The organism is Streptosporangium sp. NPDC049376, assembly GCF_044466505.1.
GTDB lineage: Bacteria > Actinomycetota > Actinomycetes > Streptosporangiales > Streptosporangiaceae > Streptosporangium.
Genome location: NZ_JBITMT010000005.1, coordinates 396,190 through 509,222 on the forward strand (window position 1 = coordinate 396,190; position 113,033 = coordinate 509,222).

Genomic DNA, 113,033 nt, shown 5'->3' on the forward strand with positions numbered 1-113,033 from the left:
CTTTTCCCGAGGGCGCTGTCAGCCTCCCTGGGCCAAGCGGTGATGCCGCCCGCCATACCGGCTACCAGCAGTACCTGACTTCCGATGACGACCAGCTTTTTCACAGGCGGCCTCCCGTGGCTAAAAGCCGCTGTTACGGCTTTTCGAGAAAATGGCGATCAGCTTGTCATCCCAGGTTATTAATGACGTTGGCTAAATTTCCTGGTGTGCCCGCCTGAACATTATTGATCCAACGTCGTGATGTCTCGGAAAACTCAAAGAAGTCGACGGCTGCAGGAACTCCAGTGGGGTTCCTGTGCATTCGCTGGTGGCATACAGCTCGGCAATATACTCTCTGGAATTATTCCTTGCCGATCGAGTATAGAAGAGCGTCTCCAGCTGTACACATTGCTCTTCTTCGTCGTACGGTATTTCTGGGACCGGCACAGGCTCTCGGTCGCCGACCAGGTTCGGCTGACTCCACAGTTCCACGGTTGTCTCTATGCGCGCTTCGGATGCCTCGGCTGCGTTGGGGAACAGAACAGCTGCCAGCAGCACTGAGGCGGTTACCCCGATCGCTCTTCTCACGAAGATTTCTCCTCTTTGACGTCTGGATTGGTTCCCCGCCGACTTCTTGGAGACGCCGGCGGGGACAGAGAGACTAGGGCTCTACGAACTTGACCGATCCCACCTGGTGAACGTGCCTGAAGTTCGCCTTGCTGTTGGTCGCCACAGTCTCGACAGGATTACCGGCGCAGCCCTCGCCGAGGTAAAGCTCCGCGATGAAAGTGCCGGAATGGTTCCGAGCGGACTGCGTTGGCCAAGGGCCGTCGTCAACATCCACGCAGCTCTCCTCGCCGGGAACCTCCACGTGGGTGCTGTCGCCTGTCTGGTTGTGGCCGGTCCATAGGTCCAGCTTGACCGCGGCGCTTGCCTCGCCAGGGCTGGCGAGCACGGCGGCCGCCAGCAGCGCTGAAGCGAATAGCCCGGTGATCTTTATCACAAAGTCTCCTTCCGGTGAGGAGCTGCTCATGCAGCTATCACTACTAAAAGTAGCAATGAAATTACCCTCAGCAAGAGCATGGTGATATAACCCACCAGGCCGCCGGCATGGCCTGCGAGTAACGAACCGGGAGTCCTGGAATTTCGGCTAATCGTTGCCATTTGAGACGATTCTCTCGCTCAAAGTTTATTCGGGGTGCATCTCTTTTTGGCGCATCGGATCCCCAGGCGAGAGATGGCAGTATTTATTGGCATGTGGCAAGGGGTTCGTGGCGGATGGTGAAAATTCCATAAATGATCGTAAAATCTCCTGCCATCCTGTACAAATCAGGGAAAGCCTCACAATTTCCAGATTTGCCAATTCTCCAGTCTGTGAGCGACGGCATTGTCTACGGCGTTGGGAGACTGCGGCTGGGCTCCTCGGTGGGCTCAGCGCCGTTCCGGCCTTGGGATCAATCAGGCCGTGGTTAGCGGTAAGGAACGATCTTGCTCGCTAGCGGTGATCGCCCGGTCTGCTCGACTTCGGTCGAAGCTCGCCTCGGGAATAGCCGCCCTGGCCGATCGAAAGGCCACTGGGTCTACGCCACCCGCATCACGGCTCGGCGCTCGGGTCGGTGTCACGAGGGCAAAGCAGCTCCGCGTGAGGTCTGACCAGACAGAACGTTAGTTCTGTCCGGTTCTTGGGACGCCGTCTGACCAGGTCAGCGCAGTGGAAGCACTGCGGGAGCCAATCCGGCCCCACGCCGGGCACGACTATCCACGGCCGAAACCCGGCTTCTGCGGCGCCTTCGTTAGCGCAGGTCAGACGGTACTTCGTTGGAAATTTCTTCATTGCTACCGGGACCCCTTCTGGACAGGGGCGAGCCCCTGAGCGGGCACGGCCCCCTGAGCGGGTACGGCGACGCCCGGCCTCGGATGTCCGGCGTGACGCCGTACCGCCCTTGGCCGAACGCGGCGGAACCCGACTCCCGGCCGTTCGGCGCGGAGCCGTATCGCCCCTGGGCGAGCGCGACGATCCTCGGTCCCGAGCGCCGGACCGTCCCCGACCGCTTTCCGAGGCGTGATCTTCCGAGCCGGTACGGCGGGCGGGGAACTCATCCCACCCCCTGCCCGCCGTACCCCGTGAACGTGCGGTCCAGGAGGAGGGGCCTGGGCCGCACACCCAACGGCGGCTCCCGAGCGCATCGGGGAAGGGGAGCCCGTCGGCGCCGGTCACCACGGAGTGACCGGCCTCCTCAGGCGCCCGGCCAGGCATCCCCGCCGGCCGGGCGCCCTCCCTGCTATCCGTCGCGGACAGGAGTCCCGTGAAGAACCCGCTGAGCGCTCTGCTCGACCTGCTCTCCATAGCCCTCCCCGGGCTCCCGGGCACCGAGACCAAGCCTCAACCCCCCGGAGCGCCTCTGAAACCGCCCACGTCCACGGCGCCTCCGGAGAACCGGGAGAACCTCTGACATGGCGCCGGGGTCGAGCCGGCTCTGTGGATCACGGCGCGGGACTCTCTCGCATGGCCGGTGATCGCTGTCCGGCTACGAAGGGACCGTCCATGACCGACCATGATCCCGAGCGTGAGCAGCGGCTCATCGAACTGCTCGGCACCATCCATCGCGGCTGGAGATACCAGGCCCGGAACGTGCCCGGTCTGCCCCGGTGGTGGGCCTGTCGCTACCAGCCGGTCACCCCGGCCCAGCACGCCGCCGGGGCACGTGACGTCCTCGCCCGCACCACCGTCCGCCGCCTGGCCCAAGCCCTCGGCCGCCAGGACGAGATCACCCACATCATCCGCGCCTGAACCCGCCCCATACGGGACCCAAGGAGAACCACATGTCCCCCCTCAAGGTCGTCACGCCCGACGGCACCTTCACCACCGGACCGGACACCACCGAACGCCTCCTCACCCCCGGCGAGGTGGCCAGGATCTTCGGTGTGGACCCCAAAACCGTCAACCGCTGGGCCCTGACCGGTCGTATCCCCTCGGTGAGAACCCCCAGTCGCCAACGCCGCTACCGAGAAAGCGACATCAGAACCCTCCTCAACGGCGGATAGTCCCTACGGCGCCGTGAGGTCGCGCACCCGGTACTTGACCTAGATCTCCTGCGCCACATGGGCCTCCCGGCTCCCGTCCCCGACGCGGGGAACCCACCGAGAGTGTGCGCGACCTGGCAGGAAACCTGCGCGGCCCACCCTGGAGAGGCAGACGCCAAGCTCACGCTCCAGAGCAACCGCCCGAACGCATCAACCCCAAGGGGGAAGGCTTTGGATACCGGCCCCGAACGTGAGGGTTTTGATCGTGTGCTTTACCGGTGCCGTGCGTGAGGAGTGTCGGCTTGGGCGCGTCGGTGTCTGGACTGAGGAGCGAAGGAGCGCAGCGGATGAGCGACGAGGGAAGACACCGACTCGAAAGCGCCCAAGCCCGCGCCGCCGCCAGGCGGAGCAAGGAGACACAACCTGCGACGCCGAAGGCGGAGCAAAGAGGCAGGACTACGCCGTTTCCCAAGCAGAAACCGCCATCCCGCCCTGGGCGTCCCTGGTGAGGCGGTATTCGCGGGGGGAGACGCCGTAGGTCGCCTTGAAGAGGCGGCTGAAGTGGGCGGCGTCGACGAAGCCCCAGTGGGCGGCGACGGTGCTGACCGAGAGCGTCCACTGGTCCGGGTCGACGAGGTCGCGGCGGCAGTGCTCCAGCCTGCGTTCCCTGATGAACCGGGAGACCGTGGTCCCCTCCATCCTGAAGAGCTTGTGCAGGTAGCCGGTCGAGATGTGCACCGCGGCGGCGACCGTGTCCGGGGTGAGGTTGCCGTCGTCGAGGTGGGCCTCGATGAAGGCCCTGATGCGCAGCAGGAGCGACTGGGGGGAGCTGGGCGGCGGGGTGCCCTGTTTGCCGAGCCGTTCGGAGAACAGGGTGGCGAGCAGGTCGAGGATGTTGTCGGCCAGCTGGAGCGACTGGTTCTCCCCGATCTCGTCCATCTTGGTGACGAGGTTCATCAGCAGCGGGGAGACCAGCGCCCCGACTCCCTGGCGTCCGGAGACGCGGTTGGCCGTCACCTGGTGCATCTCGTGCGGCCGCAGCCTCAGGAAGCGCTGGGGGAACATCAGCACCAGCATCCGGCAGGTGTTGTCGAAGGCCACGGTGTACGGCCTGCTGGTGTCGTAGACGGCCAGGTCACCGGGGGTGAGGGGGGCCTCACGGCCGTCCTGCATGACCAGGCAGTAGCCCTGCAGCGGCATGCTCAGCTTGTAGTAGTCGGTCTCCGACCTGGCGATCAGACGGCGGGTCCGTTCGGCCTTGTGGGCGTCGGCCGCGACGTCGCTGACCAGCATCACGCCGAGGCTTCTGCTGCGCATCTGGCCCCGGAACGTCTCGCCGTTGGCGAGGGTCATGTCGAGGGGCACGAACGCCTCGGAGATCGCCGAGCACCAGAAGTCGGCGCGTTCGCGGGCCGGCAGGTCGGCTGTGCGCAGTAGAGACGACATGCTTCCTCCTGCATGGGGCGGTGCGTCCAACTGCAGGAATGGTGCATCGCGTGCCGTTATTTGGCAATGGTCCCGCAGTGTCCCTGTCACATGACAGTAACCGGAAACCGCTGGAGCGTGACAGGCAAGTGCTGTGCCGTCACAGACAAGGCCGCTCGGTGCGCGACGCCGTACAACTGATCCTGACCGTCCCTACAGGCGGTCGAAGGGCGACAGCGAGCACGGGGAGGCCGTGGAGAACATGGCAGTGTCGACGTTTCTGCGACCGCAGGAGAGCGGTCCCGACTCTCCCGTCCTGGAGAAGCCCGGCAGGCTGCTCATCGGTGGTGAGTGGGGCTCCGGCAACTCAGGGCGGACCTTCACGACCTACGACCCGGCGACGGCCGCCCCGCTGGGTGAACTGGCCGAGGCCGACGCCTCCGATGTGGACGCCGCCGTCGACGCGGCCAGGAAGGCGCTGCGCAACCCCGACTGGGCGCAGATGTCGCCCGCGGCACGGGCGCGGGTGCTCTGGCGGATCGCGGACCTGATCGAGGCCAACGGCGAGGAACTGGCGTACCTGGAGACGAGGGACCAGGGACAGCCGCTCGGGGTCGCCAGGGGCGTCTCGGTCACGGGCGCGGCCGAGCACTTCCGCTACTACGCGGGCTGGACCACCAAGATCGAGGGCGCGACCTCTCCGATCTCCCTGCCGAACACCCTGCACTACACCCGCAGGGAGCCGGTCGGGGTCTGCGCGCTGATCACGCCGTGGAACTTCCCGCTGATGATCCTCACCTGGAAGCTCGCCCCCGCGCTGGCCTGCGCCAACACGGTGATCATCAAGCCGGCCGAGCAGACCTCGCTGACCGCCCTGCGCCTGGCCGAGCTGTGCGTCGAGGCCGGGGTGCCCGAGGGCGTCGTCAACCTCCTCACCGGCGGCCCCGACGTCGGCCGCGCCCTGGTGGCGCACTCCGGGGTGGACAAGGTGTCCTTCACCGGCTCGACCGAGGTCGGCCGGGAGATCATGCGTTCCTCGGCGGGCAACCTCAAGCGGGTCACCCTGGAGCTCGGCGGCAAGACCCCCACGATCGTGGCGCACGACGCCGACCTCGACAGGGCCGTCGCCGGTTGCGTCCAGGGCGCCCTGTTCAACAGCGGCCAGGTGTGCGCCGCCTACTCCAGGTTCTACGTGGACCGCAGCCGGGTCGACGAGTTCACCGAGAAGGCCGCCGCCGCTGCCGCCGCGCTGCGGCTGGGCCCCGGCCTGTCCGACACGACCGACCTGGGCCCGCTCGTCACCGAGGAACACCTGCGCAACGTGGACGGCTTCGTGCGTTCCGGTGTCGAGCAGGGCGCCCAGCTGGTGACCGGTGGGCAGCGTGCCGACGGGGACCTGGAGAAGGGCTTCTTCTACCGGCCGACCGTCTTCGCCGGGGTGACCGACGACATGAGGATCGCCAGGGAGGAGATCTTCGGTCCGGTCATCCCCGTCATGGCCTACGACGACCTGGACGAGATCGCGGAGCGGGCCAACGACAGCGAGTTCGGCCTGGCCGCCTCGGTGTGGACCAAGGACCTGTCGACCGCGCACACCCTGGCCGCCGCCGTACGGGCGGGCACGGTGTTCGTCAACATGCTGCACGTCCCCGACCCCGCCGCGCCCTGGGGCGGCTTCAAGGCCAGCGGGACCGGCCGGGAGATGGGGCCGTACGCGCTGGAGGCCTACACCGAGGTCAAGGGAGTCTTCGTCAACCTGGACCGGTGAGGAACCCCGGGGGTTCCCGGCCGGTGACAGGCCCGGTGACCGAGGGGTAGGGGGCCGGGTACGCCGGTGTGTCCGCGCGGTGGGCTCCGCGTGGACACACCGGCTCTCCTTTTTCCGACGCCCGACGCCCGACGCCCGGACGGGGCGCGTAGGGGAGGGGCCGCGTTCGGATGGGCGCCCTGCCCTGCGAGGAGGTCCCTGCCCCGCGAGGGGCCATCCGGGAGGCCGTGGCCGTACGGAAATCCCGCCCGTGGAGGAGCAAGATCGCAGGTGGGAGGCGGCTCGGTGTGTCCGGTGTCACCGTACGCCTTCTCTTCGTGTTCACCCGGGCTTAGGGTTCAGGTCGCTCGGCGTCGATAGCTTCCGGATCTCGTCACAGACCAGGTCGTAAAGGAAAGCTCCATGTCACGTCCCCTCCTCGCCGCCCTCGCCACCGCGGCGGCGTTCACCGTCGCCCTCACCGGCGCGGCCGTGGCTCCCGCCGCCGCCGCTCCCAAGGAGAAGGCTCCGCGGGTCACCTCCGACGTGACGCTGCCCGCCCCCGCCCTGGCGGAGTTCGAGAGCGGTCTCGTCAAGGACGACCGCGGTGTGAAGCTGGGCGGTGTCGGCAGCGGCCTCTACCCGGCGGGCCGTCCCGGCGAGTACTGGATGGTCACCGACCGGGGCCCGAACGGCGAGCCGAAGATCAACGGTGAGAAGCGGCGCACCTTCCCGGTGCCGGAGTTCGCGCCCGCCATCGTGCGCGTCGCCGTACGGAACGGCAAGGCGAAGATCGCCGAGACGATCACGCTGAAGACGTCCGACGGCACGCCCATCACCGGTGTGTCGAACCAGGAGGGCCACGACGAGGTTCCCTACACCTGGGACGGCACGGCCGAGCTGCCCTACGACCCGAACGGCCTGGACACCGAGGACATCGTCGCCGACGGGCGCGGCGGCTTCTGGCTGGTCGAGGAGTACTCGCCCTCCCTGGTGCACGTGGCGGCCGACGGGCGGATCCTGGCCAGGTACGTGCCCAAGGGCCTCAACCTGACCGGGACGGGTTATCCGGTCCGCGAGACGCTGCCCGCGATCTTCGCCAACCGCCAGCAGAACCGCGGCTTCGAGGCGCTGGGCATCTCGCCCTCCGAGCGCGCCCTCTACGTCGCCGTGCAGAGCCCGCTGGGCAACCCCGACAAGAAGACGGGCAAGGCGTCGAGCGTCACCCGCATCCTGCGCGTCGACCTGCGCACCGGGCGGCCGACCGCCGAGTGGGCCTACAGCATGGAGAACGTCGCGACCTTCGACCCCAAGGCCGAGCAGGGCGACATGAAGATCTCCGCCCTCAACGTGCTGAGCCCCGGCCGTCTGCTGCTCCAGGAGCGCACCGACGCGGTCGCCCGCCTGTACACCGTCGACGTGCGCCGGGCGACGAACCTCCTCGGCGGCGCGCAGGACGACCCGGCGACCAAGCCCTCCCTTGAGGCCTCGCTGCCCAAGAACGTCACCGTCGCCACCAAGTCCCTGGCCGTCGACCTGGCCGCGATCCCCGGCCTGCCCGGCAAGATCGAGGGCGTCACCGTCCTCGGCCCCAAGACCATCGCGATCGCCAACGACAACGACTTCGGCCTCGGCTCCTTCGGTTCGGACGGCCGTCTGGTCGACTCCGGCGTCACCAGCCGCATCCTGACCATCAGCCTGCCCCGCCCGCTGAGGTAACCCCGCAATCCCCTCTCCCGACGACCCCCGTGGGCCGCAGCCTCCTCGGCGCCCACGGGGGTCGTTCTTTCTCCCCGGAAAACCCGGCCGTCGGCTGGAGTAATATTCGCGCGAGAACCTCAATATTTATTGATGCCTGGGAGGGGGGAGGATGGGTGACCTTCCGGCTGAACTCAGTGTCGGGGAACTCTCCACGCGCAGCGGTGTCGCGATATCCGCTCTGCATTTCTACGAACGGCAGGGGCTCATAACGAGCCGCCGCACGGAGGGCAACCAGCGGCGCTACCGGCGTGACACGCTGCGGCGGGTGGCGTTGATCCGCGTCGCGCAGCGGGTGGGGATACCGCTGGCCGAGATCGGCACCGCCCTGGAGGACCTGCCGAGCGCGCGTCCTCCCACACGGCAGGACTGGGAGCGCATGTCCACGCGGTGGCGTGACCAGCTCGACGCCCGGATCCGCGAGCTCCAGAAGCTGCGTGACGACTTCACCGACTGCGTCGGCTGTGGATGCCTGTCGATCGACCGCTGCCCGATGGCCAACCCGGACGACACGCTCGGCAGGCTGGGCTCCGGCCCGCGGCGCCTGCTGGAAGGGGTGGGAGAGGCCAAACGGGCGGAGGCGAATACGGCGTGCTGCCGGTGAACGGCCGCCCTTTCCCGGCCATAATTTCATGGAGGTTTTGGGGGTAATTCGCGGCCTTCCGGAAATCACACGGAGACGCCTTTCTCCGCCGCCTGCCGTACGGCGGAGCCACCGCGCAGCAGGAACGCGCACAGCAGCACGGAAAGCAGCGTGAGGCCCGCCATCGCCCAGAGCGTCAGCCGCAGCCCCTCGGTGAAGCCGGGCCCGGCCAGCCGTCCTCCGGTGGTCGCGGCCAGTACGGCACCGCACACCGCGATGGCGATGGTCTCGCTGCCCAGCCGCGCGGTGTTGAGCATGCCCGCGGCGGTGCCCGCCCGGTCGGCGGGGGCGCTGCCGATCGCCACCCCGTCGATCAGCCCGATCGAGGCGCCGACGCCGAGCCCGATCGTCAGCAGCGGTCCCGCGAGACCGGGTGTCCCGGCCTCCGGCCCGGCCAGGGCCAGCCAGGCGGCCCCGGCGCCGACCAGGACCAGCGACAGCACGACGACGGCCGCCGGTGACACCCATCTGGTGACCGGCCCGATCAGCGAGGGCAGGACGAGCGTCGGGGCGGTGAGCATGATCAACGTGGCGCCCGCCCGCTGCGGGCTCATCTCCAGCACCTCGGTGAAGTAGGCCGGCAGGTAGACCAGCAGCGGCACGAGCACGCAGACGATCGTCGCCGCCGCCGTGGAGAAGGCCAGGAAACGCGGGCCGGTGAACAGCCCGAAGTCGAACATCGGGTCCGGCCTGCGCCGTTCGATCCCGGCGAACACCGCGAGGCACACCAGGGAGGCGGCGAAGGCCGCCAGCGGCAGCGGCGAGGTCCACCCGAGGTCGGGCCCCTCGACGAAGCCGGTGATCAGCAGGAGCAGGAACAGGGTGAACGTGACGGCCCCGCCGGTGTCGACGCGGCGGGGCGCCGGGTCCCGGGACTCGGGCAGCAGGGGCACCACGCAGAGTACGGCGAGCGCCACCGCGGCGGGCAGGCCGAACACCATGCGCCAGCCGAACGCGCCGATCAGGGCTCCGGCGACGGTGGGACCGAAGGCGAGGCCGACCCCGAGCGCGGTGCCGAACAGGCCGAAGACACGGGTCCTGGCCCGCCCCTCGAAGGAGGTGGCGAGCAGCGCGCCCCCGCTCGCCCCCGCGGCGGCCGCGCCCGCTCCCGCGACGGCGCGGACCACGTCGAGCAGCACGATGTCGGTGGCGAGGGTGCTCAGCAGGCCGGTGACGGCGAAAACCGCGACCCCGGCCGCGTAGACACGGCGTCTGCCGACCAGGTCGGCCAGCGAACCGGAGACCAGCATGAAACTGGCGAAGGTGGCGTTGTAGCCGTTCACCACCCACTGGACGGGGGCGAGCCGCGCGCCCAGGTCCGCGGCGATGTCCGGCAGGGCGACGGAGGCGCCGGTCAGGGTGATCGGCAGGGAGACGGTGGACAGCAGGACGGCCACAAGGACGAGGATTTGTTTTTTTCGCATATCTCTCCTGTTCAACGGGAAATTTCGGGATTTCTTAAGCGTGGGACGTCAACAAACGTTGAGGTCAAGGGGGTTTTCCGAGGTCCGCGCTCAGGCCGCCCTCACGACGGGCCCTTCCCTGACGGCCACCGGCCGCTGGACCCTGACACCGTGTCAGGCCGTACAAGGGGAGGCATGCCGATGGACATGGAAGCCGCGCTGGCCGAGATCGTGCGTGAGGGCAGGGCGCCGGATCTGCACGGCGTCGTCGTGACACGCGGGCGGGACCTGATCTTCGAATACTACGGGGAGGGGCCGGACGTCGCCTGGAACGCCCCCCTCGGCACCGTCACGTTCGGGCCGGACACGCTCCACGACCTCAGGTCGGTCACCAAGAGCGTCGTCGGCCTGCTGTACGGCATGGCCCTGGAGGGAGGCCATGTCCCCGACCCCGCCGAACCGCTGTACGCGTGTTTCCCAGAATATCCTGATCTAGCGGGCCGTACCGGACTGACGGTGGGACACGCGCTGACGATGACGCTGGGCCTGGAGTGGGACGAGAGCGTCCCCTACACCAGCCCGGCCAACAGCGAGATCGCGATGGAGACGGCGCCCGACCGTTACCGGTACGTCCTGGAACGGCCGTCCGTCGAGGAGCCGGGCACGACCTGGCGGTACTGCGGCGGCGCCTCCACCCTCCTCGGCGGCCTCATCGCCAGGGGAACCGGCGTGCCGCTTGAGGAGTTCGCGCGTACGGCGCTGTTCGAACCGCTCGGCATCACGGCCTTCGAGTGGGCCAGGGGCGGCGACGGCGTCGCGGCGGCGGCCTCCGGGCTCAGGCTGACCCCCAGGGACCTGGCCGGGATCGGCCGGCACGTCCTGGAGTCGGACTCCCCGTGGATCTCCCGCATGCTCACGCCGTACGTGGCGATCGGGGAGGGGCTCGACTACGGCTACCAGTGGTTTCTCGGGCCCGGCTGGGTCGCGGGGGTCGGCAACGGGGGGCAGCGGCTGTACGTACGGCCCGACCTCGGGCTCGTCGTCGTGGTGACCTCGGGCCGGTACAACCTGCCCGACGCCCAGGAGACCCCGGTCTTCGTCATCGAGGAGGTGGTGCTGCCCGCCCTGCTTCCCGGCGGATGAACCGTGCTCAGGCCACACCTTCGCACGGCCGGCGGGAACGGCTCTGGGCCGGGCCCGCGCCCGCCGGTCCCGTACGGTGAACGGCACCGGGTCTCCTGGGGGTCAGCGGTAGATGGCGACGGCGGCATCGCGGATGAGGGTCTCGACGATGCCGATGACCTCCCTGATCATGGGGGAGTGCTCGGCGGCGATGGCGCGCAGGCGGACGACGAGCTGGTTCGACGGCTGGCCGAGATAGAGCGCCGCGTCCACCTCCAGCACGCCGACCAGGCCGCACAGCGCGGCGCAACGCGCGTCGGGCGGCTCCCTGCCCTCCGCCGCGGCGCGCACCCCGGAGCAGGCCCGCACCACCCACGCCATGTCGGTGATCTCGTGGCGGGTCTGCGAGAGCAGGCCCATGCGGCGCCTGGTCACCTGGGCGAGGGCGCCCGCGGTGACCAGGCTCGCCTGGGTGTGCCGGCAGACCTCCCCGGCGGCCTGCCTGATCCAGGACCTGACGTCCCCGCCCGAGCGGTCCCGCCGTACCAGGGACAGCAGGCCGTCCACGACCGCGTCACCGAGAGGGGTGTCGTCGGCCAGGGCGCCCCTGCCGCCGGAGACGGTGACACGTTCGCCGACGACCAGTTCGAGCAGCGCGGCCCCGGCCAGCCCGATGGCCATCGACGAGGGATGGACCAGGGGTCTGCCCGACTGGTCGTGGGCGATGAGGTACAGCTCCTGGGGGAGCGGCAGCCCGTTCATGCGTGGTCGTCCTTCGCTACGGTCGTCTTTCGCCTTCGCCGAGGTCGTCCTTAGCAGCGGCCGGTCCGGGACAGGGCGGGGCCCCTACCGGCCGTGTACGGCCTTGCTCTCCCCTGCCTCGTGGGAACCCGGCAGGTCGGGCAGGGACGGCCTGCGGCCCATGGCGTACAGGGCGGCCAGGACCAGGGCGCCCAGGGCGAGCCAGAGCAGGCCGACCGTCTGGGCCATGACGTTGGCGTTGATCACGACGAAGATCAGGATCGCCATCCCGACCAACGGCACGACGAGATGCGACCAGAAGGCGGCCGAGCGCATGCGGACCACGTAGTGCACGATGACCGAGACGTGCAGCACGACGAAGGCGACCAGCGCGCCCATGTTGATCAGGCTGCCGAGCAGGCTGACGCCGTCCTCCCTGGCGGACATGAACAGCCCGAGCGCGACGGAGAGCCCGGCGACGAGCAGGATGGCGTTGGTCGGCACCGAGTGCCGCACTGAGACCTTGGCCAGGAAGGACGGCAGCTGCCTGTCCCGCGCCATCGCGTAGAGCAGGCGGGAGACGGCGACCTGGGCGACCAGGGTGTTGGCCAGCCCCCAGGAGATCGCGGTCGCGGTCGCGGCGATGTGGGAGAGCGTCTCGCCGCCCGCGACGGCCGCGGCGTCGTAGAAGGCGGTGTCCGAGGCCTGCTTCAGCAGCCCCTCGGGGTCGGGCACCAGCAGGGCGGCGACCCAGACCTGGGCGACGAACAGCACGCCCGCCAGGATCAGGGCCAGCCGCATGGCCCTGCCGACCTGGGCGGATCCGCCGGTCGACTCCTCGACCAGCATGCTGATCCCGTCGAAGCCGAGGAAGGACAGGACGGCGATGGACACCGCGCCGAACACGACCGGCCAGGAGAAGGTCTCCGGGTTGAACAGCGGGGAGAGGCTGAAGTCCCTGCCCCTGCCCTCAAGCAGGGCCCAGAAGCCGATCACCAGGAACAGCGCCAGTACGGCCAGCTCGGCGATGATCATCACCTTGGTGAGGTTCATCGTCATCCGGATGCCCCGCAGGTTGATCACGGTGTTGACGGCCACGAAGAAGAGCAGCCACAGCCACACCGGGATCTGCGGCACGGTCGAGTGCATCGCGATCGAGGCGACGAGGTACAGCAGGCACGGGGCGAGCACGTAGTCGAGCAGGATCGCCCATCCGGTCATGAAGCCGACCGGCGCGGAGATGCCACGGCCCGCGTAGTTGTAGACCGAACCGGACAGCGGGAACGCCTTGACCATCTGCGCGTAGGAGGCCGCGGTGAACAGCAGCGCGATCATTCCCACCAGGTAGGTCAGGACCGGCATGCCGCCCGAGGTGAAGTAGACCGAACCGAAGATCGCGAACGGGGCTATGGGAACCATGAAGATCAGGCCGTAGAACACCAGGTCGACCAGGCCGATCCCACGGCGCAGCTCCTGCCGGTATCCGAACCGCTCGATGCTCTCCTGCGGCTGCACGACAGCCTCCTGTGGCGTCATCTGTCAATGTGCGGGCGCGTCCGCCCGCCCGGGGGGTGATGACGGACGGTGGCGGAGCGTGTCCGGTGATCCTTCCGCAGTGCACGGAATGCCGCAAGCGCGTACCATATATCGTCATATTTTCCCCAAAAACAGGGGTTATCTGGCGGCCTGGGAAGTCTGATGGCACGCCGGGTCAAGCACCCCGCAGGAGAGGCGGCTCACGGGGTGAGGAGCCGGACGGGCGCGGTGTGAGGCGCCCCGTGAGAGGTTCGGGGCGAGCGGGCGGGGTGTCAAGAGCCCTGTGAGGGGCGGGATCCGTCAGGCGTCCCGCGAAGGGACGTCCGGCGCGAGAACCAGGTCGAACCAGACGCCGACCTCGTCGCTCAGGCGCAGCGCGCCGAACAGGGCGGAGTAGGGCTTGATGCCCCACCGGCTCTGTGTGAGCGTGACGGAGCCGCGCACGCGCCCGTCCGCCAGCAGGGCGTCGATCGTGACGGGCCGGGTGACTCCGGCGAGGGTGAGGTCGCCCTCGACGCGGAACGCCTCCGGGGCGCCCGCGACCAGGGAGGACCGGAACGCGATCACCGGATGCCGGGCCGTGCCCAGGACCTTCTCCCCGATGTTGCGCAGGATGTCCCGCCGGTCGGCGTCGCTCAGGGGCCTGACCCCGCCGACCCCCTCGCGCACCTGGAACGAGGTCGCGTCCACCTCGACGGACACCGAGGAACGGGCCGGGTCCTCGGCGTCCACGACCGCCTCGCCGTGCCAGCGGGCCGCCTCAAGCGTCAGGTCGTGCCCGGCCTTGGCGCCCAGCCCGGTGCGGGTCGTGCGCACCAGCAGCGGACCGTTGCCCGGGCCCAGCGGGTAGGTGCCGGTGACGATGTCCACCCCCTCAGGCTAACTCCGGTCGCGGTCTCCGCCGTCCGGGGGAGCCTCCGGGGTGACCGTAGACTTGGCGGCGCCGTGCGGGGACGAAAGGGACAAACGGCCGCGCCGAATCGTCTCACGGGCCGACGAGCTCCAGGCGGCGTTCCGTTCCCGGCGGCAGGCCGTTGACCCTGGAGGCGTCGTGCGGGTGCTGCTCATCGACAACTACGACTCGTACACCTTCAATCTGGCGCAGCTCATGGCCCAGGTCTACGGGCGGATGCCGGTCGTGGTCCGCAACGACTCGGCCGCGCTGCGGGAGGCCGGCCAGGCGGGCTACGACGCGATCGTGGTCTCACCCGGCCCGGGAAGACCGCAGGAGCCACGCGATCTCGGACTGGCCGCCGACCTGCTGCGCACGACCCGGCTGCCCGTGCTCGGCGTCTGCCTCGGCCACCAGGCCCTCGGCTGGCTGGCCGGTGGCGAGGTCGTGCCCGCCCCGGAGCCGCGTCACGGCTACGTCGACCGGGTCAGGCACCTGGGGACGGACCTGTTCACCGGGATCCCGCAGGACTTCGCCGCGGTGCGCTACCACTCGCTGTGCGTCGAACCCGGCGGGGTGCCCGACCTCGTCACGACCGCCTGGACCGGGGACGGGGTGACGATGGCGCTGCGGCACCGTACACGCCCCTGGTGGGGGGTGCAGTTCCACCCCGAGTCCGTCGGCACCCGGTACGGCGCCCGCCTGGTGGAGAACTTCGCCATCCTCGCCCGCGAGCGGATCACCCTCACCCGGGGCGGCGCCGTACCCTCACGGGAGCACGAACCTGAGGCCGTGCCCTCACGGGACCGCGATCCCCTGGTGGAGCACGGCCCGGTGGCACCGGGGGAGCGCGGGCCGGGCGGTGGATGGCGGCTCAGGGTGCGCACCGCCGCCTTCGAGGCCGACGCCGAGCGGACCTTCCGCCGCTGGTTCGCCGAGAGCCCCTCGGCCTTCTGGCTCGACAGCAGCCGGGTCGAACCCGGTCTGTCCAGGTTCTCCTTCGTCGGCGACGGAGGCGGCCGCCACGGCGAGACGCTGCGCTACCGGGTCGGCGACGGGAAGGTCACCTCGACGGCCGCCGACGGCACGACGTCCTCCCTGCCCGGCTCCGTCTACGACGTCCTCGCCAGGCGGCTGGCCGAACGCGCGCTCGGCGACGACCCCGGCCTGCCCTTCGACCTCGACGGCGGATACGTCGGCTACCTGGGCTACGAGATGAAGGCCGAGTCGTTCGGGTCGTCCGGAGCCGCCGCCCACCGCTCCGGCCTGCCGGACGCCGTGTGGATCTCGGCCACCCGTTTCGTCGCGATCGACCACCTGGCGGGCCGCACCTACGTGGTCGCCCTGGCCGGGCCCGGCCCCGAGGACGCGCGGGAGGCCGACCGCTGGGCCGACCTGGTCGCCGCGGACCTGCCCGCCGGGGGAGCCCCCGGGGAACCCGCCGCCCGACCCGCCGCCCAGGAGGAGTTCGACGTCGAACCATGGCTGGCCCGCTCCCGCGACGGCTACCTGGCCGACATCGCCGAATGCCACCGCCTGCTGCGGGCGGGGGAGAGCTACGAGATCTGCCTGACCACCACGGCGCGGCTGCCGTACACCGGGGACCCGCTGGACTTCTACACGCGCCAGCGCCTGCTCAACGCCGCGCCGTACGCGGCCTTCCTGCGGTGGGACCGGCACCGGGTCGCGTGCTCCTCACCGGAACGCTTCCTGCGGGTCACCCGTGACCGCACCGTGGAGTCGAAACCGATCAAGGGTACGGCCCCGCGCAACCCCGACCCCGTCCTCGACCGTCTCGTCCGCGACGGCCTGGCGGGGGACCCCAAGACCCGCGCGGAGAACCTGATGATCGTGGACCTGCTCCGCAACGACCTGGGGCGGATCTGCGAGGTCGGTACGGTCGAGGTGCCGAACTTCATGGCGGTCGAGTCGTACACGACTGTGCACCAGCTGGTCTCCACCGTACGGGGCAGGCTGCGCGCGGACGTGGACGCGCTGACCGCCACCCGGCACTGCTTCCCCGGCGGCTCGATGACGGGCGCGCCGAAGATCAGGACCATGGAGATCATCGACAGGCTCGAAGGCGCCCCGAGGGGGATCTACTCCGGGACGCTCGGCTACTTCGCGCTCAGCGGCGCGAGCGACCTCAACATCGTGATCCGCACCGCGGTGATCGGCGACGGCCACCTCACCGTGGGCGCGGGAGGGGCCGTCGTGCTGGACTCGGACCCGGCCGCCGAGTACGAGGAGATGCTGCTGAAGGCCCGTGCCCCCCTGCGCCCGCTCCAGGCCGTACGACCACACTGACGACCGGGCCTCCCGGAGAACGGGGAGGGCGGATCAGGGCACGGTCCGGCCGGAGGTATAGCGGCGGGGCATGGAAAAACGTTGGCTATCGGTTCCCGCCGAGTACGGACATTGTGGGAGGAACCCCCTGAAGGAGGCACCATGAAGCGCAGTGTCATCGCCGCCCTTCTCACCGCCGCCGCGCTGGGCGCCATCCCGTACGGCGCGCAGCCCGCGACGGCCGAGGTCGCCCACCACGCGGTGGGGATCCAGGCCTGGCAGGTCGGACGTTCCTGCAACGTGGGCGACCTGTACTACTACGAAGGCCACATCTACCGCTGCCTGGCGAGCCACACGTGCAACCTGAGCTGGGCGCCGCCCAACACCCCGGGCCTGTGGCAGCTCGTGCAGTAACGGCCCGCGTCCGGCCGCCCCCGGTTCCCCCGCCGGCCGGACGCGGTTCGGTGGTCTTCTCGTCCCGAGGCATGGAGTTCGTGCCGGTCGTGCGCGGTGGCATGCTGGAGGGCCGGCGACCGCGAGGAGCACAGCGATGACCCTTTCCCCCAGCACACGGCGCACCCCTCTCGACCAGGAGGAGAGAGTCCGGGCGGAGGCGGGCTTCGTCCCCCTCGTCGTCCACCACCTCACCACCGACGGGAGCTTCCGGGTGTCCGCCGACACCCCGGAGATGGTCGAACTGTTCCAGTCGGTGGCCCGCAGGGCGGGAGAGCTGCTCCAGCGCCCCGTGACCAGCTACGCCAACGGCAGATACATCGTCATCGCCTTCGCCCAGGAATCCCTCCCACGGGCCTGACCGTCGGCACGGAGTTTCAGACGCCTTTCCCCTGAACGGGGACGGCTTCCTTTCCCGCGCCCGTGAACCCAACCGGTCGGCGCCCCGCACGCGGCCCTGCGCGCCGCCTCCCCGTGGGGGCGGAACGAGCGGGCACGCCGGTGGTGGTCCCGGTCCGGAGAGGGTCAAATGGACCTCTCCGGACCGGAAGCGAGGAAACAGCAGTGACCACTCTGCGGATCACGGTCACCGACGTGACCGATGACCAGTACGGCGCCGTCGTCCAGGCGCTTCGCGACGCCGGTCTGCCACCGAGCCAGTGGAGTGTCAGGACCCAGGCCGAGGTGACGCCTTCCGGCCCCGCCATGTGGCTGGCGCTCGCCCTGTTCGCCATGGCGGTGGCGATGCTGCTCGCCTGGATCTGGGCGGGGGAGTGGCGCTGGGGCGCCACGGCCGTCTTCCCCCTCCTGGCCGGAGTCGTCAGCCTCGGGGTGTCGCTCTCAAGGGGAAATCCGAAGAGGAAATAGCGATCTCACTGTTAGCCTCTTTCCTCCGTTCCCTCCACAGAGGAAGAAGAGTGAGCGAAATGCCGGTCTTCGGGGTTGAAAGGTGCGATGTCCGGTGAGTCCCGTGTGGATCGTGGACATCGACGGCACTCTCGCTCTGCGCGGAGACCGGCGCCCGTACGACTGGCACCGGGTGGGGGAGGACACTCCCAACCCTCCCGTCGTCGCCGTCGTCCAGGCCCTTCTCCTCGCCGGACACCCCGTCGCGTTCGTCTCGGGACGCAAGGAGCAGTGCCGCCGCCAGACCGAGATGTGGCTCGCCACCCACGTCACCAGCCTCGGCGACACCGAGGTGTGGATGCGTGGTGACCACGACGACCGGCCCGACACGGTCGTGAAGCGCGAGATCTACACCAGGCGCTTCGCCCACCGTCCCGTCGCCGGGGTCATCGACGACCGGGCCTCCGTCACCGCCATGTGGCGCTCGCTGGGCCTGACCGTGCTCCAGGTCGCCGAGGGGAACTACTGATGGCCGGGTGGATGAAGCACGGCGGCCCCGAGTTTCAGGAGATCGCCGACAGGCACACGATCTTCCGCTTCCAGGTCGGGTCCGGGCTGCACGGCACGGCCATCGCGGGCACCGACGACCGCGACGAGATGGGCATCTGCGTCGAGCCCGCCGCCTACGTCGTGGGGCTGCGCAGGTTCGACCAGTACGTCTATCGCACCCAGCCCGAAGGCGTCCGCTCCGGCCACGGTGATCTCGATCTGACCGTCTACAGTCTCCGCAAGTGGATGCGGCTGGCCCTGGACGGCAACCCCACGGTCCTGCTGGGGCTCTTCGTGCCCGAGTCCGAGATCGTCTCCATCACCGACCTCGGCCGTGACCTTCTCGCGGAGGGGCCCGGTTTCATCCTGTCCCGCCAGGCGGGCCACCGCTTCCTCGGCTATCTCCGGTCCCAGCGGGACCGCATGGTGGGGCACCCCAACGGGAAACGCACCAACCGGCCCGAGCTGATCGCCCTGCACGGATATGACACGAAGTTCGCGGGGCACATGGTCCGCCTCGGCGCGCAGGGGGTCGAGCTCATGGAAAACGGCACGATCACCCTCCCCATGCCCGAACCGTGGCGGTCCCTGATCATCGGCATCAGGAAAGGCGAGTACACCAGGGAGGAGACCCTCGCCGTCGCCGCCGACCTCGAAGCGCGCCTCGAAAAGCTGCTGTCCACCTCGCCGCTGCCCGAGACCCCCGACGGGGACCACGCCGACCGATGGCTGATCGACGCCTACACCCGCACCTGGTCCGCGGAAGGAGACCAGCGGCCCTGAGAGCCTGATCCTTTCTTTGGGGGCTGGGGTCACGGTCGTCCTCAGATGACGGTCAGGAGCGCAGGGACTCCAGCATGCGGGTGAGGGCGGCTCCGGTCTCGGCGAGGTCGCCGGGGCCGGCCGAGTCGGCGAGCCACAGGGCGGCCTCGTTCATGGCGCCGGAGAGCAGGTGGGTCAGGGGGGCGACCGGTCGCTCGGGGATGACACCGGTCTCCATCAGCAGGGTCAGCGCGTCGGCGAGATGACGCGCCGAGGCGGCCTCGTCGAGGGCGCGCCACTCCCTCCAGCCGAGTACGGCGGGGCCGTCGATCAGCATGATCCGCCGGACGTCCGGGCCGGTGCTCGCGGTGAGGAAGGCGTGGCATCCGGCGACGAGCCGGTCCCAGGGGTCCGGCTCGGCGTCGGCGGTCGCGGCCACGTGCCGGCCGACCTCCTCCTGCACCTGGGCGAGGACGGCGCGAAACAGCGCCGCCTTGCCGTCGAAGTGGTGATAGAGGGCACCCTTGGTGACGCCGGCGGCGTCGACGATCTGGGTCAGGCCCACGGCTCCGTACCCCTCGGCCGCGAACAGCCGCCTGCTCTCCCGCAGCAGTGCGCGCCTGGTCTGCTCGCGTTGCTCTGCTCTGCCCATGTCCCTCCTCGCGCTTTTGACATACCGATGGTACGCCAACTAGCTTTCGCATACCAACGGTATGTGAAAGGGGTTCGCCATGATCCTGACCAGCTTCTATCCGGTCGTCTGCACCGAGCGCCTGGCCGAGAGCCGGGACTTCTACGTCGAGTTGTTCGGTTTCGAACCGACCTTCGAGGCGGACTGGTACGTGAGCCTGCGGCGTCCCGGCGCGCAGCCGTACGAGCTGGCTCTGCTCGACCACCGGCACCCGTCGCTGCCCGAGGCCTACCGGGCGCCGGTGCGGGGACTGCTGCTCAACTTCGAGGTGGAGGACGTCGACGCGGAGTGGGAGCGGCTGGTCGTACGGCACGGCCTGCGGCCCGAACTGGAGCTGCGCAGCGAGGACTTCGGGCAGCGGCACTTCATCGTCGCCGACCCCAACGGGGTGCTGATCGACGTGATCACACCGATCGAGCCCTCCGCCGAGTACGCCGAGCAGTTCAGGGAGTGATCTGTGTCCGCGGCCGGCGCCACGGCCCGGCTTGAGAGGTCTGCCCGGCCCGGTCGAAGCCCGGCCTGCGCGTCTCCCTGAGACCCCTCAGGAGATGGACCGGAGACGGCCGTGGGAGCGGCGCCGGAGATGGTCGACGGCCTCGGCCGTCCGGTCGTCGGCGGGGAGGAAGACGACGAGCTGCTGCGCCTCGGCGGGCAGTTCGAACGTCTCGCGAAGCAGGCGAAGCCGGTGTCCTTCCGGGTGGTCGAGCCGGAGAACACCACGTCGCGGCACCGCGTGACGCCTCAGGCGGCGGGTGAGGTCAGGCCCGGCGACGGGGGTGAGTTCGGCGGTGAGCCACTCCAGGTTCTCAAGGGACGGCGCCTGCCACAGGTCGAAGGCCTGCTCGTCCGCGACGTCGTCCCAGTCGACGAAGAACGTCCGGGCGCGGGGGTCGGTGAACAGGTAGCGGTTGAGGTTCGGACGGGCGGCGTCGAGCAGGCCGGTTCCCTCGGTGATCGACCGGTAGCCGCTGGTGTGGGCGAGGACGTCACCCAGCCGGTTGGTCACGATGGCGACACCGGGTTCGAGGAGACTCAGCGTCCGCAGGACGGACGGCCGCACGTGCCGGGACGGCGGCACGGGCCGGATGTGGACCGAGCACCCCTCGCCGGTGATCTTCGCGAGGTAGCGCAGGTGGTTGCGTTCGGAGGGGCTGAGACGGAGCGCGTCGGCGAGGGCGTTGACGACCGCCGGAGACGGGTTGCGGTCGCGGCCCTGCTCGATACGGGTCAGATACTCGACGCTGACGCCGGCCCGCGCGGCGAGGTCCTGCCGCCGCAGACCGGGTGACCGGCGGCGGTCACGGTCCGGCAGCCCGCAGGACTCCGGCTGAATGCTGTCGCGTCTGGCCCGGATGAAATCCCCCAGTGGCGTTCCCACTCCGAAAAGGTATCCGGTCGTGCGCCCAGGAGGGTGGCCCTCCTGGGGCCAGCCTGGGTTCGGTCTGGCCGCCGGACACCGTGTGGCGTGATCGTGGTGCGCATGGAGAATGTGTCGACACGACGTTCCGGTCAGGCGTTGCTGGTGTGGGGGCTGCTCGTGGTGGCGGCGAACCTGCGGGCGAGTCTGACCGGTGTCGGGCCGTTGCTGGATCAGGTGCAGGCCGATCTGGGGTTGGTCCCGGCCGTGGCGGGCCTGCTGAACACGCTGCCGCTGCTGACGTTCGCGGCGCTGTCCCCGCTGGTGCCCTGGCTGGCCGCGCGGTGGGGGGCCGAGCGGCTCCTCGGGGGCGCGCTCATGGTGCTGACGCTGGGGATCGCACTGCGGTGGGTGCCGGTGGCGGCCGGCCTGTTCACGGGAACCGTACTGATCGGGGCGGGCATCGCCGTGGGCAACGTGCTGCTGCCGAGTCTCATAAAGCGCGACTTCCCGACCAGGGTGGGGATGCTGACCAGCGCCTACGCCACGGTGATGGGCGGCGTCGCCGCGGTCGCGTCCGGGGTGGCGGTGCCGATCAGCGAGGTCGCTCCCGGCGGCTGGTACACCGCGCTGGGCTGCTGGGTCCTGTTCGCGCTGGTGGCCGTCCTGCTGTGGCTTCCGCAGATGCGGGCTCCACGGCGTGCCGTACAGGCCGTTCGAGGGCACCGGTTGCCGTGGGGCTCCGGGCTGGCGTGGGCGGTCACGGCGTTCATGGGGCTGCAGTCGCTGGGTTTCTACGTCGTCGTGACGTGGCTGCCCCGGTTCCTTCAGGACAACGGCACGAGCGCGGCCACCGCGGGATGGCTGCTGTTCCTGTTCCAGGCGGTCGCGGTGCTGACCAGCCTGGCGGTACCCGGTGTGATGCGCCGGGCGGGTGACCAACGCGTGCTGGCGGCGATCTGCTCGGCGGTCATGTTCCTCGGCTACCTCGGGCTTCTCGTGGCGCCGGGGGCGGCGCCGCTGTGGAGCGTCGTCCTGGGGCTGGGCGGCGGAGCCTGCCTCGTGCTCGCGCTGGCCTTCATCGGCCTGCGCGCCCAGGACGCGAACGTGGCGGGGGCGTTGTCGGCGATGGCGCAGTCGATCGGTTACCTGCTGGCCGCGGCGGGGCCGGTGGTCTTCGGGCTGCTGCACACGGTGAGCGCCGGGTGGCGGGTGCCGATCGTGGTGATGTGCGCCGCCGCGGCGGGCCAGACGATCGTCGCGCTGGCGGCGGGCGGGGGTACGGTGCGCCCGGCCACGGGCGAGGTTCCCGACCGCGTTCCGGCGCCCCGGTAGCGCCGGAACCGTACCGCCGAAGGACGTCCCTCCAGCCGGTGAACCGGAGAGACGTCCGCGCGGAGGTTCACCGGGCCAGGTCGTCCCACTCCTGGAGGAGGTGGGCCGTGGCCGCGGCGGGAGCCGTGAACGACCAGCGGCCCGGCGGCAGGTTCAGGGCGCAGCCCCCGTCGGCCAGCCTGGTGGTCGGCAGCTGTTCGTTGAGGCCCATGAGGAAGGTGCCGTTGACGGTCATCCCGTCCCACGCGCCCCGCACGGGCAGCACCGCGCGGGCGGTCACGCCCTCCGGGACGGAGAAGGTGAACTGGACCCCGTCGGGCCCGGCCCGCCAGCCCGACTCGACGGTCCCCGACGCGCTCTCGTAGCGGGCGTGCGCCTGGCGCAGCAGCGGGACGGGGCCGGGGCGCAGCAGCAGCTCGCCGAAGCCGCCACCTGTCCCGCGCGGGTCGTCGCCCAGACCCGCCACGTGCCGGAACAACCAGTCGCCCACGCAGCCGTAGGCGTAGTGGTTGAAGGAGTTCATGGCCGGGGTCTGCAGGCCGTGCCGGTGGTGCCAGGCGTCCCAGCGCTCCCACATGGTCGTCGCCCCGGCGCGGAGCTGGTAGCGCCAGGACGGGTAGCCCTCCTGGTTGAAGATCCGGCCCGCCAGGTCGTGGTGGCCGGTCTCCGACAGCACGGGCAGCAGCAGGGCGGTGCCGACGAAGCCCGTCATGAGCCGGTGCCCGTCGGCGCGGACCAGGTCGGCCAGCGCCTGCGCCGCCGCGGTCCTGTCCTCGGGCGGGACCAGGTCCCAGGCGAGGGCGACGGCGTAGCCGGTCTGCGTCTCGGTGTGCAGCCTCGGCCCGCTGAGGAAGGCCCGCTGGAAGGCACCTGACACGCGGGTGAACGCCTCGCCGTACTCCGGTGCGTGCGGCTCGCCGAGCACGTCGGCCACGTTCGCGACCAGGCGGAGGCTGCGGGCGAGGGCGGCGGTGGAGATGAGGCTCTTGGGCGTCTCGACCGTGCCGGGGGCCAGCCAGTCGCCCAGGGCCCTGCCCGGCCTGATGCCGTCCTCGGCCTGGGCCAGGCAGTAGTCGGCCCACCGCCGCATCGGGTCGTACGCGCGGCGCAGCGTGCGGTCGTCGCCGTAGCGCCGCCACAGCAGCCACGGCACCTCGACCAGCGCGTCGGACCACACGGGGGAGTCGTATCCGTACTCGGGCAGGACCGGCGCGACGTGCGGGATCGCGCCGTCGGCCCGCTGCCCGTCGATCAGCGTCGTCACCCAGCCGGACAGGAACGCCTGCGTGTGCCGCAGGAAGCTGAGCGTCGAGCCGAACACCGAGATGTCGGCCGTCCAGCCGGTCCGCTCGTCACGCTGCGGGCAGTCGGTCGGCACGCTCACCAGGTTGCCGTCCGCCGACGCGCCGATGTTGGCGACGAGCTGCCGTACGGCGGGGTCGCTCACGGTCAGCGAGCCGGTGACGGCGAGCGCGGAGGACAGCAGCACCGCCTCCAGGTCGTCCGGCGTCAGCGCGCCCGGCCAGCCGGTGACCTCCGCGTAGCGGAACCCGTGCAGGGTGAACGCGGGCTCAACGACGTGCGAGCCGGGGCCGAGGACGAACTCGTCACGCTGGTCCGCGGTGCGCAGGTTGTCGGTGTAGAGCCGCCCGGTCGCGGTCAGCTCCTCCCCGTGCCGCACCACGATCCGTACCGGGCCCGGCGCGTCGACGCGCAGCCGTACCCGTCCGACGACGTTGCGCCCGAAGTCGGCCACCTGGACGCCCGGCGCGGGCTCGGTCACGGAGACGGCCGGCACCGTGCCGATCACCCGCACCGGGGGAGCGGGGTCGGCCTCGACCAGGATCTCCGGGACGGCCGTCGTCTCGGCGGGTTCGGCGGTCCGCTGGGAGGGGGCCTGGACGGTCTCGCCCATCACCAGGTCGGCGCGCGGGCGGCCGAGATCCCGCCGGGTCCAGGCCACGTCGGTGGCGAGCACGCGGCGGACCCCGTCGTCGTCGCGCACGAGCACCTGGGCGCTGGCGGCGGGCCGGTCGCCGTAGCGGCGCGGGCCTCCGCCGGCGACGTGGCCCGCGTACCAGCCGGGGGCGAGCCACAGCTCCAGCTCGTTCTCCCCGGGCACGAGCAGCTCAGTGAGCTCCAGCAGCCGGTAACGCGTCCGGTGGGCGTAGTCGGTCCAGCCGGGGGCCAGTTCCTCCTCGCTCAGCCGTACCCCGTTGAGCAGCGCCCGGTAGACGCCCAGCGCGGTGACGGCCAGCCAGGCGCGCCCGGGAGCGGGACGCCAGGTGAACGACCCGCGCAGGCTCACCGCCGCCTGGGGGTCACCCGCCAGCCAGGGGGCGTCCCACGCGCCGCGCGCCCGCAGGCCCGTGGTGAACGCGCCGGCCGCGTGCCCCTCCACACTCCACGTGTACGGCGTCAGCGGCTCCAGCCGCCCATCCGGCACGTCCACGTCGTGCGACCCGGCGGGTACGGACGACCGCCACACTTCGCGCCCGTCCGAGGACACCACCACGGTGGCCTCCCCGGACAGCCGGGCGTTCCACGACAGCCGGGGCGACGGCTCGTCCACGCCGACCGGATCCGCCAGGCCGCACGTCAGGCCCGCCGGTGACCGGGGTGGGGCCGAACGGATGAACGGCGTCTGCGCGCCTGAGACCTGCACCTCCAGCACCCCCGAATCCCGGTTCACGCATCTAGCCCGGTGGTGAAGGCGTTGTGCAGGCCGTCGATGTCGACACCGGACAGGTGCGGCGCCAGCACGTTGATCAGCAGCACGAAACACGCGTCCTGCTCCGGGTACATCCACCACTGGCACCCCGAGGCGCCACCGTGCCCGTACAGTCGCCGTTCGAGCAGCCCGGGAGCCGAGTGGCGCAGGTTCCAGGTGAGGCCCCAGTCCTGCCCGGCGTTGACCGGGTCGGGCTGCAGCTTGACCAGGCCCGTCGTCTGCGGGGTCGTCATGGCGGCCAGGGTGGTCGGGTGGATCAGCCCGCGGTCGCCGCGCAGCAGCGCCCCGCCCAGCGCCAGGAGGTCCTCGGCGCGGGAGAACAGCGCCCCCGCCGGATGGCGGAGCCGTACGAACTTGTCGAAGTCGAAGCCGGGCCCGAGCAGTTCGACACCGTGGACCTCGGCCGCGTCGCACGCCGGGTCGAACGTGATGCGCCCGCCGCCCGGCACCAGCGTGTTCAGATCGGAGTCGATCAGGTCGGCCAGGTCGCGCCCGGTGACGTCGCGGACCATCTCCGCGATGCCGGCGAAGGCCAGGTTGGAGTAGTGGCTGAGCGTGCCCGCCTCGAACATCGACGGCGCGGTGGCGAGGTGTTCCAGCAGGTCGTCGGGCGTGAGCGTCTGCTCGGCGATGCCGCCGGTGTGGGTGAGCAGGTGCCAGAGCGTCACGTCGGGCCGCGCGAAGTTCGGCAGCGCGTCCCGCAGCGGGCGGCGCAGTGACAGCAGCCCGCGTTCGACCTGACGCATGGCGACCAGCCCCGTCAGCGGCTTGGTCACCGAGAACAGCGCGAAGTGGTCCTCGATCCGGGTCGCCCGGCCGTCGTGCTCGCCGAAGGCCTCCAGCACCTGGATCCCGTCGGAGGTGGCGGCGCCGAACACCGCACAGGGCAGCCGCCCCTCCTTGATCTCGCGCCTGACCCAGTCGAGCGCGATGTCGTGAGTGGTCATCCTTTCAGGGAACCTTCCGTGAGGCCGGCCAGGACGCGCTTCTGCGCGGCGACGTACACCGCCACGAGGGGCAGCGTGGTGAGCAGGACGTGGGCGAAGACGAGGTTCCAGTTCAGGCTCTGCAGGGTGCCCGAGGCGAACTGGAACAGGCTCAGCGGCAGCGTGGCGTTCGCGCTGCCCTGGAGCAGGAAGAGGGCGAAGAAGAAGTCGTTCCAGACGTTGATGATCAGGATCACGCCGCCGACGAACAGCACCGGCCGCAGCAGGGGCAGCAGGATGCGGAAGAAGACCTGCGGGCGGGAGGCGCCGTCGATGGAGGCGGCGTGCTCCAGGTCGGGGGGGAACGCGCGGACGAACCCGGTCGCCAGGAAGATCACGACGCCCAGGCGGCAGCCGGTCATGGTCAGCACGTAGCCGAGCGTGCCGCCGTCCAGCGACAGGGCGCGCAGCAGGTAGACGGTCGGGATGATCGACGGCGGCAGCAGGATGGACAGCCCCATCACGAAGTAGGCCGCCTGCAGCCACCGCGACCGGCTGCGTCCGAACGCCCACGCCGCCGCCGCGCCGAGGAGCACCACGGCCACCACGATCGGCACGGTCACCTTGAGGCTGTTGAACAACCCCGTCAGGTAGCCGCCCCGGTCGAGCACGATGCCGTAGTTCTCGGCGACCGCCCACGTCCTGGGCAGTCCGAGGCCCAGCTCCGCAGCCTCACCCGCGGGTTTGAACGAGTTGACGACCACGAGCCAGACGGGTACGAGCACCCACGGGATCGCGAAGAGCGTCAGCGCCGTGTACTTGAGGACCGCCCTCATCCCGTCACCTCCCTACGCCGCAGCCACCACACAAGAGGCACGGCGGTGGCGATCACCAGCAGTGTCACGGTGAAGCCCAGCGCGCTGGCGGAGCCGAAGAAGCCCTGCCCCCACTGCTGGCGCATCACCACGTTCAGGGCCCGGGTGTGGTCGCCGGGCCCGCCACCGGTGGTGGCGGCGATCACGTCGTAGGCGCTGAGCGCGCCCACCAGCGTGACCGCCACGTTGAAGGTCAGCGCCGGGGCGAGCATCGGGAACACCACCCGCCGGAACCGGGTCCACGGCCCGGCCCCGTCGACGGTCGCCGACTCCAGCAGCGACTTCGGGATGGAGTTGAGGCCCGCGATGTAGACGAGGGTGATCAGCCCGCTCCACTTCCACGCGTCGATGAACGCGACCGTCACCAGCGCGGTCGACGGTTCGCCAAGCCACGCCCACTCGATGCCGAGGAAGGAGTTGATCGCCCCGTCGGGGGCCAGCAGCCCGCGCCAGATGTATCCGGCGGCCAGCGGCGAGATGAGCGTCGGCAGGAAGAAGGCCGAACGGAAGACGGTGTTGACCCCGCTGGTCCGCTGGAGGGCCATGGCCAGCGAGAGGCTGACCGTGTTCTGGATCGCCATGCACATGATCGCGTACAGCACGGTCACGGTGACCGCGTTGGCCAGCAGGTCCTGCTCGATCAGGGTGCGGACGTTCTCCAGCCCGTTCCAGGTGATCTCGGCTCGGAAACTCGTCCAGGAGGAGAACGCGAACCGGACGTTGAGCAGGAACGGGGCGACGAAGAAGACCGTGACCAGCACGATCGCGGGCAGTGCCCACGGCAGCCAGGCCGCCCTGTTCCGCATCACCATCCGGGCAGCCCTGCCGCCTTGGCCGCCTGCTCGACCTGGCCCTGCAGCTGGGTCGCCGCCTTCTGCGGGTCCTTCTGCCCGGCGATCAGCTCGGACATGAGCTGCGCCAGGCCGCCCATGCCGGGGATGTCGGAGTTGAAGGCGATGACCGCGCCGGTGTCGTAGGCCTTCTTGACGTCCTGCAGCACCGACGAGACGCCCTGCGGGTTGGGCACGTCCTTGAAGACGGGGAAGGTCTTGGACGCGGTGATGTACTCGTTGTAGGCCGGGCCGGTCATGAAGCGCACGAAGTCGAGCGAGGCCTTCTCCCGCGCCGCGTCACCGGTCTTGGGCAGATAGAACGTGCCAATCGGGCCGGGCGCGTAGGTCGCGAGCGGCTTCTCGCTCGACAGGCCGACGAAGCCGACGGACTCGTCGACGGTCTTCTGGTCGCCGCCCGCGGCCGCGAGGAGGGCCGGGAGCATGTCGGAGTGCTGGGCGACCATGGCGGCCTTGCCGGTCACGAGGGCCTTCATGGAGTCCTCGAACTTGGCGGTGACGATGTCCTTGTTGAAGCAGCCGTCGGCCTGCAGCTTGGCGTAGGCGGTCAGGCCGGCGACGAAGGGCGAGCCCGGGTCGGCCAGGGTGCTGGTGTGGCCGGAGATGGCCTTGCCGTACGCGTTGGACTGGTTGGCGCTGGCCAGGTAGAGGATGGGCAGGATCTGCACCGGCCAGATGGACCCGCCCGACTCGAAGACCGGGGTGACCCCGGCGGCCTTGAGCTTGGGGCAGGCGGCGGAGAGCTCGGTGAAGTTCGTGGGCGGGGTCAGCCCGGCCGAGGTGAAGACCTTCTTGTTGTAGTAGAGGCCGAAGACCTGGGGGAAGCCGGTGATGGCGGCGTAGACCTTGCCGTTGACGGCTCCGGCGCTCTGGTAGAGGTCACCGGACCTGGCGATGTACGCCTCGCCTGTCAGGTCGCGCAGGTTCTCGGCCGGGTTGAGGGCGAGCAGGCCGCTCGCCGTCGCGTGGTACTCCAGGATGTCCGGGCGCTCGCCGGTGGCCCACTTGGTCTGGGTGGTGTCCTCGAAGCCGTCGGACGGGATCGACACGAGCTCGATCTTGTGGCCGGACTGCTTCTCGAACTTCTTGTACATCTCCAGCAGGGGCGCCGGGTCCGCGCTGTTGTGCCAGAGGGTCAGCTTCACCTGACCGGTCCCCTCCGGGGCGGAGGATCCGCAGCCGGAGAGGGACAGGGCGAGGACGGCGCCGATCGCCGCGCTGAGCATACGGGATGGTGCGTTCACGCCCGTGCTCCTGTTCGTTTGGGAGGTATCGTGTAGAACGTTCTCCATTGGTAGGGCACGAGAGAATCGTCCGTCAAGAGGTAGACCTGAGGATCAATGACGGGCTAGCCTCCCTCCACAAGAAAAGTGTGTAGTTCGTTCTACGAAAACTCTGCGAAGGATGACGCGTGACGAGCCGACGGGTGACGATCGCCGACGTGGCCAGGCGGGCCGGGGTTTCCACGGCCGCCGTGTCCAAGGTGGTACGCGGGGCCTACGGCGTGAGCGCGGAGATGCAGGCCAAGGTGACACAGGCCATCGACGAGCTGGGTTACCGCCCGCACGCCGCGGCCCGTGCCCTGCGTGGGCGCACCTACACCCTCGGTGTCATGCTCTCGGACACCCGTAACCCGTTCTTCCCCGACATCATCGAGGGCGTCACCGGCCGGCTGGGCGACACCGAGTACCAGGTGCTGCTCGGGCCCGGCGGGATCGAGCCCAAGACGCAGGCCAGGATGACCGACGCCATGATCGACCGGAGCATGGGCGGGCTCATCCTGATCTCACCGGTCATGACGGACGCGGAACTCGCCGCCATCGCGACGGCCATCCCGGTCGTCGTGGTCGGCAGGCACGGCGGGGCCACGACCTACGACGCGGTCGTCAACGACGACGTGATGGGGGCGGGGCTCGTGGTCGACCACCTGGTCGGGCTCGGGCACACCCGGATCGCGCACATCACCCACCTGGAGCGGGCCCACGCCCAGGGACTGCCGCACACGGTGCGCGCCGAAGGCTACCGCCAGGCGATGCGCGCCCACGGACTCGCCGACGACGTGCTGGCCACCTCCTTCACCGAGGAGGGCGGCTTCGAGGGCGCGCGGGAGTTACTCGCGCGCGACGACCGGCCCACCGCGATCTTCGCCGGGGCCGACATCGCGGCGCTCGGCGTGTTACGCGCCGCCGACGAGGCGGGCCTGTCGGTGCCGGAGGACCTCTCCGTCGCCGGATACGACAACATCGGCATCGCCTCTCTCAAGCGCATCTCACTCACCAGTGTCGACCAGGACGGGCACGTGATCGGGGCCACCGCCGCGCAACTGCTCGTCGAACGCATCGAGGGACGCTCACGATCGGTGACGTCGTCGGTGTCACCCACGCTGATCGTCCGCGGAACCACAGGACCGCCTCGCCCCTGAGAACCGACCGCACGTCGGGGGACTGTCGCGGATCAAGTGTTGAAACGATTCAATGGAAGGACCCCCCCACGTGAGACGACTCTCCCTCCTCGCCCTTCTCCTCCCACTGGTGGCCGTGCCCGCGCAACCGGCCATCGCCCAGACGTCCGCCGTGACCTGCCCGGTCAGGGTCGACCCCGCGGCGTTCGCCTCAGAGGCCCGCCTGAGCGCCCTGGCCGACAAGCAGGCGACGTTCGGCGCCAGGCCGACCGGATCGCCCGCGCACGCCGACTACGTCGACTGGCTGGAGGAGGAGATGTCGGCCATCCCCGGCATCCAGCTCTCCGCCCTGCCCTACACCATCGACCGCTGGGACAACCTCGGCACCGGCCTGACCGTCGGCGGTACGGCCGTGCAGGTCGCGGCCCCCGTGCCGTTCTCCTCCTCGACCGGATCGGGCGGCGTCTCGGCCCCGCTCGTCCACCTGGCGGCGGGGACGAACATCACCGCGGCCAACGCCGCCGGGAAGATCGTGGTCCGGGACCTGCCGTGGACCAACGTGCCCAACCTGCTGTTCTATCCGCCCACCCTCGGCTACTCCATGTACGACCCGGGCCTCACGATCAACCTGCTCGGCTCGGAGTCGATGGAGGCCCCGGCCGCGGCCGACGCCGACCTCAAGGCCGCCGCGGCGGCGGGCGCGCTGGGCGTGATCGAGATCAGCCAGCTCCCGCACGCGCAGATCAAGGACATGTACGCCCCCTACGAGGGCCTGCCGTACGGCGTGCCGGGCGCGTACGTCGGCGCCGACCAGGGCAAGCAGATCAAGGACGCGCTGGCCGCCGGGCAGCCGGTCCAGGCCGCGCTGACCGTGAACGCCGCCTGGACGCCGACGCCGACCCGCACCCTGCTCGCGACGCTTCCCGGCGGGAACGCCCAGAAGATCGTCGTGGAGAGCCACACCGACGGCATGAGCCCGGTGTGGGACAACGGCCCGCTCACCATGATCGAGATGGCCCGCTACCTGTCGTCGCTGCCGGTGGAGTGCCGCCCGCGCACCGTGCAGTTCGCGTTCGTGACCGGCCACCTCTACCAGCACCTGACCGGCCCCAACGTCCGTGAGGGCGGCGCGGGCCAGCTCGCCGCCCAGCTCGACGCCGAGTACGACCAGGGCAAGGTCTCCTCCGTCGTCGTGCTCGAACACCTCGGCGCCAAGCGCTACGACGCGGTCGCCAGGCCGAACGGCCTGCCGGGCAAGCAGCTCGTCGCCAGCCCCAACCTCACCGAACTGCTGCTGGTCCCCGTCAGCGAGAGCACGCCGCTGCGCGAGCTGGTCAAGGGCCACATCGAGTACTGGGACGTCAGGCGCACCGCGATCCTCAAGGGCCTGTCGGCGGCAGACCTCGGCACGGTGCCGCGCCACTGCAGCTTCGGTGGCGAGGGCACGCCGTACAACCAGCACCTGCTGCCCGTCATCTCGCCCATCGCCGCGCCCAAGACGCTGTTCTCGCCGCAGTTCGGTCCCGAGGCGATCGACCTGCAGGTGATGCGCAAGGCGTCGCTCGCCTTCACCGACGTCGTGCTCGACCTCGGCCCGATGGCCCAGACGGCCGTCGCGGGCGACGTGACCGCCATGCGCCAGCAGCGCGCCTCCGGCACGCCGGGATGCGCGTGAGCGTGGACGACAGGACGCCCGTGCGTCGGCGCACCGCCGCCGGCGCCGGGTGTCCGCCCACCGCCGGTGACGGCGGTACCCGAACAGATCCGACAGACACCACGCACGCGCACGCCGTACGGCTCACGCCGCGACCCCACCTGAGTCCGCGCACATGTCCTCGCCCGTGTCCTGGACGTGACCGGCACCGGGCGTGTTCGTTCCTTGACACCACTCACCGATCGCATTTCCCTCTCCTTGGAGGCGTTCGCGTCTCCGGACAATCCACGAGGTGACCATGGAGAACTTCACCCGTCGGCAGGCCCTGCGGGCAGGGGCGCTCGGCCTCATGTCGGCCGGATTCCTGTCGTGGACCGCCGAGGCCAACGCCGCCTCGACCATCGAGACGATCTACAAGGCGGCGGGTCCGTGGCCGGTCGCCACCGGCACCTCGGGCGGCCACCGGCTCTACTACCCCTCGACCCTGGGCGCGGGCGGCGTCGTCCATCCGATCGTCACCTGGGGCAACGGCTCGTGGGCCACCCCCGACAACTATCCGGGACTGCTCAACCACCTCGCCTCGTGGGGCTTCGCCGTGGTCGCCTCGACCGACACGACCACGGGCACCGGCGCCGAGATCATCGACGCCGCCCAGCACCTCGTCGGCCTCAACACCGACCCCGCCAGCGTCTTCCACGGCAAGCTGGACACCGCCCAGGTCGCCGCCGTCGGCCACTCCCAGGGCGCGGGCGGGTCCATCAACGCGGCCAACAAGTCGGCCGGGCTGATCAAGACCGTCGTGCCGATCGCCGTGCCCGCGCAGTGGATGGCCGGCCCCGGAGACGAGTTCTCCGTCGCCGCCCTGACCTGCCCGGTGCTCTTCCTCAGCGGCGCGGACGACTGGCTGATCTCCTCGGCCGGGACCCTGCAGGGCTACTACGACCAGGCGGGCGCCGGAGCGGGTAAGGCACTGCTCAAGGGCGCGGGACACAACGACATCCAGAACACCGGCGGGGCCTTCCTCGGCTACGTGACCGCCTGGCTGCGCTACCGCCTCCAGGCCGACACCCAGGCCCGCGGGGCGTTCGTCGGCGCCACCGCCGAACTCCCCACCAACACCGCCTGGCAGAACCAGGCCCTCAAGAACCTCACCTAGGAGAACCACCGTGGCGGATCACGCGCGGCGCGGACCCGCTCGCCGGGGCGGCGGCCGGACGGCGCCGCGCGTGATCACGCGGACCACCGCCGGGCCGGTCCTCCCCGGTACGCCGCCCTTCGTCTCCGAGGCGCCGGGCGCCGGACACGCCGCGGGCCGTGGCCCACGCGACGCGCACCGGCGCCCCCGGCCGTCCGGGCACACCATGATCTTCAACGCACCCACCGACGACCGGAGGTTGTGACATGCAGTCCTACTCGAACGCGGCGGCGCCGACCCCGCTGCTGGGCGAGACCATCGGCGACAACTTCGAGCGGACCGTACGGCGCTTCGGCGACCGCGAGGCGCTCGTCGATGTGCCCTCCGGTCGCCGCTGGACCTACACCGAGCTCGACGCCGACGTGAACCGGCTGGCCCTCGCGCTCCTGGCCTCCGGGATCGCCAAGGGGGACCGGATCGGCATCTGGGCACCCAACTGCGCCGAATGGGTGATCGTCCAGTACGCCACCGCGAAGATCGGCGCGATCCTGGTCAACGTCAACCCCGCCTACCGCAGTCACGAGCTCGACTACGTCGTCAGGCAGTCGGGACTGCGCCTGCTCGTCAGCGCGCTCACGCACAAGGGCAGCGACTACCGCGCGATGGTCGAGGAGATCGGGTTCACCGACGTCGTCTACCTCGGCGACCCCGGCTGGGACCGGCTGCTGGCGCTGACCGCCCCCGAGGAGCGGCTGCGCGAGCGCATGGCCTCGCTGGGCGCCGACGACGCGATCAACATCCAGTACACCTCCGGCACGACCGGCTTCCCCAAGGGCGCGACGCTCTCGCACCACAACATCCTCAACAACGGGTTCTTCGTCGGCGAGCTCCTCCACTACGACGAGCACGACAGGGTGTGCCTGCCGGTGCCCTTCTACCACTGCTTCGGCATGGTGATGGGCAACCTCGGCGCCACCTCCCACGGCGCGTGCGTGGTCATCCCCGCGCCCGGCTTCGACCCCGAGGCGACGCTGCGGGCCGTACAGCAGGAACGATGCACCTCCCTGTACGGCGTGCCGACCATGTTCATCGCCGAACTCGCCCTCGCGGGGCGGTACGACCTGTCCAGCCTGCGCACCGGCATCATGGCGGGCTCGCCCTGCCCCGTCGAGGTGATGAAGCGCGTCGTCACCGAGATGAACATGGCCGAGGTCGCCATCTGCTACGGCATGACCGAGACCTCGCCCGTCTCGACCATGACCAGGTTCGACGACAGCCTGGAGCGCCGCACCGAGACCGTCGGACAGGTGATGCCGCACGTCGAAGTCAAGATCACAAGCCCGGAGAGCGGGCTGACCGTGCCGCGCGGCGAGCCGGGTGAGCTGTGCACGCGCGGCTACTCGGTGATGCTCGGCTACTGGAACGAGCCGGAGCGTACGGCCGAGGTCATCGACGACGCCCGCTGGATGCACACCGGCGACCTGGCCACCATGGACGCCGACGGCTACGTCAACGTGGTCGGCCGGATCAAGGACATGGTCATCAGGGGCGGCGAGAACGTCTACCCGCGCGAGATCGAGGAGTTCCTCTACCGCCACCCCGACATCGCCGACGTGCAGGTGATCGGCGTGCCCGACGAGAAGTACGGCGAGGAGCTCATGGCCTGGATCGTCATCCGCGAGGGCGGCGTCCCCCTGACCGCCGAGGCCGTCAGGGAGTTCTGCGCGGGCAAACTCGCCCACTACAAGATCCCACGCTACGTCCACGTCGTCGACGCGTTCCCGATGACGGTCACCGGCAAGATCCGAAAGGTCGAGATGCGCGAGGAGGGGGTGCGCCTGCTCGGGCTCGACCGGTGAGCCGGTCATGAGGCCCGTGGTCACCACTCGTCTCGGGTGGTGACCACGGGCGCCCTGCCTGCGTGGCGCCGTCGGAGCGGGCGGGATCAGGCCCGCGTCGAGGCCCGCTCCACGAGTTCGGGCCGGAAGACGACCTGCCTGGGCTCCTCCGTTCCCCGGCCCGACGCCTCCTGGAGCAGCAGGTCGACCGCCGTCCGGCCGAGCAGGGCCGCCGGCTGCCTGATCGAGGAGAACGGCACGATCGCCGTGGCGGCGAAGTCGATGTCGTCGTACCCGATCAGCGCCATGTCCTCGGGAACCCGGAGCCTTCCCCGCAGCATGAGCGCCTGCAGCAGTCCCATCGCGAGCAGGTCGTTGGCGGCGAACACCGCGTCGGGGCGCTCCGCGGGGGAGCGCTCCTGCAGGGCCTCGCCGACGGCACAGCCCTCCGGCACGGTCAGGCTCCCGGTCGGGACCACCTCGATCGCGGCGCCCGCGACCTCGGCGACGGCGCGGCGGGCGCCCTCAAGACGGTCGGAGACCTGCCGGATGCCCAGCGGCCCGCCCACGAAGGCGATCCTGCGGCGGCCCCGCCCAAGCAGGTGCCGTGCGGCGAGGAACCCGCCTGCGACGTCGTCGACCGCCACCGAGGAGAAGCTGCGAGGGGGAGCCTGCCTGTCGACGAGCACGACCGGGGTGCCGCCGCGGCGCAACCGTTCGAGCCTTGCGAGATCCTCGTTGAGCGGCGTGATCAGCAGGCCGTGAACCCGCTGCTCCTCGAAGAGATCGAGATACGCCGCCTCGCGGGTGCCGTTCGCGCCGCTGTTGCCGAGCAGCACGGTCAGGCTCTCCGCGGCGGCCCGATCCTCGGCGCCGCGCGCGACCTCGGTGAAGAAGGGGTTGCGCACGTCGAGCACGACCAGGCCGATCGAACGACTCCTTCCGGCCCGTAACTGCCGGGCCGCGTCGTTGCGGACGAAGCCCAGTTCCTCGATCGCGGAGAGCACGCGTTCGACGGTCGCCGGGGCGACCTTGTCCGGATGGTTCAGGACATTGGAGACGGTGCCCACCGAGACCGACGCCGCGGCTGCGACGTCGCGGACGCTCACCGTCATGGGTTCTCCCTCGCTGCGTCGGTCCGGCCCCGGATCGCCGGGACTCTTCGAGAAGATAGCGCGCCGCGGCTGGCGTGACTTGCCCGCGCCGGGTCGTTGTAACTACAGTTTGAAACGTTTCAATTCTACCCTTCACGCTCTCGGCCAAGCCCCGCCACCGCGAAACCCGTTCGACGGCGGCATCCGACCGGCAGAAAGAGACGACCGTGACCACGCTCTCCCCCGACATCCTGGCCGAGCTCGAACGGCAGGCCATCGAGTTGCCGAGCTGGGCGTTCGGCAACTCGGGCACCCGCTTCAAGGTCTTCTCGACGCCGGGCACGCCGCGCGACCCGTACGAGAAGATCGCCGACGCCGCACAGGTGCACGCGTACACGGCCCTCGCGCCGACCGTGGCCCTGCACATCCCGTGGGACAGGGTCGACTCCTACGACGACCTGCGCCGGCACGCCGAAGGGCTCGGCGTCGCCCTCGGCACGATCAACTCGAACACCTTCCAGGACGACGACTACAGGTTCGGCGCCCTCACCCACGAGGACCCGAGGATCCGGCGCAAGGCGATCGACCACCACTTCGAGTGCATCGACGTCATGCACGCCACCGGCAGCCGCGACCTGAAGATCTGGCTCGCCGAGGGCTCGAACTACCCGGGCCAGGCCGACCTGCGCGGCCGCCAGGACCGCCTGCACGAGTCACTGAGGACGATCTACGACCGGCTCGGCGACGGGCAGCGCCTCGTGCTTGAGTACAAGTTCTTCGAGCCGGCGTTCTACCACACCGACGTGCCCGACTGGGGAACGAGCTACGTCCAGGTCGCCGCGCTCGGCGACAGGGCCGTGGTCTGCCTCGACACCGGCCACCACGCGCCCGGCACCAACATCGAGTTCATCGTCATGCAGCTGCTGCGCCTCGGCAAACTCGGCTCCTTCGACTTCAACTCGCGCTTCTACGCCGACGACGACCTCATCGTCGGCGCGGCCGACCCGTTCCAGCTGTTCCGCATCCTCTTCGAGGTCATCCGCGGCGGCGGCCTCAACCACCCCGACGTCGCGTTCATGCTCGACCAGTGCCACAACGTCGAGGACAAGATCCCCGGCCAGATCCGCTCGGTGCTCAACGTGCAGGAGATGACCGCGCGCGCCCTGCTGGTCGACCGTGCGGCCCTGGCCGCCGCCCAGCGCGGCGGCGACGTGCTGGAGGCCAACCACGTCCTCATGGACGCCTTCCACACCGACGTGCGCCCGGCCCTCGCGGAGTGGCGCGAGTCGCGGGGCCTGCCCGCCGACCCGATGAGGGCCTTCGCCGCGTCGGGCTACCTCGCCAGGACCGCCGAGGAACGCGTCGGCGGCACACAGGCGGGCTGGGGCGCGTGAACCCGTACGGCCCTGTGACCACCATCCGCCACACCGAAGGACTCCACTCATGACGAACCAGGCAGCCGCCGACCTCATCGCGCGGTCGAACCGCCTCGGCGCCGACCCGAAGAACACGAACTACGCAGGAGGCAACACCTCGGCGAAGGGCACCGAGACCGACCCGGTCACGGGCGAGCCCGTCGAACTGCTCTGGGTGAAGGGCTCAGGAGGTGACCTCGGCACCCTCACCGAGGCCGGACTCGCGGTGCTGCGCCTCGACCGGCTCCGCGACCTCGTGAAGGTGTACCCCGGCGTCGAACGCGAGGACGAGATGGTCGCCGCGTTCGACCACTGCCTGTTCGGCCTTGGCGGGCCGTACGGCGGAGCCGGCGCCGCGCCGTCGATCGACACGGCCATGCACGGCCTCGTCGACGCCGCGCACGTCGACCACCTGCACCCGGACTCGGGCATCGCCGTCGCGACCTCCGCCGCGGGCGAGGAGCTCACGAAGAGGATCTTCGGGGACCGGGTCGTGTGGGTACCGTGGCGCCGCCCGGGCTTCCAGCTCGGCCTCGACATCGCGGAGATCAAGGCGAAGAACCCGCAGGCGGTCGGCTGTGTCCTCGGCGGCCACGGCATCACCGCGTGGGGCGAGACCTCCGAGGAGAGCGAGCGGAACTCGCTCTGGATCATCGACACCGCCGCGGCGTACATCGCCGAGCACGGCAGGCCGGAACCGTTCGGCGCGGTCGTACCGGGCTACGAGCCGCTGCCCGAGGCCGAACGGCGCGCGAAGGCCGCCGCGCTCGCGCCGACGATCCGCGGCCTCGCGTCGCACGACAGGCCGCAGCTCGGCCACTTCACCGACGGTGAGGCGGTGCTCGACTTCCTTTCCCGAGAGAAGCTGCGGCCGCTCGCGGAGCTCGGCACGAGCTGCCCCGACCACTTCCTGCGCACGAAGGTGAAGCCACTCGTGCTCGACCTTCCGGCGTCGGCGAGCGTCGAGGAGAGCATCACGCGCCTCAGGGAACTGCACGAGCGCTACCGCGCCGACTACCAGGCGTACTACGACGCCTACGCGACCGAGGACTCTCCCGCGATCCGCGGCGCCGACCCGGCGATCGTGCTCGTGCCCGGCGTCGGCATGTTCTCCTTCGGCAAGGACAAGCAGACCGCGCGCGTGGCCGGGGAGTTCTACGTCAACGCGATCAACGTGATGCGCGGCGCCGAGGCGCTGTCGACCTACGCCCCCATCTCCGACGAGGAGAAGTTCCGCATCGAGTACTGGGCGCTTGAGGAGGCCAAGCTGCGGCGGATGCCGAAGCCCAGGACGCACGCCACGCGCGTCGCGCTCGTCACCGGCGCGGCCTCCGGCATCGGCAAGGCCGTCGCCACCCGGCTCGCGGCCGAGGGCGCCTGCGTCGTCGTCGCCGACCTCGACCTGGAGAAGGCGCGGGCGGTCGCGGCCGAACTCGGCGGCACGGACGTCGCGATCGGCGTGTCGGCGAACGTGACGGACGCCGCCCAGGTGAAGGCCGCGATCGACGAGGCGGTGCTCGCCTTCGGCGGCCTCGACCTCGTGGTGAACAACGCAGGACTCTCGCTCTCGAAGCCGCTCCTTGAGACGACCGAGGCCGACTGGGACCTGCAGCACGACGTCATGGCCAAGGGCTCGTTCCTCGTGTCGAAGGCCGCCGCGCGGGTGCTCATCGAGCAGGGACTCGGCGGTGACATCGTCTACATCTCCTCGAAGAACTCGGTGTTCGCCGGCCCGAACAACATCGCCTACTCGGCGGCGAAGGCCGACCAGGCCCACCAGGTGCGTCTGCTCGCGGTCGAACTGGGGGAGTACGGCGTCAGGGTCAACGGCGTCAACCCGGACGGCGTCGTGCGCGGCTCGGGCATCTTCGCCTCAGGCTGGGGCGCCAACCGGGCGAAGACCTACGGCATCCCCGAGGAGGACCTGGGCAGGTTCTACGCCCAGCGCACGATCCTGAAGCGCGAGGTGCTGCCGGAACACGTCGCGAACGCGGTGTTCGTGCTCACCGGCCCCGAACTCGGCCACACCACCGGCCTGCACATCCCGGTCGACGCGGGGGTCGCCACCGCGTTCCTGCGATGACCGCCGGGTCGGTCGCCGCGGTCGACCTCGGGGCCACCAGCGGCCGGGTCGTCGTCGGGCACGTCGACCAGGCGGCGGGCGCGCTCGGGCTCGACCACGTCGCGAGGTTCCCGAACGGGCCCGTGCGCCTGGCGTCGGGCCTGCACTGGAACCTCACCGGCCTGTACCGGGACCTCACACACGGGCTCGCGGACGCCTTCCGCCGCGAGCCCGGCGTCACGTCGATCGGCGTGGACTCCTGGGCCGTCGACTACGCGCTGCTGCGCGGCGACCGCGTCCTCGGCGAGCCGTTCCACTACCGCGACGAACGCAACGAGGCCGCGGTCGAGGCGGTGCACGCGCGGGTGCCGTTCGAGGAGCTCTACCGCCGCAACGGCCTGCAGTTCCTGCCCTTCAACACCGTGTACCAGCTCGCGGCCGAACGGGCCGGCGGATGCCTCGGCCTCGCCGACTCGCTCCTGCTCATCCCCGACCTCGTCGGCTTCCAGCTCACGGGCGAGAAGGCCGCCGAGCGCACCAACGCCTCGACGACCGGACTGCTGGAGGTCAGGACGGGCGAGTGGGACCGCGAACTCGCCGACCGGCTCGGGCTCGACGCGTCCGTACTGCCCCGCCTCGTCTCGCCGGGCGCCTCGCTCGGCGGCCTGCGGCCCGAGGTCGCCGCGGAACTCGGCGCTCCCGCCGGGACGCGGGTCGTGGCCGTCGGCTCGCACGACACGGCCTCGGCGGTCGTCGCCGTGCCGATGCGTCCCGAGGCCGCGGCCTACATCTCCTGCGGCACCTGGGGCCTCGTCGGCGTCGAACTCGAACGGCCGGTGACCACGGACGCCGCGCGCGAGGCGAACTTCACGAACGAGGGCGGCGTCGACGGCCGGGTGCGCTTCCTGCACAACGTCATGGGGCTCTGGCTGCTGTCGGAGTCGGTGCGCTGGTGGGAACGCGACGGGTCACCGATCGACCTGCCCGGGCTTCTCGCGCAGGCGGCCGCGGTCACGACCGCGGTGCCCGTGTTCGACGCGAACGACCCGCGCTTCCTCGCCCCGGGCGACCTGCCGGGGCGCATCACGCGGTGGTGCGCGGAACACGGGGTCGCCGCGCCGCGAAGCCGTGCGGAGTTCGCCCGCTCGATCGTCGAAAGCCTGGCCGAGGCGTTCGCGAACGCCGTGCGCACGGCGTCGGCCCTCTCGGGCGTCGGCGTCGAGACGATCCACGTCGTGGGCGGCGGCGCGCTCAACACGCTGCTCTGCCAACGTACGGCCGACCGCTCGGGCCTGCCGGTGCTGGCGGGCCCCGTGGAGGCCACGGCCATCGGCAACGTCCTGATCCAGGCCCGCTCCGCGGGCTTCGCCAACGGCGACCTGGAGACCCTCCGCTCCCTCGTCGCCCACGCCTTCACCCCGACCCGCCACGACCCGGCCTGCTGAACACCGGGCACCGGCGGGGGCGTGGACGCGCTGGAGGGGCACGGCAGGACGTGGGTCCGTTCGCCGGAGACGTGGGCGAGGGCCTCGGGATGCCGGCCTCGTGAACCGCGACCTGGCGTGTTCGCAGTGGTTCCGCGCTGCGCCATCCGGCCAGGGATGCGGTTTCGGCGCGGATGCCGTGCCGTACGGCGTGGCGGCGGGAGCGAAGGGTTCACGGTACGGCGAAGCAGGCCGAGCGTGGAAAGCCGGGGCGTCCCACCTGTTTCGCCGGCCTTCTCGTTCGAGAACCGCGGTGTCCCGCTCTCACCCGGTCTCGTTGTGCACGAGCAGCACGAACGTCCGAGCGTAGGACAGACCTTCGGCCGGTCGAGGCCAGTCCAGATCGGCCAGCATCTCCGAGGCCGCCTCGTGACGGACGCCGTTGACCCGGATTTCGGTGGTCTCGGTGTCCTTGCCACCGCCGAAGAACGCCTTGATGCCGATCAGGTGGTCACGCTCGAACGTGCTCCCCAGCACCGGGGCCAGCCGGGGCAGAAGCGGGTTGTCCACCGCCCAGTGCTGGACGGCCAGGAAGTCGTCGCCCGTGCCCCACCCGGTGATACCGCCGTGGATGGCGTGCCAGCCGGGGAACCCGTCGGGCGCGTCGGCGGCGAAGTGCCCGGCGAAGGAGCCGTCCTGGCTGAGAAGTTCGAAGAGGGCGCTGCCGGTGGTGCCCAGCCAGAGCTGGATCGCACGATCCACGGCCTCCTCGGTGGTGCCGCCGTATCCCACGACGCAGTCGCTGATCGTGGTGTCGTCCGGCCGGTCGACGTTGAGAACGAAATCAAGGTCAAGGTGGCCGGGACTGCCGGTGTGATCCTCGCCGAGCACGACGGCGACCGAGCCGGACCCTCTGACCATGCCGTCCGTGACGTGCCAGGGCTTGTCCGTGGCCTCGGTCAACCGCCGGGCGACCATATCCAACACGACCTCGTCCGGCAGCCGGTCATCGTCCATGACGACTCCTTCCTCACGTTCACCATGATCGTTACGAACCAGGGCAAACCGTACCGCACTGCAGGTAACCGCCACCGTTGCGGTTGATCACCGCCGTACGGCGTGAGGCCACCGAGGATCCTCCGGCCGCGGGCAGTCGCATGGGCCGGAGGTTCCGGCCGGTACGCCAACCGCGTCGTCAGCCGGGACCAGGTGGCCGAACCCTCCTGGGGCGTGCCGAAGGCGGTTCGCAGGCGCTCCCACGGTCGGACACATCCGGCCCGTCACCCCTCACAATGAAGGAGATGCCATCCACTCCTCTCGCGCGCGCCACGGCCTCTCTGCACGGACTGGCCCTCGGCGACGCCTTCGGTTCCCAGTTCTTCGTTCCGGCCAGTCGTCACGCTCTCTCTGGCCGTCTGCTTCCGCCCGACCCGTGGCAGTGGACCGACGACACCGAGATGGCGTGCTCCATCTACCGCGTCCTGGCTGATCACGGTGTCGCCGACCAGGACAGGCTCGCCGCGAGCTTCGCGGCCCGTCACGATTTCGACCGCGGGTACGGCCCGGCCACCAACCGGATGCTTCGCCTTGTCCGTGAAGGCGGCGACTGGCGGGCGCTTTCGGCTGAGTTGTTCGACGGCAAGGGCTCATGGGGCAACGGCGCCGCGATGCGAGTGGCACCGCTCGGTGCCTGGCTCGCCGATGACCTCGCGGAGGTCGTCCGACAGGCGGCCCTGTCGGCGCAGGTCACCCACACACACCCGGAAGCGGTGGCCGGAGCCGTCGCCGTAGCCGTGGCTTCGGCGACGGTGGTCAGGGAACCCGACCTCTCCCCAGGGCGGTTTCTCGACAGGGTCAGGGAACACGTGCCCGTGAGCCTGGTCCGGGAAGGCATCGACGAAGCCCGCAGGCTCCTCACCATCGGTGATCCCGTGCTCGCCGCTCAGACCCTGGGGAACGGGCGACAGGTCAGCGCCCACGACACGGTTCCCTTCACGCTCTGGGTGGCGGCCCGCGAACGTCGTGACTTCGAAGCGGCCATGTGGACCACCGCGACAGCCGGCGGCGACGTCGACACCACCTGCGCCATCGTCGGCGGCGTCATCGCGGCTTCAGGGACCCTCGGCTTTCTCCCTCCGGAGTGGGCAAGCAGATGCGAACCACTACCGAACTGGGCGGGAGCCCCACCACTCACCCTATGAGCCGGACGTCTGCGCCAAGGACCAACCGCGGACAGCCGTATGAGCGGATCACGATGCCGATGCGCACCTACGCCTGGGAAGTGGACGCGAACGGAGAGTTCGACGGCGAGCGGGCCGACGCCGCGTCGCGTGCGCACGCCGCCGCCCTCCCCGCCGCTTACAAGAAAGCCGACCCCGGCACCGTGACTCTGTCCCGGCTGGACGCCTCCGCGCTGACCGGCCCCGTCCCGTTGCCCGCCCCGGACGCTCCGGAACTCTCGAACGACGTTCCAGGCTCCGGCGGCTGTGCCAAGGATGTCGGCATGTGGTGACTGCGCCCGTGGCCTGACGAACGGTGCGCCCCCGTCCTCCATGGAGGTGGGGGCGCCGTCATGCCGTTCAGCGCCGCGTCAGTCGAGCAGGATGATCCTGTAGCCGAGGAGGGTGCCCGAGATGTACGCGGACGAGATCTCGCCCACCCCTACTGGGTCGCCATCGCGGTAGATGTACCCCACCTGGGGTTTACGTGCAGGCCCTCGGCGGGGATCGCCTGCTGGCCCGTGCCGCCCGTGCACTGGCTGTAGGCGGTGTTACCCGAGTGCCACGCGGTGCAGCCTGTCAGGGCGGCGTTGGGCGGGGGATGCGGAGCCCACCAGCAGGGAGGCGGTGAGCAGGGCGGTGGCGGACGCGGACGTAACCCGGTTTCTTCTCATGTGCGCTTCCTCCGGTTCCGAAGGTAAATGGCACTTCCAGTAAGAAACTTTCCTAAGCGGACGATACGCACCAGGAAGGACGAGGCAAGCGCTTTCCACGCCTTCGCCAAGCCGAGAACGCCTCCGTCCGGAAGGACCGGGCGTCGTCATGTGAGGAAGTCTCGCTGCAGGCCACAGACGGCTCCTGCTCGGACGTGTTGCGACCCCTCGTGGGGGCGATGAGGACGCGGCGTCCCGCACGGGACGTGAACGGCGTCTGCGCGCTGTGACCCCTCACGGGGTGATGAGGCGAGTACCAGAACGGCGGCGTCTGGCCTTGCATGTCGCGAACCCTCACAAGGGCGATGAGGCAAGGTCGGGGAGTCGCCGGTTCCGGTGTTCTTGCTGCGATCCCTCTGAGGATGATGAGCCCCCTCAGTCTGCTCCGCGACGTCGACGACCGCAAGCGACAGCGCCCCCGCCTCCATGCTGGAGGCGGGGCGCCGGCCCCTCACAGGGGCGATGAGGATGATGAGGAAGGCCGGGCAGGGGACCGCGCCGGGCGAGACTCCCGGCTAGTGGCGCGTCACCGAACCTTGCTGGGCTATTTGATCTGACGGGGTGAGCCCGGCAGCCTGGTCCCGGAGTAGTTCTGGGAGGTGGTCGTGGCGCGTAAACCCGAGGTGTTCGTCCGTGCGTTGACGATGGAGGAGGGACGGCGCCTGCAGAGGATCACCCGCTCCGCCAAGGATCCGGTGAAGCTGCGGCGAGCCATCGTGGTGCTGATGTCCGCGCAAGGGCAATCCGCTTCCGCCATCAAGACGTTGATGCAGGTCAGCGACGACTACGTGCGCCAGGTGGTGCACGCGTTCAACGAGCGGGGGTTTGATGCCCTGGACCCAAAATGGAGCGGGGGCCGTCCACAGAGGATCAGTGAGTGGGTGCGCGAGCGCATCTGCCTCATCGCCCGGACGACCCCCGCCGAGTGGGGCATCACCGCCTTTTCCACCTGGAGCCTGTCCAAGCTCGCCGCCCACCTGGTCGAGGTACGGCTGGTGACCTCGATCAGCCGTGGGCACCTGGCGCGGATCCTCAAGGCCGGCAAGGTGTCATGGCAGAGCACCACGACGTGGAAGAACAGCAACGACACCGACTTCGTCGCCAAGATGCAGCGCGTCCTGGCCCTCTACGACACCCCACTCAAGGACGGCCGAGTGATCTGCGTGGACGAATTCGGGCCGCTCAACCTGCAACCTCGCAAGGGCAAGGCCTGGCGGCCGGGCAAGAACCCCCGCCGCCTGCGGGCCACCTACAACCGCTACAGCGGGGTCATGCACCTGCTCGGCGCCCTGGACCTGGCCACCGGGAAGATCTACTACCGGATCCGTGAGCGCAAGCGGTGGCGGGAGTTCCTGTCGTTCTGTAAGTCTCTGCGCGAGCGCTGGCCCGGCGGCACGCTCCACCTGATTGTGGACAACTACTCGCCGCACAAGCATCCCCAGGTCAAGGCCTGGGCCGTCGCCAACGACGTCGAGCTGGTGTTCCTGCCGACCTACGCCTCCTGGCTGAACTGGATCGAATCCGAGTTCGCCGCGCTGCGCTACTTCGCCCTCAACGGCACCGATCACCGCAGCCATCCCGAGCAGAACGCCGCCATCGCCTCCTATGTCCGCTGGCGCAACCGGCACGCCCGGCCTAAGGTCAGCTTCGCGGCCAGCTCCCCGATCCGCTCATGGACCAGTTACCCCGCCAAGGTTGCGTGACGCACCACTAGCCGGCGAATTCGCAGTCATACCCCGTCACATTGGGCTGCCCTACTCCGGCCATCGTCACACGGCAGTCGAAGACATAGCCCCAAGACGTGACCGCGATCCGAGTGGGCCCGTTGACCGGTCTGGGCCCGTCACAGCCATTGGCGTCCAGGAACGGCGTCCGCCTCCCGGACCAGGTCAGGCTGCCGCCGTCCCACCACCTCGCCGTCGCGCAGACGAACTCCGGCAGAGGATCGGAGAAAGCGGCCGGAACGGCCATCAGTGGGGCGGCGAGCACCGCAGCCGCGGCGGTGACGGCGAAGCGCTTGCAGGACATGGGGGCGCCCTTTCACGGAGGGGGCCGGCGAGACCGTTCGGGGGAGCGCCTCGAAGGTAACCCGGGAGAGCGGTCTCACCCCTTGGCCAGAAGTGGACATTAAAGAGTTCGGTAAGCGCTTTCTGTGCCTTCGCCAAGTCGAGAGCGCCATCGATCGCCCGCGCCTGAGCGAAATTAATAAGGAAGCTTCGGAAAGTGTTTTCGGGCTACCGTAAACACCATTGCGCGGCTCCCGAATAAATGCCACCCTATGTCTGTCGCGGCCGCGGCCTCCAGCAGGGTCTAAGTAAATGAAATCCCCATGAAGAAAGGGCGCTCTCATGCGCAAGGAATCCGCGCGTCTCGCCGCGCGTACGTTGACCGCCTTGGCCGTGGCGGTGATCGCAGGGATGGGCGCGCTTCCAGCCTCGGCAGCCCAAACGGCCCCTCAGGCCGGATTGTTCTGCACCTACCAGCACAAGGACTTCGGCGGCGCGCGCGAGTGCTTCTCGGCGCCCGGCGGGGCTCTCACATACAACGACAACCAGGTCAGTTCGGTGTACAACGACACCGGCTACCTGCTGTGCGCACGAGACACCGCGGGCGCAAGCTTCGAGTTGGCCGTTGACCACGGCCACTACTACAAGAACCTCACGAAGGACACCTATCCGGGCGGCGGCTCCTGGAACGACCGCATTTCTGTGATCGAACCCTGCTGACCCCTCCGGCATTCATCACCCGCAGCGAATGCCCCGGATAACACAAGAAACCGACCCTCTTCGCCGTGTCTGAAATATCAAATGTCCTGTCAGTCGAAGGCTGGCAGGACATTGTGATGTCGCGCGAAGGCGTCCCGCCGTCCACCGGGCCGTCTCGGTGGCGGGTCCAGAGTCGCCGACTGCGTGAACCTCGCTGTTTCACGAACACCGCCGAGGCCGGGCACGAGGGCGGCGTGACAGCCGACCGGGTAAGCGACTGATTCAGGCCCGGTCCGGCAGGTCGCGGAACGGCACCATGCGACCGAAATATGAGAAAGCGTTAGCTCCTCGACCCGGGCATTCGATGGTCATCTTGAGGTGAGCATTCCTGCCTTGCAGAGGAGCCATGTGGTGAAGATCCGCATCCTGCGCGCCGTAGCGGTGCTCGTGCTCGTCTCGGGAGTCAGCGCCCTGTCCGGTGCGATGACCGCGACCGCCGCCGACACCGCCACAACGTCCGCTGCTGAGGCCCGTTCCTCTGTGTCCCTACCGCCGGACTGGTACCGGCAGGGACCTTTCTCCTCCCAGGAGGCATGCCGGGCGGCCCGGCAGGAGGGCGCCGACCGGGGCGACTACACCTCGGCGAGCGGCTGCTACCACTACGACGGCGGCCAGGGCTGGCCGACGGGCTGGTACTTCGACGTGTACCTCCCATGACCCTCAGCACGGCACAAACCGGCCCGTTCATCGGACCATGCCGCCGAAATATGGGAAACCGGGAGCTCCCCGCCCCGGCCGATCGGTGCTCATCTGAAGGCGCCCCCACCAGCCGCAAGGAGACCTCGTGAAAATCCGTCGACTGTCCACCGCAGCCGTACTGGTGGCGATGAGCGCCGGCGTCCTGGCCGGCGCGACACCCGCCGTCGCCTCCAGCCGGGCAAGCGCCACCACCGCCTCTGCCGGTGAGCACCCCTCCCTGATGGAGCAGTGGTATCGAAGAGGCCCCTACCCGACCCTGGCCGCCTGCAATGCGGCGCTGCTGGAGGTGTTCACCGACCTGCCGATAACCGACTGCTACTACTACAACGGCGATCCGCGCCCGGGGATGCGGGGGTACTACTACGACATATACCTGTGACGAACGGGACGTATCCCGTCCGCCTGTCCCGTGGCCGGCGCGGTTGGCGCCCCCGCAGTCTCCGACCGGAGGCGGGGGCATCCTGCTGTTCGCCTGCGCACGATCATCCTGCCCATGCAACCCGCCAGGCGGCTTCTACGCCTCACCCAGGTACGAAGAACCACCACCCGATCGAGGAACACCACTACCCGCGACGCTCTCGAAGCCGCCATGACCATGACGCCGAAGACGGAGGCACCGCCGACGCGGGTCTTCACATCGACCGCGGGAGCACGTGCCGCTCTACCTTGACGGCTCTCATGGCCGTTGTCGCTGTTCTTCACAGGGCTGGGCCGCAGCTGAACGGAGCGGGGCAGGAACTCGACGCCGAAACCGCAACCGAAGTCCTGCTCAGGATCTATGCCAAGTGCATCGCCGGCCAGGACGAGGCCGCCAAGCGCCGAATCGCCGAAGCGCCCGGGAGGAGACGGCGCGTGATCCGCGGCAGGCCTGGAAACTTGTGTACGCATTAGACACAACCAGCCGCAGTCGCCCGCCCCCAACCGCACATGTCAAGAGAGCCTCTGCCCGGCGTCGCCGCTGGTCAGAGGATCTTTTGGCTGGTCATGCGAAGCGCGCCCTGCAGGATTCGAACCTGCGACCGTCGGAGTAGAAGTCAAGGATGCAAGCCCGAACCGCTGCGGCAGGGAGTGCGCCAGCACCTCCAGGCGGTCAAGCACATGCGGTTCGACCACATCACCGAACGCCTCACAGCTCGCAGTCCCAGAAAAGAGGAGAGCGAGCTGCTCGGCGGCTCCAAGCCCGTCCTCGGCGTGCTGGCCACCGTGCACGATGCGGCGGGAGCCGTGCTGATGGTTCTGGAAGCGGCCTTGCCAGGTGATCTTCATGAGCTGCAGGATGTCTACCCCGTGACATAGACCGACGTCGGATGGTGCCATGCAAGGCGTTCCACCTGCTGTCAGCGACGAGCCGCTCAAAGAGTCGTTCTGACGTGGCTCAAAAGGAGGCTGTCTCGTAGTCACCCTCCTGCCGGTGATCGGCCTGTTCCTCCTCATCAAGATCCCTATGTGGGTCAATGACGCGAAGCTGGCAGCCATGGTCGACAGCTTTGAGAGCTACCCGCTGCCGCCGAAAAGCGAACTGATGGATGATGGCTCCGATGCGTCCATCGCACTCCGCGGCAGTGGCGACCACTGCGACTACCGCGCCCGGTTCACACTGCGTACGGCGCTCACCGGTCGCGAACTGACCGAGTACTACGATCGCGCGAACATCGCGGGCGTCGATGGCTCCTCGCCGGACATCACCGTGTGGCTGTCGGAACCGTCGAAGCGTTCCGCGTACTTCTCGGAGGCGGAGGCCACCAGAGGGGTGGCGATCGTGGAGCTCTATGACGGCACCGGCCCTGGCCTGGACTTCCGCTGCCGTTGATCCGCCGAGCCCTGTTGTCGTGGCGGCTAAGCGCCTATCCAGAAGTTCTGCGCGTAACCAGGCGTGAGATCACCGGGGCATGAGGGTGTTGACACGGGCCTCGCCGGGGGTTGGATCGAGGTTGCCACAACGTCCACCCACCGGCGAGGTCGTGGTCAGTATGCGCCCGCCCATCGTGTTTGCCCAAGCCCCGGCCACCTCGATCGATCAGCTACACGCCCAGCTGCGCGGCCACTGGCGTCCGGCGCTGCGCGCGGTGATGGTTCTGTTGTCGCTGTACGGCCTGCCGGCGGCGCAGATCGCCGAGCTGCTGGGCTATGACGCCGCCACGGTGCGCCGATGGATCGGCCGCTTCAACCGTCACGGCCTGGCAGGACTGGCCGACCGGCCCCGCCCGGGCCGCCCCCGTCTGGGCGGGGAGCGCTTGACGGGCCGGATCGCCGCGCTGCTGGCCCGGCCGGGGCCGTGGACTCTTGCGCGGCTGTGGCGCTACCTCAACCGGCCCCGGTTGAGCAGGCGCACGCTGTATCGGCGGGTGCGTCAAGTTGCCGTCTGGCGGCGTCCCAAGCTGGTGGCCCGGGGCGATCCGGACCGGTGGCGGACGGTGGCCGCCATCGCCGCGCGGCTGCGCGCGCTGCCGCGTGGAGCGGTGGTCTGGGCCGCCGATGAAACCCACGTGAACCTGCTGCCGCACATCCGAGCGGGCTGGACGTTGCGCGGCGCTCGCCCGGACGTTGTCACCCCGGGTAAGAACCGGCAGGTCACCGTGTTCGGCGCGGTGGAGCTGACCACGGGGCGGTGGGTGTATCGGCTGGGCCGCCGGTGCGCGGCCGACTTCCTGCAGCTGCCGGGTGAGGTGGCCGCCGCGTTCCCGGAGGCCCCGAAGATCGTGGTGATCTGCGACAACGACAGCATTCACCACGCCCGGGCCGTGGCGTCCTATCTGCGGGCGCATCCGCGGGTGGGGATGTCGTACGGGGCGCGCTACAGCCCGCACGACAACCCGGTCGAGCGGATCTGGGCCGCGCTCAAGGCGTTCATCGCCAACACCGCCGTCACCTGGCCCGGCCGCCTGCGACAGATTCATGTCTTCTTCCGCGCGCGTTCGCCGGACCAGTTGCTGGCCACCGCCGCCCCGTGGACCAGCCCCTGGCTCCCGGCCGGTTACAAGCGGAACTTCTGGAATGCCGCTTAGAACGGAAGCCGTAGAGGCGGGGCGCCGTCATGTCTGAACCCTCGAAGGGCGGTGAGGAAGTCTCACTGGCAGGCGACGGCCGATGGCATCTTGGATGTGTTGCGAACCCTCGTAGGGCTGATGAGTACATACAGGCGAGAGCGGCCCGAGATCTGAGTGACTTACAAGTCACGATCCCTCACAGGGTGACGAGCCACCAGTCTGGCCCGCGACGCCGACGGCCGCAAGCAACGGCGCCCCCATCCTTCTGGGCGGGGGCGCCGTCGAGCCGCTACAGCCAGACGCATTCCTTCGCGTTGGCGAACACGTTGGAGCTGTCCAATACGAGCACTCCCGCGCAGCTATAGCTCTGGCCCCAGGGGGTGATGGTGATCACGCCGGGACCGGAGGACAGCGGGGTCATGGGCCCGGTGCATCCTTCTCCGGTCAGCCACAGGAAGTGGAACATCGGCTCGCCGCTCTCCATCCTTCCCTGAGCGCAGACGAAGGTGCGGTCGGTGGAAGCGGTGGCCGGGGCCGCCGCCAGCGGAGCCGCGAGAACGACGGCGGCGGCGGTGACGGCGAGGCGTTTGATCAGGGACATGGGGGTGCCCTTTCATGAAGGTTGGCGAGACCGTTCGGGGGAGCGCCTCGAAGGTAACCCGGGAGAGCGGTCTCACTTCCTGGCCGGAAGCGGACAACGACGCCCCCGCCTTCCTGGAGCCGCACCGCGAGGGCGTCGCCGTACCGCTCGGCGTCGCGTCAGTCGTACAAGGCGATGCCTCGGTCCTGCACGGTGCCCGGGAAGTCGATCGACGATATCTCGCCCACCTCCGCCCGAGGCGGTGCCTCCGCCCTTCCGGACGGTGGCGTCCTGCTGTGCGACCGCGTGTCAGGGTTGGCAGTAAACCGGTGCTTAATGGCATTTTTTCTTATGGCGTAAATGTGTGGTGTGCGTGACCCTCGGAAATGAAAATCCTCACTCCGGAAGGTGCGCAAATGATCTCCAATCTGAAGTGCCGGAAGAAGAGCATCGCGCTTGGTATAGCCGCTTTGTCCACGCTCGGCGTGCTCGCAACGTCGGGCACGGCATCTGCGTCCAGCACGGCTGAAACAAAGGCACTCGCCTGCGGCTGGGACCCCACCCCGGCCCTCGCCGCCGCCTACTACAACCACTGCGACCCCAGCACTCATGTCCTCATCCGCGTAGAACGGACGTGGCCGCTGAGCGACTACGACCGGTGCGTCGGGCCAGGAAGGACCTACCTCGGCACTACTTACGAGGTTCATAACGCCTGGTACAAGGGCTCTCTCTGCTGAGCCGAATCAGCTCTTGACGTCCGCTGCTCCCCAAAGCGGCGGACGTCTGCATTTGTCGGCGTCAGAGGCTCATTGGATTTTCCTGGTAACGTCTTTTAACGATTTTCAGGCGAAGTGGATCGGATGTCAAAATGCGGAAATCTCTGCAATTCAGAGGTATCGCCGGCCGTCTCGGGCCGTGACTCGTTTGGCCGGTCGGCGGTGGCAGATGAGGGCCGCGGCGATTGCGGCGAAGGACGCGAAGTGGCCTGCTCGGCGATACACCGGCGCCGACGAGTGGTACACCTTCACCAGCTCCCCCATCCCGCTTAGACCGTGTCCTACATGGTGAGTTTGAGATGTCGCTTATGACAGACGAGGGCCGCAACGAGAGTGAGAAGGCCAAGTAGACGTGGGGGTAACGCTCGTAACGGGGTGACAGGCGCCGGTAGCCGAGCAGCCAGGAGATGGTCCGCTCGATCACCCACCGATGGCGGCCCAACCGCTGACCGGACTCGACGCCCTTGCGGGTGATACACACCCCGATACGCCTGCCGCACAGCCGTCGCCGCAGCTCGGGATGATCAAAGGCCTTGTCGGCGTGAAGCTTGCCGGGCTTGCGACACCCGCCCCGAACCGGGTCGTGTCTCAACGGGAGGGCGAGCACCATCGGCTTCAACCGGCGGCTGTCGTGGAAACTGGCCGCCGACAGGCCGACGACCAGGGGCAGTCCGGCCGCATCCGACAGGATGTGCAGCTTGGAACCGGGTTGACCCCGGTCCACGGGTGAAGGACCAGTGTGTTCGTCCCCTTTTTTGGCCCTCACGTGCGCCGAGCCGAGCACCACGCGCGACACATCCAGCAGGCCGTCGTCGGCGAGCCGGTCCAGGACGGCCTGATGCAACCGATGCCACACTCCAGCCCGCGACCAGATCAAAAACCGGCGGTGCACAGTCGACTTCGAGGCGGCGAAACACGGCGGCAGCGCCCGCCAGGCGCATCCGCTGACCAGCACGCAGACGACCGCGGCGAACACCGCCTCATCAGCGACACCGACGATCCCGCCGCCCTGCGGGCGCACCCGCGGCGCCGACGGCGACGGCGACGGCCGCACGATCTCCCACAGCCCCGCCGGGACAATCCAGTCCCATTGCCCGCCGTCCAGCTGAGTTCAACGACTCACTCACCATGTAGGACAACGCTGTAAGTCTTCACGCGGCGCAACGGCGAGGCCCTGCGGGAGGAGTTCGCGAGCCAGCGGTTCGAGATTCTCATCCGGCGGGCCGGCCTTCCGCCGATCCGGTTCCACGACCTCCGGCACAGCGCGGCCTCGCTCATGCTCGCCGCGGGGGTGCCGATGAAGGTGGTGTCGGAGACGCTCGGGCACTCGCGGTTCTCGTTCACCGCTGACGTCTATACGAGTGTCGTCCCGGAGGTGGCCGAGGCGACGCTGGCGATCATCCCGCGTCGGTCCCGAACGGCGTCTGCCTGACGCGATGGTCTGGCAATGGTCTACCAGGGGCCTTTCTGAGCCAGGTCATACATAGCGCGCCCTGCAGGATTCGAACCTGCGACCGTCGGATTAGAAGTCCGGTGCTCTATCCAGCTGAGCTAAGGGCGCTCCCGCTTAATTGTGCATGATCCGGGGAGTGCGTACGCATCGGTTTCCCGTCTGTGTCGCGAGGATCACTCCGCAGGCCGGGGGCAGGGGAGCGTACCCAGGGGACATCTGCCCGGCGGAGTGGTCGTAGGGGCGGTGATCTGCGGCGCGTTGGGCGTTTCACCGGAAATCGTTCTCCTCGAAGGGAAAGGCGGTCTACGCTCGTATGCCATGTTCGCCGTCACGTTCCAGAAGGAGATTCCCCTGCTGGGCGGTGACGTGACCGACGGTGTCGTGCGGGTCGGCGACACCGTCCGCAGACCGGTCCGTACCTCGACGCGGTCGGTGCACGCGCTGTTGCGGCACCTGGAGAGCGCCGGATTCGACGGGGCGCCGAGGACCATGGGGTTCGACGAGGAGGGCAGGGAGATCCTGACCTACGTCGTGGGGGAGTCGGCCCCCAGGCCGCTGCCCGCCTACGCGCTCACCGACGAGTCGCTGGTCGCCCTGGCGGAGTTGCTGCGGCGCTTCCACGACGCCTGCGCCGGGTTCGTCCCGCCCCGGGGCGCCTGCTGGGAGACGGGGTCCAACGACGACGCGCCCGCCGAACTGGTCGGCCACTGCGACGTCAACCTCGACAATGTGATCTTCAGGGACGGGCTGCCCGCCGCGTTGATCGACTTCGACATGGCCAGGCCGACGACCCGGTTGTTCGACGTGGTGACGACGTTGCGGCACTGGGCGCCGATCGCCGACCCCGTCGACCTGGAGCCGCTCCAGGCCGATCTCGCGGTCGGGCCGAGGCTGCGGCTGTTCTGCGACGCGTACGGCCTGGCGGCCCGGGACCGTCGCCGCCTGCTCGACCTGTCCAGGCTTCGCTTCAACCGCTCCTACGTCGCCATGCGCGCCAGGGCGGAGTCCCTGGGCGGTGGCTGGGCCCGGATGTGGGAGGGTGGCGCCGGGGCACGCATCCGTCGGGCGTGCGCCTGGCTTGAGAGGAACCAGGACCGGCTTCATGGCCATCTCATCTGAAACCCGGGCAGAGGCTCTGGGGATGCTCGCCGGAGTCGTCGCGGACGCCGTACTGGGTGATCCGAGGCGTGGACATCCGGTCGCGTTGTTCGGCCGGGCCGCGGCGGCGCTGGAGAGCCGTCTGTACGGCGACGCCCGCCCCGCCGGGGTCGTCCATGTCGCGTTGTGCGTCGGCCCGGTGGCGTTGCTCGGGGTGGCCGTGGCCAGGACGGGCAATCCGGTGCTGCGGGGCGCGCTGAGCGCGGTGGCCACCTGGGCGGTGCTCGGCGGCACGACGCTGGGGCGCGAGGGCGTGGCGATGGCGGAGTTCCTTGAGGCGGACGACCTCGCGGGCGCACGCGGCAGGCTCTCGCACCTGTGCGGGCGCGATCCCTCCCGGCTTGAGGCGGCGGAACTGGCCAGGGCGACGGTCGAGTCGGTCGCGGAGAACACCTCGGACGCCGTGGTCGCGCCGCTGTTCTGGGGGGCGGTGGCCGGGGTTCCCGGGCTGCTGGCCTACCGGGCGGTCAACACCCTGGACGCCATGGTCGGCCACCGCAGCGCCCGCTACGAGCGGTTCGGCTGGGCCGCCGCCCGGCTCGACGACGTCGCCAACCTCGCCCCGGCACGGATCACCGGCCTGCTCACGGCCGTGTGCGCGCCCGTGGTCGGCGGCTCGGCCCGGCGTTCGGCACGGATGCTGCGCAGGGACGGTCACCGCCATCCCAGCCCGAACTCGGGTCGCTGCGAGGCGGCCTTCGCCGGGGCGCTCGACGTCACGCTCGGCGGTGTCAACGTGTACGGCGACCGCGTGGAGCACCGCCCGGAGATGGGGGACGGCCCCAAGCCCTCGGTGCCGGACATCCGCCGCGCCGTACGGCTGGCCAGGGCGGTCGGGTTCACCGCGGCGGGCGTGGCGGTGCTGGCGACGCTCCTGCGTCGACGGCGGTAGGGGCCTCTGAGTTCACGGCGCCGGAAAGGGCCTCCTGTGCCGGCGGCGCCGGGAGCGATCCTTTGCGCCTGCGGCGGCAAGAGAGGCGAGAGCGGTCCCCGGCGGTGCGAGCGAGCCCCAGGCCCCGGCTCCCGGGCCTGCATCGACGAAGGCGGCGTTTTTCGGACCCACGCCGACAGGGTCCGCCCACGCCGCCAAGCCGACATGGGCGGTACGGCATGCTGTGAGGTATGACGAGCCTTCCCCCACATGATGCTCCGGCCCCGGTCAAAGGGGCGTTGCTGGTCGCCGGGACCACCTCGGACGCGGGCAAGAGCGTCGTCACCGCCGGGATCTGCCGCTGGCTGGCCAGGCAGGGGGTGCGGGTGGCGCCGTACAAGGCGCAGAACATGTCGCTGAACTCCTTCGTCACCGCCGACGGCGCCGAGATCGGCAGGGCGCAGGCGATGCAGGCCGCCGCGTGCGGCCTTGAGCCCTCCGCGGACATGAACCCGATCCTCCTCAAGCCGGGCAGCGACCGGCGCAGCCAGGTCGTGGTCATGGGCAGACCGCTGGCCGAGGTGGACGCCATGGAGTACTGGGACGTCAAGGAACGGCTGCGCCAGGTGGCCGTGGACGCGCTCGGGCGGCTGCGGGAACGCTACGACGTGGTGGTCTGCGAGGGGGCGGGCAGTCCCGCCGAGATCAACCTGCGCAGGGGCGACATCGCGAACATGGGCCTGGCCAGGGCGGCGGACCTGCCGGTGGTCGTGGTCGGGGACATCGACAGGGGCGGCGTCTTCGCCTCGCTGTACGGCACGGTCGCCCTTCTCGATCCGGACGACCAGGCGCTGGTGGCCGGGTTCGTGATCAACAAGTTCAGGGGGGCACCGGAGATCCTCGCCCCCGGCCTCGACATGATCAGGGGACTGACGGGCCGCGAGGTGTACGGCGTGCTGCCCTGGCTGGACGGCCTGTGGCTGGACGTGGAGGACTCCCTGGCCCTGAACGGCAGGCCCACGGCCGCCCGCCCGCCGTACGGCCGGCAGACCCTGAGGGTCGCGGTGGTGAGACTGCCGAGGGTGTCCAACTTCACCGACTTCGACGCGCTGGCCGCGGAGCCCGGGGTGACGGTCAGGTTCGTGACCTCGCCCGCCGAACTCGACGACGTCGACCTGGTGGTGCTGCCAGGGTCCAGGGCCACGGTCTCCGACCTGGCGTGGCTGCGCGCGAGCGGACTGGCCGACGCGCTGCCGGGGCGGGCGGTGCTGGGCATCTGCGGCGGTTACCAGATGCTCGCCGGGGCGATCCACGACGACGTCGAGTCGGGGGAGGGGACGGTCGAGGGGCTGGGGCTGCTGCCGGCGACGGTGGAGTTCGCCGCGGAGAAGACGCTGGGGCGGCCCTCGGGGGTCGCCTACGGCTGCCGGGTCGAGGCCTACGAGATCCACCACGGCGTGGTGACCGCGCACGGGGGAGAGCCCTTCCTCGACGGCTGCCGATCCGGCTCGGTCTGGGGCACCACCTGGCACGGGGCGCTGGAGAACGACGACTTCCGCAGGGCTTTCCTCGCCGACGTCGCGGCCGTCAGCGGGCGTGACTTCGTCCCGGCTCCGGACGTCTCCTTCGCCGCGTTGCGGCAGGAGAGGCTGGACGCCCTGGGCGACATGGTCGAGCGGCACCTGGACACCGGCGCCCTGTTCCGGCTGCTCGACGGCGGTGCCCCGCGGGGTCTGCCGGTGCTGCCGCCGGGCGGGTCCTTGCGTGAAGCGCCGGACTTCTCGCAGAATTTCGCACAACAGAAGCATGGGAGGTGAGTGATGCTCCGGCTCGTACTGCCCCTGCTCGTCATCGCGGTGATCATCCTGGTGGTCGTCCGCCCGGGGCCGCTCGTGCGCATGCTGCGGGGGAAGCCGCGGCCCGCGCTCGAAGAAGACCCTCGTGAGATCCTCAAGCGCCGTTACGCGGCGGGAGAGATCGACGAGGACGAGTACTTCCGTCGCATGTCGGGGCTCTCCCAGGACTGGTAGCTCCGTGGTTATCCGGATTTTTCAGTAACCGGCGTCTTTTTGGTTGATCATTGGAGGGGATCACCGCGCGCCGAGGAGCAGCATGTCCGGACTGGAAGCCGTCGTCGCCGCAGCGGGCAGAGCCGTCGCCGAACGCGCCCTGCGGGAGGGCCTGGCCGCCCGCGCCGCCAAGGCCGAACGCGACGCCGACCTGTCCGAGCTGATCCGGGCCGGCTTCCCCGACCGGTTCGTACGGCGCAGCCTGGAACGCCAGCTCGCCGCCATCGCGGACGGCGTCGAACGGCGGATCGCGGTCCTCGCCGAGCAGGAGTACGGCGGCCTCACCGAGAACGACAGGACGGCCGTGCTGCACGAGGTCGTCGCCGCCCTTGGATCGGCCGACCTGTCGGACAGGGCCCTCATGGCCGCCGACATGGACCCCGTCAAGCTCGCCAAAGATCTCAGGAAGGGCCTCGGCGACCCCGCGCGCCAGCTCGGCGAGGCCGGGGCCAGGCTGTACGACGTGCTGCTCGACGAGTGCCTCGACTGCCTGCTCAGGATCGTCAGACAGCTGCCGCAGTATCTCCCCAGGGCCGCCACCGAGGCCCTGAGCCGCCTGTCCGCCGTGGAGGAGCGGATCGCCGCCCTCGGCCAGCAGGTCGCCTCAGGACTGGCCAGGCTGCCCGCCCGCTCGCTCGACGCGCCGACCGGCACCCAGGACGACGCGGAGTTCGAACGCCGCTATCTCGAACACCTCGGCACCACCCTCGACGAGGTCGAGCTGTTCGGCGTCCGGGTGGAGAACTACCGCCCCCGCGCCACGCTGAGCGTCGCCTACATCAGCCTCAACGTCTCGCTGGAGGACCGCTCGCGCGAGCGCGTCCCCGAGCGGATGCGCTTCGCCGACCTGACCGACCTGCCCGGCGCGGGCGGTGGGTACGAGGCGGCGACCCTGCGGGTGGAGAGTGCCCTCGGCCGTTCCCGCCGGGTGCTGCTGCGGGGCGACGCGGGCTCGGGCAAGAGCACGCTGCTGCGCTGGCTGTCGGTGACCGCCGCGCGGAACGGCTTCTTCGGGGACCTGGCCCCCTGGAAGGGCCGTGTCCCGCTCTTCGTCAAGCTCCGCAGCCACCCCTCGGGCAGGCTGCCGGGCCCCGAGGACGTCCTCGCCGACGTCGCCGCGCCGCTCGCGGGCCGGATGCCCGAGGGCTGGGCGCACCGGATTCTCGACGCGGGACGCGCCCTGCTGCTCGTGGACGGGGTGGACGAGCTGGCCGTACGGCACCGGCCCGCGGTCAGGCAGTGGCTCGGCGGGCTGCTGGCCGCCTACCCGGGGACCGTGACCGTGGTGACCTCCCGGCCCGCGGCGGCCGACGCGCGCTGGCTGACCGAGGAGGGCTTCTCCCCGGTCCTGCTGGAGCCCATGACTCCCGCCGACCTGCGCGAGCTGGTACGGCAGTGGCACGTCGCGATGCGGGGCTCCCGGAGCCTGCCGTGCGCGCCGGAGCGGCTCGACGAGTACGAGGGCGCGCTGCTGGCCAGGTTCGAGAGCAGCCCGCACCTGCGGGCGCTGGCCTCGACGCCGTTGCTCGCGGCGATGCTGTGCGCGCTCAACCTCGACCGGGGCAAACAACTGCCGCGCAACCGGATGGGGCTGTACGAGGCCGCCCTGGAACTGCTGCTCGAACGCCGGGACGCAGAACGCGGCATCGCCGTCGAGGTCACCCTCGAACCCGAGCAGAAGGTCCGCATTCTCCAGGACCTGGCCTGGCGGCTCACGATGCTGGGCCGCTCCGAGCTCTCCTCGGCCACGGCGCTCAAACGGGTCGAGGAGCGCATCGGGACCATGCCCAGGGTCGAGGCACCCGCGCGGGCCGTACTCGACCATCTGCTGCAGCGCAGCGGGGTGATCAGGGAGCCGGTTCCCGGGCGGATCGACTTCGTGCACCGGACGGTCCAGGAGTATCTCGCGGCCAAGCAGGCGGCCGACGACGCCGACGTCGAACCGCTGGTCGAGCGGGCCCACCTGGACCAGTGGCGCGAGACGGTGGTGATGGCCGCCGGGCACGCCAACGCCCCGGTACGGCGGGAGCTGCTCGGCGGCCTGCTCGACCGGATCGACGGCCGGGACAGGCACGCGCGCAGGCTGCGGCTGCTGGTCGCCGGCTGCCTGGAGACGATCCAGGAACTCCCGCGCGACCTGGAGGAACGGGTCGAGGCGTGCCTGGCCGAGGTGATCCCGCCCAGGAACGCGGCCGAGGCGAGGGTGCTCGCGCTCGCGGGAGAGGAGGTCCTGCGCCGTCTTCCCGACGACCTGGGCGGCCTGTCGCAGGCGCGGGCGGTGGCGACGGTGCGGACCTGCTGGCTGGTCAACGGCCCGCGCGCGCTGCGCAGGCTCGCCGGGTACCGGGACGACCCTCGGGGGAAGGTCCAGGAGGAACTCGTCGCCGGGTGGGACTACTTCGACCCCGACCACTACGCCACCGAGGTCCTCGCGGACGCGCCACTGCTCGATGAAAGGCTGGAGGTCGACAACCCGCGTCTGCTGGGCAGCCTCCACCGTCTGGAGCGGCTGCGCAGCCTCCACGTGTCCTGTCCCGTTTCCGGTGGGCTGGACTTCCTGCGCGGCCTGCCGAGGTTACGCGGGCTGACCGTGTACTCCATGGACTCCATGGACGAGGCCGACCTCGACGCCGTGGGGACTCTGACGGGCCTGGAGTGGCTGTCGATCGACGTGGAGTCGTCACTTCCCGCCGACCTGGAGCCCCTCACCCGGCTGTCCGCGCTGGAGGATCTGATCCTGCAGGGCCGGGGCTTCACCGGAGATCTCGCCTTCCTCGACCGGATGCCCCGTCTCGACATATTGACCCTCGCGGGTCTGGCGCTGATCGACGACTTCGGTCCGGTCGCCAGGCAGACCGAGCTGAGGAGTCTGCACCTCCATCAGGTTCCCCACCTGAAGGACCTGAGATTCCTCGCGGATCTTCCGCGGCTGGGGAGCTTCGCTCTCTCCGGCGGCGACGTCGCCGGCGGGCTACGCGTCCTGGCCGATCACTGTCCGCGGCTTCGCTCGGTGAGCCTGTGGGACACCACCGTCGACGACCTGGACGCGCTCGACGCCTTCGACGACCTCTTCCTGCTGCGTCTCGGGACGTGCCCGGTGAGGGACCTGTCACCCTTGGCTCGTCGGCGCGGCCTCGAAAGCCTGACCCTCTACGAGACCCCGGCCTCCGACCTCGGTCCGCTGGCCGAGCTGTCGAAACTTGAGTTTCTCTCCCTTGAGAGATCCTCCCAGGTGACGGATCTGTCGCCGCTCGCTTCTCTGACCGAGCTGCGGTCGGTCTGTGTGCGAGGCATGACATCCGACCTCGACCTGGCCCCGCTGGCCGGGAAGCCGGGGCTTCGCGTGATCGCTGACCCAACTCAGAAGTTCCGCAACGTCCACCTGCTGCACCGCAGCGCGAAGATCGAGAGATCCTAACCCTCAGTCCCCGGCGACCGGGGCCGAGCGGTGCTCGGTGATCCAGGCGTCTATCCTGTCCCACTGGTCGAACAGCCAGGTGATCCGTTCCTCCCGGCCTGTGGGCACGTCCTCCGCCCGCACCCGCCACCACCCCGCCCTGACCTCCGCGCGCACCGGCAGCCTGCGCCAGACGTCGCCGAGGGTGACCAGGTCGTCCAGGCCGGTGTGGGCGACGAAGACCACGTCGGCGGACGGGCAGGCCTCGATGGCGGCCAGGGCCCCGTTGGGGCGGGGCGGCAGCAGGTGTTCGAGGCGCCGGGCGCGGGCGGCCTCCTCACGCAGCCCCCGGTCCTCCAGGCGCAGGATCGCCCGTCCCCGGCGTTTCGGGGTGAAGTTGCCCCCCTCGGGGAAGATCACCAGGGCGTCGTCGGCCTCCATGTCCGAGGCCAGGCGGCGGATCTCGGTGACGACGCCGCCCGTCTCCACGTCGGGCGGGACGAAGGCGTTCGGCAGCCGGTTGACCACGACGTCCAGGGACGGGTCGAGCTGCAGCGCCGCCTTCATCACGATCCTGGGGCGCCTGCCGTACCGGGTGAGCAGGTGGTGGACGAGCAGGACGGAGTCGCCGGGGCCCGCGTGCCGGGACAGGACGATCACCGGACGGGTCAGGCGGCGGGACAGCTCCTCGGGGGTCGCCCTCGGCTCGTCGATCTCGACGCTCAGCCCGAAGATCCGTACGGCGGCGCCGTACACGCTGGACAGCAGCCATCTGACCAGGGCGTAGTGCCGCTCCTCACGTTCGTCGTGGCTCAGCCTGCCGCCCAGGTCGATGATCCACAGCCACAGGCAGGCGATCAGCGCCATGGACTCCAGCGTCAGCCACGCCACCGCGAACCAGACGAGCCGGGTGCCGCGCCGTTGCGGGGGCGGCAGGCGCAGTGAGGCCGCGGTGACCACCAGCAGCCAGACAGGCAGGGTGACCACCGCGGCCACGGTGAGCACGATGACGAGGGGGGCGAGGACCAACCGGCGGATGATGCGCGGAGGAAGCACGGCCACCCCCTCTTCTATCGGGCCAGTTCGGCGAGGTAGCGGGAGGAGGCCTCGTAGGCTCGCCGGATGTGTCCGGAGATCTGCGAGGAGTCCCGGTAACGCAGCTGGGAGAGGTCGACGCCCGGCCTGTTCTCCGAGCCCGAGGGCATGACGTGCACCTCGACCCCTCCGGGCAGGGCGGCCATCTCCTCGGCGAAACGGTGCCTGCGGGCGATCTCGAAGGCGATCAGGCCGACCTCCCAGGGACGGCGCGGGACGGTCAGCGGCCGTTCGATCCGGCCGACGTGCAGGACGTAGACGCGGCGGGCGCCCAGGGCGACCGCCCGGCCGACCGGGATGCTGTGCACCAGGCCGCCGTCGAGGAAGTGGTCGTCGCCGACCCGGATCGGCGGCAGCAGGCCGGGCACCGCGCACGAGGCCAGGACCGCCTCGACCAGCGGGCCCTCGGTGAACCAGTGGGCGCGGGCGTGCTCCACGGAGGCGGCGACGCACTGGAACGGCACCGCCAGCTCCTCGATTCGGGACACGGGCAGCGTCCGGGTCAGCAGCTCGCGCAGCGGCTCCGGGGAGTGCAGGTGGGTGCCGCTCCTGGCCAGCGTGGACAGGCGGGTGACCCACGATCCGGCGAAGGCCGTACGGACGACCTCGGAGCGCCACAGGGAGGTGAGGTGCCTGACCGCGTCACCGGGGTGGGCCGCGAGCACCACGCCGTTCAGCGCTCCGACGGAGGTGCCGACGACCACGTCCGGTTTGACGCCCGCCTCGTCGAGCGCGCGCAGCATGCCCACCTCGTGGGCCCCGAGCACGCCTCCGCCGCCGAGCACGAAAGCGGTGTCCACATCCATGGCTTCACGATAGACGGCTTCGTCCCGGCTGTTTCCTGACGTCAAGTCTCGATCTTCGGTGATCTTTCCGGCAGATTCGAACCGTTGGTACGGCGACGGGAGGCGATGATGATCCGCAGGGCTGGGAAACACGCGGTTGTGCTGGGGGCGGGGATGGGCGGGCTGCTCACCGCGCGGGCGCTGGCCGACTTCTACGACCGGGTGACGCTCGTCGAGCGGGACGACCTGTCGGGGGAGGGGCCGGACGGGCCGCGCAGGGGCGTGCCGCAGGGCTTCCACGCCCACGCCCTGCTGCCCAGGGGGTTACGGATCATCGAGGAGCTGTTCCCCGGCGTCACGGAGGAGATGGTCGCGGCCGGGGCGGTGTCGTACGAGATGATCGTGCACTTACGGATGATCATGGGGGGTCACGAGTTCGCGCGGACGCCGACCGGGGAGCGGGGCATCTCGGCGACCAGGCCCTTCCTCGAACGGCACGTGCTGGGCAGGGTACGGGCGTTGCCGACGGTGACGGTACGGGACCGCAGCCAGGTCACCGGCCTCATGACGGACGACTCCTCCGGGACGGCACGGGTCGCCGGGGTGCGGATCGCCGCCGCCGGACGGGCCGGTGCCGACGAGGAACTGCCCGCCGACCTCGTCGTGGACGTCATGGGCAGGGGAGGGCGGACGCTCGCCTGGCTGGAGACGATGGGGTTCGAGCGGCCCGAGGAGGAGGTCGTCAAGGTCGAGGTGTCCTACGCGACGTGGTACCTGCGCCTTCCCGAGGGGTCGATGAAGGACAGGCTGGTCCTCGTCGGCACCTACCCGGGCCAGCCGAAGGGGGTGGCGCTGTGCCAGGTCGAGGGGGACCGCTGGCTGGCGACGCTCGGCGGCAACGCGGGCGCGCCCGCGCCCGCGGACCCCGCCGACTTCTTCGCCTGGGTCGATGAGGTCGTCCCCGCCGAGGTGGCCGCGGTGGTGCGCGCCGCCGAACCGCTCGGCGAGATCGGGCTGGCCAGGATTCCGGCCAGCGTACGGCGCCACTACGAGCGGTTGACACGCTTCCCGGAGGGGCTGCTGGTCGCCGGGGACGCGTTGTGCAACTTCAACCCGATCTACGGGCAGGGGATGTCGGTCGCCGCGCTTGAGGCGTCCGCGATGCGCGAGTGCCTGCGCGAGGGCACCGAGGGCCTGGCCCGCCGCTACTTCACCGCGGCGGCCAAGGCCCTCGACCCCGCCTGGCAGCTGTCGACGGGCGCCGACCTGGCCGCGCGCGACACGGGGGTGCCCATGACCCCGCAGGCCAGGTTCATGGACGCCTACGTCCGCAGGCTGCAGCGGGCCGCCTCGCACGACGCCGAGGCCGCGGTCGCCTTCACCCGGGTGACCGGCCTGCTCGACCCCCCGTCCGCCCTCATGCGCCCGTCCGTCATGTGGCGGGTCCTGCGGGGCTGAACCCTCGCAGGGTCCCTACGGGAGCAGGAGGAGCTTGCCGGTGGTGCGGCGGGCCTCCAGGTCCCTGTGGGCCTGGGCGGCCTCGGACAGGGGGTAGCGGGCGGAGATGTGGACCCTGAGGTCGCCGGAGGCCACCCAGCCGAAGATGTTCGAGGCCCGCCAGGCCAGCTCGTCGCGGGTGGCGACGTAGGGACCGAGGCTGGGGCGGGTCAGGAACAGGGAGCCGCCCCTGGCCAGGACCTGCGGGTCGACGGGCGGGACCGGGCCGCTGGCCTGGCCGTACAGGGCCATCATGCCGCGCGGGCGCAGCGAGGCGACGCTGTCGTCGAAGGTGGCCGCGCCGACGCCGTCGTAGACGACGTGCACGCCGGAACCGGTCAGGTCGCGCACCGCCTCGGCGAAGCCGTCGTAGCGCAGCACCTCGTCCGCGCCCGCCTGGCGGGCCAGCGTCTCCTTCTCCTCGGTCGAGACCGTGCCGATCACCCGGGCGCCGCGCAGCTTCGCGATCTGGACGAGCAGCAGGCCGACGCCCCCGGCCGCCGCGTGCACCAGCACGTCGTCGCCGGGCTTCACCTCGTAGGTGGAGTGGGTCAGGTAGTGGGCGGTCAGTCCCTGCAGGGTCACCGCCGCCGCCTGCTCGGCGTCGATCCCCTCGGGTACGGCCAGCAGTTGCGAGGCGGGCACCACCGCGCGGGCGGCGTAGCTGCCCATCACCCCGGCCCAGGCCACGGTGTCACCGACGGACAGACCGGTCACGTCCTCGCCGACGGCGGCCACGGTGCCCGCGCCCTCGTTGCCGGGGACGAAGGGCAGCGAGAGCGGGTAGCGGCCGATCCGGTGGTAGACGTCGATGAAGTTCACCCCGCTGGCGGCGACGTCGACGAGCACCTCACCGGGATTCGGCTCCGGGTCCGGGTGGTCGGTGTAGGCGAGGACCTCGGGACCGCCGGTCGCGGAGACGACTATGGCACGCATCGTGCTGGCTCCTTCGCTCGTTGGATGGTTCGATCATCGTCCCCAACCCCGTGGGGGTCACTCGCTGTTCCCGCCGGAGGGCGTGGGGGAGTCGTCCTCGCGGGGGACGCCGCGCATGGTGAAGTTGTCGAAGGACGCCCTGAGTGTCGCGCTGCTCTTCTCCCCGACCCGGGCGAGCACGCCGACCTGGCCGCTGGGCAGCGGGTTGGCGTCGAGGACGGTCCCGACCTGCTCGCCGTCCACCCACATGGTCAGCCGCACGCCGTCGGGGCCGCCGGCGCACTCGGCCTGGATGCGCACCGGGCCCTTCTCCGGCAGGTCGACCGGGACGGCCTTGATCAGCTCGCCGCCGCCGCTCTTGACGGCCTTGCGGATGCGGGCCGTGCCGAGGGTGTCGACCAGGAACTCGTAGCGGGTCGCCTCGTAGCTCTCCTCGCCGCGGCAGAACAGGCCGTACTCGCCGGGCCCCTCGGTTCCTGGGCGGGTCCCGGCGTCGACGCCCAGCAGGAACCGGTCGGGGATGACCGGGGTCGGGCTGGCCAGGAGGTTGGGGACCACGGGCGGGGCGGTCAGGAAGCCGATCGGCGCCTTCTGCCGTCCCACCGGGTAGCCGCCGTCCACGTCCACGGCGTAGAAGCCGTCGGGGGAGTAGCCGTACCGGTCGGACGTGCCGTCGTAGACGCCGCCGCTCCAGCCGTTGCCGCTCTGGGTGAAGTCCTCCTGGTAGAGCAGGGGGAGGTTCTCCGGCGGCCCGCCCGAGGCCAGGCTGAGCAACAGCCCGGCTCCCACGACCACCACGGCCAGGGCGGAGACCGCCCCGACCACGACCGTCCTCGTGGTACGGCGTCGCCGCGGAGCGGGCGTGCCCGGCGGGACCGTCGTCCCGAGCGGCTCCTGGCCGGTCCACACGGCCGTCCCGCCCGCCTCGACGAAGTCGGGCACCGCGGGGCCGCGCTGCCAGGCGGCCTGGACCGAGTCCGCGGCCTGCTCGTGCGGGGCCGAGCGGCCGACCAGGTGGTCGAGGATCTGCTGGGAGGTCGGTCTGCGCAGGGGGTCTTTGGCGATGGCGTGGGTCACCAGCTCGCGCAGCGACCCCTCAAGGCCGTCGAGGGAGGGCTCGGTGTTGAGCACCTGGTAGAGCACCGACGGCAGGCTCTCCCCGCCGAAGGGGGCCTTGCCGCTGGCGGCGAAGGCGACCAGGCAGCCCCAGGAGAAGACGTCGCACGCCGCCGACAGCGGTTCGCCGCGCAGGGCCTCGGGCGCCATGTAGCGGGGGGTGCCGAGGATCTCGCCGGTCCCGGTGATCCCGCCGAGCGTGTCGAGCGCGCGGGCGATGCCGAAGTCGATCACCCGGGGGCCCACCGGGGAGAGCAGCACGTTGGAGGGCTTGAGGTCGCGGTGGACCACCCCGGCGGAGTGGATGGCGGCCAGCGCGGTCGCCACGCCGACCGCGAGCGAGTCGAGGCTGGAGCCGCGCAGCGGCCCGCCGTTCTGTACGGCCTCCTCCAGGTTGGGGCCGGGGACGTACTCGGTGACGACGTAGAGCTGGTCGCCGTCGAGCGCGGTCTCGATCACGGCGGCCGTGCAGAACCTGCGTACCCGCTGGGCGGCGTCGGCCTCGCGGCGGAAGCGCATCCTGAACTGGTCGTGGCGGCTGTACTCGGGGTTGATGACCTTGATGGCGACTCGCTGCCCGTCGGGTGCCTCACCGAGGTAGACGGTGCCCATCCCCCCTCTGCCGAGCCGGCCGACCACCCGGTACTGCCCTATTTGGAAGGAATCACCCGCATCCAGATCGTCCACCGCCACACCTAACCACCGCATCCGCCATTGCACGAACGGCTCAGCCTATCGAGATCTCCCCCGCCACCAGCCTCCGCAGCAGCGTGACGTCGATCTTTTCCAGGCTGTTCACGGAGAGCACGCCGTACGGCACGGCGCGCGCCCCCGCGACGGCGACCGCCCTGCACCCCGCGGCCAGGGCGGAGGCCAGGCCGACGGGGCTGTCCTCGACGGCCACGCACACGGCGGGGTCGAGGCCGAGACCGGCTGCGGCCAGCAGGTAGGGGTCGGGCGCGGGCTTGCCGCGCGGGGCGTCCTCCGCGGCGACCACCAGACGGAAGCGCTCCGCCCCGACCGTGCGGAGCACCGGTTCGACGATCCGCCGGGAGGAGGCGGTGACCAGGGCGGTCGGCACCCCGGCCGAGGCCAGGCCGTCCAGCAGCGCGAGCGCGCCGGGCAGCGGGGTCACCCCGAGGGCGATCAGACGGGCGAACTTCCCGGTGAGCCGCTCGCTGATCCACCCGAGGGGAACGCCGGGCCGTTGGAGGTGGGCGGCGGTGTGCTCGGCGGGGCGGCCGTGCACGTGTTCGGGGTCGACCTCGCCGGGCCGCAGGCCGAGTTCGGCGGCCACCTCCGCGCACGCCCGCCGCCACAGCCCCTCGGTGTCCACGACGGTGCCGTCCATGTCGAACAGGACGGCGCCCAGTTCAGGGGGCGGCGGTTCAGGGAGCATCGGCGCGGCCCGCGACGAGGACGGGCCGCCGTACGAGACCGACGCCGACCCTGGTGCCGGGCGCCAGCCGGGCCGTGTCGTGGCCGGGCACGTCGCTGAGCATCTCCAGGTCGCCGAGCCGTACCCGCAGCCTGGCCGAGGAGCCGCGGAAGGAGGAGGCGACGACGAGTCCCTCCCCCTCGGGGTCGGGGGACAGGAGCACGGCCTCGGGGCGGGCCAGCACGTCCACCTCGGGTGTGGCGGGCAGCGGGCCCTCCACGGGCAGCCTCAGGCCGAGGACCGTGACCTCCCTGCCCGAGAGGCGGCCCGGCAGGTGGTTCATCGTGCCGACGAACTCGGCCACGAACGGCGTGGCGGGCCTGTCGTAGACCTCGGCGGGCGGGGCGCACTGTTCGAGCCGTCCCTCCCGCATCACCGCGACCCGGTCGGCGACCGAGAGCGCCTCCTCCTGGTCGTGGGTGACGAAGACGGTGGTGATGCCCAGGTCGAGCTGCAGCCGCCGGATCTCCTCCCGCAGGGTGAGGCGCACCTTGGCGTCGAGCGCGGACAGCGGCTCGTCCAGCAGGAGTACCCGGGGCTCGGGTGCCAGCGCCCTGGCCAGCGCGACGCGCTGCTGCTGGCCGCCGGACAGCTCGTGCGGGTAGCGCTCGCCGTGCGTGGGAAGCCCGACCAGTTCGAGCAGTTCGGCCGCCCTGGCGTGCCGTTTCGCGGCGGGCACCTTGCGGACCCGCAGGCCGAAGGCCACGTTGTCGCGGACGTTCAGGTTGGGGAACAGGCTGTAGGACTGGAAGACCATGCCCGTGTCCCTGCGGTTGGCCGGCCTGCGGGTGACGTCCTCGCCGTCGACGATCACGGCGCCCTCGTCGGGGTGCTCGAAGCCCGCGACACAGCGCAGCGCCGTGGTCTTGCCGCAGCCGGACGGCCCGAGCAGCGCCATCAGCTCACCGGGCCGGACGGTCAGGTCGAGGCCGTCCAGGGCGACCGTACGGCCGAACACCCGCCGCAGCCCGCGGAACTCGACACCGGCGGTCACGACGACCTCCTTCGTTCGACGCCCGCGCCGGACAGGGCGAGCGAGAGCAACCAGATGATCAACAGGCTCAGCAGCGAGACGGCGACGGACAACTGCCCCTCGGAGCCCGCGACCGTCACGATCCAGACGGGGAAGGTCCGGTAGCCGAGCAGCGCGGCGACGGTGTACTCGCCGAACACCAGCGCCAGGGTGAGGAACGCGGCGCCGGTGATGGCCGAACGCAGGTTGGGGACGATCACGCGCAGCAGCACGTACGGCCACGAGGCCCCCAGGCCACGGGCCGCCTCGACGAGGGTGCGCACGTCGATCGCCCGCAGCCCCGCGTCCAGCGACCGGTGGGCGAACGGCAGCGCCAGCACCACGTAGGCCAGCACCAGCACCACGGGGAACCGCTCGTCCTGGATCGCCATCAGCGTCCCCCAGAACGGCGTCGCGGCCAGCGCGTCCGGCCCGAACCGCAGCACCGTGCCGATCCCGGAGACGAACGTGATCGGCGGCACCACCAGCGGGAGCGTGCAGACCACCTCCAGCACCGGCCGCAGCCGGGGCGCGCCGAGCCGTACGGCCAGCGTCGCGGGCAGGGTGAGCCCGAGCGTGACCACGATCGTCGCCACGGCCAGGCCGAGCGACAGCAGCATGCTGGCCCCGAAGCCCTCGGCGGACACGATCCTCGGGTAGGGGGCCAGGGAGAACCCCTGACGCTCGTTGTAGGCGGTGAACCAGAACGAGGTGGCCAGCGGGAGCAGGAAGTAGACCGCCGCGAGTCCCAGTGTCAGGCCGCGCCACAGGCGGACCCGCCGCCTCCCGGCGGGGGCGAGGCTCCGGGGGGCGGCCTCAAGGACGGGGGTCACCGCAGCCATCGGCCGCTCCTTCTCTGCAGCGGCAGGTGCACCGCCATGACCAGGCCCGCCACGACGACCATGTCGAGGCTGAGCGCGAGCGCGACGTTCTCGTGCCCGACGAGCACGTCACCGGTGAGGGCGTCGGCGATCTGCAGGGTCACCAGGGGGACCGTGCTGCCGGTGATCGCCGCCGCGGTCGCGTACGCGGCGAACGCGCCGCCGAACAGCAGCACGAAACCGCCGAGCAGCGAGGGGGCGAGCACCGGGACGCCGACGTGCCGCCAGTACTGCCAGGCACTGGCCCCGCTGCTGTCGGCCGCCTCCCGCCACTGCGGTCTCAGACCCTCAAGGGCGGGCGCCATGACCAGCACCATCAACGGCACGGAGAAGTACATGTAGACCAGGACCAGGCCCCAGAAGCCGTACAGGCTCCAGCCCGACTCGCCGAGCCCGAAGGCCGTGGTGACCACCCCGGAGTTGCCCAGGGTCGCCACCCACAGGAACGCCAGCGGCACCCCGCCGAAGTTGGCCAGCACGCCCGAGGCGGACAGCACCGCCCCGCGCAGCGCCGCCGAGGAGGAGGTGACCACCGCCTGGGCGAGGAGGGCACCCAGGAGCGCGCCGAGCGCCGCGACCACCGCCGACAGGCGCACGCTGCCCAGCAGGGTCGTGAGGTAGTTGCCCCGCAGGCTCTCGGCCAGGTTGGCGGTGCCGATGAAGGTCCGGCCGCTCGCCGGGTCGGTGACGGTGAAGGCGCCCGACAGCAGCGCCACCGCGGGAATCCCGAACGCGAACGCCATGAAGGCCAGAAGGGGCACGGCGGCGGGCCAGGCGCGCCCGGTACGGCGTCCCGCGGCGGCCGTACCGGGAGGGGACATGGTTTCGGCCATGGGTCAGCCGCCGACTGCGGCGCCCCAACCGGTGGCCAGGACTTCCTTCGCCTTGGCGACCTGGGCGTCGGTCGGGAAGGTCGGCTCGCCCTCGACGGGAGGCAGGTTGGCCTCGGCCGCCTTGTCCACCGAGCCGTCGGCCTGCATCGCGGGCAGCAGCACCGGGCGGGCGAAGCCGCCGAGGTAGAGGTTCTGGCCCTCGGTGCTGTAGAGGAACTCCTGCCACAGGCGGGCGGCGGCCGGGTGCGGGGCGTCCTTGTTGATGGCCTGCGCGTAGAGCTGGAAGTACTTGCCGTCGGAGGGGATGACGGTCTTCCAGTCGAGGCCCTTGTCGACGAGCTTGGGGGCGTAGGCGGCGTTGTTGTAGTCCCAGTCGACGCTGATCTGGGTCTCGCCCTTCTCGATGGTCGCCGGGGTGGTCTCGACGGGGTTGAAGTTGCCCGCGGCCTTGAGCTTCTTGAAGAAGTCCAGGCCCGGCTGGATGTCGTCGAAGGAACCGCCGTTGGCCAGGGCCGCCGCGTAGACGCCCGCGAACGCCGAACCCGACTTGGTGGGGTTGCCGTTCATCGCGACCTTGCCCTTGTACTCGGGCTTGAGCAGGTCGGCGAAGGACTCGGGGCACTTGGCGATCTTCTTGGCGTCACAGCCGATCGAGACGTAGCCGCCGTAGTCGTTGAACCACAGGCCGGTCGGCTCCTTCTGGTTGTCCGGGATCTTGTCCCACGTCTGCACCTTGTAGGGCGCGAACAGGCCTTCGGCGGCGCCGCTGATGGCGAAGGACTGGCCGAGGTCGAGCACGTCGGGGGCGCGGTCCTGGCCCTTGCGGGTCTTCACCGCGTTGATCTCGTCGGCGCTCGCGGCGTCCGGGGTCTCGCTCTCGATCTCGATGCCGTACTTGGCGGTGAACGCCTCGATGATCTTGCCGTAGTTGGCCCAGTCCGGGGGCAGCGCGATGACGTGCAGCCTGCCCTCCTTCTTGGCGGCCTCGACGAGCTTGTCCAGCCCGCCGAGGTCGGCCGCCGAGGTGGCGGTGGCCGCCGCGCCCGCCGCCGGGGCCTGCCCCGCGGCGCCGGAGGCCGCGTCCGAGGAGGACGCGGCGGGGGACGCGGTCGTCGGGGCCGCGCCGCACGCCGTGACGCCCGCGGCGAGGAGGGCGGCCAGGCCCGCGAGGCGGACGCGAGATGAGATCACGTTCTCTCCCAGAGGGGATGTCGTGCACTAAGCACAGAAATTCACGAACTTGTCCAAACAAGCTAGCCTTGGCGGGTCGGCTCCCGGTTGCCCCTCGATGAACGCTCGAAGTACGTCAGGGGAACGCATGAGCTGTGGCTTCATGAGTCATTCACCCTTGTCTAGGGTGAGGAAGGCGAAGCACCCGATGCGTCCGATGCGCGCAGCGCGGACACGAGGAATGGACGGGGCCTTGGTTGACACGGGAAACGGGGCGGAGCCCGGCGGCCGGGCCGCGGCGCGCTACGTGGGGATCGCCGCCGAGCTGAGGGAGGCGATCATGTGCGGCGAGTACGCCGTGGGCTCCCAGCTCCCCTCGGAGACGACGCTCGCCACCCGCTTCGACGTCTCGCGCGGCACCGTCCGCCAGGCCGTCGCCCTGCTCGCGGCCGAGGGCCTGGTCGGCTCCCGGCAGGGGGCCAGGCGCATCGTGGTCGGCCGCGAGCGCAGCCAGAGCTTCGCCGAGCTGAACAGCTTCGCGCAGTGGGCGCAGGCGATGGGCTACCGGGTCAGCGGCCAGGTGCTCGAACAGCGCCGCCGGGGCGCGGACGCGGCCGAGGCCGTACGGCTGGCGCTCCAGCCGGGTGACCAGGTGCTCTCCGTGCTGCGGTTGCGCTCCCTCGAAGGCGAACCGGTGATGCTCGAACGCACCGTCTACGCGGGCTGGATCGCCCCGGCCGTCGAACGGATCCCCCCGGACTGCGAGTCGATCACCCAGGCCCTCTACGAGGACGTCGGCCTGGTCTTCGCCTACGGGGAGCACCTCATCGACGCGGTCTCCGCCGGCGTCGAGGACTCCCGCCTCCTGGTCGTACGGCGTGGCAGCCCGCTGCTGCGTCAGCGCCGGGTCACCACGACCCACGAGGGCCGTCCCGTGGAGTGGTCCGACGACCGCTACCGCGCGGGCAGCGTGACCTTCAGCATCCGCAACTCGGTTGACGCCAACCCACTGGTGAGACAGATGGGGGACTTGCGCCTCATATCATGAGAACGTATGTTCGATGGGCCAGGCCCGTCTTCCCCCGGGCGCGGACGCGAACCGCGGGGAGATGTGCCGTGAGCAGACTCTACGGTGATCCGATCGAGGTCTGGACCCGTGACGGCCAGCCGGTCCAGTTCGTCTGGCGCGACCGGCTCTACGCCGTGCGCCAGGTGCTCGACCGGTGGGTGGTCGCACGCGAGTGGTGGAAGACCTCGGAGGGCGACCCGGGAGAGCGCCGTTTCTGGCGGGTCGAGGCCGACCCCGGAGACGGGCGGGGCACCTACGAACTGCGCTTCGACACCGCGGGTGAGGGTTGGCTGCTGATGCGGGCCTGGGACTGACGCCGTCCGCCGGCCGCCACGTGGAACGGCCCCGCCTGCGCGGCCAGGGTGAGGGCGTGCGCCGAGGCCCGCGCGCCCGCCGTCTGGATCGCGGTGACCTGCCGCACCGTCGCCGCGCACAGCAGCGCGCCGAGCGCGACGACCGTCAGGTCGGCGAGGCCGAGGCCGGTGAGGTCGGAGTTCCCGTGCGGGGCGCCGAAGGGCAGCCGGATCACGGCGACGGCGAGCGTGGCCAGCCAGCTCAGCCACCAGGCGGCCAGCAGCGCGACCCAGCGCGGGCGCCGGTCGGCGGGCGGGCGGGAGGCCCGCCACAGGCGGTGGACCAGCAGCGGAGGCAGAACCAGGTTGACCCCGGGGACGAGCCAGGCGGCCAGTACGGGCAGGGCGGGCGTCCAGGAGAGGGCGGCGTTCTGCCTGGCCTGGACCAGCCAGGTCAGATAGGCCGCCGCGCCCGCGACCGTGGCGACCGCGACCAGCATGACCAGGACGGCGAAGACGGTCACCGCGCCGACGACGGCCTGCGCGCCGGGGGCGTGCGGGTCACCGCCGAGCGCCGATATCTCCCGGGCGAGCCGCCTGCCCCGCACGTGCTCGAAGACCACCAGGGCGGCGACCGTGAGCACCTGGGCGGCGAGGGTCACGTGGACGACGAGGGCCGATCTCCTGGGCACCGGCGGGACGAAGCGCATGTGTCTCTCCCCCCGGGACGCGCTGAAGGACCTGCCCTTCTTGTATCCCGTCGGCCGCCCGGCTAATCAGCCCACAACGCCAGATTCCCAGGCCCAGGCCGCGACCTCCACCCGGTTGCGCGCGCCGAGTTTCGCCTGGATGCTCCCCAGGTGCGTCTTGACCGTCGAGAGCGAGACGAACAGCTCCGCGGCGATCTCCTGGTTGGTCCTTCCCCTGGCCACCAGGCGGACGACGTCGAACTCGCGTTCAGTGAGCGGCTCGCTCGGCGGCCTGCCGCCGCCGTGGCGGGGACGCGCCAGGTGTTCGAGCAGCCGTACGGTCACCGAGGGCGAGACGAGGGCGTCCCCGGCCGCGGCGGCCCTGATCGCCTCGATGAGCAGGGTGGGCCCGCTGTCCTTGAGCAGGAACCCGGTCGCCCCGGCGCGCAGCGCGCCGTAGACGTACTCGTCCAGGTCGAAGGTGGTGACGATGACCACCCGCATCGGGTCCCTGGCCCCGGGCCCGGCCAGCAGCCTGGTGGCCTCAAGGCCGTCCAGCTTCGGCATCCGGATGTCCAGCAGGCACACGTCGGGCCGGAGCCTGCGCGCGTGCTCGACCGCCTCGGCGCCGTTCGCGGCGGTCGCCACGACCTCCATGTCCGGCTGGGCGTCCAGGATCATCTGGAAGCCGGTCCGCACGAGTTCCTGGTCGTCGGCGATGAGTACCCGAATCGTCACGCGATCGATTCTGCCAGCCCAACGCCGATGTCGGTCTTTCGGCTGATAAGGGAGTCCGGTTGTCGGGCCGGTCGGCCGATCCGCCGTACGGCCCCGCCGGGAGAGGGTCTTGGCCATGAGTGTTGTTCTTGAGGGAATCGGCCTGGTCAAGCGGTTCGGCCCGACCGTGGCGCTGGGCGGGGTCGGCCTCGCCCTGGCCGGAGGGGAGGCGCTGGCCATCATGGGGCCTTCAGGGTCGGGGAAGTCGACCCTGCTGCACTGCCTCGCCGGGATCATGAAGCCGGACGCGGGCGAGGTCAGGCTGCTCGGCGAGCGCATCGACGCGCTGGGGGAGCGCCGCCGCAGTGAGCTGCGCCGTACCCGCTTCGGGTTCGTCTTCCAGTTCGGGCAGCTCCTGCCCGAACTGCCCGCGGAGGAGAACGTCGCGCTGCCGCTGATGCTCGGCGGCGTGTCCAGGGGCGACGCCGTACGGCGGGCCCGCGAGTGGTTCGGCCCGCTCGGCCTGGGCGGCATGGAGGGGCGCAGGCCGGGTGAGCTGTCGGGAGGCCAGGCCCAGCGGGTCGCCATCGCCCGCGCGCTGGTCACCGGGCCCGCGGTGATCTTCGCCGACGAGCCCACCGGCGCCCTCGACCAGGGCACCGGACACGACACGATGAGCCTGCTGGTCGAGGCGACCAAGCACAACGGCGCCTCCCTGGTCGTCGTCACCCACGACCTCCAGGTGGCCCGCTGGTGCGACCGCGTCGTCGAGGTCCGCGACGGGCAGGTCATCCCCGGTTCCACCCAGGCGATCGGGGTCGGGGGATGAACGGGGTCGTCGGACTCGCCTGGCGGCTGCTGCGCGGCGGCGGTCGCAGAGGGCTGCTCGGCTCCGCGCTGACCGTGGTCGCGGTGGCCGTGTCCACCGGGCTGCTGCTGTTCGCCGTGACCGCCAACCTCGCCTTCCAGGGCAGGGCGGACCGGGGGGCGTGGCGCAACCCGGTCGAGGCCCCCCGGGACGCCGTCGCGATCCAGGCCGTGCACCTGGACCACGTGGAGAACCGGCCGATCACCGTCGTCGACGTGGCGGCCCTCGAACCGGGGGCGCCCGCGCCCCCGGGCCTCGACCGCTTCCCCGCGCCCGGCGAGGTGTGGCTCTCCCCGGCGCTGGCCGAGCTGGTGAAGCGGCTGCCCGAGGACCGGCTCGCCGGACGGTTCACGGGGAAGGGCGGCGGCAGGGTCGGCGACGCGGCCCTGGTCCATCCGGACGAGCTGGTCGCCGTCCGGGGGCAGGCCCCCGGCTCCCCGGCCATGACCGCGGGACCCGCCGTCGACGGGCACGACGACATCGCCCCCACGAGGATCTCCGGCTTCACCGGCACCAGGACGGACAACGCGATCGGCTACCAGATCCTGGCGCTGATCGCGAGCGTGCTGATGGTCGTGCCGCTGCTGGTCTTCGGCGGGGCGGCGGCCAGGCTCACCGTGGCCCGCAGGGACCAGCGCCTGGCCGCGCTGCGGCTGGTCGGGGCCACTCCCGGACAGGTCGTCACGATGACCGTCGCCGAGGCGATGATCACGGCGTTCGCCGGGGCGGTGCTCGGCGCCGTGCTCTACTTCCTGATGACCCCGCTGCTCACCAGGATCTCGATCGACGGAGGCCCCTGGTTCGTCGCCGACACCTGGCCGGGGGTGCTCCCCGTGCTCGGGGTGCTGGCCGTGGTGCCGCTGCTCGTCGGCCTGTCCGCCGTCGTCGGCCTGCGCCGGGTCGTGGTCAGCCCGCTCGGCGTCGCCAAGAGGGAGACGCCACCCGCGATGCGCTTCGTCCGGGTCCTGGCGCTGCTGGCCGTCCTGGCCGTGGTGCCCACCCTCGGGATGGGGGCGAGCGTCGGCGTGGTCACGGTCGTCCTGAGCCTGGCCTTCCTGGCGGTCAACCTGGTCGGCCCGTGGGTGGTCGGCCTGCTGGGCAGGATCGTCGCGGCCTCGGCCAGACGTCCCGCGGGGCTCCTCGCCGGTCGCCGCATGATCGACGATCCCCGAGCCGCCTGGCGGACCGTGAGCGGTGTCGCGCTGACCGGGTTCGTGGCCGGGTTCATCGGCCTGCTCACCCCGGGGGCCGGGCTGCTCGGTCACGCCGACGCCGAGAACCTGCGCCTGTCCGTGCCGCCCGCCAAGGCGGCCGAGCTCTCGGCGACGGCCAGGGAACGGCTGTCGGCCGCGGGGGTGCGGGCCACGGTCACCGTCAAGGCAGGCGGCGGCCGCGGTAAAGGGCAGGGCAGGGTGCTGGTCGCGGCCCTCGGCACCTCCGACGTCGCCGTCGCGGACCGGGCGCGCACCGCCCTGGACGGCCTGGTGCCGGGCCGCAGCGCGACCACCGCGGCCGACGACGACCGCTCCGGCTTCCGCGTCCTGGACGACATCCGCACCGGCACGGTCACCGTGCTCGCCGTGTCGTTCCTGGTGGCCGTCGCCAGCGCGGGCATCACCGCGGCCTCCTCGATCCTGGACCGCAGGCAGACCTACGCGCTGCTGCACCTGGCGGGCACCCCGATGAAGGTGCTCGACGCGGCCCGCCGTACCGAGACGCTCCTGCCGCTGGCCGTCATGGGAGGCGGGGCGATCGCGGTCGGCATGTTCTGCGCGCTGCCGTTCGCGCTGTCCACGATGAACGTCTCCGGCCTGGTCACGCTGCTCGTCTGCGTCGGGCTCGGCTTCGCGGGGGTCGCCGCGGCGGGGGCGGCGAGCGCGCCGCTGCTGCGCTCGGTCACGGCCAACCCGGCGCCCAGACCCGACTAGTATTCCTATTCAACTGGTAGGGAAAGTTGTAAATATGCCGACGGGTCGTTACGGTAGGACCCACGGAGACCCCGGCAGGTGAAGGTGCCGCGGCGGGCGCTGACCTTCCCGCCGGGATCTCTCCGAAGACGGGGACGGCGCCTCACGGCCACGGGCGCCGCCCGCGGGACGGAGCCGGCGGCTCGCCTCGTTCGCCGGCTCCGGTTCGGGGCCCTGCGGGAAAAGACCGTTCGGGCCCTCCGGGAAAAGATCAAGGAGCGATTCGATGGCGATCCGTGTCGGGGTGCACGTCGACAATCCCTCGCTGTTCTTCCTGTCCCACCTCGACCACCTGCTCGAAGGCATCGAGATCCACCGCTACTCCGACGCGGGCAGGACCGGGGAACTGCTGGCCGACGGGGTCATCGACCTGGGCGGGACCGGCTCGACGCTCCCGCTCGCCGCCCAGGCGGCGCACCTGCCCGTCGCCTACGTGGCCGCCTCCGCGCCGCGCCACGGCCACGGCGCCCTGCTGGTGGCGAAGAACGGGCCGGTCATGACCGTGACCGACCTGCGGGACCAGCCGGTCTCACTGCGCGTCGGCTCCTGGCAGACCCACTTCCTGGCCAAGGTCCTCGCCGACGCCGGGCTGTCCTACCAGGACATCGAGCCCAGGCCCGCCGCCTCGGAGGCCAGGCTCTGGCTGCGTGACGGGGTGGTGGCCGGCTGGGTCGCCGAGGGCGCCGACCTGGTCGAGGCCGAACGCGCGGGGCACTTCACCAGGCTCTCCGGCACCGCCGGGGTCGTCGCGGACCGCTCGGTCCTGTTCACCCGCAGGAGCCTGGCCGAGTCGGCGCCGCAGGAACTGGCCGCGGTCGTCTCGGCGCTGCGCGAGGCGGACAGGTGGGCGGCGGAGCATCCCGTCGAGGCCGCCAAACTGGTCGTCGAGGCCGTCGGCGGCTCCGTCGACTCCTGGACGACCGCGCTCAGACGGCTCCCCTGGCGGCTCGAACCGGTGAGCGGGACGTTCGTCGCCGAGCAGCAGGACGCCGCCGACGTGCTCTACGACGCCGGGTTCCTGACCGGCCGCGTCGACGCGCGGGCGGCGGTCGTGCCCGCCCTCGACCAGGTCGTGGCCGCGCGGCTTGGGGAGCCCCGGCGGGTCCAGGGCGTCGCGGCCTGACCGCCGGTCTCCGCAGATCTCCGGCTGTGGCGCGCCCGCCGCGGCCGGGCCGTCTCTCCCCCCCCCCCCCGGAAGCAGAGCTCGTTCCGTACCGGTGCCCCTTCGGTGAGGTGTCGGGATTCGGCCTTCTGGGAAGCGTGATGTGTGTGCTCAATGCTGTCCGCAAGCTCATGTGCCTGGTCCTGTTGTCCGGCCTCGGAGCCTCGGGACTCGGTCCCGCGGTGGCGCGGACGGTCGCCCAGCCCAACATCGTGTTCATCCTCGTCGACGACCAGGAGGCGGGGGACCTGCAGAAGTTCCCGAACATCTGGAACGAGCTCGTCCGGGGCGGCACCTCCTTCGAGCACTTCTTCGTCTCCAACTCCTGGTGCTGCCCCTCCCGGTCGTCGATCCTGCGCTCGCAGTACGTGCACAGTCACGGGGTGCTGACCAACACGGCCCCCGAGGGCGGCTTCACCAAGTTCCACGACTCCGATCTGGAACGTTCCACGATCGGCAACTGGATGAAGGCGGCCGGCTACCGCACCGGCCTGATGGGCAAATACCTCAACCACTATCCCGGCGGCGCCGCCGAACCCACCTACGTGCCGCCGGGCTGGGACGAGTGGGACGTGCCGGTGCGCAAGCTCTACAACGAGTACGGCTACACGCTCAACGAGAACGGCACGCTCAGGCCGTACGGCTCCGCGGACGCCGACTACCTGCCCGACGTGCTCTCCCGCAAGGCCAACGCCTTCGTCTCGCAGGCGGGGGAGAGGCCGTTCTTCCTGTACCTCGCCCCCATCGCGCCGCACAACCCGTCCAACTTCGCCGCCAGGCACCGCGACGCCTTCGCCGGGGCGACCGCCCCCCGGACCCCGTCCTTCGACCAGGAGGACGTCAGCGCCGAACCGCACTGGCTGAGTTCGCGCGAGCGGTTCGGCGACAGGACGATCGCGGGCATCGACGAGCGCTACCGCCGCAGGCTCAGGGCCATGCTCGGCGTGGACGACCTCGTCGGCTCCCTGGTCGAGACCCTGCGCGTCGCCGGGAAGCTGGACGACACCTACCTCTTCTTCGCCTCGGACAACGGCTTCCACCTGGGGCAGCACCGGCTGGCCCAGGGCAAGACGACCCCCTTCGACGAGTCGATCAGGGTGCCGCTGGTGGTCAGGGGGCCCGGCGTCAGGGCGGGCGGCTCCGTCGGCGCGATGGCCGCCAACGTCGACCTCGCCCCGACCTTCGCCCAGCTCGGAGGCGCGACACCGGCGCCCTTCGCCGAGGGCCGCTCGCTGCTGCCGCTGCTGCGCGGCCAGACCCCGGCCCCGTGGCGGCAGAACGTCCTGCTTGAGTTCTACCGGCCGACGAACAGCAGCTCGGCCCGCCAGACCCCGGTCCCCGCCTACCAGGGCATGCGTACGGCCCGCTACACCTTCGTGCGCTACTCGACCGGCGAGTACCAGCTCTACGACGACGGCAGGGACCCCTACCAGCTCTACAACCTCGCCGCGCGGGTTCCCCCCTCGGTGATCACGGACTTCAACCGGCAGCTCGACGCCCTGGCCTCATGCTCGGGAGCCACCTGCCGTACGGCCGACTCCGTCGAACCGCCCTCCCTCACTCCCGGTCATTCGTAACGAAAAGTGGGCGGATCGGGCATCATGGCGGTTGATCGCGACCTTTACCGGAAGGAGCGCGCCTTGCGCGTCGCCCTCTTCGTCACCTGTGTGAACGACACGATGTTCCCCGGAACCGGCCGGGCCACGGTGACGCTGCTGCGCCGCCTCGGCTGCGACGTCGTCTTCCCCATGGGGCAGACCTGCTGCGGCCAGATGCACCTCAACACCGGATACCCCGAGGAGGGCGGACGTCTGGCGCGGCACTTCACCGACGTCTTCGCCGGACACGACGCGGTCGTCGTGCCCTCCGGGTCGTGCGCGGCGATGATCCGCGAGCAGTACGCGAGACTCGCCCCCGCCGCCACGGCCTTCGCCGAACGGGTCGCCGAGACGGTGCCGAAGGTCCACGAGCTCTCGGAGTTCCTGGTGGACGTCCTCGGGGTCACCGACGTCGGGGCCTACTTCCCGCACCGGGTGACCTACCACCCGACCTGCCACTCGCTGCGCGGCCTGCGCCTGGGCGACCGTCCGGTACGGCTGCTCGAACAGGTCAGGGGTCTCGAACTGGTCCCGCTGCCCGCCGCGGACGAGTGCTGCGGCTTCGGCGGCACCTTCGCGGTGAAGAACCCCGCCGTCTCCGCCGCCATGTGCGCCGACAAGGCCCGCAACGTCACCGCGACCGGCGCCGAGGTGCTCTGCGCCGCGGACAACTCCTGCCTGATGCACATCGGCGGCACCCTCGGCCGCCAGCGCACCGGCGTCAGGACCATGCACCTGGCCGAGATCCTCGCCTCGACGGAGGCCGCCCGATGAGGCCGGCGACGGGGCCGGTGACCTTCCTCGGCATGCCGGCCTTCCCGGCGAACGCGGCGGCGGCCGTAGGGAACTCCCAGCTCAGGTTCAACCTGCGCAAGGCCACCCACACGATCCGCGAGAAGCGGGCCTCCGTGGTCGACGAGCTTCCCGACTGGGCGCGGCTCAGGCAGGCGGGCAAGCAGATCAAGGACCACACGCTGCGGAACCTGGAGCGCTACCTCCTCCAGCTTGAGGAGGCGGTCACCGCGGCCGGCGGCCACGTCCACTGGGCGGCCGACGCGCGGGAGGCCAACCGCATCGTCACCCGGCTCGTCAAGGAGACCGGGGAGAGCGACGTGGTGAAGGTCAAGTCGATGGCCACCCAGGAGATCGGGCTCAACGAGGCCCTCGCCGAGGCCGGGATCACCGCATACGAGACCGACCTGGCCGAACTGATCGTGCAACTCGGCGACGACCTGCCCTCGCACATCCTGGTGCCCGCGATCCACCGCAGCCGCGCGGAGATCCGCGAGATCTTCCTGGAGAGGATGGCCGCCTGGGGACGCCCCGCCCCCGAGGAGCTCACCGACGACCCGCGTGCCCTGGCCGAGGCCGCCCGCCGCCACCTGCGCGAGCGCTTCCTGTCCACCAAGGTCGCGATCTCGGGCGCCAATTTCATGATCGCCGAGACCGGGACACTCGTCGTGCTCGAATCCGAGGGCAACGGCCGGATGTGCCTGACCCTTCCGGAGAGGCTGATCAGTGTGGTCGGCATCGAGAAGCTGCTGCCGACCTGGCGGGACCTTGAGGTCTTCATGCAGCTGCTGCCCAGGAGCTCGACCGGCGAGCGGATGAACCCCTACACCTCGACCTGGACGGGCGCGACCGAGGGCCAGGAGTTCCACCTGGTCCTGCTCGACAACGGCCGCACCCGGGTCCTGGCCGACGAGGTCGGCAGGCAGGCGCTGCGCTGCATCCGCTGCTCGGCCTGCCTGAACGTCTGCCCCGTCTACGAACGCGCGGGCGGGCACGCCTACGGCTCCGTCTACCCGGGTCCCATCGGGGCGATCCTCACCCCGCAGCTTCGCGGCATGTCCTCACCCCTGGACGCCTCGCTGCCCTACGCCTCGACGCTCTGCGGCGCCTGTTTCGACGTCTGCCCGGTCGCGATCGACATCCCCGAGGTCCTGGTCAGCCTGCGTGGCAGGGCCCCGCACCCGCGCGCGGAACGGTTCGGCATGCGCGCGGCCGGCTGGGTCCTCGACCGCCCGGAACGGATGGCACGCGCCGAGCGCATGGCCGGACGGCTGCGCCGTTTCGTCCCCCGGCGCATGCCCGGCCCGCTGTCGGCGTGGACCGACACCCGAGACCTGCCCGAGATCCCCGCCGAGTCCTTCCGCGACTGGTGGCTGCGCACCGACGGAGGAAGCCGGTGAACGACAGGGAACTGATCCTGGCCAGAATCCGCGCGGCCGTCACCCCGGGAGGCCCCGGGGACCCCGTGGAGCCCGGGGAGATCGTCCGTGACTACCTGACCTCCGCCGGGCCACATGACGAGGCCGGGCTGATCGAGCTGCTGGCCGAACGCGTCGCCGACTACCGGGCCGTCGTGCACGTGACCGGCGAGGACGAGGTGGCCGCGACGATCGCCTCCGCGCTGGCCGTACAGGGTCTGACGAGGCCGGTCGTCCCGGGTGGACTGCCCGCGCAATGGGTACCCGAGGGGGCCGTCCAGGACGATCCGGAGCTGTCGGTCGAGGAACTCGAAGCCGCCGGAGGCGTGGTCACCGGCTGCGCCGTGGCGATCGCCGAGACCGGGACGATCGTGCTGGACGCCGGACCGGGTCAGGGCAGGCGGGCGCTTACCCTGCTGCCCGACTACCACCTGTGCGTGGTGCGGGCCGGGCAGATCGTCGCGGGGGTGCCGCAGGCGCTGGCCGTACTCGACCCCTCCCGCCCGCTGACCTGGATCAGCGGGCCCTCCGCGACCAGCGACATCGAGCTGAACCGCGTCGAGGGCGTGCACGGACCGCGCACCCTTGAGGTGGTGATCGTCCGCTGATCGCGGGGTTGCGCGGAGGCGGTCCCGTGAGATGGGCTTGGCGGCGTCCACCGCCCGACTGGGAGGGCGATTGACCGCCTTCGCACCCGGTCTGTCCGTCACGACGCGACGGCTCCTGCTGCGCCCCTTCGACCCCTCGGACGCGCGCCGGATTCGCGTCGTGATCGAGACACGCGCCCCCTTCCTGCCGCCGGGCGCGCCGGGCCGTCCCTCGGGCGTGGCCGCCTGGCTGGCCAGGGGCGCGCACGAGCTGCGCCGCTCCGGCCAGGGCGCGCACCTGGCGATCGAGGCCGACGGGCTCATCGTGGGGGCGATCAGCCTGTTCGGGACCCGGTGGGAGGCGGGGACGACGGAGATCGGCTACGGCGTGCACCCCCTGCACCGGGGACGCGGCTACGCCCCGGAGGCCGTACTGGGCCTGGCCCGCTGGACGTTCGAGAACACCTCCCTGCGCCGGATCGAGCTGCGTGCCGACGCCGACAACCACGCCTCCCTGCGGGTGGCGGAGAAGGCCGGGTTCGTCAGGGAGGGGACGCTGCGCGCCGCCGCGATGCGGCCGGACGGCCCACGTGACGTCGTGGTGTTCGGCCTGCTCGGAAGCGACCTCTGCCGAGGGGAGAACGGCCCCGGAGACGGGTCGGGCGGGACGGGGGAGACCGTTCGGTGGAGGTGAGAAAGATGGGGTCATATCCGATGCGTTTTATGGTTTCGTTACCTGTCCATGTCGAGCCGTTATCGGATATCCTCGCCAGTCGCTGCCGCGTATTCCCAGGTCAAGGTCATTGGAGTCCTGTTTCTATGAAGCCGCCGCTGCTGCTCATCGGGCAGGGCTCGCACGAGGACAACGAATCCGTCGAGTTCGGCAGGTTCGTCCATCGCCTCCGCTGCAGGCTCGACCGCAGCGCCGCCGAGGTCTCCGGCGGATACCTCACCAGGGCCAGGCCGCGACTGCGTGACTCGGTCGCCTCACTGGTCGCCCGCGGCCACCACCGCATGGTCGCGCTGCCGCTGAGCCTCACCGGCGACCTGCGCGCCGACGCCGAAACCCTCGCGGCGATGACCAGGGAGCAGGAGCGCCACCCCACGCTCACCTGCGACTACGGACGGCCCCTCGGCTCGGACCCCCGGATCCTGGCGCTGCTCGCCGAGCGCCTGGCGGACGCCGCCGCCGAGGTCGCCAGCCTCCGTCTCGTCCCCGCCGCCGCGGCCCCGCTCGACGACGAGCCCGAGCGCATCGAGATCGGCGAGACCGCCGTCGTGCTGGTCGGTGACGGCTCGACCAGTCCCGCGACGAACGCGGACGTGCACCGCGTCTCCCGGCTGTTCTGGGAGACCCACGCCCACGAGTACATGACCGTGGAGACCGCCTTCACCTCGCTCACCCCGCCCGGCGTGCCCGGCGGTATCGAGCGCTGCCGCCGCCTCGGCGCCCGGCGGGTGATCGTCGTTCCCTACCTGCTGTTCGCCGGGGGCGTCCTGGACCGCATCTGGGCCCAGGCCATGGCCTACGCCGCGGGCCATCCCGACCTGGACGTCCGCTGCGCCGACGTCATCGGCGACTGTGAGGGACTGGCCGACGTGGTCGTCGAGCGCTACGAGGAGGCGCTCAGCGGCATCACCTGGTGAACCGCTCCCCGGATGACCGTTCCTTGACCTCTGGCGGGACACTTGGGGACATGACCATCCTTGAGCAGACCCTGGCCGCGATCCGGCCCGCCGACCCGGACGCCCTCGCCGAGGCGAGGGCACACCAAGACAGGCTGACCAAGCCGAGGGGCGCCCTGGGCGTGCTCGAAGAGGTGGCCGTACGGCTCGCGGGCGCGGCGGCGGTGAACCCGCCCCCGCTGCCGGCCCCGGCGGCCCTGGCGATCTTCGCCGCAGACCACGGCGTCCACGCCCAGGGCGTGTCCCCGTGGCCGCAGGAGGTCACGGTCCAGATGGTCGGCAACTTCCTGGCGGGCGGCGCCGTGGCCAACGCCTTCGCGGCCCAGGTGGGCGCCTCGGTGACGGTGGTCGACGTGGGGGTCGCGGCCGAACTCGCCCCGGCCCCCGGCCTGACGCACGGCAAGGTCGCCCACGGCACCGCCGACATGTCCCTCGGCCCGGCGATGACCGTCGAGCAGGCGGTCGCGGCGCTGGAGACCGGGATCACGGTGGCCCGTGACCTCGTCGCCCAGGGGGCGCGCTGCCTGGTCACCGGGGACATGGGCATCGCCAACACCACCGCCTCCGCCGCCCTGATCTGCGCCTTCACCGGCCGTGACCCGGCGGAGGTGACCGGCAGGGGAACCGGCGTGGACGACGAGACGCTGGCCCGCAAGGTCGAGGTCGTACGGCGCGCCCTGCGGGTGAACGGCCTGGACGGTTCGACCCTGTCCGCGCTGGAGACGCTGGCCGCGGTCGGCGGCCTCGAACACGCCGCGATCGCGGGGTTCCTCCTCGGCGGGGCGGCCCTGCGGGTGCCGGTGATCCTCGACGGTGTGATCGCCGGATCGGCGGCGCTGGCCGCGGCCGGGCTCGCCTCGGACGTGGTCGACCACTGTGTGGCCGGGCACCGTTCCGCCGAGCCGGGTCACGCCGTGGCGCTCGCCCATCTCGGCCTGCGCCCTCTGGTCGAGCTGGAGCTCCGGCTCGGTGAGGGGACCGGAGGGCTGCTCGCCCACCCGCTGGTCTGCGCGGCCGTCCGGGTGATGCACGAGGTGGCCACCTTCGACTCCGCCGGGGTCACCGACAAGGAGGCCTGATCGTGGGGCTTCCGGGAACCCTGTGACGGACCGGGTGCTCCGTTACCTGGAGAACGCCGAACGTTACCCGGGGAGCAGCGAACAACGAGGCATTAACCGGTAGGTTTACCTCCTAACACTTCCTGCACAATTCATTGCGAACGGGAGATCTGTCACCATGTCGCCCTACCTGCTCGGTTTGCACCTCTCCGGGCGGCGGGTGCTCGTCGTCGGCGGGGGGCGTGTCGCCCAGCGACGTGTCCCGGCGCTGCTTGAGGCAGGTGCCCAGGTCACCATCGTCTCGACGAGCGTCACGCACGCTCTCGACGACCTCATCGCCTCCGGCCAGGTGGCCTGGGAGGCCAGGCCGTACCGGGTGGGCGACGTGGACGGGGCCTGGCTGGTCCAGGCCTGCACCGACGACCGCGCGGTCAACACCGCGGTCGCCGCGGAGGCCGAGGCCAAGCGTGTCTGGTGCGTCCGCGCCGACGACAAGGACGCCTCGGCCGCCTGGACCCCGGCGAGCGGGCGGGTGGCCGAGGTCAACGTGGCGATCACCGCGGGAGGAGACCCCCGCAGGGCGGCCGGCATCAGGGACGCCGTCGTCGAGGCGCTTCGCGACGGCACGGTCGACGCCCGGCGCAATCGGACGAAGCCGGTCGGGGTCGCGCTGGTCGGCGGCGGACCGGGGGACCCCGGCCTGATCACGGTCCGCGGGCGGCAGCTGCTGGCCCAGGCGGACGTGGTCGTCGCCGACAGGCTCGCGCCACGGGCCCTGCTCGACGAACTCTCCCCCGACGTCGAGCTGATCGACGCGGCGAAGATCCCCTACGGCCGTTTCCTGGCCCAGGAGAAGATCAACGAGCTGCTGGTCGAGCACGCCAAGCAGGGCAGGTTCGTGGTCAGGCTCAAGGGAGGCGACCCGTTCGTCTTCGGCCGTGGCGGCGAGGAGATGCTCGCCTGCGCCCGCGAGGGCATCCCCGTCATCGTCGTTCCCGGCATCACCAGCCCGGTCGCGGTGCCCGCGGCGGCCAACGTGCCGGTGACCCATCGCGGCGTCAGCCAGGAGTTCCATGTGATCTCCGTGCACGTCCCGCCGGGTGACGCCCGCTCGACCGTCGACTGGCCCAACCTGGCGAGATCCTCGGGGACCCTGGTGCTCATGATGGCGGTCGAACGCATCGGAGCGATCGCCGAGACGCTCGTGCAAGAAGGACGTTCGCCGGAAACTCCCGTAATGGTGGTACAGGACGGTACTCTTCCCACCCAGCGCGCTCTTCAGGCCACTCTGGCCACAGTGGCCGAGCGTGTGGCCGAGGCTGGGATACGGCCACCCGCGATCGTGATCGTTGGCGATGTCGTGAAGGTCGGCCAGGAGGTCGAGATGGTTCGAGCGGAGCGGATACCGTGAAATCGGCTGCCAACAGGCCCACGCCTCAGGGCGAGCGTGACCGCCGCGGCGCCGAGGCTCCCCAGGGTTCCTCAGACGATGTCGCCGGAGACGAGGAGTCTCCCGGCGAGCGGACGATGACGTTCCCGGCCATCAGGCCCGACGAGCCTCCGCAGGCCCCCGGTGACGCCTTCGAGGACTTCCGGCGTACGGCGCAGGCCGCCATCTCGTCGGTGAACAAGGTGGTCGAGGCCGTCCAGGCGAAGGGCGACGCGCCCGCCGCCAAGGCACCCAAGGGCGCTCAGGGTTCCGGCGCCACGGGCACCCCGGCGCCGAAGAATCCCGCGCCACCGAAGAGCCCCACGCCCAGAAGCCAGCCCTCCCCGGGGCAGCCCTCCTCGGGCCGGACCGCCCCCCTCAGGCGCCCGGCGCCCCCGGTCCCTCCGGTTCCTGAGGCCCCCGCCGCACCCGCCGCTCCTGGTGGAGACGGTGGAGCGGGGTCCATCTTCCGCTCGGGAAGCGGTCGCGGCCGGGGCAACTTCCAGGCCAGGAGAGGCACCACCTCACCCGCGCGGGACGGGCTCGCCGCACCGCAGACGGGCGCCCCGGGCCCCGGTACGGCACGGCCGGCGGGTGAGGCCCCCCAGGATCCCGCGGCGAGGAGCGGCGCCCCCCAGAGCGACACGGCCCAGGGCGGCACGTTCCAGGACGGTGCTTCCCAGAGCAGGACTTCCCAGGACGGCGCTTCTCGGAGCGGTGCCTCCCAGGGTGGCGTTTCCCGGAGCAGCGTTTCCCAGAGCGGCGCGACGATGCCGGTCGACGACGCCTTCGAGGCCTTCCGGCGCGCCGCCGAGGCCGCCATCTCCTCGGTGAACAAGGTGGTCGCCAAGGCCACGGCCGCGACGGCGGACTCCTCGGCGCCCGTCGGGGCGGACTCCCGATCAGCGAGCGAGCCCCCCGCCGCCGAAGCCCCCGTGGCCGAGCCCGCCACCATCGAACCCCCCGTCGTCGAGACCTCCGAGGAGACCTCCGGGGGTCCGGCCGAGGACTCTCCCGAGGAGGGCGCCGAGGCCACCTCCGGAGAAACGGCCGAGAACGCGCCCGAAGAGGCCCCGGAGAACACCCCCGAGGGCCATGACCGGGACGAGGAGACCTCCACCGCCGAGGACATCCCCGAGGAGGCCGCCGACGGCGAGAGCCGTACCGGTGAGGAGAACGATCCCGAGGACGACGAGGCGGCCGCGCTGATCGCGGCCGAGCGCGCGAAGCTCCTCGTCATCGAGGAGGAGGTCGGGGAAGAGGCCGGGGAGGAGACCGAAGCCCGGGGCGACGAACCGGAGGAGCCCGACGAAATCCCCGAGAGCGGACACGAGGACGGGGACGACCGGGTCCGGGAACTTCCGTTGCCGGAGGCCGTCTCCGAGGCCCTGACCAACGCGCTCGCCGCCCTGCGCAACACCGTCACCGACCTGCACTTCGGCCTGGAACTCCCCGGCGCGGAGGAGGCCAGGCGGGCCCAGAGCGAGATCCTGGCCCAGCTCGACGACTACGTGATCCCCAGGGTGCACATGAGCACCGCCCCGGCGCTCGTCGTCATCGCGGGCTCGACCGGGGCGGGCAAGTCCACGCTGCTCAACACCCTGGCCAACGCCAAGGTCAGCGCGACGGGCGTCCGGCGTCCGACCACCGGGACCCCCGTCCTCGCCTGCCACCCGGACGACCGCGAGTGGTTCGCGGGCAGCGACCTGCTCGGCAGTCTGCGGCGGCTCGACGCCCCCGAGGCCACGGCGGAACCGGGCGGCCTCGTCCTCGTCTCGACCGAACGCCTCCCCACGGGCGTCGCCCTGCTCGACACGCCCGACATCGACTCGGTCGTCGAGGAACACCACGAGATCGCCCACCGCATGCTCGACGCGGCCGACCTGTGGATCTTCGTGACCACCGCCGCCCGTTACGCCGACGCCCCCGCGTGGCGGCTGCTGCGCCTGGCCAAGGAGCGTGGTGCCAGGCTGGCCATCGTGCTGTCCCGGGTGCCGGTCAAGTCCCGCGAGGTGGTCACCAAGCACTTCGTCAGGATGCTCACCGAATACGGCCTCGGCGAGGTCGAGCGGTTCGTCGTCGACGAGAGCAGGGTCACCGACGGAATGCTGCCCGACCACGAGGTCACCGACCTGCGGCTGTGGCTGACCGAGCTGTCCGTCGACGACCAGCGCCGGGCCCAGGCCATCAGGACGACCCTGTCGGGGGCGCTCGACAGCTTCCGCATCCGCATCCCCGCGCTGGCCAGGCAACTTGAGGCCCAGGTCGCTTTCAGGAACGAACTGCGCGGCGACGTGGAGGCCGCCTACTCCGGCGCGCTGGCCGAGATCGAGGAGACCACCGGGAACGGCACGCTGCTGCGCGGTGAGGTGCTCGCCCGCTGGCAGGACTTCGCCGGGTCCGGAGACCTCATGCGGACCCTGCACCTGCGCAGGCCCGGCAGGTTCGCGGGCAAGGCGAGCCAGCAGGCGCCCGAACGGCTCAGCGCGCTGAAGTCCGCGCTCAGGGCCGGCCTTGAGTCCGTCGTCGTCTCGGCGGCGCAGCGGGCCGCGGAGGAGGCGGTCACTCGCTGGCTGAGTCGTTCGGGGGCCGGGGAGTCGCTGGCCGCGACCGCCGGACTCGGCGACGTCTCCGACGACTTCTCCCGCAGGGCGGGCAAGGCCGTGAGCGGCTGGCAGGACCACATCATCGAGCTGATCCGCACCGAGGGGGTGACCAAGCGGGCGGTGGCCAAGCTCGTCTCCTTCGACGTCGAGTCGTTGGCGGTGATCTTCGTGATCGGTCTGCTCGGGTACGGCTCCGCGGAGGCGGAAGGCGCGGGCACCGGCGGGCTGCCGCAGCGGCTGGTGCACGCCCTCCTGGGAGCCGAGTCACTGCGGACCATCGGGGCCAAGGCCCGTAGCGACCTGCGCGCCCGGATCGCCACGCTGTTCGACGACGAGACCTCACGCTACTTCCAGGTCCTCGACGGCGCGGGCGTTCCCGACGAGTCCATCGCCACCCGCCTCTACCAGGCAACGTACAACCTTGAGGTCGCCCGATGAGTGTTGGCACCACCCAGACGCGTCAGGGGCTCGGCGGCCGTCTCGCCGCGCTGTCCCGGATCGTGGAACTGGGGCCGGGCAGGGTCGATCCCAAGCTCCTCACCGACTCGGGGCAGTTGCTCCTGCGCGCCGGTGACAGGCTCAAGCTGTCCTCGGAGCACACGGTGGTCGCGCTCGCCGGAGGAACGGGAAGCGGCAAGTCCACGCTGTTCAACGCCGTCTCGGGCCTGGAGCTCTCCCCGACCGGTGTCCGCCGCCCGACCACGGCCCGTGCCCACGCCTGCGTCTGGGGCCTGGACGGCGCGGGACCGCTGCTGGACTGGCTGCAGATCCAGTGGCGTCACCGATTCGCCAGGGCCAGTGCCCTGGACAAGGGGGAGGGCAGGCTGCACGGCCTGATCCTGCTCGACCTCCCCGACCACGACTCCATCCGCGCGCTCACCGACACCGAGGCCGACCGGCTGATCCAGGTCGCCGACCTCGTCGTCTGGGTGCTCGACCCGCAGAAGTACGCCGACGCCTCGACCCACAGGCGCTACGTGACCGAACTGGCGGGCCACGACGCGGTGACGGTCTTCGTGCTCAACCAGATCGACCGGCTCTCCGCCGAGGAACTGGCCGAGTGCGTCGCCGACCTGAACGACCTGCTGCGCCGCGAGGGAGTCGACGCCCCCGTCATCGTCCCCACCTCCGCGACCAGGGGGGAGGGGGTCGACGAGCTCAAGGCCGTCCTCGCCGAGACGGTGACCAGGCGCGGGGCCGCGGTCCAGCGACTGGAGGCCGACCTCGACCGGATCACGCTCCGCCTGCTGAAGGCCATGCCCGCCGAGGGTGTCCCCGTGCCCGCCTCCTCCGTGGACGACGCCCGCAGGATCGGCCTCACCGACTCCCTCTGCGACGCGGTCGGCGTGCCGGCCGTCGGCGAGGCCATGGAGAACGTGTACGGCGTGCGCTCGGCGGAGTGGGTCGGCTGGCCGTACACCCGCTGGGCGGCCAGGCTCAGGCCCGACCCGCTGAACAGCCTGCGCCTGAACGACCTCAAGGACGAGATCAGGGGAGAGGCGGCCGGGGCGGTCAGCGCGCAGGCCGCCGAGGTCGACAACGCGGTGCGCGCCCTGTCCGACGGGCTCACCGCGGGGATGCACGAGGCCTGGCAGAGCGGCGTCAGGGAGGCCGCGCGCTCGCACTCGGCCGAGCTGCCGCGGCTGCTGTCCGCGGAGCTGTCCGAGATCGCGCCCCGCCTCGACCGGGTTCCCGTCTGGTGGCGGCTGCTGCTGGTCTGGCAGTACTTCCTGGTCCTGCTCTTCCTCGCCGGGATCGCCTGGTTGGGTACGGCCCTGGCCTACGGCGTGTTCGAGGCGGGCACGCTTCCGCCGGGCCTTGAGGTGTTCGGCGAGACGGCCTCCATGCCCTGGGTGGGGCTGATGATCGTCTCCGTCCTCGGGCTCGGCCTGCTCACCGCCGTGGCCAGCCGTAACTTCGTCATGCTCGGGGCGGGCAACGAACGTGACAGGCTGGAGCGGGAGATGCGACGCAGGGTCGGGGCGGTGGCCTCGACCACGGTGATCGAACCGGTCGAGCGGGAGCTGGCCAGATACAACGAGTTCTACTCCGCGCTGCGGGGCGTGCGGGGCTGACCCATCAGGTCGGCGGTGCCGTTCCTTGGTAAGGAGCACCCTTCGGAGCGCGGGTCTGCCGGGCCGGGCCGGGCCGGGTGACCCGCGGCACGAGGCCGCCCATCGGTGGCGGACGAGGAGCTCGGGGTTTCCGATTTTCGGTGGATTATCCGGAAGGTTTTCCACAGCCCCGTCCCGGCGCCTGAGTTTTCCACAGAACGCCGTTCGGCCCGCCGGGTTCCGGTCCGCGCGGGCCACTGTGTCTTTCACACGCCGGGCACCTGGCCCGTTCTCCTGGGAGGCACGATGAACGACATCCACATCACGTTGACCGGCAACGTCGCGGCTGCGCCCCGCCAGCACACCTTCCCGGACGGCTCGCGGGTCACCTCGCTCAGGGTCGCCTCGACAAGCCGTTACTTCGATCGGGAAAGCCAGCAGTGGTGCAACGGCGAGACGACGTATTTCGGCATCCGTTGTTTCCGCGGGCTGGCCGACAACGTCGCCCAGTCGATCCGGGCCGGCCAGCCGGTCGTCGTCCAGGGACGCCTGCGGATCCGCGAGTTCACCCACGAGGGTGAGCGCCGCTTCCTGCCCGAGGTCGAGGCCAGCTCACTGGGGCACGACCTGCGCTGGGGCCTGGGCAGCTTCAGCAAACCCCAGCGGGGCGGGGCGGCCCCGGTGCTGGGCAGGCAGGAGCGGCACGAGCTCGACAGGGAGACCCACGACTGGGCCATGGGCGGAGGCGCCGCATCCCTCGCCCCCGATCCCCACCCCGCTCTCGCGGACGGTTCCGGCTCCCTGTCCCTGGTGAGAGGCGGTGCCGACGAGGACGAGGCGCCCGGAGACTCCACGGGTTCCGGCGCCTCGGGGGAGTCCGGAGGCTCACCCGGGGGCTCAGGAGGCGGAACGGTGAGCCGGACCGGCACAAGACGCGGTCGGGCGGCCCGCGACTCCGGGCAGACGAGCCAGGGCCCCGGGCGGGCGACGGGCACGGCGCGTGAGCCGGACGAGGCCGAGTCGGAGGACGAGACGCCCTGGCCCACACAGGCGCATCCGGCGGCCTGAACCGCAGACCCGAGTTCCCCCGCACTCGTGGTCGGCATCCTCACCGGGAGTGAGAGGATGCCGACCCTTCGAAGGACGTCATAAGGGACGCCATAAAGGACGAGGTGCCGGAGCGACCGGCGGAGGTGGTCCCACCGGGTGCCCAGAGCACCGTACGGCCCGGCCTGGCAGATCTCCCGGTGGGCCCGCGGGCCGCCCCGTCGGTTCGCCACGGTCCACCGGCGTACCGCACGAGGGCGCGCCGGACGGACCACACGCCACGGAGGTGGCCCGTCCGGCCGGATGGCGGTCGCCATCGCCGGGTGACGCTCGCGTCGGATGGGTGTGGTCGGCAGCGCGTTGATCAGCGGTGTGCGATCGGCGGTGCGCCCGGTTGGTGGTCTGTGTCGGCGATGCTCAGATCAGCGGAGCACCGCGAAAGGAGGGGTCCAACCGGCTGGGGGACCGGGACATCCCGGGTTCCCACGTCGAACACGAAGCTTGCGCGGTGTTTTCGCGGGACGGGGTGGAACGTCGCGAGATGCCGCCTGAAGCGGCCGCGGGAGGTGAGAGATCTAGCGGGCAGGGCCTATGTCCAGGTCACACCTCGCAGCATGGGCTGCTCCTTTCCTCCATGGACCGTTCTTCGGCTGAGCTCGGTCCCCAACGGTGAGCCACCTGACAAGTGGAGCCACTCCGCCAAGGTAGCGGTTCCCATCGCGCGGCGCACACTCCGCAACTATCGTGTTACACATCGTTAGTCGGAGAAGGGGACGACATGGCGGCTCCCAGTCACACCTCGGTCAAATCGCGCGACACTGTGACGACTCTGGCCGATCGGTGGCCCATCCTTGGGCAGCGCCGTCCACTGGTTGTCTATCTTTGCGGCATCGTGGTGCTGGATTTCACGGCAATCGGGTTTTTCGCCGCATCTGCTGACTTCCACTGGCACGATCTACTCACCTTCGTCGCGTTGATGGCCTGCGGTGCCGTCTGTATCGAGGCGACCCGAAGGCTCGGTATGCCCGCGGGTGTCTCCCGTGACCTGTTGTCGGCCTGGTGGCTGCCCGCGGCCCTGCTGCTGCCGCCGGTCTACGCTCTTCTGGCGCCCATTCCGCTGCAGATCCTGCTGCAGAAGCGGGTGCGCGAGACGGTGGTCTACCGGAGGGTCTTCAGCTCCGCCGCCATCAGCCTGGCCGGGGGAGCCGCCTCGGTGCTGTTCCACAGCGTGGTCGGTGAGCTGGACATCCCCACCCAGGGGACGGGCGGGCCGATCCTCGTCGCCATCGGCTGCGCCGTCCTGTTCACGGTCCTGAACACCGCGCTGATCGCCATCGCGGCTCACACCGCCGTCCCTGACACCCGCTGGCGGGAGGTGCTGTGGGACCGCGAGAGCCTGATGCTCGACGTGGTCGAGCTCTGCCTGGGGGTCCTCGTCGCCATCGCGTGCGGGGTGAACCTCGCCCTGCTGGCGCTGGCGCTGCCGCCGGTCGTGCTGCTCCAGCGCAGCCTGCTGCACGCCCAGCTCCAGGCCGCGGCCCGCACCGATCCCAAGACCGGACTGCTCAACGCCGCCGCCTGGCAGCGGGAGGCCGACACCGAGATCGTCAGGGCGCGCCGTACCGGTGAGACGCTCGCCCTGCTGATCGTCGACATCGACCACTTCAAGAGGGTCAACGACACCTACGGGCACCTGATCGGCGACCAGGTGCTGATCGGGGTCGCGGCGACCATCCGCAGCCAGCTGCGTGACTACGACGTGGTCGGACGCTTCGGGGGCGAGGAGTTCGTCGTCCTGCTGCCCAGGGCCGACGTGACCGAGGCCCGCCGGGTCGCGGAACGGCTGCGCTCCCGCATCGGCCGCATGGCCGTACCCGCGGACGAGAACATGGTCACCGTCACGATCTCCGCGGGCGTCGCGATCATGAGCATGCACGGAGACGACCTGATCGAGTTGCTCGCCGCGGCGGACCTGGCCCTCTACCGTGCCAAGGAGCTCGGACGAGACCGGATCTGCCTGCCCGCGACGCCCGTCCCCCCGGCGAGGCGGCCGGGGCCGGAGGCCGCCCCCAGCTGAGTCCGTCAGGCTCTAAGCTAGGGGACATGCCGGAGTACATCTACACACTGCAGCGCGTGCGCAAGGCGCATGGTGACAAGGTCGTCCTCGACGACGTGACGCTGTCGTTCCTGCCGGGTGCGAAGATCGGCGTTCTCGGGCCGAACGGCACCGGGAAGTCGACGCTGCTGAGGATGATGGCAGGCCTGGAGCAGCCGTCCAACGGCGATGCCCGGCTCATGCCCGGCTTCACCGTCGGCATGCTCCAGCAGGAGCCCCCCCTCAACGAGTCCAAGACCGTGCTCGGCAACGTCGAGGAGGGCGTCGCCGAGACCAAGGCCATGCTCGACCGGTTCAACGAGATCGCCGAGCTGATGGCGACCGACTACAGCGACGAGCTGCTTGAGGAGATGGGCAAGCTTCAGGACGCCCTCGACCACCGCAACGGGTGGGACCTCGACAGCCAGCTTGAGCAGGCGATGGACGCCCTGCGCTGCCCGCCGCCCGACGCCGACGTCACCCTGCTGTCCGGTGGTGAGCGGCGCCGGGTCGCCCTGTGCAAGCTGCTGCTGGAGCAGCCCGACCTCCTGCTGCTCGATGAGCCGACCAACCACCTCGACGCCGAGAGTGTCCAGTGGCTTGAGGCGCACCTGGAGAAGTATCCCGGGACCGTGCTGGCCGTCACCCACGACCGCTACTTCCTGGACAACGTGGCCAACTGGATCCTGGAGCTCGACCGGGGCCGCTGCCACCCCTACGAGGGCAACTACTCCACCTACCTGGAGGCCAAGGCCGCCCGCCTCAAGCTTGAGGGGCAGAAGGACGCCAAGCGCAAGAAGCGCCTGGAGGAGGAGCTGGAGTGGGTCCGCTCCAACGCCAGGGCCCGCCAGACCAAGAGCCGCGCGCGTCTGCAGCGCTACGAGGAGATGGCCGCCGAGGCCGACAAGTACCGCAAGCTGGACTTCGAGGAGATCCAGATTCCGCCGGGCCCCCGCCTGGGCACCACGGTCATCCGGGCCGAGAACCTCACCAAGGGTTTCGAGGACCGGGTGCTCATGGACAACCTGTCGTTCGACCTGCCGCGTAACGGCATCGTGGGCATCATCGGTCCGAACGGCGTCGGCAAGACCACGCTGTTCCGGATGATCACCGGTGGCGAGACGCCCGACGCCGGAAAGATCATCGTTGGCGACACCGTCAAGATCTCCTACGCCGACCAGAGTCGGGGTGGCATCGACCCGGCCAAGAACGTCTGGGAGGTCGTCTCCGACGGGCTCGACTACATCAAGGTCGGTCAGGTCGAGATGCCCTCGCGGGCCTACATCGCCGCGTTCGGGTTCAAGGGGCCGGACCAGCAGAAGAAAGCAGGCGTGCTGTCCGGAGGCGAGCGCAACCGGCTCAACCTCGCGCTGACCCTCAAGCAGGGCGGCAACGTGCTGCTGCTGGACGAGCCGACCAACGACCTCGACACCGAGACGCTCTCCAGCCTGGAGAACGCCCTGCTGGAGTTCCCCGGCTGCGCGGTCATCACCTCGCACGACCGGTGGTTCCTCGACCGTATCGCCACCCACATCCTCGCGTGGGAGGAGGGCTCGAACTGGTTCTGGTTCGAGGGCAACTTCGCCGACTACGAGAAGAACAAGATCGAGCGGCTCGGGATCGACGCGGCCCGCCCGCACCGGGTCACCTACCGCAAGCTCACCCGGGACTGATGTCCTCCTCCGAGCTCCCGGCGCGCCCCCGCCGTGCGTCGGGAGCCGGGGAATCGCTACCTTCTTGCTTGTGCTTGAACAGAGCTTGGCAGAGACCGTGAGCGATTCCCGCAGGCATGTGTTCCTCAGGGCGGTCAGGTTCGCCGACATCGACTCCCAGGGCCACGTCAACAACGTCAGGTTCCTCGACTATCTCGAGGACGCGCGCCTGGAGATGTTCCACCTCGACCTGCACCGTGAGGGCGGGGAGATCTTCAGCGGCCTGGTGGTGGCCAGGCATGAGATCGACTACCGGCGTCCTCTCACCTTCCGCGCGGACCCGGTCAGGGTCGAGTCCTGGGTGACCGAGATCAAACCGGTGAAGTTCGTCCTCAACTACGAGATCGTCGACGATGAGACGCTCTTCGTCCGGGCCAGGTCGGTGCTCGTCGCCTACGACGTGGAGAAGGCCAGGCCGCGCAGGCTGGAGCAGCACGAGCTCGACTACCTGGAGCGCTTCCTCATAGCCGGCTGAGCCGTCGCCGGAAACGGCCGGCGCGCCCGCCGTACGACGGGCGCGGGGACCGGAGGCGATCGTCAGGGAGTGTGGAGCCAGGCCGCGGTGTCCGGGGGCAGCAGGTGACCCTCGACCGGGGCGCTGCCGATCACGACGTGGTCGTGCGGCGGCAGCGGTACCGCCTCGACCCCGCAGTTGACGACGCACGTCAGCGCACCCCGGCGGAAGAACAACGCGTCCTCCTCGCTCTCCAGCCAGGTGAGGCCGTCGGGCAGCGCGCCGCGCAGTCCCCGGCGGGCGCGCAGGGCCTGCCGGTAGAAGCTCAGGGTCGATCCCGGATCGTCCGCCTGCCGTTCGGCGCTCAGCGCCGTCCACTCGACCGGCTGGGGCAGCCAGGGCGCGGTGCCCTCGGGCGCGAAGCCGTACGGCTGCTCCTGTCCGGACCAGGGGAGGGGCACCCGGCAGCCGTCCCGTCCGGGCAGAGTTCCACCGGAACGGGCGAAGATGGGGTCCTGACGGGCCTCGGCGGGCAGGTCCCGGACCTCGGGAAGGCCGAGTTCCTCGCCCTGGTAGAGGTAGGCCGAGCCGGGCAGGGCGAGCATGGCCAGCAGCGCCGCCCGCGCCCGGGCCAGCCCCGTCGTGGAGTTGGGCAGGCCCTCGCCGTACCTCGTGACGTGCCTGACCACGTCGTGGTTGGACAGCACCCAGGTGGGGGCGGTCATGTCGGCGAGAGTGTCGTCGATGACCTTGCGGAAGGCGGTCGCGGACCAGGGAGCCTCAAGCCAGGCGAAGTTGAAGCTCTGGTGCAGTTCGTCGGGCCGGACGTAGCGGGCGAGGTCCTCGGCGGAGTCGGTCCACACCTCGCCGATGGCCATCCGCTCGCCGGGGTAGGAGTCGAGCACCTCACGCCAGCGCCGGTAGACCTCGTGGACCTCGGGCCTGCCCCAGATGGGCGACTCGCCCTTGAACGCCTGATCCGTCGCGGGGGCGTCGGGAAGCCCCTCCGCCTTGTACAGGCCCATCGCCACATCGATCCTGAACCCGTCGACCCCACGGTCCAGCCAGAACCGCAGCACGTCGAGGAACTCCGCGTGCACCCGTGGGTCGCGCCAGTTGAAGTCCGGCTGCTCGGGGGCGAACAGGTGGAGGTACCACTGCCCGTCGGGAGTCCTGGTCCAGGCCGGGCCGCCGAAGGTGGACTGCCAGTTGTTGGGCGGCAGATCCCCGCTGTCGCGGAAGACGTACCGGTCGCGGTTCTCACCGCGCAGCGCCGCCCTGAACCAGGGGTGCTCGCTGGAGCTGTGGTTGGGCACGATGTCCACGATCACCCGCAGGCCGTGCGCGTGGGCGTCGGCGACGAGGGCGTCGAAGTCGGCCAGCGTGCCGAAGAGCGGATCGACGTCACGGTAGTCGGCCACGTCGTAGCCCCCGTCGGCCATGGGGGAGCGGTAGAAGGGCGTCAGCCAGATCGCGTCGACACCGAGATCGGCGAGGTACGGCAGCCGCCCCCTGATACCGGGCAGGTCGCCCACGCCGTCTCCCGAGGCGTCGGCGAAGCTGCGTACGTAGATCTCGTAGACGACGGCGTCACGCCACCAGGGGATTTTCATGTGCATGGGCTGCCCCTGCCCGGCGGGGTTTATGCGTCAGGGGCGTTGACCATGCTGTGCGCGGCGTAGACGAGGTAGTCCCACAGGCGCTTCTCCAACTCCTCGGGCAACTCCAGGGAGATGACCGCGTCGTGCATGTGCTTCAGCCACGCGTCACGCTCGGCGGAGCGGATGACGAACGGGTTGTGCCGCATGCGTAGGCGCGGGTGCCCACGCTGCTGGCCGTAGGTGGTCGGACCGCCCCAGTACTGCATCAGGAAGAGCTGCAGCCGCTCCTCGGCCCCGGCGAGATCGTCCTGGGGGTAGAGCGGCCAGAGCAGGGGGTCTTTGACGACGCCCTCGTAGAAACGGTGGACGAGGAGCCGGAAGGTCTCCTCGCCACCGACGGCGTCGTAGAAGGACTGGGGTTCCTCGGGGTTGGCGGACACGCCCCCAAGCCTAAGCGACGTTCGCTATGGGGATGGAAGCCTGGTCGAGCGCCGACTTGATGCGGATACGCAGCTCCCGCGCGATCTCGCTCTGGTGTGAGGGGATGGTCTTGGCGTTGACCCGGAAGACGACCGCCGTGCCGGAGATCTGCTCGATCCCCCAGACCTGCGGCTCCTCGACGACGACGGAGTCGCGGTAGTCGGGGTCGTTCCAGATCTCCTCGACGACCTTCCTGAGCAGGTCGCGGACCACGGGGATGTCGGCGGTGTAGGCGACCGGCACGTCGACCGTGGCACGGGACCACCCCTGGGACTCGTTGCCGACGCGGGTGATGGTGCCGTTGCGGACGTACCAGACCCGGCCGTCGGCGTCGCGCAGCCTGGTGATGCGCAGGGTGACGGCCTCGACCGTCCCGGACGCGGCACCGGCGTCGATCACGTCGCCGACGCCGTACTGGTCCTCAAGGAGCATGAACATGCCGGCGATGAAGTCCTTGACCAGTTCCTGGGCTCCGAAGCCGATCGCGACGCCCAGGATGCCGACGCTGGTCAGCACGGGGGCGATGGGGACGGAGAGCCGTTCGAGGATGGTCAGGGCGGCGGTGCCCAGGATGATGACCGAGGCGGTCGAGTTGAGCACGGACCCCATGGTCTCGGCCCGTTGCCTGCGCCGCTCGGCCATGATGGCGTCCAGGCCTTCGAGGGGGGCGGGATCCTTGCCCCGTAGCCGTCCCGCCAGGGTCGGCCTGCCGGAGGAGGCCCGCTGCACGATTCCGGTGATCAGGCGGACCGCCACCTTGCGCAGGATCAGCGCGACGGCGGTGATCAGCACGATGGCGATCAGTGTCGCGAGCACGCTCGCGACGAAGGGGGCCCACGCCGGAGGCAGCACGGTCTGCGCGAGTTCGCAGATTATCCCGCCGTCACGTCCGCACGCACCGTTCACTAAGGCCGCTCCCATGTTCGTGAGGTCCTCCAGGCCGGGCAGGCTCGACGGTGACGGTGTGGGGGACGGTGTCACGGTGGGGGTGGGTGAGGGGACGAGCAGGAACACGGAGAAGATCCCTCCCGGATCGGTTCGTCTGGCAAATGGGGGCAAGTCACGTGACCTACCTATATTGCCGAGCGAACCGGCCGTCGTCACATCACGCCGGGGAGGACGGGAACACCGGATCCAGGCCCTGGAGGCTGGTCCGGACGGTCCGGTGACGAACGGCCCGGCGCGGGGCACGCACCCGGAAGCGTGTCCCGTGCCGTTCCGGGAGGAATCCCTCCGATCCCCGTCCGGAGTTTCGTCCGGACGGCGGCTTGTCGTCGTGTCGGCCGCCCCGCGGGGCGCCCACGACAGATTGACCTCGTTCTCGAAGCCGGTGGGGAACCCAGCGTCCCGAGGACGCTCCGCACCGGGCGCCCCACCGGCTCCGCCGCGCCGCGACGGGTACGACGGACCGGATGGCTGCGATCCCATCCGGTTCGCCGCCTAGTTCACTCCCCCACCGCGGCGAGCACTCGGGCGACCTTGGTCGCCGCGCCGGCAGGGTCCTGGGCCGTGTGCATCCGCTCCCCCCAGGACCACCAGTAGTACCAGTCGCGGTGGCTGTGGGCGGTCTGCGCGCGGCAGGTGACGTTCTCCGCCAGGCTGGTCGCGTTCGGGTTGATCACGCGGACGAAGGCGCGGCCCGTATGGGTCCGTACCACCCGGGCGTGAAACCCGCGAGCGTCAAGTTCTGACACCAACCGCTCCAGGTGCCCGAAGCCGTCTTCCCCCACCTCGTTCCTCCTCTTGGATTCAGCCGATTCGTCATCGAACCGTGTTTGGTCGGTTACGCGAATCGACGCTGGTTGGCCAAAGATGACTCACCGAGTCCGATGGGTCAATGCCGGGTTAACCAAGATCGGGATGCGCATTCTGCCAAGGAGGTTGAAAGAAACAGTCCATCAGAGGACGATCCTTAGCCGGTGGCCTCATTCGCGCGTTCCGGGTGGGGCAACGGTGGTCCATTATTCTCTCTAGGCGCAGTGCGATACCCGAATCACACTGGGTCTACGGGGAGAGGACCGGTCGGGACAAGCGTGCCAACCAGCCCAGCTGGCCGCGAGAGAGGGGCCGGTATGTCCGGCAGGCAGCACAGGGAGACGGAGTTAGCGCGGCGAATCCGCGCCAGGGGCCTCGCAACGGGGCATAACCCGGCCCAGATCGCCGAAGAGATCCACGACAAGTGTGGTCAGCAGTTCGGGACCACCCGCATCAAGGCTCATCGTCTCGCACACGGTGTCGCTCTGGCCGACGTGATCGAACAGATACGGGCGCTGTTCGAGCGCGACGGCAAGGCCGCTCCGGGGATCGGGGAGACGCTTCTGTCCGCCTACGAGAGCGGTCTGAAGCGTCCCGGGCCCGAATACCTCCACTACCTGTGTTCCGCATACCGGGTCGAGCCCCCCTCCCTCGGCTACGAGGGGCCCTGCATCTGTGGCCACGGCCACAGGATGCCGGGTGCCGTCCGGAGTGATCTCCAGGATGGAAGACCCGACACTTCCCCTGGTCCGCGTGAGTCGTTGATCCGGCAGATCGGCGGCGGCCCCTCCGCGGACGGGAGCGAGGAGGACGAGAACGTGTTGCGGAGAACGCTCTTGAGGATTCTGGCGGGCGGCACCGCCGTCGGCCTCGACGGGCAGGTGCTCGGAGCGGTGGAGAACATCCGGCGGAGGATGGACGAGACCCTGGTCTCGGGCACCGTCTCACCCGCGATGCTGGACCAGTGGGAGGAGTCCACCGTCGGCTTCGGCCGCCAGTACATGAACACCCCGCCGTTACGTCTGCTGTGTGACGTTCTGCTGGAGTTCAGCGCCGTGCGCAAGGCCATGGAGCACCGCCAACCGGTCGACCTGCAGGAACGGCTGTGCCGGATGGCGGCCCAGCTCGCCGGCCTCAGCGGCATGATCATGATCAACCTTGGTGACCAGAGAATGGCCCGCTCCTTCTTCAGGACGGGCAGGATCGCCGCGGACGACACCGGTGACCGCGCGCTGCGGGCCTGGGTCATCGCCAGGGAGGCCCTGGTGCCGCTCTACTACGGCGATCCGCGCGAGGCGCTCAACCTCGCCAGGAAGAGCCGCGATCTGGCCGGGCAGACACCGTGCGCGGCCCAGGCCATGGCACCCGTCGTCGAGGCCCGCGCGCTGGCGATGATGTCGAACGCGGGCAAGAAGGACGTGGTCGACCAGGCCAAGCGGGCACTGGCACGGGCCAGGGCGGCCTTCTCCCAGATGGGGGCGGCCGAGCAGGAGGACGCGGCCTTCGGATACACCGAGCGGCAGCTCTACTTCCACCAGGGAGACGCCCTGGTCAAACTGGGGCAGCCCATGGAGGCCGACCTCATCCTGGAACAGGCCCTCACCAAGTACGGCCCCGGCGACTGGCTCGATCCGACGCTCATCAAGTTCGACCGGGCCAAGTGCAAGCTCCTCGAAGGAGACGTCGGCGAGGCGCTGAACATCGCCAAGGCCGCGCTCGCCGGCCTGGGGGAGGGGTTCAAACCCGACATCCTCATGCAGCGGGCCCACGAGGTGGCCAGAGACGTCGAGGGCAAGAATCCGGACAACCCCGAGCTGAAGCTCTATCTGGAGATGCTGCGCGAGGCGGCCCTGCCGGACCCGATCGAGGAGGAGGTGTGAGGATCCGGCGTTATCGCCGGTCCGACCTCGACTCCGTCCGGGCACTGCACCAGGTCTGCCTCGCCCAGGTCGGCCTCTTCCCCGGTGACGGGGTCTACTACGACGACGACCTTCCACGGATCGAGGAGATCTACCTCGCCGACGGGGGAGAGTTCCTGGTCGGAGAGGCCGTCGAGGGGCGAGTCATGGCGATGGGCGCTCTGCGCAGGGTCGATGACGCCTCGGGGGAGATGTGCCGTCTGCGGGTCCACCCCGAGTTCCAGCGGCGCGGGTTCGGCGACCGGATGGTCGCAGAACTGGAAAGCCGCGCGATCGGGCTGGGATACGCCAGGCTTCGCGGGGACACCACACTGAACCAGCCCGCCGCGATCCACCTCTATCGAAAACACGGCTGGCGTGAGATCCGCCGCGAGGGACGCGGTGAGCACACCGTGGTCTACATGGAGAAGGACCCGCTGATTTCTTCCACGGCCGTCTCAACTGAATAACACGGTTTACCGCTTTTAGTTATTATTCGGTGAAATGTCGGGATAATTGCTGTTTGCTCCCTCGCGGGGACTTTGTTGAAGCCTGTTCCAGTGGGGCGTCCGTGAAATCCCCCGAGGGTCCGGCGTCGTTCCCCGGTTTCCAAGAAGTCGCTCATCGCCGCTGGGCACGTGGGTCACACCAGCCGGGAGACGATCTCGGGCAGCGCCGGGGGCTCGAGGGCGTCGGGAAGCGCGGCCATCGCCTCAAGTGAGAACCAGCCGTGGCCCAGATAGGTGTCGTTCTCCTCCGCGGTGAACGCCTCGGGGACGACCCGGGGCGTGTGGTCGAACCTCGCCAGATAGAACCGTTCGGTCCGCACATAGCGGACACCGAGCCAGTCGAGCTCCCTGGGCACCGGCAGCCACCGGTCGAGCACCGCCGTACCCGGCAGGCCGGTCTCCTCGGCCAGTTCCCGCCGGGCGGCTTCCAGCGGCGTCTCCCCCGGCTCGATACCGCCGCCGGGTGGCTCCCACAGGGTCCTGCCCGCGACCGGGTCGTGCCAGTGCAGCAGGAGCACCCGCCCGTCGCCCGCCACGCAGACCACCCGGGTCGCGGGGCGGTCGCTCACCTCAGGGTCGTTCATGGATTCCGGACGCTACCAGCACGGCCCATCGGTGGCACCGCGCGGCACCGGGCGGCGTGCGCGGGCGGGTGTGGGTGACGCGCTGTACTCTGCCCAGGTCGGTGTTGTGGCACCGTACGATCCGACCCCTTCGAGAGTGAAGTCATGAGCGAGCGAGTCACAGGGCCCGGCGCGGGCCACCATCGGCTGAACGGGGGCTCCGAGGCCCAGTTCGTCCTGACGCTGTCGTGTCCGGACCGTCCCGGGGTGGTGGCCGCCGTCTCCGGCCTCCTGGCCGGGCGGGAGTGCAACATCATCGAGAGCCAGCAGTTCGGAGACCCCGTCTCCCAGCGGTTCTTCATGCGGGTGCAGTTCTCCTCGCCGCTGTCCGACGCGGCCCTGCGCGAGGCCTTCGCCGCTCTGGCCCCCGACTTCGGCATGGACTTCAAACTGCGCGACACCGCGGTCAGGCAGCGGGTGCTGGTGCTGGTGAGCAAGTTCGGCCACTGCCTCAACGACCTGCTCTATCGGACGCGCTCAGGCCTGCTTGACATCGACATGGTCGGCGTGGTCTCCAACCACCCGGACCTGCGCCCGCTGACCCAGTCGTACGGCGTCGACTATCACCACCTGCCGGTCACCCCGGACACCAAGTCCAGGCAGGAGGCGGAGATCCTCGCCCTGGTCGAGCACTACCAGGCCGACCTTGTGGTGCTCGCGCGCTACATGCAGGTGCTGTCCGAGGACCTGTGCGTCAAGCTGGCCGGGAACGTGATCAACATCCACCACTCGTTCCTGCCGTCGTTCAAGGGCGCCAAGCCGTACCACCAGGCGCACTCGCGCGGGGTGAAGCTGATCGGTGCGACCGCCCACTACGTGACCGCGGACCTCGACGAGGGCCCGATCATCGAGCAGGAGGTCGCCCGGGTCAACCACACCCACTCGCCGGAGGACCTGGCCGCCATCGGCCGCGACGTCGAGTGCCAGGTCCTGGCCCGCGCCGTACGGTGGCACACCGAGCAGCGTGTCCTGCTCGACGGGCACAAGACCATCGTCTTCCCCCGCTGACGTGCCCGCGCGGGGCCGTTCCCGACGGCGGCCCCGCGCGGTGGGCCGTCAGACGGCCAGGCCCGTGTGGTGGGCGAGGAAGGTGAGCTGGTCGGCCGCGAGCTCGACGGTCTTGCTGACCGCCCGCGCCCCGTGACCCGTCTCGGCCTCGTTGCGCAGCAGAATCGGCCGGTCCGAGGCCTGGGCGTGCTGCAGGGCGGCACACATCTTCCAGGCGTGCAGCGGGTGGACCCGGGTGTCGGACTGGAAGACCGTGAACAGCGTCGCCGGGTAGGAGACGCCCTCACGGACGTGGTGGTAGGGCGAGTAGGCGTTCAGCCAGGCGAACTCCTCGGCCTTCGCGGCGGAGCCGTACTCGACGTTCCACGTCGCGCCCAGGCCGAACAGCTCGTAACGGATCATGTCCAGCAGCGGGGCCGAGCAGACGACCGCGGCGTACAGCTCGGGGCGCTGGGTGAGGGCAGCGCCGACCAGGAGGCCGCCGTTCGAGCCCCCGGAGATGGCCAGCTGCTCCGGGCTGGTGATCCCGGTGGCGATCAGGTGCTCGGCCGCCGAGTGCAGGTCGTCGAAGACGTTCTGCTTGTTGGCGAGCATGCCGGCCCTGTGCCACTCCTCGCCCTGCTCGCCACCACCGCGCAGCTGGGCGATGGCGTAGGCGCCGCCCGCCTCGACCCAGGTCAGGATCGACGCCGAGTAGCCCGGGGTCATCGAGATGCCGAAGCCGCCGTAGCCGTACAGGATGGTGGGGCGCGGACCCTCGACGCCCGGCTTGGTGATCACCAGCATGTGGACCTCGGAGCCGTCCACCGAGCGGTAGACCACCTGCTCGGTGTTGACGGCGGGCACCTCGACGGCACCGGGGGAGGCGGCCCACAGGGTGGTCTCCCCGGTGCGTGCGTCGTAGCGCTGGATGCTCGGCGGGGTGGTGTTGTCGGTGTAGACGAACCAGGCCTCGTGGCCCCCCTCCGGCCGCTCGGAGATGGCGCCGATCGTGCCCAACCCCGGCGTCGGCACCCGGCCGACGCGCTCACCCGTCACCAGGTCGTGCACGGAGATCTCGCTGATCGCGTGGCGGGTCCAGCCCGCGAGCATGACCGGGCGGTCAAGGTCGTCGAGGATCGAGAAGTCCGACAGCACGGCCTCGTCGTCCTGCGGGATCAGGTCACGCCAGTGCTCGGGCTGGGGCAGGGCCGGGTCGGCGACGCAGATGCGCGCCCGGGGGGCGTCCAGGTCGGTGAAGACGTAGAGCCTGCCGTCGCGGCCGAAGTGCAGCGCGGTCTGGGCGTCGAGCCCCTCCTGGACGACGACCAGGTCGGGAGAGTCCGGTGCGGAGGCGGCGAGGTCGGCGATCCACAGGTCGTTGCGCGGCGCCGTACCCCTGGAGGCGGAGATCTGCAACCAGCGGCCGTCGCGGGAGACCGCGACACCGTAGTAGTTGGTCTTCTCCATGTCCTTGCCGAAGATCAGCACGTCATCCTCGGTCGAGGTGCCGACCCGGTGCAGGTAGACGCGGCGGTGGAACTGCTCCTCCCCCTCGGGCACCTCGGTCGCGGGCAGCCTGCGCACGTAGTAGAACGCCTTGCCGCCGGGCAACCAGGCGATCGGGGAGTAACGGCACCGGTCGATCGGCCCCTCGACCCGCTCGCCCGAGGCGACGTCGAGCAGGTAGAGGGTGGACTCCTCGTCACCGCCGACCGAGACCTGGTAGGCGAGCAGCCTGCCCTCCTTGTCGGGCTGCCATGAGTCGAGCGTGGTGAGCCCACTCGGGTCGAGCGCCGTCGGGTCGAGCAGCGCGCGCTCGGTTCCGCCGGGGTCGACGGTGTAGAGGACGGCGTGCTCCTGGTCGGGGGTACGCCGCATGAAGAAACGTCGCTCGCCGCGCCAGGCCGGAGCGCCGATCGAGCCCGACCTGAGCAGCTCGGCGACCCGCGCCCTGAGCCGGTCGCGGCCGGTGAGCGCCCCGAGCTCGGCGGAGAAGAGCTTCTCCTGCGCGGCCAGCCACTCCTCGGTCGCCGGACTGTCCGGGTCCTCCAGCCATCGATAGGGGTCGGCGACGGGGACGCCGTGGAGCTCTTCGACGAGGTCGTCACGGCCTGCTGGTGGATATGGCTGTCGGGTCATGGCAGGAACCCTACGACCTCGGGAAGGCTGGTCGAAGCCATTGCGCGAGGGGCGTATTCGATCTTGGAGGGGCCGTGACGTCGATCTTCGGATCGAGGAGTAAAAACTGGTAATGCGGGCATAAAACGTACCAGGCGTCTCTCCTGTCATTTATGGGTGGCGGAAATGACGATGCAGAAGCCAAACTTGGTGGAGGACGGTGCCGTGGTGACCATCCGCTGGGCCGTCCGGCGGAGGTCCCTGTGACGGAAGCATCCGGGCCCCAGGAGGGGCCGCCAATCGGGGTACGCGCCTGCGTGCCCCCTCAGACTCAGACGAAGCGTCGCGCGGCGGGGAAGGCACGCTGATGCGCCAAGTCCTGCTGCTGAACGCAACCTACGAACCCCTGACCACCCTCTCCCTGCACCGCGCGGTCGTGCTGGTGCTCAGGGAGAAGGCGGATGTCGTGCACCGCGACGGGCGGGGCGCGGTCGTCCGCTCGGCGACCCGCACGCTCGACGTGCCGTCGGTGATCAGGCTGCGCCGCTACGTGCGCATTCCCTACCGGTCGCGGATTCCGCTGACCAGGACCGCGCTGATGCGCCGGGACGACTACCGGTGCGCCTACTGCGGACAGCGGGCCGAGACCATCGACCACGTGATCCCGCGGTCGAGGGGAGGAACCCACACCTGGGAGAACTGCGTCGCCTCCTGCACGCCGTGCAACCACCGTAAGGCGGATCGCATGCTGGAGGAGCTGGGCTGGACGCTGGACGTCGCCCCCGTGGTCCCACGGGGCGTCCACTGGCGTCTGATCGGCGCGCACAACGTCGGAGACCCCCAGTGGGCGCCCTACCTGGAGGAAAGCGCCGCCTGACGGTCCACGCCGCGATACCCGTTCGCCCCGGCGGAGTCCGTGTCTGCACAATCGGGTGCATGAGATGGACCTTCACCTCCGATCCAGAGGTGTACGCCGGGGCGGCGGAGCAGTGGTTGTTGCGTGAGCCGGTGCGCAACACGATCCAGCTCACGATGCTGCGCGCGCTGCGTGAGGGGTTGTGGAGTGAGGACCCGCTCATGGGATGGGCGGCGGATCCCGGGGGTGAGATCGTGGCCGCGGCCCTGCACGCCCCTCCCCAGCTCCTGATGCTCGCCGACATGCCGGCCGAGACCGTCCGCGAACTGGCCACCGCGCTCATCGAGGCCGAACGTCCCGTCCTCGGCGTCCGGGGCGGCGTCGCCCTCGCCGAGGTGTTCGCCGCGGCCTGGTGGCGTCCGGAGAGGACGCGACGCTCCGAACGTCTCTACCGCCTGGACACGCTCACCCCGCCGCCTGTCCACCCTCGGGGTGCCCCTCGTACGGCGGGTACCCAGGACCTCGAACTGCTGGTCGCCTGGGGACAGGCCTTCCAGCGGGAGGCGGGCGGCCATTCGTCCGGCGGTCTCGCGGCCGTGCTCGCCGGGCGGGTCGGCAGGCGGGAGATCCTCCTGTGGGAGGTGGAGGGGCGGCCGGTGGCCTACGCGGGCGCCTCGGTGCCGATCGGGGGCGTCTCGCGGGTCGGCCCGGTCTACACCCCTCCCGGAGAACGCGGCAGGGGGTACGGCACCGCGGTGTCCCATGCCGTCACGGCCAGGGCACGGGAGTGGGGGGCGGCAGAGGTGCTGCTGTTCACCGACCTGTCCAACCCCGTGTCCAACTCGATCTATCGGACGATCGGCTACCGGCCCGTGGCCGACTACGCCTCCATCGTCTTCGGCTGACCGACGGCCGTGTCCCGGGGTGGGGACGAGACGCGCTCGTGACGCCCCGCCCTTCCCGGACGGGCTCGTGCCGTGATCTCCTCACGACCGTACGGCCGTGCCCGTACGGTCCGAGGCTGAGTAACCTGGTGCCATGCCGCGTTACGACTTCCGCTGCCGCGCCTGCGGATCGACCTTCGAGATCTCCCGCCCGATGGCCCGTTCCGGCGAGCCCGCGCTCTGCCCTCAGGGCCACGACGACACCGTCAAGCTGCTGTCCACGGTCGCCGTGACGGGTGGCTCAGGCGTCACGGCGCCCCGCCCGGCCGGTGGCGGCGGGTGCTGTGGGGGCGGTTGCTGCGGCGGCTAGCCGCTTCGCCGCCCACCACGCCGGTGTCGCCGTGGGGCCGTGGGGTCAGGCGGCCTCGCGGCCCCGCTGGACGGCGCGCCTGCCCTGGAAGGGCAGGAAGTCACCGGCCCTGTGCGGGCGGGCGGGGATGAAGGTCGGCTCGGTGGCCACGATCCGGTCGAACCTGAAGGCGCGGATCGCGCCGCGCATGCGGCACATGCCCACGAGATACCAGTAGTCGCGGTGCACCATGCACGTCACGGGATCGACGTCGCGCACCGTCACCCGCCCGGAGACGTCACGGTAGTGGAGCCGGACGACCAGGTGGGAGGTGATGGCGTTGGCGATGGTCCTGGCCCGGTCGGCGACAGGGTCGGGCATCGGCTCGGTCAGGGTAGCCAGGGTGGTGGAGACGACCTCGTCGTCGATCTCCATGTGCTCGAACGCGTGACGCAGGCCGCTGCGGGCGGCGGTTGCCTGCGGGTCGGAGCCCAGATGGGCCAGGGACAGGGCGAGGGCGGCGATCTCGGCGGTCGTCAACGGGCTGCGTGCGGGCTTCATGACGTTGGCCATGGTCACATGGTATGCTCCGCCACCGACAATTTTCGAACTGCCTGTCGGATACAGCGGCCTTCCCTCGGGAGACACGGCCCAGCCGTACCCCCCGAGGAGACGGTCGTCATCGTGACAGCTGGGACAGGTCCCTTGAGGCGCCGGTCGAGGCCGAGGTGGTCAGCGCGGCGTAGGCCTGCAGAGCCGCGCTGACCGGACGGTGCCGGTCACGGGGGCGATAGCCGCCCAGCTCGGCCAGCAGCCGCTCACGCCTGGTCGCGAGCTCCTCCTCGGCGACCTTCAGCTCGATCGACCGGCCCGGGATGTCGATCTCCACGATGTCGCCGTCCTCGACCAGGGCGATGGTGCCGCCCTCCGCGGCCTCGGGGGAGGCGTGCCCGATGGACAGCCCGCTCGTGCCGCCGGAGAAACGGCCGTCGGTGATCAGCGCGCAGGCCTTGCCCAGGCCCTTTCCCTTGAGGAAGGAGGTCGGGTAGAGCATCTCCTGCATGCCGGGGCCGCCCTTGGGGCCCTCGTAGCGGATGACCACGACGTCGCCGGGCTTGACCCGGTTGTTCAGGATGCCCTCGACCGCGTCGTCCTGGGACTCGAACACCACGGCGGGCCCGGAGAAGCGCCAGATCTCCTCGTCGACCCCGGCCGTCTTGACGATGCAGCCCTCGGTGGCGATGTTGCCGTACAGGACGGCCAGACCGCCGTCACGGGTGTAGGCGTGTTCGGAGTCGCGCACACAGCCCTCGGACCGGTCGAGGTCGAGGGAGTCCCAGCGGGCCTCCTGCGAGTAGGGCTTGACGGTGCGGACGTTGCCGGGGGCCGCGTGCCACAGCTCGGTCGCCTCGGGCAGCACACCCGCCGAGCAGGGGTCCCAGGCGTCGATGTAGTCGCCGATGGTGCCGCCGTTGACGGTGTGCGTTTCGCGGTGGATCAGGCCCGCCCGGTCGAGCTCGCCGAGGATGGCCGGGATGCCGCCCGCGCGGTGGACGTCCTCGACGTGGTATTTCGCGGTCGCGGGGGCGACCTTGCACAGGCACGGCACCCGCAGCGAGATCTCGTTGATCTCCTTGAGGCCGAAGTCGACGCGAGCTTCGCGGGCCGCGGCCAGGATGTGCAGGATCGTGTTGGTCGAGCCGCCCATGGCCACGTCGAGGGCCATGGCGTTCTCGAACGCCTCCTTGGTGGCGATGCTGCGCGGCAGGACCGACTCGTCGTCCTGCTCGTAGTAACGGCGGGTGATCTCGACCAGCTGCCGACCGGCGTCCTGGTAGAGCTTCTTGCGCGCCTTGTGGGTGGCCAGAATCGTGCCGTTGCCGGGCAGTGCCAGGCCGATGGCCTCGGTGAGGCAGTTCATCGAGTTGGCGGTGAACATCCCGCTGCACGAACCGCAGGTCGGGCAGGCGTTCTCCTCCATCTCCAGCAGCTCGGCGTCGGAGACGGCGTCGTCGGCGGAGGCGATCATCGGGTCGATCAGGTCGAGCTTGCGGCCCGGGGTCTTGCCGGCCTCCATCGGCCCGCCGGAGACGAAGACCGTGGGGATGTTGAGCCTGAAGGCGGCCAGGAGCATGCCCGGGGTGATCTTGTCGCAGTTGGAGACGCAGATCAGCGCGTCGGCGCAGTGCGCGTTGACCATGTACTCGACGGCGTCGGCGATCAGCTCGCGGCTGGGCAGCGAGTAGAGCATGCCGCCGTGGCCCATCGCGATGCCGTCGTCGACCGCGATGGTGTTGAACTCACGCGGGATCGCGCCCGCCTCCCTGATCGCGCCCGCGACCACGTCGCCGACCTCGCGCAGGTGGACGTGGCCCGGGACGAACTGGGTGAAGCTGTTGGCCACCGCGATGATGGGTTTGCCGAAGTCGCCCCCGGCTACGCCCGTCGCCCGGAGCAGGGCCCGGGCACCGGCCATGTTCCTGCCGTGCGTGACCGTACGAGACCTGAGGGCGGGCATGAGGCTTCTCCCATCATCGAAACCGTGTCCTCAAATGGTACGGCCATCGCCCGGTGCGTGAGACGGGCGTCCACGGCGCGAGACACGAACCCTGGGACCTCGGCAGGGAGGAGTCCCGGGGTGCGTGGAGGAACGGTGAGAAGGGGTCAGGGCTCGGGGTAACGGGCGGGCAGGACCCGCTCGGCGGCCTCGTAGATCTCGTCGATCTCGGCGTCGGTGAGCGACCGCTCGCGCTTGGTGATCCACTTACGGACACGGCCGCCGTCGAAGACGTCCACATCACGCACCGTGAGGACCTTCCACGGGATCGCCGGGCCGTAGATCGCGAGGGACGGAATGATCGTCACCTCGTGGCCGAGCGCCTCGCCGATCAGTTCGGAGGCTCTGGAGGCCTCCCAGCGCGCCTCGTCGAGACGGGGCTTCTGGTTGAAGGGGCCGTGGAACAGCTTGCGGTGCGACTGGACGCGGACCGGAAGGCGCTTGTCCCATTTCTCCGAGTCGACGGCGTAGACCCCCGTCGGGCCGACCACCAGGTGGTCGATCTGGGCCTCGCTCTCGGGGATCGCGCGGGCGTGCAGGCTTCGGTAGCCGCCCCGCTCCATCCTTTTGAGCTGCGCCTCGGTCTGACGCTCCGCGACCGAGCCGCGGCGCCAGGCGGGCACGGTCGAGTGGGTGCGGGCCCGCAGTACGGTGTCGACGATCGCGCCGATGATCGCGCAGGTGACGCCCAGCCGTATGTCGGAGAAGAGGATGCCTCCGACGACGCCCGAGGCGACCGCGACCAGGACACGTCGTCTGAGATGGCCGTAGCGGGGGTCGTCGAGCAGGACGCGCAGTGAGGTGCGCTCGACGGGCGCGTACTCGGACGCGGGTGTGGCGGGTCGAGACGGCGGCCTGTCGTCGGCCGTGCGGTCGCCGACCCAAATGGGTGACGTAGTGTTACCGTCTTCTGGTGCCTGACCGGAATCCACGTGACTCACCGTAGCTGACGCCTATGTGGGTGCCTAGTATTGCGTTTCTCATACTTTTGTGGCCTTCGCCTTTCGCATGACGTTTATCCGAACCGGGTATGTCTGTTGTTTCTCTCTAGAGAACCCAGGTCGTTCGCGAGAAGGCGTCGTCCGCTACGTGATCTTACCGTTCCCGGCGTTCCCGGGCCCCGAGAACGCCGGAAGCCGCAGGACGTCACCTGGACGCCATGTGAGGGCCGTGAGCGGCGAGGTCACGGACAGGACTCGACGGGTCGGCGGCGTGGATCTACCGTGGACCTGTGGACACGATCCAGGTCATGGAGCTCCTGTTCGGTGCCTCCGGCGGCCTGTTCCTGATCATCAGTGCCTTTGTCCTGCTTCCCGGCAGGATGCGCGCGAGCGCGATCAGGGGCACCTCGGCGGCCGCGGTGTGGTTCGGCGGTCCGTTCCGCAGCGAGCGGGAGGCGCTCTCCTCGGGCCAGGTCCTGGTCGACCCCGTGCCGTCTGCGAACCTCGCCCCCGAAGTCGACTGGGTGGCCCTGGCCCGGGTCTCCGAGCCGGGCAGACGGGTCGGAGGGGCTTCTGCGGCATGGTGAGGAAACAGTGAGGACATGCTGACGGTCGGTGGCCTCACCTCGACGCAGGCCCGTGACATCCGGCAGGCGATGCGCGTGGCGGAGCGCCGCAGCGGCCTGCGCTTCGCCGTCTACCTCGGCCCCGCGCTCGGGCCGCGCCGCCACTTCTCCGAACGGCTGCACGCCGCGCTGGGGGAGGA

At 70.5% G+C, this 113,033-nt stretch carries 104 protein-coding genes, 1 tRNA gene and 1 pseudogene (1 of these 106 running past the window's edge); 66 read left to right on the forward strand and 40 right to left on the reverse strand.

Annotation, left to right across the window (positions count from 1 at the left end; translation table 11 throughout):
* Window positions 1-192: 192 nt before the first annotated feature.
* Both ACIBVQ_RS17320 and ACIBVQ_RS17325 read right to left on the reverse strand, forming a co-directional pair.
* A complete protein-coding gene (locus ACIBVQ_RS17320) occupies window positions 193-567 on the reverse strand; it encodes a hypothetical protein (RefSeq protein WP_399178462.1) in 375 nt (124 codons plus the stop codon).
* Window positions 568-640: 73 nt separating this feature from the next.
* Window positions 641-1,012 (reverse strand): hypothetical protein, encoded by a 372-nt coding sequence (locus ACIBVQ_RS17325; protein WP_399178464.1) that lies wholly within the window; start codon window positions 1,010-1,012, stop codon window positions 641-643.
* 1,273 nt (window positions 1,013-2,285) lie between these two features.
* Between ACIBVQ_RS17325 and ACIBVQ_RS17330 the strand changes: the two genes are divergently transcribed.
* The 3 genes from ACIBVQ_RS17330 to ACIBVQ_RS17340 all read left to right on the forward strand — a co-directional run bounded on the left by ACIBVQ_RS17330 (window position 2,286) and on the right by ACIBVQ_RS17340 (window position 3,024).
* A complete protein-coding gene (locus tag ACIBVQ_RS17330; protein ID WP_399178466.1) occupies window positions 2,286-2,432 on the forward strand; it encodes a hypothetical protein in 147 nt (48 codons plus the stop codon).
* Window positions 2,433-2,524: 92 nt separating this feature from the next.
* A complete protein-coding gene (locus tag ACIBVQ_RS17335; protein ID WP_399178468.1) occupies window positions 2,525-2,770 on the forward strand; it encodes a hypothetical protein in 246 nt (81 codons plus the stop codon).
* A 32-nt stretch (window positions 2,771-2,802) separates the two neighbouring features.
* Window positions 2,803-3,024, forward strand: a complete 222-nt coding sequence (locus ACIBVQ_RS17340) for a BldC family transcriptional regulator (RefSeq protein WP_352010599.1) — start codon at window positions 2,803-2,805, stop codon at window positions 3,022-3,024.
* Between the two features lie 435 nt (window positions 3,025-3,459).
* On the opposite strand, the gene ACIBVQ_RS17345 is transcribed toward ACIBVQ_RS17340, so the two are convergent.
* Complete coding sequence (locus ACIBVQ_RS17345; RefSeq protein ID WP_352010600.1) at window positions 3,460-4,449, reverse strand: helix-turn-helix domain-containing protein; 990 nt, start codon at window positions 4,447-4,449, stop codon at window positions 3,460-3,462.
* 247 nt (window positions 4,450-4,696) lie between these two features.
* Between ACIBVQ_RS17345 and ACIBVQ_RS17350 the strand changes: the two genes are divergently transcribed.
* The 3 genes from ACIBVQ_RS17350 to soxR all read left to right on the forward strand — a co-directional run bounded on the left by ACIBVQ_RS17350 (window position 4,697) and on the right by soxR (window position 8,537).
* The gene (locus ACIBVQ_RS17350; protein ID WP_399178470.1) at window positions 4,697-6,196 is read left to right on the forward strand and encodes an aldehyde dehydrogenase family protein; all 1,500 of its coding nucleotides are present in this window, start codon (window positions 4,697-4,699) and stop codon (window positions 6,194-6,196) included.
* 402 nt (window positions 6,197-6,598) lie between these two features.
* The gene (locus ACIBVQ_RS17355) at window positions 6,599-7,894 is read left to right on the forward strand and encodes an esterase-like activity of phytase family protein (protein WP_352010602.1); all 1,296 of its coding nucleotides are present in this window, start codon (window positions 6,599-6,601) and stop codon (window positions 7,892-7,894) included.
* A gap of 151 nt (window positions 7,895-8,045) precedes the next feature.
* Window positions 8,046-8,537 carry a redox-sensitive transcriptional activator SoxR gene (soxR, locus tag ACIBVQ_RS17360; RefSeq protein ID WP_352010603.1) on the forward strand — a complete coding sequence of 164 codons (492 nt, stop codon included), beginning with the start codon at window positions 8,046-8,048 and terminating at the stop codon, window positions 8,535-8,537.
* A 65-nt stretch (window positions 8,538-8,602) separates the two neighbouring features.
* Here the strand turns inward: soxR and ACIBVQ_RS17365 are convergent, their stop codons facing one another.
* Window positions 8,603-10,000: an MFS transporter gene (locus ACIBVQ_RS17365; RefSeq protein WP_399178473.1), complete on the reverse strand. Its 1,398-nt coding sequence runs from the start codon at window positions 9,998-10,000 to the stop codon at window positions 8,603-8,605.
* 174 nt (window positions 10,001-10,174) lie between these two features.
* On the opposite strand from ACIBVQ_RS17365, the gene ACIBVQ_RS17370 reads away from it, so the two are divergent.
* A complete protein-coding gene (locus tag ACIBVQ_RS17370; RefSeq protein WP_399178475.1) occupies window positions 10,175-11,122 on the forward strand; it encodes a serine hydrolase domain-containing protein in 948 nt (315 codons plus the stop codon).
* Window positions 11,123-11,224: 102 nt separating this feature from the next.
* Here the strand turns inward: ACIBVQ_RS17370 and ACIBVQ_RS17375 are convergent, their stop codons facing one another.
* The 3 genes from ACIBVQ_RS17375 to ACIBVQ_RS17385 all read right to left on the reverse strand — a co-directional run bounded on the left by ACIBVQ_RS17375 (window position 11,225) and on the right by ACIBVQ_RS17385 (window position 14,248).
* Entirely contained in the window at window positions 11,225-11,863 is a 639-nt protein-coding gene (locus ACIBVQ_RS17375) for a GPP34 family phosphoprotein (protein WP_386186782.1), read from the reverse strand.
* Between the two features lie 84 nt (window positions 11,864-11,947).
* Window positions 11,948-13,357 (reverse strand): APC family permease, encoded by a 1,410-nt coding sequence (locus tag ACIBVQ_RS17380; protein WP_386186779.1) that lies wholly within the window; start codon window positions 13,355-13,357, stop codon window positions 11,948-11,950.
* Window positions 13,358-13,678: 321 nt separating this feature from the next.
* Window positions 13,679-14,248, reverse strand: coding sequence for a YceI family protein (locus tag ACIBVQ_RS17385; protein ID WP_352010609.1), 570 nt, complete (start codon window positions 14,246-14,248; stop codon window positions 13,679-13,681).
* Window positions 14,249-14,429: 181 nt separating this feature from the next.
* Between ACIBVQ_RS17385 and pabB the strand changes: the two genes are divergently transcribed.
* The 6 genes from pabB to ACIBVQ_RS17415 all read left to right on the forward strand — a co-directional run bounded on the left by pabB (window position 14,430) and on the right by ACIBVQ_RS17415 (window position 19,187).
* Window positions 14,430-16,577 (forward strand): aminodeoxychorismate synthase component I, encoded by a 2,148-nt coding sequence (gene pabB, locus ACIBVQ_RS17390; protein WP_399178602.1) that lies wholly within the window; start codon window positions 14,430-14,432, stop codon window positions 16,575-16,577.
* Between the two features lie 141 nt (window positions 16,578-16,718).
* Window positions 16,719-16,970 carry a carbohydrate-binding protein gene (locus ACIBVQ_RS17395; RefSeq protein WP_352010611.1) on the forward strand — a complete coding sequence of 84 codons (252 nt, stop codon included), beginning with the start codon at window positions 16,719-16,721 and terminating at the stop codon, window positions 16,968-16,970.
* Window positions 16,971-17,106: 136 nt separating this feature from the next.
* On the forward strand, window positions 17,107-17,370 hold the full coding sequence (locus ACIBVQ_RS17400; protein WP_399178478.1) for a hypothetical protein: 264 nt from the start codon (window positions 17,107-17,109) through the stop codon (window positions 17,368-17,370).
* A gap of 203 nt (window positions 17,371-17,573) precedes the next feature.
* Window positions 17,574-17,876, forward strand: a complete 303-nt coding sequence (locus ACIBVQ_RS17405; RefSeq protein ID WP_386186772.1) for a hypothetical protein — start codon at window positions 17,574-17,576, stop codon at window positions 17,874-17,876.
* Window positions 17,877-17,970: 94 nt separating this feature from the next.
* A complete protein-coding gene (locus tag ACIBVQ_RS17410) occupies window positions 17,971-18,384 on the forward strand; it encodes a hypothetical protein (RefSeq protein ID WP_362909077.1) in 414 nt (137 codons plus the stop codon).
* 11 nt (window positions 18,385-18,395) lie between these two features.
* Window positions 18,396-19,187: a DNA polymerase beta superfamily protein gene (locus tag ACIBVQ_RS17415; RefSeq protein ID WP_399178604.1), complete on the forward strand. Its 792-nt coding sequence runs from the start codon at window positions 18,396-18,398 to the stop codon at window positions 19,185-19,187.
* A gap of 52 nt (window positions 19,188-19,239) precedes the next feature.
* Here the strand turns inward: ACIBVQ_RS17415 and ACIBVQ_RS17420 are convergent, their stop codons facing one another.
* Entirely contained in the window at window positions 19,240-19,818 is a 579-nt protein-coding gene (locus ACIBVQ_RS17420; protein ID WP_399178481.1) for a TetR/AcrR family transcriptional regulator, read from the reverse strand.
* 79 nt (window positions 19,819-19,897) lie between these two features.
* Between ACIBVQ_RS17420 and ACIBVQ_RS17425 the strand changes: the two genes are divergently transcribed.
* Window positions 19,898-20,311 (forward strand): VOC family protein, encoded by a 414-nt coding sequence (locus tag ACIBVQ_RS17425; RefSeq protein ID WP_399178483.1) that lies wholly within the window; start codon window positions 19,898-19,900, stop codon window positions 20,309-20,311.
* 87 nt (window positions 20,312-20,398) lie between these two features.
* On the opposite strand, the gene ACIBVQ_RS17430 is transcribed toward ACIBVQ_RS17425, so the two are convergent.
* Window positions 20,399-21,235 carry a helix-turn-helix transcriptional regulator gene (locus tag ACIBVQ_RS17430; RefSeq protein WP_352010618.1) on the reverse strand — a complete coding sequence of 279 codons (837 nt, stop codon included), beginning with the start codon at window positions 21,233-21,235 and terminating at the stop codon, window positions 20,399-20,401.
* A gap of 102 nt (window positions 21,236-21,337) precedes the next feature.
* On the opposite strand from ACIBVQ_RS17430, the gene ACIBVQ_RS17435 reads away from it, so the two are divergent.
* Window positions 21,338-22,549, forward strand: coding sequence for a CynX/NimT family MFS transporter (locus ACIBVQ_RS17435; RefSeq protein ID WP_399178485.1), 1,212 nt, complete (start codon window positions 21,338-21,340; stop codon window positions 22,547-22,549).
* A 67-nt stretch (window positions 22,550-22,616) separates the two neighbouring features.
* Here ACIBVQ_RS17435 and ACIBVQ_RS17440 read toward each other — a convergent pair whose 3' ends face one another.
* The 5 genes from ACIBVQ_RS17440 to ACIBVQ_RS17460 are packed head-to-tail and all read right to left on the reverse strand — an operon-like array spanning window position 22,617 to window position 29,176.
* A complete protein-coding gene (locus ACIBVQ_RS17440; protein ID WP_399178487.1) occupies window positions 22,617-25,223 on the reverse strand; it encodes a family 78 glycoside hydrolase catalytic domain in 2,607 nt (868 codons plus the stop codon).
* 14 nt (window positions 25,224-25,237) lie between these two features.
* The gene (locus ACIBVQ_RS17445) at window positions 25,238-26,227 is read right to left on the reverse strand and encodes a serine hydrolase domain-containing protein (RefSeq protein ID WP_362909068.1); all 990 of its coding nucleotides are present in this window, start codon (window positions 26,225-26,227) and stop codon (window positions 25,238-25,240) included.
* On the reverse strand, window positions 26,224-27,042 hold the full coding sequence (locus ACIBVQ_RS17450) for a carbohydrate ABC transporter permease (RefSeq protein ID WP_352010622.1): 819 nt from the start codon (window positions 27,040-27,042) through the stop codon (window positions 26,224-26,226). Before ACIBVQ_RS17450 ends, ACIBVQ_RS17445 begins: the two co-directional genes overlap by 4 nt.
* Window positions 27,039-27,887 (reverse strand): sugar ABC transporter permease, encoded by an 849-nt coding sequence (locus ACIBVQ_RS17455; RefSeq protein ID WP_352010623.1) that lies wholly within the window; start codon window positions 27,885-27,887, stop codon window positions 27,039-27,041. The genes ACIBVQ_RS17450 and ACIBVQ_RS17455 overlap by 4 nt, the downstream gene beginning before the upstream one ends.
* Window positions 27,887-29,176 carry an ABC transporter substrate-binding protein gene (locus tag ACIBVQ_RS17460; protein ID WP_352010624.1) on the reverse strand — a complete coding sequence of 430 codons (1,290 nt, stop codon included), beginning with the start codon at window positions 29,174-29,176 and terminating at the stop codon, window positions 27,887-27,889. The genes ACIBVQ_RS17455 and ACIBVQ_RS17460 overlap by 1 nt, the downstream gene beginning before the upstream one ends.
* Before the next feature lie 167 nt (window positions 29,177-29,343).
* Between ACIBVQ_RS17460 and ACIBVQ_RS17465 the strand changes: the two genes are divergently transcribed.
* The 5 genes from ACIBVQ_RS17465 to ACIBVQ_RS17485 all read left to right on the forward strand — a co-directional run bounded on the left by ACIBVQ_RS17465 (window position 29,344) and on the right by ACIBVQ_RS17485 (window position 34,981).
* Window positions 29,344-30,354: a LacI family DNA-binding transcriptional regulator gene (locus ACIBVQ_RS17465; RefSeq protein ID WP_352010625.1), complete on the forward strand. Its 1,011-nt coding sequence runs from the start codon at window positions 29,344-29,346 to the stop codon at window positions 30,352-30,354.
* Between the two features lie 70 nt (window positions 30,355-30,424).
* The gene (locus ACIBVQ_RS17470; RefSeq protein WP_386186760.1) at window positions 30,425-32,008 is read left to right on the forward strand and encodes a hypothetical protein; all 1,584 of its coding nucleotides are present in this window, start codon (window positions 30,425-30,427) and stop codon (window positions 32,006-32,008) included.
* 277 nt (window positions 32,009-32,285) lie between these two features.
* A complete protein-coding gene (locus ACIBVQ_RS17475) occupies window positions 32,286-33,143 on the forward strand; it encodes an alpha/beta hydrolase (RefSeq protein WP_352010738.1) in 858 nt (285 codons plus the stop codon).
* A 70-nt stretch (window positions 33,144-33,213) separates the two neighbouring features.
* Entirely contained in the window at window positions 33,214-33,387 is a 174-nt protein-coding gene (locus tag ACIBVQ_RS17480; protein WP_386186758.1) for a hypothetical protein, read from the forward strand.
* Between the two features lies 1 nt (window position 33,388).
* Entirely contained in the window at window positions 33,389-34,981 is a 1,593-nt protein-coding gene (locus ACIBVQ_RS17485; RefSeq protein WP_399178491.1) for an AMP-binding protein, read from the forward strand.
* 86 nt (window positions 34,982-35,067) lie between these two features.
* Here ACIBVQ_RS17485 and ACIBVQ_RS17490 read toward each other — a convergent pair whose 3' ends face one another.
* On the reverse strand, window positions 35,068-36,075 hold the full coding sequence (locus ACIBVQ_RS17490) for a LacI family DNA-binding transcriptional regulator (RefSeq protein ID WP_386186755.1): 1,008 nt from the start codon (window positions 36,073-36,075) through the stop codon (window positions 35,068-35,070).
* A 206-nt stretch (window positions 36,076-36,281) separates the two neighbouring features.
* On the opposite strand from ACIBVQ_RS17490, the gene rhaI reads away from it, so the two are divergent.
* From rhaI to ACIBVQ_RS17505, 3 genes are read left to right on the forward strand one after another with little or no spacing between them, the layout of a single operon-like run.
* Window positions 36,282-37,448: an L-rhamnose isomerase gene (gene rhaI, locus ACIBVQ_RS17495; protein ID WP_362909057.1), complete on the forward strand. Its 1,167-nt coding sequence runs from the start codon at window positions 36,282-36,284 to the stop codon at window positions 37,446-37,448.
* A gap of 49 nt (window positions 37,449-37,497) precedes the next feature.
* Entirely contained in the window at window positions 37,498-39,552 is a 2,055-nt protein-coding gene (locus tag ACIBVQ_RS17500; RefSeq protein ID WP_352010631.1) for a bifunctional aldolase/short-chain dehydrogenase, read from the forward strand.
* The gene (locus ACIBVQ_RS17505) at window positions 39,549-40,976 is read left to right on the forward strand and encodes a rhamnulokinase family protein (protein ID WP_399178494.1); all 1,428 of its coding nucleotides are present in this window, start codon (window positions 39,549-39,551) and stop codon (window positions 40,974-40,976) included. The genes ACIBVQ_RS17500 and ACIBVQ_RS17505 overlap by 4 nt, the downstream gene beginning before the upstream one ends.
* A 303-nt stretch (window positions 40,977-41,279) precedes the next feature.
* On the opposite strand, the gene ACIBVQ_RS17510 is transcribed toward ACIBVQ_RS17505, so the two are convergent.
* Window positions 41,280-41,972 carry a DUF6348 family protein gene (locus ACIBVQ_RS17510; RefSeq protein ID WP_399178496.1) on the reverse strand — a complete coding sequence of 231 codons (693 nt, stop codon included), beginning with the start codon at window positions 41,970-41,972 and terminating at the stop codon, window positions 41,280-41,282.
* Between the two features lie 275 nt (window positions 41,973-42,247).
* Here ACIBVQ_RS17510 and ACIBVQ_RS17515 point away from each other — a divergent pair, with 275 nt between their 5' ends.
* The 6 genes from ACIBVQ_RS17515 to ACIBVQ_RS17540 all read left to right on the forward strand — a co-directional run bounded on the left by ACIBVQ_RS17515 (window position 42,248) and on the right by ACIBVQ_RS17540 (window position 47,730).
* Entirely contained in the window at window positions 42,248-43,156 is a 909-nt protein-coding gene (locus ACIBVQ_RS17515; RefSeq protein ID WP_399178498.1) for an ADP-ribosylglycohydrolase family protein, read from the forward strand.
* Complete coding sequence (locus tag ACIBVQ_RS17520) at window positions 43,153-43,467, forward strand: hypothetical protein (RefSeq protein ID WP_399178500.1); 315 nt, start codon at window positions 43,153-43,155, stop codon at window positions 43,465-43,467. Before ACIBVQ_RS17515 ends, ACIBVQ_RS17520 begins: the two co-directional genes overlap by 4 nt.
* Window positions 43,468-44,492: 1,025 nt before the next feature.
* Complete coding sequence (locus tag ACIBVQ_RS17525; RefSeq protein WP_399178502.1) at window positions 44,493-45,590, forward strand: IS630 family transposase; 1,098 nt, start codon at window positions 44,493-44,495, stop codon at window positions 45,588-45,590.
* A gap of 645 nt (window positions 45,591-46,235) precedes the next feature.
* Entirely contained in the window at window positions 46,236-46,613 is a 378-nt protein-coding gene (locus ACIBVQ_RS17530) for a peptidase inhibitor family I36 protein (protein WP_352010638.1), read from the forward strand.
* Window positions 46,614-47,003: 390 nt separating this feature from the next.
* Window positions 47,004-47,309, forward strand: a complete 306-nt coding sequence (locus tag ACIBVQ_RS17535) for a hypothetical protein (protein ID WP_399178505.1) — start codon at window positions 47,004-47,006, stop codon at window positions 47,307-47,309.
* A 127-nt stretch (window positions 47,310-47,436) separates the two neighbouring features.
* The gene (locus ACIBVQ_RS17540) at window positions 47,437-47,730 is read left to right on the forward strand and encodes a hypothetical protein (protein WP_362773468.1); all 294 of its coding nucleotides are present in this window, start codon (window positions 47,437-47,439) and stop codon (window positions 47,728-47,730) included.
* A gap of 551 nt (window positions 47,731-48,281) precedes the next feature.
* On the opposite strand, the gene ACIBVQ_RS17545 is transcribed toward ACIBVQ_RS17540, so the two are convergent.
* Entirely contained in the window at window positions 48,282-48,617 is a 336-nt protein-coding gene (locus ACIBVQ_RS17545) for a hypothetical protein (RefSeq protein ID WP_399178507.1), read from the reverse strand.
* Between the two features lie 145 nt (window positions 48,618-48,762).
* Here ACIBVQ_RS17545 and ACIBVQ_RS17550 point away from each other — a divergent pair, with 145 nt between their 5' ends.
* Together ACIBVQ_RS17550 and ACIBVQ_RS17555 are read left to right on the forward strand one after the other, a co-directional pair.
* On the forward strand, window positions 48,763-49,161 hold the full coding sequence (locus ACIBVQ_RS17550; RefSeq protein ID WP_399178509.1) for a hypothetical protein: 399 nt from the start codon (window positions 48,763-48,765) through the stop codon (window positions 49,159-49,161).
* Window positions 49,162-49,321: 160 nt separating this feature from the next.
* Complete coding sequence (locus tag ACIBVQ_RS17555) at window positions 49,322-50,356, forward strand: IS630 family transposase (RefSeq protein WP_399178510.1); 1,035 nt, start codon at window positions 49,322-49,324, stop codon at window positions 50,354-50,356.
* 271 nt (window positions 50,357-50,627) lie between these two features.
* On the opposite strand, the gene ACIBVQ_RS17560 is transcribed toward ACIBVQ_RS17555, so the two are convergent.
* Window positions 50,628-50,939: a hypothetical protein gene (locus ACIBVQ_RS17560; RefSeq protein ID WP_399178512.1), complete on the reverse strand. Its 312-nt coding sequence runs from the start codon at window positions 50,937-50,939 to the stop codon at window positions 50,628-50,630.
* 395 nt (window positions 50,940-51,334) lie between these two features.
* Between ACIBVQ_RS17560 and ACIBVQ_RS17565 the strand changes: the two genes are divergently transcribed.
* Window positions 51,335-51,655 carry a DUF6355 family natural product biosynthesis protein gene (locus ACIBVQ_RS17565; RefSeq protein WP_399178514.1) on the forward strand — a complete coding sequence of 107 codons (321 nt, stop codon included), beginning with the start codon at window positions 51,335-51,337 and terminating at the stop codon, window positions 51,653-51,655.
* Between the two features lie 320 nt (window positions 51,656-51,975).
* Here ACIBVQ_RS17565 and ACIBVQ_RS17570 read toward each other — a convergent pair.
* Window positions 51,976-52,799, reverse strand: a protein-coding gene (locus ACIBVQ_RS17570) for an IS5 family transposase (RefSeq protein ID WP_399178606.1) whose coding sequence is annotated in 2 segments (ribosomal slippage) — window positions 51,976-52,028 and window positions 52,028-52,799 — 825 coding nt in all. Because the reading frame shifts where the segments join, the coding sequence is not laid out codon by codon here.
* A 54-nt stretch (window positions 52,800-52,853) separates the two neighbouring features.
* On the opposite strand from ACIBVQ_RS17570, the pseudogene ACIBVQ_RS17575 reads away from it, so the two are divergent.
* Window positions 52,854-53,126 (forward strand): annotated as a pseudogene (locus tag ACIBVQ_RS17575) (tyrosine-type recombinase/integrase); the annotation flags it as partial.
* Window positions 53,127-53,181: 55 nt separating this feature from the next.
* On the opposite strand, the gene ACIBVQ_RS17580 reads toward ACIBVQ_RS17575, so the two are convergent.
* Window positions 53,182-53,255, reverse strand: a tRNA-Arg gene (locus tag ACIBVQ_RS17580).
* Window positions 53,256-53,465: 210 nt separating this feature from the next.
* Between ACIBVQ_RS17580 and ACIBVQ_RS17585 the strand changes: the two genes are divergently transcribed.
* The 5 genes from ACIBVQ_RS17585 (at window position 53,466) to ACIBVQ_RS17605 (ending at window position 60,663) form a co-directional block, all read left to right on the forward strand.
* Window positions 53,466-54,266 (forward strand): aminoglycoside phosphotransferase family protein, encoded by an 801-nt coding sequence (locus tag ACIBVQ_RS17585; RefSeq protein ID WP_352010642.1) that lies wholly within the window; start codon window positions 53,466-53,468, stop codon window positions 54,264-54,266.
* Window positions 54,250-55,197, forward strand: coding sequence for a cobalamin biosynthesis protein (locus ACIBVQ_RS17590; protein WP_362773448.1), 948 nt, complete (start codon window positions 54,250-54,252; stop codon window positions 55,195-55,197). Before ACIBVQ_RS17585 ends, ACIBVQ_RS17590 begins: the two co-directional genes overlap by 17 nt.
* Window positions 55,198-55,427: 230 nt before the next feature.
* Window positions 55,428-56,993 carry a cobyric acid synthase gene (locus ACIBVQ_RS17595; RefSeq protein ID WP_399178516.1) on the forward strand — a complete coding sequence of 522 codons (1,566 nt, stop codon included), beginning with the start codon at window positions 55,428-55,430 and terminating at the stop codon, window positions 56,991-56,993.
* Window positions 56,994-56,996: 3 nt separating this feature from the next.
* Window positions 56,997-57,206, forward strand: coding sequence for an SHOCT domain-containing protein (locus tag ACIBVQ_RS17600; protein WP_362773442.1), 210 nt, complete (start codon window positions 56,997-56,999; stop codon window positions 57,204-57,206).
* Window positions 57,207-57,288: 82 nt separating this feature from the next.
* Entirely contained in the window at window positions 57,289-60,663 is a 3,375-nt protein-coding gene (locus ACIBVQ_RS17605) for an NACHT domain-containing protein (RefSeq protein ID WP_399178518.1), read from the forward strand.
* Window positions 60,664-60,666: 3 nt separating this feature from the next.
* On the opposite strand, the gene ACIBVQ_RS17610 is transcribed toward ACIBVQ_RS17605, so the two are convergent.
* Both ACIBVQ_RS17610 and ACIBVQ_RS17615 read right to left on the reverse strand, forming a co-directional pair.
* Window positions 60,667-61,698 (reverse strand): 1-acyl-sn-glycerol-3-phosphate acyltransferase, encoded by a 1,032-nt coding sequence (locus ACIBVQ_RS17610; RefSeq protein ID WP_362908990.1) that lies wholly within the window; start codon window positions 61,696-61,698, stop codon window positions 60,667-60,669.
* Window positions 61,699-61,712: 14 nt separating this feature from the next.
* A complete protein-coding gene (locus ACIBVQ_RS17615) occupies window positions 61,713-62,543 on the reverse strand; it encodes a patatin-like phospholipase family protein (protein ID WP_352010648.1) in 831 nt (276 codons plus the stop codon).
* A gap of 84 nt (window positions 62,544-62,627) precedes the next feature.
* Between ACIBVQ_RS17615 and ACIBVQ_RS17620 the strand changes: the two genes are divergently transcribed.
* The gene (locus tag ACIBVQ_RS17620; protein ID WP_399178521.1) at window positions 62,628-63,980 is read left to right on the forward strand and encodes an FAD-dependent oxidoreductase; all 1,353 of its coding nucleotides are present in this window, start codon (window positions 62,628-62,630) and stop codon (window positions 63,978-63,980) included.
* Window positions 63,981-63,995: 15 nt separating this feature from the next.
* Here the strand turns inward: ACIBVQ_RS17620 and ACIBVQ_RS17625 are convergent, their stop codons facing one another.
* The 7 genes from ACIBVQ_RS17625 to ACIBVQ_RS17655 are packed head-to-tail and all read right to left on the reverse strand — an operon-like array spanning window position 63,996 to window position 71,426.
* Window positions 63,996-64,955, reverse strand: a complete 960-nt coding sequence (locus ACIBVQ_RS17625) for a quinone oxidoreductase (protein WP_352010650.1) — start codon at window positions 64,953-64,955, stop codon at window positions 63,996-63,998.
* Between the two features lie 57 nt (window positions 64,956-65,012).
* Window positions 65,013-66,758: a serine/threonine-protein kinase gene (locus ACIBVQ_RS17630; protein WP_399178523.1), complete on the reverse strand. Its 1,746-nt coding sequence runs from the start codon at window positions 66,756-66,758 to the stop codon at window positions 65,013-65,015.
* Between the two features lie 40 nt (window positions 66,759-66,798).
* A complete protein-coding gene (locus tag ACIBVQ_RS17635; protein WP_362908984.1) occupies window positions 66,799-67,470 on the reverse strand; it encodes an HAD family phosphatase in 672 nt (223 codons plus the stop codon).
* Window positions 67,460-68,503, reverse strand: coding sequence for an ABC transporter ATP-binding protein (locus ACIBVQ_RS17640; protein ID WP_352010653.1), 1,044 nt, complete (start codon window positions 68,501-68,503; stop codon window positions 67,460-67,462). Before ACIBVQ_RS17640 ends, ACIBVQ_RS17635 begins: the two co-directional genes overlap by 11 nt.
* Complete coding sequence (locus ACIBVQ_RS17645) at window positions 68,500-69,363, reverse strand: ABC transporter permease (RefSeq protein ID WP_399178526.1); 864 nt, start codon at window positions 69,361-69,363, stop codon at window positions 68,500-68,502. Before ACIBVQ_RS17645 ends, ACIBVQ_RS17640 begins: the two co-directional genes overlap by 4 nt.
* On the reverse strand, window positions 69,351-70,235 hold the full coding sequence (locus tag ACIBVQ_RS17650; RefSeq protein ID WP_399178528.1) for an ABC transporter permease: 885 nt from the start codon (window positions 70,233-70,235) through the stop codon (window positions 69,351-69,353). The genes ACIBVQ_RS17645 and ACIBVQ_RS17650 overlap by 13 nt, the downstream gene beginning before the upstream one ends.
* Before the next feature lie 3 nt (window positions 70,236-70,238).
* The gene (locus ACIBVQ_RS17655; protein ID WP_352010656.1) at window positions 70,239-71,426 is read right to left on the reverse strand and encodes an ABC transporter substrate-binding protein; all 1,188 of its coding nucleotides are present in this window, start codon (window positions 71,424-71,426) and stop codon (window positions 70,239-70,241) included.
* Window positions 71,427-71,658: 232 nt separating this feature from the next.
* Here ACIBVQ_RS17655 and ACIBVQ_RS17660 point away from each other — a divergent pair, with 232 nt between their 5' ends.
* Together ACIBVQ_RS17660 and ACIBVQ_RS17665 are read left to right on the forward strand one after the other, a co-directional pair.
* Window positions 71,659-72,453, forward strand: coding sequence for a GntR family transcriptional regulator (locus ACIBVQ_RS17660; protein WP_399178530.1), 795 nt, complete (start codon window positions 71,659-71,661; stop codon window positions 72,451-72,453).
* 68 nt (window positions 72,454-72,521) lie between these two features.
* Entirely contained in the window at window positions 72,522-72,788 is a 267-nt protein-coding gene (locus tag ACIBVQ_RS17665; RefSeq protein WP_352010658.1) for a DUF6504 family protein, read from the forward strand.
* Here the strand turns inward: ACIBVQ_RS17665 and ACIBVQ_RS17670 are convergent.
* Window positions 72,728-73,477, reverse strand: a complete 750-nt coding sequence (locus ACIBVQ_RS17670; protein WP_386186720.1) for a DUF4328 domain-containing protein — start codon at window positions 73,475-73,477, stop codon at window positions 72,728-72,730. The genes ACIBVQ_RS17665 and ACIBVQ_RS17670 overlap by 61 nt on opposite strands.
* A gap of 66 nt (window positions 73,478-73,543) precedes the next feature.
* Entirely contained in the window at window positions 73,544-74,194 is a 651-nt protein-coding gene (locus tag ACIBVQ_RS17675) for a response regulator transcription factor (protein ID WP_352010660.1), read from the reverse strand.
* Between the two features lie 115 nt (window positions 74,195-74,309).
* On the opposite strand from ACIBVQ_RS17675, the gene ACIBVQ_RS17680 reads away from it, so the two are divergent.
* From ACIBVQ_RS17680 to ACIBVQ_RS17760, 17 genes are all read left to right on the forward strand, one after another.
* A complete protein-coding gene (locus ACIBVQ_RS17680; RefSeq protein WP_352010661.1) occupies window positions 74,310-75,002 on the forward strand; it encodes an ABC transporter ATP-binding protein in 693 nt (230 codons plus the stop codon).
* Window positions 74,999-76,969 (forward strand): FtsX-like permease family protein, encoded by a 1,971-nt coding sequence (locus ACIBVQ_RS17685; RefSeq protein WP_399178533.1) that lies wholly within the window; start codon window positions 74,999-75,001, stop codon window positions 76,967-76,969. Before ACIBVQ_RS17680 ends, ACIBVQ_RS17685 begins: the two co-directional genes overlap by 4 nt.
* Before the next feature lie 265 nt (window positions 76,970-77,234).
* Window positions 77,235-78,131, forward strand: a complete 897-nt coding sequence (locus tag ACIBVQ_RS17690; protein ID WP_352010663.1) for an ABC transporter substrate-binding protein — start codon at window positions 77,235-77,237, stop codon at window positions 78,129-78,131.
* A gap of 140 nt (window positions 78,132-78,271) precedes the next feature.
* A complete protein-coding gene (locus ACIBVQ_RS17695; RefSeq protein WP_399178535.1) occupies window positions 78,272-79,747 on the forward strand; it encodes a sulfatase in 1,476 nt (491 codons plus the stop codon).
* A gap of 63 nt (window positions 79,748-79,810) precedes the next feature.
* Complete coding sequence (locus ACIBVQ_RS17700; RefSeq protein WP_352010665.1) at window positions 79,811-80,542, forward strand: (Fe-S)-binding protein; 732 nt, start codon at window positions 79,811-79,813, stop codon at window positions 80,540-80,542.
* On the forward strand, window positions 80,539-81,960 hold the full coding sequence (locus ACIBVQ_RS17705; RefSeq protein ID WP_399178537.1) for a lactate utilization protein B: 1,422 nt from the start codon (window positions 80,539-80,541) through the stop codon (window positions 81,958-81,960). The genes ACIBVQ_RS17700 and ACIBVQ_RS17705 overlap by 4 nt, the downstream gene beginning before the upstream one ends.
* Window positions 81,957-82,586, forward strand: coding sequence for a lactate utilization protein C (locus tag ACIBVQ_RS17710; RefSeq protein WP_399178539.1), 630 nt, complete (start codon window positions 81,957-81,959; stop codon window positions 82,584-82,586). The genes ACIBVQ_RS17705 and ACIBVQ_RS17710 overlap by 4 nt, the downstream gene beginning before the upstream one ends.
* A 70-nt stretch (window positions 82,587-82,656) precedes the next feature.
* Complete coding sequence (locus tag ACIBVQ_RS17715; protein ID WP_399178541.1) at window positions 82,657-83,259, forward strand: GNAT family N-acetyltransferase; 603 nt, start codon at window positions 82,657-82,659, stop codon at window positions 83,257-83,259.
* A gap of 125 nt (window positions 83,260-83,384) precedes the next feature.
* Window positions 83,385-84,212, forward strand: a complete 828-nt coding sequence (locus ACIBVQ_RS17720; RefSeq protein ID WP_352010668.1) for a sirohydrochlorin chelatase — start codon at window positions 83,385-83,387, stop codon at window positions 84,210-84,212.
* A 50-nt stretch (window positions 84,213-84,262) separates the two neighbouring features.
* Window positions 84,263-85,330, forward strand: a complete 1,068-nt coding sequence (gene cobT, locus ACIBVQ_RS17725; protein ID WP_399178544.1) for a nicotinate-nucleotide--dimethylbenzimidazole phosphoribosyltransferase — start codon at window positions 84,263-84,265, stop codon at window positions 85,328-85,330.
* A 157-nt stretch (window positions 85,331-85,487) separates the two neighbouring features.
* On the forward strand, window positions 85,488-86,720 hold the full coding sequence (cobA, locus tag ACIBVQ_RS17730; RefSeq protein ID WP_399178546.1) for a uroporphyrinogen-III C-methyltransferase: 1,233 nt from the start codon (window positions 85,488-85,490) through the stop codon (window positions 86,718-86,720).
* Window positions 86,717-89,782, forward strand: coding sequence for a GTPase (locus ACIBVQ_RS17735; protein WP_399178548.1), 3,066 nt, complete (start codon window positions 86,717-86,719; stop codon window positions 89,780-89,782). Before cobA ends, ACIBVQ_RS17735 begins: the two co-directional genes overlap by 4 nt.
* On the forward strand, window positions 89,779-91,419 hold the full coding sequence (locus ACIBVQ_RS17740) for a YfjP family GTPase (protein WP_352010672.1): 1,641 nt from the start codon (window positions 89,779-89,781) through the stop codon (window positions 91,417-91,419). Before ACIBVQ_RS17735 ends, ACIBVQ_RS17740 begins: the two co-directional genes overlap by 4 nt.
* 285 nt (window positions 91,420-91,704) lie before the next feature.
* Window positions 91,705-92,466 (forward strand): single-stranded DNA-binding protein, encoded by a 762-nt coding sequence (locus ACIBVQ_RS17745; RefSeq protein ID WP_399178550.1) that lies wholly within the window; start codon window positions 91,705-91,707, stop codon window positions 92,464-92,466.
* Window positions 92,467-93,466: 1,000 nt separating this feature from the next.
* On the forward strand, window positions 93,467-94,522 hold the full coding sequence (locus tag ACIBVQ_RS17750) for a GGDEF domain-containing protein (RefSeq protein WP_352010674.1): 1,056 nt from the start codon (window positions 93,467-93,469) through the stop codon (window positions 94,520-94,522).
* A gap of 26 nt (window positions 94,523-94,548) precedes the next feature.
* The gene (gene ettA / locus ACIBVQ_RS17755; RefSeq protein WP_352010675.1) at window positions 94,549-96,213 is read left to right on the forward strand and encodes an energy-dependent translational throttle protein EttA; all 1,665 of its coding nucleotides are present in this window, start codon (window positions 94,549-94,551) and stop codon (window positions 96,211-96,213) included.
* A gap of 97 nt (window positions 96,214-96,310) precedes the next feature.
* Complete coding sequence (locus ACIBVQ_RS17760) at window positions 96,311-96,727, forward strand: thioesterase family protein (protein WP_352010676.1); 417 nt, start codon at window positions 96,311-96,313, stop codon at window positions 96,725-96,727.
* A gap of 62 nt (window positions 96,728-96,789) precedes the next feature.
* Here the strand turns inward: ACIBVQ_RS17760 and ACIBVQ_RS17765 are convergent, their stop codons facing one another.
* From ACIBVQ_RS17765 to ACIBVQ_RS17780, 4 genes are all read right to left on the reverse strand, one after another.
* Window positions 96,790-98,319, reverse strand: a complete 1,530-nt coding sequence (locus ACIBVQ_RS17765; protein ID WP_352010740.1) for an alpha-amylase family glycosyl hydrolase — start codon at window positions 98,317-98,319, stop codon at window positions 96,790-96,792.
* A 29-nt stretch (window positions 98,320-98,348) separates the two neighbouring features.
* Window positions 98,349-98,747 (reverse strand): globin, encoded by a 399-nt coding sequence (locus tag ACIBVQ_RS17770; protein WP_399178553.1) that lies wholly within the window; start codon window positions 98,745-98,747, stop codon window positions 98,349-98,351.
* A gap of 10 nt (window positions 98,748-98,757) precedes the next feature.
* The gene (locus tag ACIBVQ_RS17775) at window positions 98,758-99,801 is read right to left on the reverse strand and encodes a mechanosensitive ion channel family protein (protein WP_352010678.1); all 1,044 of its coding nucleotides are present in this window, start codon (window positions 99,799-99,801) and stop codon (window positions 98,758-98,760) included.
* A gap of 431 nt (window positions 99,802-100,232) precedes the next feature.
* Entirely contained in the window at window positions 100,233-100,409 is a 177-nt protein-coding gene (locus ACIBVQ_RS17780) for a hypothetical protein (RefSeq protein ID WP_352010679.1), read from the reverse strand.
* Between the two features lie 450 nt (window positions 100,410-100,859).
* Here ACIBVQ_RS17780 and ACIBVQ_RS17785 point away from each other — a divergent pair, with 450 nt between their 5' ends.
* A complete protein-coding gene (locus ACIBVQ_RS17785; protein ID WP_362773383.1) occupies window positions 100,860-102,422 on the forward strand; it encodes an XRE family transcriptional regulator in 1,563 nt (520 codons plus the stop codon).
* Window positions 102,419-102,910: a GNAT family N-acetyltransferase gene (locus tag ACIBVQ_RS17790; RefSeq protein ID WP_352010681.1), complete on the forward strand. Its 492-nt coding sequence runs from the start codon at window positions 102,419-102,421 to the stop codon at window positions 102,908-102,910. Before ACIBVQ_RS17785 ends, ACIBVQ_RS17790 begins: the two co-directional genes overlap by 4 nt.
* Before the next feature lie 173 nt (window positions 102,911-103,083).
* On the opposite strand, the gene ACIBVQ_RS17795 is transcribed toward ACIBVQ_RS17790, so the two are convergent.
* Window positions 103,084-103,533: an NUDIX hydrolase gene (locus tag ACIBVQ_RS17795; protein WP_386186696.1), complete on the reverse strand. Its 450-nt coding sequence runs from the start codon at window positions 103,531-103,533 to the stop codon at window positions 103,084-103,086.
* Window positions 103,534-103,677: 144 nt separating this feature from the next.
* Between ACIBVQ_RS17795 and purU the strand changes: the two genes are divergently transcribed.
* Window positions 103,678-104,580 (forward strand): formyltetrahydrofolate deformylase, encoded by a 903-nt coding sequence (purU, locus tag ACIBVQ_RS17800; protein ID WP_386186693.1) that lies wholly within the window; start codon window positions 103,678-103,680, stop codon window positions 104,578-104,580.
* A 48-nt stretch (window positions 104,581-104,628) separates the two neighbouring features.
* On the opposite strand, the gene ACIBVQ_RS17805 is transcribed toward purU, so the two are convergent.
* Window positions 104,629-106,701: a prolyl oligopeptidase family protein gene (locus ACIBVQ_RS17805; RefSeq protein ID WP_386186690.1), complete on the reverse strand. Its 2,073-nt coding sequence runs from the start codon at window positions 106,699-106,701 to the stop codon at window positions 104,629-104,631.
* Between the two features lie 346 nt (window positions 106,702-107,047).
* Between ACIBVQ_RS17805 and ACIBVQ_RS17810 the strand changes: the two genes are divergently transcribed.
* The 3 genes from ACIBVQ_RS17810 (at window position 107,048) to ACIBVQ_RS17820 (ending at window position 108,790) form a co-directional block, all read left to right on the forward strand.
* Window positions 107,048-107,557 (forward strand): HNH endonuclease, encoded by a 510-nt coding sequence (locus ACIBVQ_RS17810; protein ID WP_352010685.1) that lies wholly within the window; start codon window positions 107,048-107,050, stop codon window positions 107,555-107,557.
* A 59-nt stretch (window positions 107,558-107,616) separates the two neighbouring features.
* Window positions 107,617-108,441: a GNAT family N-acetyltransferase gene (locus ACIBVQ_RS17815; protein ID WP_386186688.1), complete on the forward strand. Its 825-nt coding sequence runs from the start codon at window positions 107,617-107,619 to the stop codon at window positions 108,439-108,441.
* Window positions 108,442-108,574: 133 nt separating this feature from the next.
* Window positions 108,575-108,790 (forward strand): zinc ribbon domain-containing protein, encoded by a 216-nt coding sequence (locus ACIBVQ_RS17820; protein WP_399178558.1) that lies wholly within the window; start codon window positions 108,575-108,577, stop codon window positions 108,788-108,790.
* A gap of 45 nt (window positions 108,791-108,835) precedes the next feature.
* Here ACIBVQ_RS17820 and ACIBVQ_RS17825 read toward each other — a convergent pair whose 3' ends face one another.
* The 3 genes from ACIBVQ_RS17825 to ACIBVQ_RS17835 form a co-directional block, all read right to left on the reverse strand.
* Window positions 108,836-109,342 (reverse strand): WYL domain-containing protein, encoded by a 507-nt coding sequence (locus tag ACIBVQ_RS17825; RefSeq protein WP_352010688.1) that lies wholly within the window; start codon window positions 109,340-109,342, stop codon window positions 108,836-108,838.
* A 106-nt stretch (window positions 109,343-109,448) separates the two neighbouring features.
* On the reverse strand, window positions 109,449-111,287 hold the full coding sequence (ilvD, locus tag ACIBVQ_RS17830) for a dihydroxy-acid dehydratase (protein ID WP_352010689.1): 1,839 nt from the start codon (window positions 111,285-111,287) through the stop codon (window positions 109,449-109,451).
* 146 nt (window positions 111,288-111,433) lie between these two features.
* Complete coding sequence (locus tag ACIBVQ_RS17835; RefSeq protein ID WP_352010690.1) at window positions 111,434-112,258, reverse strand: nuclease-related domain-containing protein; 825 nt, start codon at window positions 112,256-112,258, stop codon at window positions 111,434-111,436.
* Window positions 112,259-112,557: 299 nt separating this feature from the next.
* Here ACIBVQ_RS17835 and ACIBVQ_RS17840 point away from each other — a divergent pair, with 299 nt between their 5' ends.
* Entirely contained in the window at window positions 112,558-112,854 is a 297-nt protein-coding gene (locus ACIBVQ_RS17840) for a hypothetical protein (protein WP_352010691.1), read from the forward strand.
* A gap of 15 nt (window positions 112,855-112,869) precedes the next feature.
* On the forward strand, window positions 112,870-113,033 hold the beginning of the coding sequence (locus ACIBVQ_RS17845) for a DUF5130 family protein (RefSeq protein ID WP_352010692.1). 208 nt of this gene lie beyond the right edge of the window; only the first 164 of its 372 coding nucleotides appear in the window; its start codon is at window positions 112,870-112,872; the stop codon falls past the right edge of the window.

Excerpts from the sequence above, each read along its gene's own strand:
- ACIBVQ_RS17325 (WP_399178464.1), bottom strand. The coding sequence starts at position 1,012 with ATGAGCAGCTCCTCACCGGAAGGAGACTTTGTGATAAAGATCACCGGG.
- ACIBVQ_RS17335 (WP_399178468.1), top strand. The coding sequence starts at position 2,525 with ATGACCGACCATGATCCCGAGCGTGAGCAGCGGCTCATCGAACTGCTC.
- ACIBVQ_RS17340 (WP_352010599.1), top strand. The coding sequence starts at position 2,803 with ATGTCCCCCCTCAAGGTCGTCACGCCCGACGGCACCTTCACCACCGGA.
- ACIBVQ_RS17345 (WP_352010600.1), bottom strand. The coding sequence starts at position 4,449 with ATGTCGTCTCTACTGCGCACAGCCGACCTGCCGGCCCGCGAACGCGCC.
- ACIBVQ_RS17355 (WP_352010602.1), top strand. The coding sequence starts at position 6,599 with ATGTCACGTCCCCTCCTCGCCGCCCTCGCCACCGCGGCGGCGTTCACC.
- soxR (WP_352010603.1), top strand. The coding sequence starts at position 8,046 with ATGGGTGACCTTCCGGCTGAACTCAGTGTCGGGGAACTCTCCACGCGC.
- ACIBVQ_RS17365 (WP_399178473.1), bottom strand. The coding sequence starts at position 10,000 with ATGCGAAAAAAACAAATCCTCGTCCTTGTGGCCGTCCTGCTGTCCACC.
- ACIBVQ_RS17370 (WP_399178475.1), top strand. The coding sequence starts at position 10,175 with ATGCCGATGGACATGGAAGCCGCGCTGGCCGAGATCGTGCGTGAGGGC.
- ACIBVQ_RS17375 (WP_386186782.1), bottom strand. The coding sequence starts at position 11,863 with ATGAACGGGCTGCCGCTCCCCCAGGAGCTGTACCTCATCGCCCACGAC.
- ACIBVQ_RS17395 (WP_352010611.1), top strand. The coding sequence starts at position 16,719 with ATGAAGCGCAGTGTCATCGCCGCCCTTCTCACCGCCGCCGCGCTGGGC.
- ACIBVQ_RS17400 (WP_399178478.1), top strand. The coding sequence starts at position 17,107 with ATGACCCTTTCCCCCAGCACACGGCGCACCCCTCTCGACCAGGAGGAG.
- ACIBVQ_RS17415 (WP_399178604.1), top strand. The coding sequence starts at position 18,396 with ATGAAGCACGGCGGCCCCGAGTTTCAGGAGATCGCCGACAGGCACACG.
- ACIBVQ_RS17420 (WP_399178481.1), bottom strand. The coding sequence starts at position 19,818 with ATGGGCAGAGCAGAGCAACGCGAGCAGACCAGGCGCGCACTGCTGCGG.
- ACIBVQ_RS17425 (WP_399178483.1), top strand. The coding sequence starts at position 19,898 with ATGATCCTGACCAGCTTCTATCCGGTCGTCTGCACCGAGCGCCTGGCC.
- ACIBVQ_RS17435 (WP_399178485.1), top strand. The coding sequence starts at position 21,338 with ATGGAGAATGTGTCGACACGACGTTCCGGTCAGGCGTTGCTGGTGTGG.
- ACIBVQ_RS17445 (WP_362909068.1), bottom strand. The coding sequence starts at position 26,227 with ATGACCACTCACGACATCGCGCTCGACTGGGTCAGGCGCGAGATCAAG.
- ACIBVQ_RS17450 (WP_352010622.1), bottom strand. The coding sequence starts at position 27,042 with ATGAGGGCGGTCCTCAAGTACACGGCGCTGACGCTCTTCGCGATCCCG.
- ACIBVQ_RS17455 (WP_352010623.1), bottom strand. The coding sequence starts at position 27,887 with ATGCGGAACAGGGCGGCCTGGCTGCCGTGGGCACTGCCCGCGATCGTG.
- ACIBVQ_RS17475 (WP_352010738.1), top strand. The coding sequence starts at position 32,286 with ATGGAGAACTTCACCCGTCGGCAGGCCCTGCGGGCAGGGGCGCTCGGC.
- ACIBVQ_RS17485 (WP_399178491.1), top strand. The coding sequence starts at position 33,389 with ATGCAGTCCTACTCGAACGCGGCGGCGCCGACCCCGCTGCTGGGCGAG.
- ACIBVQ_RS17490 (WP_386186755.1), bottom strand. The coding sequence starts at position 36,075 with ATGACGGTGAGCGTCCGCGACGTCGCAGCCGCGGCGTCGGTCTCGGTG.
- ACIBVQ_RS17500 (WP_352010631.1), top strand. The coding sequence starts at position 37,498 with ATGACGAACCAGGCAGCCGCCGACCTCATCGCGCGGTCGAACCGCCTC.
- ACIBVQ_RS17505 (WP_399178494.1), top strand. The coding sequence starts at position 39,549 with ATGACCGCCGGGTCGGTCGCCGCGGTCGACCTCGGGGCCACCAGCGGC.
- ACIBVQ_RS17510 (WP_399178496.1), bottom strand. The coding sequence starts at position 41,972 with ATGGACGATGACCGGCTGCCGGACGAGGTCGTGTTGGATATGGTCGCC.
- ACIBVQ_RS17515 (WP_399178498.1), top strand. The coding sequence starts at position 42,248 with ATGAAGGAGATGCCATCCACTCCTCTCGCGCGCGCCACGGCCTCTCTG.
- ACIBVQ_RS17520 (WP_399178500.1), top strand. The coding sequence starts at position 43,153 with ATGAGCCGGACGTCTGCGCCAAGGACCAACCGCGGACAGCCGTATGAG.
- ACIBVQ_RS17530 (WP_352010638.1), top strand. The coding sequence starts at position 46,236 with ATGCGCAAGGAATCCGCGCGTCTCGCCGCGCGTACGTTGACCGCCTTG.
- ACIBVQ_RS17545 (WP_399178507.1), bottom strand. The coding sequence starts at position 48,617 with ATGAAGATCACCTGGCAAGGCCGCTTCCAGAACCATCAGCACGGCTCC.
- ACIBVQ_RS17555 (WP_399178510.1), top strand. The coding sequence starts at position 49,322 with ATGCGCCCGCCCATCGTGTTTGCCCAAGCCCCGGCCACCTCGATCGAT.
- ACIBVQ_RS17560 (WP_399178512.1), bottom strand. The coding sequence starts at position 50,939 with ATGTCCCTGATCAAACGCCTCGCCGTCACCGCCGCCGCCGTCGTTCTC.
- ACIBVQ_RS17565 (WP_399178514.1), top strand. The coding sequence starts at position 51,335 with ATGATCTCCAATCTGAAGTGCCGGAAGAAGAGCATCGCGCTTGGTATA.
- ACIBVQ_RS17585 (WP_352010642.1), top strand. The coding sequence starts at position 53,466 with ATGTTCGCCGTCACGTTCCAGAAGGAGATTCCCCTGCTGGGCGGTGAC.
- ACIBVQ_RS17590 (WP_362773448.1), top strand. The coding sequence starts at position 54,250 with ATGGCCATCTCATCTGAAACCCGGGCAGAGGCTCTGGGGATGCTCGCC.
- ACIBVQ_RS17595 (WP_399178516.1), top strand. The coding sequence starts at position 55,428 with ATGACGAGCCTTCCCCCACATGATGCTCCGGCCCCGGTCAAAGGGGCG.
- ACIBVQ_RS17600 (WP_362773442.1), top strand. The coding sequence starts at position 56,997 with ATGCTCCGGCTCGTACTGCCCCTGCTCGTCATCGCGGTGATCATCCTG.
- ACIBVQ_RS17605 (WP_399178518.1), top strand. The coding sequence starts at position 57,289 with ATGTCCGGACTGGAAGCCGTCGTCGCCGCAGCGGGCAGAGCCGTCGCC.
- ACIBVQ_RS17615 (WP_352010648.1), bottom strand. The coding sequence starts at position 62,543 with ATGGATGTGGACACCGCTTTCGTGCTCGGCGGCGGAGGCGTGCTCGGG.
- ACIBVQ_RS17625 (WP_352010650.1), bottom strand. The coding sequence starts at position 64,955 with ATGCGTGCCATAGTCGTCTCCGCGACCGGCGGTCCCGAGGTCCTCGCC.
- ACIBVQ_RS17635 (WP_362908984.1), bottom strand. The coding sequence starts at position 67,470 with ATGCTCCCTGAACCGCCGCCCCCTGAACTGGGCGCCGTCCTGTTCGAC.
- ACIBVQ_RS17645 (WP_399178526.1), bottom strand. The coding sequence starts at position 69,363 with ATGGCTGCGGTGACCCCCGTCCTTGAGGCCGCCCCCCGGAGCCTCGCC.
- ACIBVQ_RS17650 (WP_399178528.1), bottom strand. The coding sequence starts at position 70,235 with ATGGCCGAAACCATGTCCCCTCCCGGTACGGCCGCCGCGGGACGCCGT.
- ACIBVQ_RS17670 (WP_386186720.1), bottom strand. The coding sequence starts at position 73,477 with ATGCGCTTCGTCCCGCCGGTGCCCAGGAGATCGGCCCTCGTCGTCCAC.
- ACIBVQ_RS17680 (WP_352010661.1), top strand. The coding sequence starts at position 74,310 with ATGAGTGTTGTTCTTGAGGGAATCGGCCTGGTCAAGCGGTTCGGCCCG.
- ACIBVQ_RS17685 (WP_399178533.1), top strand. The coding sequence starts at position 74,999 with ATGAACGGGGTCGTCGGACTCGCCTGGCGGCTGCTGCGCGGCGGCGGT.
- ACIBVQ_RS17690 (WP_352010663.1), top strand. The coding sequence starts at position 77,235 with ATGGCGATCCGTGTCGGGGTGCACGTCGACAATCCCTCGCTGTTCTTC.
- ACIBVQ_RS17695 (WP_399178535.1), top strand. The coding sequence starts at position 78,272 with ATGTGTGTGCTCAATGCTGTCCGCAAGCTCATGTGCCTGGTCCTGTTG.
- ACIBVQ_RS17705 (WP_399178537.1), top strand. The coding sequence starts at position 80,539 with ATGAGGCCGGCGACGGGGCCGGTGACCTTCCTCGGCATGCCGGCCTTC.
- ACIBVQ_RS17720 (WP_352010668.1), top strand. The coding sequence starts at position 83,385 with ATGAAGCCGCCGCTGCTGCTCATCGGGCAGGGCTCGCACGAGGACAAC.
- cobT (WP_399178544.1), top strand. The coding sequence starts at position 84,263 with ATGACCATCCTTGAGCAGACCCTGGCCGCGATCCGGCCCGCCGACCCG.
- cobA (WP_399178546.1), top strand. The coding sequence starts at position 85,488 with ATGTCGCCCTACCTGCTCGGTTTGCACCTCTCCGGGCGGCGGGTGCTC.
- ACIBVQ_RS17740 (WP_352010672.1), top strand. The coding sequence starts at position 89,779 with ATGAGTGTTGGCACCACCCAGACGCGTCAGGGGCTCGGCGGCCGTCTC.
- ACIBVQ_RS17745 (WP_399178550.1), top strand. The coding sequence starts at position 91,705 with ATGAACGACATCCACATCACGTTGACCGGCAACGTCGCGGCTGCGCCC.
- ACIBVQ_RS17750 (WP_352010674.1), top strand. The coding sequence starts at position 93,467 with ATGCCCGCGGGTGTCTCCCGTGACCTGTTGTCGGCCTGGTGGCTGCCC.
- ettA (WP_352010675.1), top strand. The coding sequence starts at position 94,549 with ATGCCGGAGTACATCTACACACTGCAGCGCGTGCGCAAGGCGCATGGT.
- ACIBVQ_RS17765 (WP_352010740.1), bottom strand. The coding sequence starts at position 98,319 with ATGAAAATCCCCTGGTGGCGTGACGCCGTCGTCTACGAGATCTACGTA.
- ACIBVQ_RS17785 (WP_362773383.1), top strand. The coding sequence starts at position 100,860 with ATGTCCGGCAGGCAGCACAGGGAGACGGAGTTAGCGCGGCGAATCCGC.
- ACIBVQ_RS17795 (WP_386186696.1), bottom strand. The coding sequence starts at position 103,533 with ATGAACGACCCTGAGGTGAGCGACCGCCCCGCGACCCGGGTGGTCTGC.
- purU (WP_386186693.1), top strand. The coding sequence starts at position 103,678 with ATGAGCGAGCGAGTCACAGGGCCCGGCGCGGGCCACCATCGGCTGAAC.
- ACIBVQ_RS17805 (WP_386186690.1), bottom strand. The coding sequence starts at position 106,701 with ATGACCCGACAGCCATATCCACCAGCAGGCCGTGACGACCTCGTCGAA.
- ACIBVQ_RS17810 (WP_352010685.1), top strand. The coding sequence starts at position 107,048 with ATGCGCCAAGTCCTGCTGCTGAACGCAACCTACGAACCCCTGACCACC.
- ACIBVQ_RS17815 (WP_386186688.1), top strand. The coding sequence starts at position 107,617 with ATGAGATGGACCTTCACCTCCGATCCAGAGGTGTACGCCGGGGCGGCG.
- ACIBVQ_RS17820 (WP_399178558.1), top strand. The coding sequence starts at position 108,575 with ATGCCGCGTTACGACTTCCGCTGCCGCGCCTGCGGATCGACCTTCGAG.
- ACIBVQ_RS17825 (WP_352010688.1), bottom strand. The coding sequence starts at position 109,342 with ATGGCCAACGTCATGAAGCCCGCACGCAGCCCGTTGACGACCGCCGAG.
- ilvD (WP_352010689.1), bottom strand. The coding sequence starts at position 111,287 with ATGCCCGCCCTCAGGTCTCGTACGGTCACGCACGGCAGGAACATGGCC.